The 115343-nt window shown below is 35.9% G+C and carries 104 protein-coding genes, 2 tRNA genes and 1 riboswitch (2 of these 107 running past the window's edge); of the genes, 60 read left to right on the top strand and 46 right to left on the bottom strand.

Annotation, left to right across the window (positions count from 1 at the left end):
• The 10 genes from ATE47_RS10610 to ATE47_RS10565 form a co-directional block, all read left to right on the top strand.
• On the top strand, nt 1–347 hold the 3' portion of the coding sequence (locus ATE47_RS10610) for a hypothetical protein (protein ID WP_062161949.1). 94 nt of this gene lie to the left of the window's left edge; only the last 347 of its 441 coding nucleotides appear in the window; its start codon lies beyond the left edge, outside the window; its stop codon occupies nt 345–347.
• Between the two features lie 116 nt (nt 348–463).
• Nucleotides 464–1258, top strand: a complete 795-nt coding sequence (locus tag ATE47_RS10605; protein ID WP_062161948.1) for a thymidylate synthase — start codon at nt 464–466, stop codon at nt 1256–1258.
• A gap of 43 nt (nt 1259–1301) precedes the next feature.
• A complete protein-coding gene (locus ATE47_RS10600; RefSeq protein ID WP_062161947.1) occupies nt 1302–1544 on the top strand; it encodes a hypothetical protein in 243 nt (80 codons plus the stop codon).
• Nucleotides 1541–1864 (top strand): type II toxin-antitoxin system RelE/ParE family toxin, encoded by a 324-nt coding sequence (locus tag ATE47_RS10595; RefSeq protein WP_062161946.1) that lies wholly within the window; start codon nt 1541–1543, stop codon nt 1862–1864. The genes ATE47_RS10600 and ATE47_RS10595 overlap by 4 nt, the downstream gene beginning before the upstream one ends.
• A 69-nt stretch (nt 1865–1933) precedes the next feature.
• Nucleotides 1934–3253 carry a serine hydrolase domain-containing protein gene (locus ATE47_RS10590; RefSeq protein WP_062161945.1) on the top strand — a complete coding sequence of 440 codons (1320 nt, stop codon included), beginning with the start codon at nt 1934–1936 and terminating at the stop codon, nt 3251–3253.
• Nucleotides 3254–3255: 2 nt separating this feature from the next.
• Nucleotides 3256–3486, top strand: a complete 231-nt coding sequence (locus ATE47_RS10585) for a hypothetical protein (protein ID WP_062161944.1) — start codon at nt 3256–3258, stop codon at nt 3484–3486.
• 11 nt (nt 3487–3497) lie between these two features.
• Nucleotides 3498–6011: a M1 family metallopeptidase gene (locus tag ATE47_RS10580; protein ID WP_062161943.1), complete on the top strand. Its 2514-nt coding sequence runs from the start codon at nt 3498–3500 to the stop codon at nt 6009–6011.
• A gap of 263 nt (nt 6012–6274) precedes the next feature.
• Complete coding sequence (locus tag ATE47_RS10575; RefSeq protein ID WP_062161942.1) at nt 6275–7603, top strand: hydroxymethylglutaryl-CoA synthase family protein; 1329 nt, start codon at nt 6275–6277, stop codon at nt 7601–7603.
• A 410-nt stretch (nt 7604–8013) separates the two neighbouring features.
• Complete coding sequence (locus tag ATE47_RS10570) at nt 8014–10827, top strand: SusC/RagA family TonB-linked outer membrane protein (protein WP_185097084.1); 2814 nt, start codon at nt 8014–8016, stop codon at nt 10825–10827.
• Between the two features lie 13 nt (nt 10828–10840).
• Nucleotides 10841–12307, top strand: coding sequence for a RagB/SusD family nutrient uptake outer membrane protein (locus ATE47_RS10565; protein WP_062161940.1), 1467 nt, complete (start codon nt 10841–10843; stop codon nt 12305–12307).
• A gap of 181 nt (nt 12308–12488) precedes the next feature.
• Here ATE47_RS10565 and ATE47_RS10560 read toward each other — a convergent pair whose 3' ends face one another.
• Nucleotides 12489–13688 (bottom strand): dicarboxylate/amino acid:cation symporter, encoded by a 1200-nt coding sequence (locus ATE47_RS10560; RefSeq protein ID WP_062161939.1) that lies wholly within the window; start codon nt 13686–13688, stop codon nt 12489–12491.
• Between the two features lie 94 nt (nt 13689–13782).
• Here ATE47_RS10560 and ATE47_RS10555 point away from each other — a divergent pair, with 94 nt between their 5' ends.
• The 3 genes from ATE47_RS10555 to ATE47_RS10545 all read left to right on the top strand — a co-directional run bounded on the left by ATE47_RS10555 (nt 13783) and on the right by ATE47_RS10545 (nt 15663).
• Entirely contained in the window at nt 13783–14694 is a 912-nt protein-coding gene (locus tag ATE47_RS10555; RefSeq protein ID WP_062161938.1) for a DnaJ C-terminal domain-containing protein, read from the top strand.
• A 3-nt stretch (nt 14695–14697) separates the two neighbouring features.
• Nucleotides 14698–15000, top strand: coding sequence for a chaperone modulator CbpM (locus ATE47_RS10550; protein ID WP_062161937.1), 303 nt, complete (start codon nt 14698–14700; stop codon nt 14998–15000).
• A 135-nt stretch (nt 15001–15135) separates the two neighbouring features.
• Nucleotides 15136–15663 (top strand): YcxB family protein, encoded by a 528-nt coding sequence (locus ATE47_RS10545; RefSeq protein WP_062161936.1) that lies wholly within the window; start codon nt 15136–15138, stop codon nt 15661–15663.
• 49 nt (nt 15664–15712) lie between these two features.
• Here ATE47_RS10545 and ATE47_RS10540 read toward each other — a convergent pair whose 3' ends face one another.
• From ATE47_RS10540 to ATE47_RS10530, 3 genes are all read right to left on the bottom strand, one after another.
• Nucleotides 15713–16696, bottom strand: coding sequence for a PLP-dependent cysteine synthase family protein (locus ATE47_RS10540; protein ID WP_062161935.1), 984 nt, complete (start codon nt 16694–16696; stop codon nt 15713–15715).
• A gap of 250 nt (nt 16697–16946) precedes the next feature.
• Nucleotides 16947–17126 (bottom strand): hypothetical protein, encoded by a 180-nt coding sequence (locus ATE47_RS10535; protein ID WP_150114817.1) that lies wholly within the window; start codon nt 17124–17126, stop codon nt 16947–16949.
• Between the two features lie 153 nt (nt 17127–17279).
• Nucleotides 17280–18509, bottom strand: a complete 1230-nt coding sequence (locus ATE47_RS10530; protein WP_062163514.1) for an ABC transporter permease — start codon at nt 18507–18509, stop codon at nt 17280–17282.
• A gap of 4 nt (nt 18510–18513) precedes the next feature.
• Between ATE47_RS10530 and ATE47_RS10525 the strand changes: the two genes are divergently transcribed.
• Nucleotides 18514–19710, top strand: coding sequence for an exo-beta-N-acetylmuramidase NamZ family protein (locus tag ATE47_RS10525; RefSeq protein WP_062161933.1), 1197 nt, complete (start codon nt 18514–18516; stop codon nt 19708–19710).
• Nucleotides 19711–19817: 107 nt separating this feature from the next.
• Here the strand turns inward: ATE47_RS10525 and ATE47_RS10520 are convergent, their stop codons facing one another.
• The 5 genes from ATE47_RS10520 to ATE47_RS10500 all read right to left on the bottom strand — a co-directional run bounded on the left by ATE47_RS10520 (nt 19818) and on the right by ATE47_RS10500 (nt 24422).
• Complete coding sequence (locus ATE47_RS10520; RefSeq protein WP_062161932.1) at nt 19818–20024, bottom strand: hypothetical protein; 207 nt, start codon at nt 20022–20024, stop codon at nt 19818–19820.
• Between the two features lie 4 nt (nt 20025–20028).
• On the bottom strand, nt 20029–20655 hold the full coding sequence (locus ATE47_RS10515; RefSeq protein WP_062161931.1) for a DUF3575 domain-containing protein: 627 nt from the start codon (nt 20653–20655) through the stop codon (nt 20029–20031).
• Nucleotides 20656–20658: 3 nt separating this feature from the next.
• Nucleotides 20659–21834: a thioredoxin family protein gene (locus tag ATE47_RS10510; protein ID WP_062161930.1), complete on the bottom strand. Its 1176-nt coding sequence runs from the start codon at nt 21832–21834 to the stop codon at nt 20659–20661.
• 210 nt (nt 21835–22044) lie between these two features.
• Entirely contained in the window at nt 22045–23487 is a 1443-nt protein-coding gene (locus ATE47_RS10505; RefSeq protein ID WP_062161929.1) for a hypothetical protein, read from the bottom strand.
• Between the two features lie 23 nt (nt 23488–23510).
• Entirely contained in the window at nt 23511–24422 is a 912-nt protein-coding gene (locus ATE47_RS10500) for a hypothetical protein (protein ID WP_150114816.1), read from the bottom strand.
• Between the two features lie 433 nt (nt 24423–24855).
• Here ATE47_RS10500 and fucP point away from each other — a divergent pair, with 433 nt between their 5' ends.
• The 7 genes from fucP to ATE47_RS10465 all read left to right on the top strand — a co-directional run bounded on the left by fucP (nt 24856) and on the right by ATE47_RS10465 (nt 32079).
• Entirely contained in the window at nt 24856–26133 is a 1278-nt protein-coding gene (gene fucP, locus ATE47_RS10495; protein ID WP_062161927.1) for an L-fucose:H+ symporter permease, read from the top strand.
• An 88-nt stretch (nt 26134–26221) separates the two neighbouring features.
• Nucleotides 26222–27862: a UxaA family hydrolase gene (locus ATE47_RS10490; RefSeq protein ID WP_062161926.1), complete on the top strand. Its 1641-nt coding sequence runs from the start codon at nt 26222–26224 to the stop codon at nt 27860–27862.
• Between the two features lie 196 nt (nt 27863–28058).
• Nucleotides 28059–28823, top strand: a complete 765-nt coding sequence (locus tag ATE47_RS10485) for an SDR family NAD(P)-dependent oxidoreductase (protein ID WP_062161925.1) — start codon at nt 28059–28061, stop codon at nt 28821–28823.
• 205 nt (nt 28824–29028) lie between these two features.
• Complete coding sequence (locus ATE47_RS10480; RefSeq protein WP_062161924.1) at nt 29029–29880, top strand: fumarylacetoacetate hydrolase family protein; 852 nt, start codon at nt 29029–29031, stop codon at nt 29878–29880.
• Complete coding sequence (locus ATE47_RS10475) at nt 29877–30206, top strand: L-rhamnose mutarotase (protein ID WP_062161923.1); 330 nt, start codon at nt 29877–29879, stop codon at nt 30204–30206. The genes ATE47_RS10480 and ATE47_RS10475 overlap by 4 nt, the downstream gene beginning before the upstream one ends.
• Before the next feature lie 28 nt (nt 30207–30234).
• Entirely contained in the window at nt 30235–31059 is an 825-nt protein-coding gene (locus ATE47_RS10470) for an amidohydrolase family protein (protein WP_228376266.1), read from the top strand.
• A 237-nt stretch (nt 31060–31296) separates the two neighbouring features.
• A complete protein-coding gene (locus tag ATE47_RS10465; RefSeq protein ID WP_062161922.1) occupies nt 31297–32079 on the top strand; it encodes an SDR family oxidoreductase in 783 nt (260 codons plus the stop codon).
• Between the two features lie 97 nt (nt 32080–32176).
• Here the strand turns inward: ATE47_RS10465 and ATE47_RS10460 are convergent, their stop codons facing one another.
• The 5 genes from ATE47_RS10460 to ATE47_RS10440 all read right to left on the bottom strand — a co-directional run bounded on the left by ATE47_RS10460 (nt 32177) and on the right by ATE47_RS10440 (nt 36929).
• Complete coding sequence (locus ATE47_RS10460) at nt 32177–33136, bottom strand: terpene synthase family protein (RefSeq protein ID WP_062161921.1); 960 nt, start codon at nt 33134–33136, stop codon at nt 32177–32179.
• Between the two features lie 338 nt (nt 33137–33474).
• Nucleotides 33475–33547, bottom strand: a tRNA-Phe gene (locus tag ATE47_RS10455).
• 107 nt (nt 33548–33654) lie between these two features.
• A tRNA-Phe gene (locus tag ATE47_RS10450) sits at nt 33655–33727 on the bottom strand.
• A 97-nt stretch (nt 33728–33824) separates the two neighbouring features.
• Nucleotides 33825–35666, bottom strand: a complete 1842-nt coding sequence (locus ATE47_RS10445) for a lysophospholipid acyltransferase family protein (RefSeq protein ID WP_062161920.1) — start codon at nt 35664–35666, stop codon at nt 33825–33827.
• Nucleotides 35667–35690: 24 nt separating this feature from the next.
• A complete protein-coding gene (locus tag ATE47_RS10440; RefSeq protein WP_062161919.1) occupies nt 35691–36929 on the bottom strand; it encodes an aspartate kinase in 1239 nt (412 codons plus the stop codon).
• A 315-nt stretch (nt 36930–37244) separates the two neighbouring features.
• Between ATE47_RS10440 and fbp the strand changes: the two genes are divergently transcribed.
• Both fbp and ATE47_RS10430 read left to right on the top strand, forming a co-directional pair.
• Nucleotides 37245–38261, top strand: coding sequence for a class 1 fructose-bisphosphatase (fbp, locus tag ATE47_RS10435; RefSeq protein ID WP_062163512.1), 1017 nt, complete (start codon nt 37245–37247; stop codon nt 38259–38261).
• Nucleotides 38262–39266: an o-succinylbenzoate synthase gene (locus ATE47_RS10430; protein ID WP_062161918.1), complete on the top strand. Its 1005-nt coding sequence runs from the start codon at nt 38262–38264 to the stop codon at nt 39264–39266. It abuts the gene before it with no gap.
• A gap of 245 nt (nt 39267–39511) precedes the next feature.
• On the opposite strand, the gene ATE47_RS10425 is transcribed toward ATE47_RS10430, so the two are convergent.
• On the bottom strand, nt 39512–40642 hold the full coding sequence (locus tag ATE47_RS10425) for an alpha/beta hydrolase (RefSeq protein ID WP_062161917.1): 1131 nt from the start codon (nt 40640–40642) through the stop codon (nt 39512–39514).
• A 158-nt stretch (nt 40643–40800) separates the two neighbouring features.
• On the opposite strand from ATE47_RS10425, the gene ATE47_RS10420 reads away from it, so the two are divergent.
• From ATE47_RS10420 to ATE47_RS10410, 3 genes are all read left to right on the top strand, one after another.
• A complete protein-coding gene (locus ATE47_RS10420) occupies nt 40801–42474 on the top strand; it encodes a glutamine--tRNA ligase/YqeY domain fusion protein (RefSeq protein ID WP_062161916.1) in 1674 nt (557 codons plus the stop codon).
• Between the two features lie 244 nt (nt 42475–42718).
• Complete coding sequence (locus tag ATE47_RS10415; RefSeq protein WP_082632567.1) at nt 42719–43888, top strand: MFS transporter; 1170 nt, start codon at nt 42719–42721, stop codon at nt 43886–43888.
• Nucleotides 43889–43993: 105 nt separating this feature from the next.
• Nucleotides 43994–46024: a TonB-dependent receptor gene (locus tag ATE47_RS10410; protein ID WP_062161914.1), complete on the top strand. Its 2031-nt coding sequence runs from the start codon at nt 43994–43996 to the stop codon at nt 46022–46024.
• A 4-nt stretch (nt 46025–46028) separates the two neighbouring features.
• Here the strand turns inward: ATE47_RS10410 and ATE47_RS10405 are convergent, their stop codons facing one another.
• Nucleotides 46029–46997 carry a YpdA family putative bacillithiol disulfide reductase gene (locus ATE47_RS10405; protein ID WP_062161913.1) on the bottom strand — a complete coding sequence of 323 codons (969 nt, stop codon included), beginning with the start codon at nt 46995–46997 and terminating at the stop codon, nt 46029–46031.
• Nucleotides 46998–47112: 115 nt separating this feature from the next.
• Between ATE47_RS10405 and ATE47_RS10400 the strand changes: the two genes are divergently transcribed.
• Nucleotides 47113–47751: a hypothetical protein gene (locus ATE47_RS10400; protein WP_062161912.1), complete on the top strand. Its 639-nt coding sequence runs from the start codon at nt 47113–47115 to the stop codon at nt 47749–47751.
• On the opposite strand, the gene ATE47_RS10395 is transcribed toward ATE47_RS10400, so the two are convergent.
• The 7 genes from ATE47_RS10395 to ATE47_RS10365 form a co-directional block, all read right to left on the bottom strand.
• On the bottom strand, nt 47748–49046 hold the full coding sequence (locus ATE47_RS10395) for a glycosyltransferase family 4 protein (RefSeq protein WP_062161911.1): 1299 nt from the start codon (nt 49044–49046) through the stop codon (nt 47748–47750). The two genes, ATE47_RS10400 and ATE47_RS10395, sit on opposite strands and share 4 nt — an antisense overlap.
• Nucleotides 49047–49197: 151 nt before the next feature.
• Nucleotides 49198–49548 (bottom strand): GxxExxY protein, encoded by a 351-nt coding sequence (locus tag ATE47_RS10390; protein WP_228376264.1) that lies wholly within the window; start codon nt 49546–49548, stop codon nt 49198–49200.
• A gap of 25 nt (nt 49549–49573) precedes the next feature.
• Nucleotides 49574–52108: a hypothetical protein gene (locus tag ATE47_RS10385; protein ID WP_185097083.1), complete on the bottom strand. Its 2535-nt coding sequence runs from the start codon at nt 52106–52108 to the stop codon at nt 49574–49576.
• A gap of 21 nt (nt 52109–52129) precedes the next feature.
• A complete protein-coding gene (locus tag ATE47_RS10380; protein ID WP_062161909.1) occupies nt 52130–52360 on the bottom strand; it encodes a hypothetical protein in 231 nt (76 codons plus the stop codon).
• Between the two features lie 89 nt (nt 52361–52449).
• The gene (locus tag ATE47_RS10375; RefSeq protein ID WP_062161908.1) at nt 52450–53499 is read right to left on the bottom strand and encodes a DUF6263 family protein; all 1050 of its coding nucleotides are present in this window, start codon (nt 53497–53499) and stop codon (nt 52450–52452) included.
• Nucleotides 53500–53523: 24 nt separating this feature from the next.
• A complete protein-coding gene (gene rlmB / locus ATE47_RS10370) occupies nt 53524–54276 on the bottom strand; it encodes a 23S rRNA (guanosine(2251)-2'-O)-methyltransferase RlmB (protein WP_062161907.1) in 753 nt (250 codons plus the stop codon).
• Nucleotides 54277–54386: 110 nt separating this feature from the next.
• Nucleotides 54387–54860 carry a DinB family protein gene (locus ATE47_RS10365; RefSeq protein WP_062161906.1) on the bottom strand — a complete coding sequence of 158 codons (474 nt, stop codon included), beginning with the start codon at nt 54858–54860 and terminating at the stop codon, nt 54387–54389.
• 251 nt (nt 54861–55111) lie between these two features.
• On the opposite strand from ATE47_RS10365, the gene ATE47_RS10360 reads away from it, so the two are divergent.
• The 10 genes from ATE47_RS10360 (at nt 55112) to ATE47_RS10315 (ending at nt 63885) form a co-directional block, all read left to right on the top strand.
• On the top strand, nt 55112–56116 hold the full coding sequence (locus ATE47_RS10360; RefSeq protein WP_062161905.1) for an AAA family ATPase: 1005 nt from the start codon (nt 55112–55114) through the stop codon (nt 56114–56116).
• Entirely contained in the window at nt 56116–56568 is a 453-nt protein-coding gene (locus tag ATE47_RS10355; RefSeq protein ID WP_062161904.1) for a GNAT family N-acetyltransferase, read from the top strand. Before ATE47_RS10360 ends, ATE47_RS10355 begins: the two co-directional genes overlap by 1 nt.
• A gap of 58 nt (nt 56569–56626) precedes the next feature.
• Complete coding sequence (locus tag ATE47_RS10350; RefSeq protein ID WP_062161903.1) at nt 56627–57490, top strand: DUF58 domain-containing protein; 864 nt, start codon at nt 56627–56629, stop codon at nt 57488–57490.
• 82 nt (nt 57491–57572) lie between these two features.
• Nucleotides 57573–58469, top strand: coding sequence for a BatD family protein (locus ATE47_RS10345; RefSeq protein ID WP_062161902.1), 897 nt, complete (start codon nt 57573–57575; stop codon nt 58467–58469).
• On the top strand, nt 58462–59454 hold the full coding sequence (locus tag ATE47_RS10340; protein WP_062161901.1) for a VWA domain-containing protein: 993 nt from the start codon (nt 58462–58464) through the stop codon (nt 59452–59454). Before ATE47_RS10345 ends, ATE47_RS10340 begins: the two co-directional genes overlap by 8 nt.
• Nucleotides 59454–60461 carry a vWA domain-containing protein gene (locus tag ATE47_RS10335; RefSeq protein ID WP_062161900.1) on the top strand — a complete coding sequence of 336 codons (1008 nt, stop codon included), beginning with the start codon at nt 59454–59456 and terminating at the stop codon, nt 60459–60461. The genes ATE47_RS10340 and ATE47_RS10335 overlap by 1 nt, the downstream gene beginning before the upstream one ends.
• 100 nt (nt 60462–60561) lie before the next feature.
• The gene (locus tag ATE47_RS10330) at nt 60562–61305 is read left to right on the top strand and encodes a tetratricopeptide repeat protein (RefSeq protein ID WP_062161899.1); all 744 of its coding nucleotides are present in this window, start codon (nt 60562–60564) and stop codon (nt 61303–61305) included.
• Nucleotides 61305–63038: a BatD family protein gene (locus tag ATE47_RS10325; RefSeq protein ID WP_062161898.1), complete on the top strand. Its 1734-nt coding sequence runs from the start codon at nt 61305–61307 to the stop codon at nt 63036–63038. Before ATE47_RS10330 ends, ATE47_RS10325 begins: the two co-directional genes overlap by 1 nt.
• A 44-nt stretch (nt 63039–63082) precedes the next feature.
• The gene (locus ATE47_RS10320) at nt 63083–63685 is read left to right on the top strand and encodes a MarC family protein (protein WP_062161897.1); all 603 of its coding nucleotides are present in this window, start codon (nt 63083–63085) and stop codon (nt 63683–63685) included.
• Between the two features lie 5 nt (nt 63686–63690).
• Nucleotides 63691–63885 (top strand): hypothetical protein, encoded by a 195-nt coding sequence (locus tag ATE47_RS10315; protein WP_062161896.1) that lies wholly within the window; start codon nt 63691–63693, stop codon nt 63883–63885.
• A gap of 144 nt (nt 63886–64029) precedes the next feature.
• Here ATE47_RS10315 and ATE47_RS10310 read toward each other — a convergent pair whose 3' ends face one another.
• The 5 genes from ATE47_RS10310 to ATE47_RS10290 form a co-directional block, all read right to left on the bottom strand.
• The gene (locus ATE47_RS10310; protein ID WP_062161895.1) at nt 64030–64998 is read right to left on the bottom strand and encodes a chorismate-binding protein; all 969 of its coding nucleotides are present in this window, start codon (nt 64996–64998) and stop codon (nt 64030–64032) included.
• Between the two features lie 28 nt (nt 64999–65026).
• Entirely contained in the window at nt 65027–65458 is a 432-nt protein-coding gene (locus ATE47_RS10305; protein ID WP_062161894.1) for a PaaI family thioesterase, read from the bottom strand.
• A gap of 46 nt (nt 65459–65504) precedes the next feature.
• Entirely contained in the window at nt 65505–66083 is a 579-nt protein-coding gene (locus ATE47_RS10300) for a 1-acyl-sn-glycerol-3-phosphate acyltransferase (protein WP_062161893.1), read from the bottom strand.
• A 315-nt stretch (nt 66084–66398) separates the two neighbouring features.
• Nucleotides 66399–68123, bottom strand: a complete 1725-nt coding sequence (locus ATE47_RS10295; RefSeq protein ID WP_062161892.1) for a PspC domain-containing protein — start codon at nt 68121–68123, stop codon at nt 66399–66401.
• An 11-nt stretch (nt 68124–68134) separates the two neighbouring features.
• Entirely contained in the window at nt 68135–68464 is a 330-nt protein-coding gene (locus ATE47_RS10290; protein ID WP_062161891.1) for a PadR family transcriptional regulator, read from the bottom strand.
• A gap of 299 nt (nt 68465–68763) precedes the next feature.
• On the opposite strand from ATE47_RS10290, the gene ATE47_RS10285 reads away from it, so the two are divergent.
• The 3 genes from ATE47_RS10285 to ATE47_RS10275 are packed head-to-tail and all read left to right on the top strand — an operon-like array spanning nt 68764 to nt 70763.
• Complete coding sequence (locus ATE47_RS10285) at nt 68764–69447, top strand: XAC2610-related protein (RefSeq protein ID WP_062161890.1); 684 nt, start codon at nt 68764–68766, stop codon at nt 69445–69447.
• A 57-nt stretch (nt 69448–69504) separates the two neighbouring features.
• On the top strand, nt 69505–70173 hold the full coding sequence (locus ATE47_RS10280; RefSeq protein WP_062161889.1) for an XAC2610-related protein: 669 nt from the start codon (nt 69505–69507) through the stop codon (nt 70171–70173).
• The gene (locus ATE47_RS10275) at nt 70173–70763 is read left to right on the top strand and encodes an HD domain-containing protein (RefSeq protein WP_062161888.1); all 591 of its coding nucleotides are present in this window, start codon (nt 70173–70175) and stop codon (nt 70761–70763) included. The genes ATE47_RS10280 and ATE47_RS10275 overlap by 1 nt, the downstream gene beginning before the upstream one ends.
• 31 nt (nt 70764–70794) lie before the next feature.
• On the opposite strand, the gene ATE47_RS10270 is transcribed toward ATE47_RS10275, so the two are convergent.
• The 4 genes from ATE47_RS10270 to ATE47_RS10250 form a co-directional block, all read right to left on the bottom strand.
• The gene (locus tag ATE47_RS10270) at nt 70795–71178 is read right to left on the bottom strand and encodes an acyl-CoA thioesterase (RefSeq protein ID WP_062161887.1); all 384 of its coding nucleotides are present in this window, start codon (nt 71176–71178) and stop codon (nt 70795–70797) included.
• Between the two features lie 107 nt (nt 71179–71285).
• A riboswitch (cobalamin riboswitch) is annotated at nt 71286–71463 on the bottom strand.
• A gap of 63 nt (nt 71464–71526) precedes the next feature.
• Nucleotides 71527–72327, bottom strand: a complete 801-nt coding sequence (locus tag ATE47_RS10265; protein ID WP_062161886.1) for a hypothetical protein — start codon at nt 72325–72327, stop codon at nt 71527–71529.
• Between the two features lie 30 nt (nt 72328–72357).
• Nucleotides 72358–73020 (bottom strand): ATP-binding cassette domain-containing protein, encoded by a 663-nt coding sequence (locus tag ATE47_RS10260; protein WP_062161885.1) that lies wholly within the window; start codon nt 73018–73020, stop codon nt 72358–72360.
• Between the two features lie 374 nt (nt 73021–73394).
• Nucleotides 73395–75542, bottom strand: a complete 2148-nt coding sequence (locus ATE47_RS10250) for an endonuclease MutS2 (RefSeq protein WP_062161883.1) — start codon at nt 75540–75542, stop codon at nt 73395–73397.
• Between the two features lie 362 nt (nt 75543–75904).
• Here ATE47_RS10250 and ATE47_RS10245 point away from each other — a divergent pair, with 362 nt between their 5' ends.
• The gene (locus ATE47_RS10245) at nt 75905–76408 is read left to right on the top strand and encodes a GNAT family N-acetyltransferase (protein WP_062161882.1); all 504 of its coding nucleotides are present in this window, start codon (nt 75905–75907) and stop codon (nt 76406–76408) included.
• Nucleotides 76409–76482: 74 nt separating this feature from the next.
• Nucleotides 76483–77124: a uracil-DNA glycosylase gene (locus ATE47_RS10240; RefSeq protein WP_062161881.1), complete on the top strand. Its 642-nt coding sequence runs from the start codon at nt 76483–76485 to the stop codon at nt 77122–77124.
• Here the strand turns inward: ATE47_RS10240 and ATE47_RS10235 are convergent.
• From ATE47_RS10235 to ATE47_RS10225, 3 genes are all read right to left on the bottom strand, one after another.
• A complete protein-coding gene (locus ATE47_RS10235) occupies nt 77111–77608 on the bottom strand; it encodes a hypothetical protein (protein WP_062161880.1) in 498 nt (165 codons plus the stop codon). The two genes, ATE47_RS10240 and ATE47_RS10235, sit on opposite strands and share 14 nt — an antisense overlap.
• 10 nt (nt 77609–77618) lie before the next feature.
• Nucleotides 77619–78116, bottom strand: a complete 498-nt coding sequence (locus ATE47_RS10230; RefSeq protein ID WP_062161879.1) for a DUF456 domain-containing protein — start codon at nt 78114–78116, stop codon at nt 77619–77621.
• Between the two features lie 75 nt (nt 78117–78191).
• Nucleotides 78192–79382, bottom strand: coding sequence for a carboxypeptidase-like regulatory domain-containing protein (locus ATE47_RS10225; protein ID WP_062161878.1), 1191 nt, complete (start codon nt 79380–79382; stop codon nt 78192–78194).
• Between the two features lie 268 nt (nt 79383–79650).
• Between ATE47_RS10225 and ATE47_RS10220 the strand changes: the two genes are divergently transcribed.
• On the top strand, nt 79651–80910 hold the full coding sequence (locus ATE47_RS10220; RefSeq protein WP_062161877.1) for a mechanosensitive ion channel family protein: 1260 nt from the start codon (nt 79651–79653) through the stop codon (nt 80908–80910).
• 80 nt (nt 80911–80990) lie between these two features.
• Here the strand turns inward: ATE47_RS10220 and ATE47_RS10215 are convergent, their stop codons facing one another.
• Both ATE47_RS10215 and ATE47_RS10210 read right to left on the bottom strand, forming a co-directional pair.
• The gene (locus tag ATE47_RS10215) at nt 80991–82640 is read right to left on the bottom strand and encodes a SusD/RagB family nutrient-binding outer membrane lipoprotein (protein WP_062161876.1); all 1650 of its coding nucleotides are present in this window, start codon (nt 82638–82640) and stop codon (nt 80991–80993) included.
• Nucleotides 82641–82665: 25 nt separating this feature from the next.
• A complete protein-coding gene (locus ATE47_RS10210) occupies nt 82666–85806 on the bottom strand; it encodes a SusC/RagA family TonB-linked outer membrane protein (RefSeq protein WP_062161875.1) in 3141 nt (1046 codons plus the stop codon).
• 511 nt (nt 85807–86317) lie between these two features.
• On the opposite strand from ATE47_RS10210, the gene ATE47_RS10205 reads away from it, so the two are divergent.
• The 10 genes from ATE47_RS10205 (at nt 86318) to ATE47_RS10160 (ending at nt 94973) form a co-directional block, all read left to right on the top strand.
• A complete protein-coding gene (locus ATE47_RS10205; protein ID WP_062161874.1) occupies nt 86318–87037 on the top strand; it encodes a pyridoxine 5'-phosphate synthase in 720 nt (239 codons plus the stop codon).
• Between the two features lie 101 nt (nt 87038–87138).
• Nucleotides 87139–87918 carry an alpha/beta fold hydrolase gene (locus ATE47_RS10200; RefSeq protein WP_062161873.1) on the top strand — a complete coding sequence of 260 codons (780 nt, stop codon included), beginning with the start codon at nt 87139–87141 and terminating at the stop codon, nt 87916–87918.
• Nucleotides 87919–88033: 115 nt separating this feature from the next.
• Nucleotides 88034–88273, top strand: a complete 240-nt coding sequence (locus tag ATE47_RS10195) for a microviridin/marinostatin family tricyclic proteinase inhibitor (protein WP_062161872.1) — start codon at nt 88034–88036, stop codon at nt 88271–88273.
• A gap of 34 nt (nt 88274–88307) precedes the next feature.
• On the top strand, nt 88308–88571 hold the full coding sequence (locus ATE47_RS10190; RefSeq protein ID WP_062161871.1) for a microviridin/marinostatin family tricyclic proteinase inhibitor: 264 nt from the start codon (nt 88308–88310) through the stop codon (nt 88569–88571).
• A gap of 39 nt (nt 88572–88610) precedes the next feature.
• Nucleotides 88611–88808 (top strand): microviridin/marinostatin family tricyclic proteinase inhibitor, encoded by a 198-nt coding sequence (locus ATE47_RS10185; protein ID WP_062161870.1) that lies wholly within the window; start codon nt 88611–88613, stop codon nt 88806–88808.
• A gap of 88 nt (nt 88809–88896) precedes the next feature.
• Nucleotides 88897–89853, top strand: a complete 957-nt coding sequence (locus ATE47_RS10180; protein WP_062161869.1) for an MvdC/MvdD family ATP grasp protein — start codon at nt 88897–88899, stop codon at nt 89851–89853.
• Nucleotides 89846–90850 carry an MvdD family ATP-grasp ribosomal peptide maturase gene (locus ATE47_RS10175; protein ID WP_062161868.1) on the top strand — a complete coding sequence of 335 codons (1005 nt, stop codon included), beginning with the start codon at nt 89846–89848 and terminating at the stop codon, nt 90848–90850. The genes ATE47_RS10180 and ATE47_RS10175 overlap by 8 nt, the downstream gene beginning before the upstream one ends.
• A 233-nt stretch (nt 90851–91083) precedes the next feature.
• Nucleotides 91084–92097 (top strand): NAD-dependent epimerase/dehydratase family protein, encoded by a 1014-nt coding sequence (locus ATE47_RS10170; protein WP_062161867.1) that lies wholly within the window; start codon nt 91084–91086, stop codon nt 92095–92097.
• Entirely contained in the window at nt 92094–93863 is a 1770-nt protein-coding gene (locus ATE47_RS10165; RefSeq protein WP_062161866.1) for an AMP-dependent synthetase/ligase, read from the top strand. Before ATE47_RS10170 ends, ATE47_RS10165 begins: the two co-directional genes overlap by 4 nt.
• 54 nt (nt 93864–93917) lie before the next feature.
• Nucleotides 93918–94973 carry a diphosphomevalonate/mevalonate 3,5-bisphosphate decarboxylase family protein gene (locus ATE47_RS10160; RefSeq protein ID WP_062161865.1) on the top strand — a complete coding sequence of 352 codons (1056 nt, stop codon included), beginning with the start codon at nt 93918–93920 and terminating at the stop codon, nt 94971–94973.
• Nucleotides 94974–94980: 7 nt separating this feature from the next.
• Here ATE47_RS10160 and ATE47_RS10155 read toward each other — a convergent pair whose 3' ends face one another.
• On the bottom strand, nt 94981–95913 hold the full coding sequence (locus tag ATE47_RS10155) for an endonuclease/exonuclease/phosphatase family protein (protein ID WP_228376263.1): 933 nt from the start codon (nt 95911–95913) through the stop codon (nt 94981–94983).
• Between the two features lie 255 nt (nt 95914–96168).
• On the opposite strand from ATE47_RS10155, the gene ATE47_RS10150 reads away from it, so the two are divergent.
• Together ATE47_RS10150 and gloA2 are read left to right on the top strand one after the other, a co-directional pair.
• Nucleotides 96169–96612: a nuclear transport factor 2 family protein gene (locus ATE47_RS10150; RefSeq protein ID WP_062161863.1), complete on the top strand. Its 444-nt coding sequence runs from the start codon at nt 96169–96171 to the stop codon at nt 96610–96612.
• A gap of 5 nt (nt 96613–96617) precedes the next feature.
• The gene (gene gloA2, locus ATE47_RS10145; protein ID WP_062161862.1) at nt 96618–96995 is read left to right on the top strand and encodes an SMU1112c/YaeR family gloxylase I-like metalloprotein; all 378 of its coding nucleotides are present in this window, start codon (nt 96618–96620) and stop codon (nt 96993–96995) included.
• On the opposite strand, the gene ATE47_RS10140 is transcribed toward gloA2, so the two are convergent.
• Complete coding sequence (locus ATE47_RS10140) at nt 96996–97379, bottom strand: DUF1634 domain-containing protein (RefSeq protein ID WP_062161861.1); 384 nt, start codon at nt 97377–97379, stop codon at nt 96996–96998.
• Complete coding sequence (locus ATE47_RS10135; RefSeq protein WP_062161860.1) at nt 97379–98209, bottom strand: sulfite exporter TauE/SafE family protein; 831 nt, start codon at nt 98207–98209, stop codon at nt 97379–97381. Before ATE47_RS10135 ends, ATE47_RS10140 begins: the two co-directional genes overlap by 1 nt.
• Before the next feature lie 84 nt (nt 98210–98293).
• Here ATE47_RS10135 and ATE47_RS10130 point away from each other — a divergent pair, with 84 nt between their 5' ends.
• Both ATE47_RS10130 and ATE47_RS10125 read left to right on the top strand, forming a co-directional pair.
• Nucleotides 98294–98842, top strand: coding sequence for a DUF1543 domain-containing protein (locus tag ATE47_RS10130; protein ID WP_062163511.1), 549 nt, complete (start codon nt 98294–98296; stop codon nt 98840–98842).
• Between the two features lie 206 nt (nt 98843–99048).
• Nucleotides 99049–100161 carry a 5-(carboxyamino)imidazole ribonucleotide synthase gene (locus tag ATE47_RS10125; protein WP_062161859.1) on the top strand — a complete coding sequence of 371 codons (1113 nt, stop codon included), beginning with the start codon at nt 99049–99051 and terminating at the stop codon, nt 100159–100161.
• 54 nt (nt 100162–100215) lie between these two features.
• On the opposite strand, the gene ATE47_RS10120 is transcribed toward ATE47_RS10125, so the two are convergent.
• Nucleotides 100216–101127, bottom strand: coding sequence for a DMT family transporter (locus tag ATE47_RS10120; protein WP_062161858.1), 912 nt, complete (start codon nt 101125–101127; stop codon nt 100216–100218).
• A gap of 147 nt (nt 101128–101274) precedes the next feature.
• On the opposite strand from ATE47_RS10120, the gene purE reads away from it, so the two are divergent.
• Nucleotides 101275–101778, top strand: coding sequence for a 5-(carboxyamino)imidazole ribonucleotide mutase (gene purE, locus ATE47_RS10115; protein ID WP_062161857.1), 504 nt, complete (start codon nt 101275–101277; stop codon nt 101776–101778).
• 124 nt (nt 101779–101902) lie between these two features.
• On the opposite strand, the gene ATE47_RS10110 is transcribed toward purE, so the two are convergent.
• Nucleotides 101903–103486: a BspA family leucine-rich repeat surface protein gene (locus ATE47_RS10110; protein ID WP_228376262.1), complete on the bottom strand. Its 1584-nt coding sequence runs from the start codon at nt 103484–103486 to the stop codon at nt 101903–101905.
• Between the two features lie 400 nt (nt 103487–103886).
• Nucleotides 103887–105200, bottom strand: coding sequence for an adenosylhomocysteinase (ahcY, locus tag ATE47_RS10105; protein WP_062161855.1), 1314 nt, complete (start codon nt 105198–105200; stop codon nt 103887–103889).
• A gap of 54 nt (nt 105201–105254) precedes the next feature.
• On the opposite strand from ahcY, the gene ATE47_RS10100 reads away from it, so the two are divergent.
• On the top strand, nt 105255–105869 hold the full coding sequence (locus tag ATE47_RS10100; protein WP_062161854.1) for a 4'-phosphopantetheinyl transferase family protein: 615 nt from the start codon (nt 105255–105257) through the stop codon (nt 105867–105869).
• Nucleotides 105870–105892: 23 nt separating this feature from the next.
• Here the strand turns inward: ATE47_RS10100 and ATE47_RS10095 are convergent, their stop codons facing one another.
• The 3 genes from ATE47_RS10095 to porU form a co-directional block, all read right to left on the bottom strand.
• A complete protein-coding gene (locus tag ATE47_RS10095) occupies nt 105893–108157 on the bottom strand; it encodes an FUSC family protein (RefSeq protein ID WP_062161853.1) in 2265 nt (754 codons plus the stop codon).
• A gap of 471 nt (nt 108158–108628) precedes the next feature.
• Nucleotides 108629–109792, bottom strand: a complete 1164-nt coding sequence (gene porV / locus ATE47_RS10090; protein ID WP_027380612.1) for a type IX secretion system outer membrane channel protein PorV — start codon at nt 109790–109792, stop codon at nt 108629–108631.
• A gap of 60 nt (nt 109793–109852) precedes the next feature.
• Nucleotides 109853–113752, bottom strand: a complete 3900-nt coding sequence (gene porU, locus ATE47_RS10085) for a type IX secretion system sortase PorU (RefSeq protein WP_062161852.1) — start codon at nt 113750–113752, stop codon at nt 109853–109855.
• Nucleotides 113753–113916: 164 nt separating this feature from the next.
• On the opposite strand from porU, the gene gldJ reads away from it, so the two are divergent.
• Nucleotides 113917–115343, top strand: the 5' portion of a protein-coding gene (gene gldJ / locus ATE47_RS10080; protein WP_062161851.1) for a gliding motility lipoprotein GldJ. 175 nt of this gene lie beyond the right edge of the window; 1427 of the gene's 1602 nt are visible here — the first part of the coding sequence; the start codon lies at nt 113917–113919; its stop codon lies beyond the right edge, outside the window.

Here is a 115343-nt window from a genome sequence, read left to right as displayed (position 1 = left end):
ATAACGATACGAAAAGTTCTATGGGAGACAAATATGAAACCGGACGTGAAATGCTCCAGCAGGAAATCAACAACCTCCAAAGGCAATTGAATGAAACTCTAAACCAACAGGCATTAATTCAAAAAATAACTCCGGAACCCTCATCAAAAGCTCAAAACGGAGCATTGGTAAAAACGGATAAAGGGCTATTTTATATTTCGGCTTCTGTGGGAGAAATTACTTATGATAATCAGAAAATCATGACAGTTTCCGATGAATCTCCTTTAGTAATAGCAATGTCAGGATTGAGTTCCGGGCACACGTTTTCCATTAACAATATCAATCAGACCATTGAAGAAATCTGGTAATTTTTTGCTCAAGGCAGTCATAGATAATATTTCATAAATGATTTCTTTTTTATGACTTATGATAACAAAAAATCGGTTGGTTTTTTCTAAATTTGAACCATCAATTTATTTTCAAAATGCAAAATTACTTAGACCTTCTACAACATATTTTAGACAACGGAACGGATAAAACCGACAGAACCGGAACCGGAACAAGGAGTGTTTTCGGGTATCAGCTGAGATATGACCTGTCGAAAGGTTTTCCTTTGGTGACAACTAAAAAAGTGCATTTGAAATCCATTATTTATGAACTGCTTTGGTTCCTGAAAGGAGATACAAACGTTAAATATTTAAACGACAACGGAGTTTCAATCTGGGACGAATGGGCGGATGAAAACGGAGATCTCGGCCCTGTTTACGGGGCGCAGTGGAGAAGTTGGAACGGAGCCGACGGAAAAGTTGTAGACCAGATTACAGAAGTGATCGACCAGATAAAGAAAAATCCTGATTCCAGAAGGTTGATCGTTTCTGCATGGAACGTATCAGAAATCCCGAACATGGCTTTGGCACCTTGTCACGCGCTATTTCAGTTTTATGTGGCGGACGGGAAGCTGTCGTTGCAATTGTATCAGAGAAGTGCGGACGTTTTTCTTGGTGTTCCGTTTAATATCGCGAGTTATGCACTGTTATTGATGATGGTAGCACAGGTTTGTGACCTTGAAGTGGGAGATTATGTTCACAGCTTCGGTGATGTTCATATTTACAATAATCATTTTGAACAGGTAAATAAACAATTGTCAAGAGATCCGAGACCGCTTCCAACGATGAAATTAAATCCGGAAATCAAAGATATCTTTGGTTTTGATTTTGAAGATTTTACATTGGAAAATTACGATCCACATCCGGGAATTAAAGCACCGGTTGCGATTTAATTTTTAACAATAATTCATTAACTTTGTTTGAATTCAAGGAATTATGGAAATTAAAATCAACTTAGACGAATATGCAGATGTTCCTTTCATCAAAAAACTTTTATCCCAGATAAAAGGTATTAAGAGTATTGAGGTTTCCGATAATGATAAAACTTACTCTTGGGATGAGATTGAAAGCTCAGAATATTTTGGGAAAGTAATGGAACAAAGTGAAAATGAATATAAAAATGGCAAATCTCAAGAGCTGACTGATGATTTTTTAGATGAAATATTTAATAAAAAATGAAAATCTTAATTTCAGAAACTGCCAAAAACTCTTTAAAAGAAATTGTTGATTTTCTAAAAGCCAATTGGACTATAAAGGAAATTGCCATTTTAAAAAATGATATTAAGAATTTCAGACAGACGATAATTGATGACATTGTAAAACATCCGTCTTTAGAAAGATTTCCTAATATAAAATATACCTTTATTGGAAAGAAGCAAGTTAAGCTGATTTATGAAATTAAAACAGACGAAATAATTATCAAATTGTTTTGGCATTGCAAACAGAATCCGATAAAATTAAAATATCTTCTTAACAAGGAAGAAAGCATTAAAAAGTGAAGTGTAAAACTTCACTTTTTTTGTAACATTCAGCGAATTTTTTCAACCTATTGACTAAATCTCAAAAGTATGTTTAAAAAGTTACTTTTACTTTCAGCAATCAGCCTTTCAACTACTGCTTTCTCTCAAAATAATGTAAAGGAAAAACTAGGAAATTACTTAGATTCTCTCTTTGTACACCATAAAGTAATGGGAAGCTTTGCTTTTGCAGAGAATAATCAGCCTACTTTCATTAAGGTAGTTGGATTTTCTGACATAGAGACAAAACAGAAAGCCAATATGAATACACAATATCGCATTGGTTCTATTAGCAAGACTTTCACTGCGGTTTTGATAATGAAGGCCGTTGAGGATAAAAAACTTTCACTCGACAAAAAGCTTTCTGATTTCTATCCCGACATTCCAAATGCAGATAAAATTACCATCGAAAACTTACTGCAGCACAGAACCGGAATCCACAATCTCACCAACGAAGCAGAATATTGGCAATACAATAAACAACCTCAAACGGAAAGCAATTTAGTCAATATCATTAAAAAATATAAAAGCGACTTTGAACCCGGTTTAAAGCATGAATACAGCAATTCAAACTATATTTTGCTAGGTTTTATTCTTGAAAAAGCTTATAAAAAATCATATGCAGATTTAATTAAAGATAAAATTGTAAGACCATTAAAATTAACGTTAACGGAAGTTGGCGGCAAAATCGACACCTCAAAAAACCAGGCAAAATCTTATCAGTTTACCAACGGAAATTATCAGATTTCATCGGAAACTGACATGAGCATTCCAATCGGTGCAGGAAATATTATTTCTACACCGACAGAACTTTTGAAGTTTATTCTAGGTCTGGAACAGGGAAAATTAATTAAACCGGAAAGCCTGAACAAGATGAAAAATTTCATGGATGGTTACGGGTATGGTTTGGTGAAAGTTCCTTTCGAGGAATATTCAGGATTCGGGCATACAGGCGGGATTGACAATTTCAGATCAGCCTTATTTTATTTTCCCGACTTGAAAACGGCAATGAGCTTTACTACGAATCAGGCGGATATGGATACGAACGAAATTTCTATTAAAATGCTGGAAACAGCGATGGGTAAAGACTTCGAAATGCCAAGTTTCAAGACACTTGTAATTCCGGAAGCTGAACTGCAAAAATTTGTCGGGAATTATTCAAGCCCTGATATTCCTTTAAAAATTAATGTATTTATTAAAGATAAAACATTGATGGCTCAGGCAACCGGACAAGGCGCATTTCCTTTAGAAGCAACTTCTAAAACAAGCTTTAAATTTGACATGGCAGGAATTGTGATCGACTTTTACCCTGCAAAAAAACAATTCGTCATCATTCAGGGCGGAACAAAAAATACCTTTACAAAAGAATAAAAATGAAATATTTAAAAATAAATACCGAAAAAACAGCCGATCTTGAGGCTTTACAAATCGCTATTCTTCAAATGAAAGGAGTCGATTCCGTAGAAATCATCGATGAAGAAAATCCTGAAAGTGAGCTGAAAAAGGCATTTAACAAAACCAAAGAACAGTTTAAAAAAGGTGATTACGAAACTGTTGTCAATGATATTTTTGACATTTTAACAAAAAATAATTCTAAAAAATAATCTATTTAAAGATGAAAAAGGCCATTTTATCGATTGCTATTCTGGGCGGGATTTTCTTTTCCGCAAATGTAGCAGCACAAACCGAAACTTCGGGTAGAGAAAAGGTGTACAGAGCCACTCACACGAAGGTAACGGAACTTAAACATACCAAGCTTAAAGTTAATTTTGATTATCAGAAAGAGCAGATGAACGGGGAAGAATGGCTGACTGCCGCTCCTTTTTTCTATCCTTCCAACGAGCTGACTCTTGATGCCAAAAGTATGCTGATCCATGAAGTAGCGTTGGATATGAATGGTAAAAAAACGCCTTTAAAATATGATTATAAAGACGATATTTTAAAAATTATTTTAGACAAAACGTATCAGAAAAACCAGGATTATACGGTTTACATCAAATATACATCCCGTCCAAACGAAGTAAAACAGCAGGGAAGTGCAGCAATTAATGACGCAAAAGGTTTGTATTTCATTAATGCTCAGGGAAAAGATCCTGACAAACCAACCCAGATCTGGACTCAGGGAGAAACGGAATCTTCCTCTGCATGGTTCCCGACTATTGATAAACCGAATCAAAAAACAACTCAGGAAATCTACATGACGGTTCCTGATAAATATGTAACGCTTTCCAACGGGATTTTAAAAGATTCTCAAAAAGAAGCAAATGGCTTAAGAACAGATCATTGGGTAATGGATAAAAGGCATGCCACCTATCTTTTCTTCATGGGAGTCGGTGAATATGCGATTGTAAAAGACAAATGGAAAAATATTCCTGTAGATTATTATATCGAAAAAGAATACGAACCTTACGCTAAACAGATCTACGGAAATACCCCTGAAATGATGGAGTTTTTCTCTAAAAAAATGGGCTACGATTATCCATGGGCAAAATATGCGCAGATTTCCGGAAGAGATTACGTAAGTGGTGCGATGGAAAACACGACAGCAACGCTTCACGGAAGTGATATTCTTCAAAAGCCGGGACAGTTGATTGATGAAAATACCTGGGAGGACACGATCGCACACGAATTATTCCACCATTGGTTTGGAGATTTGGTGACGGCAGAAAGCTGGAGTAATCTTACGGTAAACGAATCTTTCGCAAACTATTCGGAATACCTTTGGAACGAGTATAAATACGGAAAAGATCAGGCAGATTATCATCAGATGCAGGACGTAAATATGTACATTCACAATCCTTCTGATTTCAAGAAAAATTTGGTGAGATTCAATTATGATTCCCGCGAAGATGTTTTCGATTTGGTGACTTATCAGAAAGGAGGAGGAATTCTTCATATGCTGAGAAATTATCTTGGTGACGACGCTTTCTTTGCCGGAATGAATGATTATCTAAAAACAAATGAATATCAGAGTGGAGAAGCGCATCAGGTAAGATTATCATTTGAAAAAGTTTCAGGAAAGGATCTGAATTGGTTCTTCAATCAGTGGTATTTCGGAAGCGGAAACCCGAAAATCAATTATTCGTATACTTTTGAGCCCGTTAAAAAACAGGTAGTTGTTACCATCAATCAGACTCAGGATCAACCGTTTGAGTTTCCTTTAGCAATTGATGTTTATGACAACGGAAAACCGAAAAGATATAATGTTTGGGTAAACGCGGAAGCAAAAAATACCTTTAATTTCGATGTTTCTAAAAATGCAGATTTGGTAAACATCAATGCAGACGGTGTTTTACTGGCGGATATTACAGATACAAAAACTCCTGAGCAATATTTAATGCAGTTCATGGGTTCCAAGGAATTCAAGAGCAAATATAACGCTTTGAACGGAATTAAAGACCAGGTTGGAAAAAATCCGGCGGCCACAAAATTATTGGCTGCTGCCATTAAAGATCCTTTCTTCAGAACAAGAATTAAGGCTTTACAATTAGTGGATTTATCAAATGCAGAACAATTGAAAGCAATGGGTTCTGAGGTTGAAAGATTAGCTGTAAATGATCCGAAAACTTTGGTTCAGGCAGCGGCAATTTCGGCGTTGGCAAAAACAAAAGACAAAAAATACTTACCAATTTTTGAAAAAGGATTGAATGCCGTTTCAAATTCGGTAAAAGGAAATTCTGTAGGTGCAATTATTGAAATTGATCCTTCAAGAGCTAATGCTTTGGCTGATAAAATTGATTTGGAAGGTGCTCCGGACAATTTAATGGATAAATTAGTACCGATTATCGTTAAAAATAAAGTCACTTCCCAGATGTCGAATATCGCTCAGGTAGCTGCGTTTTATCCTTTCATTAAATTCCAGAATCCGGAACTTGGAAAATCTGCGGAAGAAGGATACAATTGGATTATGAGTTCGGATAATCTGAAAGCAACGGAAAGCATCACGAAAATGTTGGGCCAGGCAAAAGGACAGATCGGTGAGAATCCACAGGCAAAAATGATGATTTCACAAATGTTGAAAGATGGTTTAAACAAAAAAATGGAACTCTTAAAACAGAATCCACAAAATGCGGCAAGCATTAATAAACAGATCGATGCACTGAATAAAGCGATCGAGGATTTTAAATAATCAAATTAAAATATGTATTGAAAAGCACTTCTGAAAAGAGGTGCTTTTTGTTTAAATCTAAGCAATACTTAAACAATCATTTTGTCATTTTGTAAGAATCAAGGCCGTTTATATTCTTTTATTAAAATAGCTTAAATGCCTACGGAATGACAAACTTAATGGATTAAGAATATTAAATTTATCATTAATAATCCAAAATTTATCGATCATTATATATGATTAAACGTTTACATTTTTTAAATTCGTATTAAAAATTGTATACTATGACTTTTGGAATTGAGGCAGCAAGCTATTATGTACCTTCCTTATATTTAGAAATTAAGGATTTAGCAGAAAAAAGAGGAATTGAACCCGCAAAACTCGAAAAGGGGCTGGGATTACATAAAATGGGATTTCCTGATGTGCATGAAGATGCAGCCACTTTTGCAGCGGAAGCCCTGTTGAAACTGATTAAAGACTATCAAATCAATCCAAAAGAAATATCAAGAATCTATCTGGGAACAGAAAGTGCTTTGGATGCAGCGAAACCCACAGCTTCTTATGCAATGCAAATGGTTGAGAAAGTTTTGGAAGCAGAATTTGGAGAAAGATGTTTCAAAAACTGTGATGTTGTGGATATGACTTTTGCCTGTGTCGGAGCAGTGGATGCACTTCACAATTCTTTGGATTTTGTAAGAGCAAATCCGGATAAAAAAGCGGTTGTGATTGCCAGCGATTATGCAAAATACGAACTGGCTTCCTCGGGCGAATATACACAGGGTGGGGGCGCGGTTGCCGTTCTGGTTTCCTCAAAACCGGATCTTTTGGAGATTGAAAATAACTGGGGTGTCGCAACAGAAAGTGTTTTCGATTTTTTCAAACCAAGACGCCATTATAATAAAGAAAATCTAACAAATGCTCCGGAAAATTTCCCTGATAAAATTGAAATTTTTACGGATGAGCCGGTTTTTGACGGACAATATTCCAATCAATGTTATCAGGACAGAATTCGGGAAGCTTATCAGCATTATAAAGAAATTACAGGAAAAAATAAACCTTATGAAGCTTGGAAGTATCTTATTTTCCATCTTCCTTATGCATTTCATGGAAAAAGGGTTTTTACGGAGATTTACAGCCTGGAAAACGACCTTTCTTACGAAACTCCTGAAGAACAAAAAGTTGTTGCAAAATCTGAAAACTATATTCAATTTATTAATAATAAAATTGAAAAATCGCAGCGAGCATCTTCCGAAATCGGGAATATGTACACAGCTTCAATTTTTATGGCTTTACTTTCGGCATTGCAGACTTCTTTTAATGAGAATGAAGAATTAGCCGGTGAAGAAATTGGATTTTTGGCTTATGGTAGCGGTTCCAAATCAAAAGTATTTGCGGGGAAAGTTTCAGAAAACTGGAAAAATGTTGTTTCAAAATGGAACTTATTTGAGGAATTAAAAAACAGAACTGCCATTGACTTTGAAACTTACGAAAAACTTCACCGGAAACAGCTGGAAATTTCTGTAAATGAGAACTATAAAGGTTTCGGTTTAAAATCTGTTGAGTTGGAAAACCCGGTTTTGAACGGCGCGAGGTATTACAGCTTTCAGAAATAAAATCGATTTATTGAGTAATAAGGAGCATCTTAAGTTTAGGATGCTCTTTTTTTGTAAATGGTGAATTTTTATCAAAACAATATTTCATTAACTGAGGAATTGTTTTATTGTTTATTTTTTACTCAGATATTTGAATTGTAGTTTATTTTTTCAATGGTTAAAAGAAATTGTAATGATAATGCGCCTTTTTTTACTATTAAAAAAATAAGTTAAATTTTGAATAGAAAAATATTTTTTTAACTGAATTAATTGAAATTGTGCTTAAATGTTTAATCTGTTTCATTTTTAGTGAATATTCATAATGGTAATGTTCTGTTTTACAATGAATTAGTTTTTGTAATGTTAATTATTTATTAACAAATTTGCTTTAAATACAAAAATTTAAAAACATGAATGTGAAATTATGCTTTATGACAACTGGTGTTTTGTTTTTCACTGGTCAGTTTATAATGGCGCAAAAAAAAGCAAGTGATTCCATTAAGGAAAAAACAATTGATGAGGTTGTAGTCACGGGTTATCAGAAAAAATCTAAGGATGAGGTAACTTCAGCAATCACAGTGGTTTCAGCAAAAAGTTTATCGAATTTCTCATCTTCTACAATGGGAACCAATGCTTTACAGGGAAAAGCAGCAGGGGTAAATATTTCTGCATTAAATGGAAAGCCGGGTAGTGGATCTATGATTAATATTCGTGGTCTGGGAAATATTACAACTTCAGTGGGAGCTTCAAACCCTTTATTTGTAATTGATGGATTTATTGTAGGAAATGACCAGAGAGCTCAGGATGTTTTCAACTCTATTAATCCTAATGATTATGAAAACATTTCTATTCTTAAAGACGCAGCTGCAGCGGCTATTTACGGATCTCAGGGAGCAAATGGGGTTATTGTATTAACAACAAAGAGTGGTAAATCCGGTAAACCGGTCATTACTTTAAGCACGAGAATCGGGTTTTCTGAAAAGATTAAAGATATCAATTTCAGAATGATGAATTCTGCAGAGAAGATTGATTATGAGAAAAAGATGTTAGGATTGGGTATAGCAGGTTATCAACCTTGGACTGATACTGATATGAATGCAGCTTTGGCCCAGGATCATAATTGGCAAAAGGATATTTTGAGAGCTTCTGCTATTGAATCTTACCAAGTTGGGGTTAGAGGAGGCAATGAAAAGTCTAAATATACTTTTTCATTAGGTTATGACTCTGATAATGGAATTGTCAGAAATATCCATGCCTACAAACGTTATACAGGAAGAATGAAATATGAAGCCAATCCAAGTGACAGACTTAGTTTTGGAGCGGCGGTGGGTGTAAATTACAGTATGTCTCAGGAGATACGAGACAGAAATAATTCTCAAAACCCATTCAGGGCAATGTACGCATATAATCCTTATGAATCCGTATATAACCCAGATGGCAGTTATAATCCAACCAAACAAGGGTTCCCGGTTTTGGAAGCTCTTAAAAATAATCCGGAAAACATTAACAGCTTAATTTTCGACGGAAATATTTTTGCTCAATATAAAATTTTAGAAGGTTTGACTTTCAAATCGCAGTTGGGCGGGTATTTTAATAATATCAGGAGGACAAATAAAATTTTAAGAGGTTCATTCCTGGATAATGTTTTGGGAATTGGTGGAGAAGTAAGAGAGCAGAATCAAAACCGTTTCAGATATACCAACTCAAATACGCTTAATTATGTGAAGTCATTTGGTGATCATAGTTTTGACTTATTGGGATTAGTAGAATATACGGAATTCAAAAATGATTTCATCAGTGGCACAGGGCGGAATTTTGCATTACCTACAATCAGTGAGGGAAGTAATACTGCAACACCTTTTGCAATTGCAGGATATAATGAACTTTACAGAACTTTTTCTTATGGAGCGTTTTTAACCTATGATTTTGCTAAAAAATATGTTGTAACAGCTTCGGTAAGACAGGATAAAGATTCACGATTTGGAAAAAACAATGTGCTTTCTGAGCCTTTCTGGTCTCTAAGTGCAGCCTGGAACCTTACAAACGAAGATTTCTTAAAAGGAAATGATATTTTGTCTTTGTTTAAATTAAGAGCTTCTATCGGCACCCGAGGATATAATAATATTGATTTGAACCTTAATAATATTTTAATGTCTGGCGGAGGATATGGAAGTTTTCCTTCAGGTGTTCCAAATGCGAATTATGGAAACCCGGATTTGAAATGGGAGATTACAAAATCTCAAAATTACGGGGCAGAATTTGGTTTTTTAAAGAACAGAATCAGAGGTACTGTTGATTATTTTATTGACCAGAAAAAAGATTTTATCTTATCTATTCCCAATCTTAGTTCAGAAGGAGGCGCATACTCCAAAAGCATAAATGCAGGAGATTTAAAGAACAAAGGGCTTGAATTGAGCCTAACGGCCGATATTATAAAGTCTAAGGATTTTGTTTGGAGTGTAAGAGCCAATACTAGTTTAATGAGTTACAAGCTTAATAAATTAAGAGCTGGGGAAACGGAAAGGATTATAGGCTCAATCAATATGCTGAGAGAAGGGCAGGAGCCGTTTTCATTCTATCTGGTAAGAAGTGCGGGAATTAATCCGGCTAATGGAAACGAAGTTTATTACACAAAAGATGGTGGTACTACTGAAATATACAATTCCAATGATGCTGTTTTATTAGAAGGTAAATCTCCACTTCCAAAGTTATTTGGAGGTTTTGGAACTAGTTTATCCTATAAAGGATTAGACTTACAGGCAGATTTTACCTATAAATCAGGAAACTATACTTATAATTATATGACACGTAATATGTTGAATTATGCTGATGGTACTACCAGCAACATGAGAGCAGATGCTGCTAATTACTGGACGACACCAGGGCAAACAGATGTATTACCAAGGCCTAATAATACAACAAACGCACCGGGAGGAATTACCGGACTTCAAACTACAGACAGATTTTTACAGGATGCATCTTATATAAGATTAAGAAATATAAGTGTAGGATATACTTTTGATAAAAAGTTTTTTGGTGAATCATTCCCGGTAAATAAGATCAGAGTATCATTAACAGGGCAGAATCTGGCAACCTGGACAAAATTCCAGGGTGATCCTGAAGTATCGGTTGGTTCGGGTGAAAATCAGACAGGTGCAGGGCAAACATTTATTAATGGAGCATTTGCACAATATAGCTATCCTGCTGTTAAAACGTATTTATTCGGTATAGAAGTAGAATTTTAAACACATTTCAATTATGAAAAAAATAGTTAACATATCTTTATTATCATTAATATCACTATTTTCATTACAATGTAATGATGAAAGATTTGATGTTCTTCCCAACGATCAGGATACTCCTGAAAATCTATTTACTTCTGAAACTAATTTTAGAGTTGCGGTAGATGGAGCTTATGATGCCTTTAAAAGCCCAACATATTATAATGGCGATACCGGAAGCTCAATTATTCTGGGAGATGTTTTAGCAGATAATCTTATCCTGAATACCCAGGGCAGACAAACGAATAAAGCAGCTTATGAATGGTCATATACGCCACAATCTAGTGCTGTTACGTCATTATATGCTTCGGCATACAGAGTGATTTCGAGAGCGAATAATGTTTTGGATAACATTAACAAGGTTCCTTACACTACTTACATGAAAAATATTGAAGCCGAGGCAAAAGCGATAAGAGCTATTGCTCACTTTGATCTAGTAAGAGCTTATGCAAAAATTCCTACCCAAAGTGCTGATGCTGCAGCATCATTAGGAATTGCTTATGTTACAACTTTTAACCCGGAACAAAAACCTTCAAGAGATGCAACTGTAACAATTACTTATGATAAAATTATTGCAGATCTGCAGGATGCTTTAACTAAAATTAATTCTGCAAATGGTACAATAGGCAGATTGAATAAAACTTCTGTCTTAGGATTTTTATCGAGAGTTTATTTGTATAAAGGAGACTATGATAAAGCAATTGAATATGGAGAGCAGTGTATACAACTTAATTCATCCATAGGAAATAGAAGTAATTTTGTTAGTATTTGGAGAGATGGGACAGATGACGGAGAATTATTCACGGTTCTTAATGCGAACTTAGATTCTGATAATGTTACTGTTGGAGTAGCTTACAACCAAAACTCATCGGGAATTCGTTCTGAATATAATGTAAACTATGATTTATGGACAAAATACACGACATCAGACATTAGAAAAGAAGCTTATGTGCTGACTGCTAATTTTGGTTCAACACCATATAATCATGTGATAAAACACAGATCTCGACAACAACAATCTGCGGCTCAGGTTGTAGATGTAAAATTCCTGAGATCTGCAGAAGTCTATCTTAATGTGGCAGAAGCTTACATGAAATCATCTGTTCAGAACCCTGTACGTGCATTGCAGCTATTGAATGCTTTAAGAAATCAGAGATATGCAAATTACACTCCGGGAACAGAAACAGGAGCAGCATTATTAAATGCAATTTATAACGAAAGAAGATTAGAATTAGCTTTTGAAAATGACAGATTCTGGACAATCAAAAGATTAGGACAATCTGTTGTAAGATCAGACTATGGATCTGCCGCAAACGGTGGAGGTACCGACGCACCAACGGGAGCTTTAAAAACACTTCCGGCGGGTAACTTCAGATTTGTTTTACCAATTCCACAAGATGCAATTAATTTAAATCCAAACCTAGTTCAAAACCCTGGTTATTAATTACACAACATTTTTAATATTATTTAAGAGCTCTGCTATATGCAGGGCTTTTTTTAATTTAAAGTAAATCTGTCAGTGAAAATCTGCGAAATCTGTGACTAAAAATATGAGAACAAATATCTATGTTAAATTATTAGTGAAAACTTGTGAAAAATATTCGCGCAATTCATGTTAAAAAAAATCAGACCTTCACAAACCGATTCACAAACATCGAAGCAACCAATTGCCCTACTGCATTCAAAACTGTAGCCAACGGATCAACTAAAGTCCCGATAATCATCACCGCCGGAATCGCTTCCTGAGGTAGCTTATAAACAGAAATCATCAGCATTTCACCAATGTATCCGCCGTTTGGAATTCCACCGGCAACGATACTCACAAAAACAGTGATTCCTAAGGCCAGCAAAAGATTAGTCGGTTCAAAAAAGTCCCTACCAATAATTAAAAAAGCTACATAAATTTTAATAATCGAAGACATTGAAGACCCATTTTTATGTAAAGTTGTCCCGATAGGAATCACAATATTAGCAATCTGGCTCGGAACCCCGATTTTTGTAGCAGCCAATAAATTGGCAGGCATTGTTGCAAAACTGCTGCAGGTACTTAAAGCTGTTAATGTGGGATAGATCGCATTCGTCCAAAAACTTTTAACACCATTCTGACCTTTTGCCATAAAAGCATACAAAGAGAAAAATACTATGAAATAAATGATTCCTGCAATATAATATAAACCTAAAGGCTTAGCATAAAACCCGAAAAGCTGAGGTCCCAAAGTTGCAACCTGATACGCAAAATAAGCTCCCAAACCAATTGGCGCAATTTTCATGATTAACAAAAGCAATTCTTTCATCACCTCATAACCGGAAGCAATAAAAGCACGAAAAGTCTTTCCGTTTTCACCTGCTTTCCTGGCGGAAAATCCAGTCATAAAAGCAAAAATCAAAAGAGCCAGCATATTTTGTCTTGAAAAAAGCTGCGTAAACTCTCCAACCGTGAAAAAGCTCACAATTCTGTTGCCCCAGCTGTCAGTATTCGCTGTTTCTTCAACGATTTCCGAGCTTCCGGAAACCCCCGAAACAGGAAATAAATAAACCGCAAAAATGGTAAAAATAGCTGCTGTCAGAATAAAAAATAAAAATGTGGAAGCCATGACGAGCATTATTTTTCCAAATTTCGACTGCTGTTCCAATGAAGCAATAGAATTTGACACCGCAAAAAATACCAGCGGAACCACGCTCACAAACAGTAAATTAAGGAAAATATCTCCTAAAGGCTTTATATATTCAACGATTTGGGGAGCAACAATTCCAATGAAGCTTCCAACTGTGATTCCCAACAGTAAAAGTAAAATTCCGGAGTAGTTTTTCAACACTTCTTTCATGTGGTGCTTTTTAATCAAAGATAGGTTTATTTTTAACATTCCATTATATTAATCTCAACTCTAAAATCCTTAAATTTGAGTAAACATCGTTTCTATGGCTTATATAGATTACTATAAAATTTTAGGCGTAGATAAAAACGCAACGCAGGACGATATCAAAAAGGCATATCGGAAGTTAGCACGAAAATTGCATCCCGACCTTAATCCCGATGATAAGGAAGCGGAAAGACAATTCAAGGAGCTTAATGAAGCTAATGAAGTTCTCAGCAATCCAGAAAATCGTGCCAAGTATGATAAATACGGCGAAAACTGGAAACATGGCGAAGAATATGAAAAGGCCCGACAGCAACAGCAAAAACAATATCAGGGTGAAAATTTCGGAGGTGGATTTTCCGGTGCTGATTTTGACAACGGCGAAGATTTTTCAGATTTTTTCCAAAGTATGTTTGGCGGAGGTGGCGGTTTCGGAAGGAGCTCGCGAGGGAGTGCTTCGGGGAAATTTAAAGGGCAGGACGTTTATGCCGAATTAAATTTAAGCTTAAAAGATGCTGCAACTACTCATCCTCAAACTTTTGAAATCAATGGTAAAAAAGTACGGATTACTATTCCGGCGGGAGTATATGACGGCCAGCAGATTAAATTGAAAGGCCATGGAAGTCCGGGCTTCAACGGCGGTCCGAATGGTGATTTGTATATTACTTTCAATATTCCTGTGGATCCGGATTTTGAAAGAATTGGTGATGATTTGAAAACAAAAGTGGTGATTGATCTGTACACTGCCGTTTTAGGTGGCGGTTTGAAAGTCAATACGTTAGACGGAAGCGTTAATCTGAAAGTAAAACCCGAAACCCAAAACGGGGTGACGGTAAGGCTTAAAGGAAAAGGCTTTCCAGTATACAAAAAAGAAGGGCAGTTCGGGGATTTGTTTGTGACTTACGAAGTAAAATTACCAACGAATCTGACTCAAAAACAGAAAGAACTTTTCGAACAACTTAAAAATTCCTAAGCCATGAGCGAAAAAATATCACGGGAAGAACTCGTAAAAATATACAATATTGAAATCACTTTTTTCGATGAACTGGTGGATTCCGGATTGCTGAACATTCAGACGGAAAATGAAATTCGTTACTTGATGTATGAAGATCTGCCTTCTTTTGAAAGGTTTACCAATTGGCATTACGACTTGGAAATCAACCTTCCGGGTCTTGAAGTTATCCATGAAATGTTGAAAAAAATGGAAGATTTAAAGCAAAAAAACCGCGAACTGATGAAGAAGCTTTCGGCGATCAGTGATAAATATGAGGAAGGATAATTGAGAAGTTAGAGCTTAGAAATTAGAAGTTAGTTTGATTAGAATGTTTAAATTATCCTTTTTGAATAGAACTTTTATTCCAAATTAAAACTATTTCGTTTAGCTTTGTAAATATTTATGTTAAATTAAATATTTATGGCTGAAGAAACGGTTATTATTTTAAAACCTAAAAGACAGGATTTCGAGGAAATATATTTGAGTGGAAATCAGGGAAGTCTGTTTTTTTCACCATCAACAAGAGGAAAAACGATCACTACCATTGTTGTGGGGCTGATTTTACTGATGTTATTTTTCTTTAAAGATGATTTTACTAAAGAAAAATTCGGGATTTTGTATTTTGTAAGCTTTCTGTTTCTTCTTTGCGCGGTTTTTCTGTCAGTGAGTATTAACAAAGTTTCAAGATGGAAAAAACAGGTTAACAGTTATTTAGCCAAACTGGAAAACTGTAAAATCTATGAAATCACATTCGATAATAATTTTTTTACGGTAAATATTGACGGTGAAAAAGAAACCAGCGAATGGAAAGACTTCCAATATTTTGACAGCAACCAAGAATATATTGCCCTCGAAGGAAAATACAGCTATATGTTCCCGAAAAAATCAATGATCGAGAAAGATTATAATCTATTAAAGCACACTTTAAAGAAAAATATCAAAGAATAAAAAAATCAGAGTAAATTTTACTCTGATTTTGTTTTATAATGAAAGCTGATTAATCCAGCCAACCCATTTCTTTCATCCACTCATCATTGTAGATCTTCCCTACATATCTTGAACCGTGATCGTGAAGAAGCACCACAATTACATCATCTTTTGTAAACTGATCTTTCATCTGAACTAAAGATGCGATCGCACTTCCCGCAGAATATCCACAGAAAATACCTTCCTCCTTTGCCAGCTTTCTTGCGTAAATTGCACCGTCCTTATCCGTTACCTTTTCAAAATGATCAATAATGGACATGTCATAGTTTTCAGGGATGATATCTTCACCAATTCCTTCTGTGATATAAGTATAAGCGTGATCGTAATGAAGCTCACCCGTTTCATGGAATTCCTTTAAAATAGAACCATACGTGTCAACTCCAATTACTTTGATATTAGGATTTTTTTCTTTGAAAAACTTTCCACAACCCGTAATTGTACCTCCTGTTCCGGCTCCTACTACAAAATGTGTTAGATTTCCATCAGTTTGTTCCCAGATTTCAGGAGCGGTAGACTCGTAATGAGCAGCTCTGTTTGACAAGTTATCATATTGATTTACATACCATCCGTTTTCCGTTTCAGTTGCCAGTCTTTTGGAAACCGAGTAATAAGAACGCGGATCTGTAGGCTTTACATCTGTAGGACAGACGATTACCTCGGCACCCACTGCACGGAGAATATCACATTTTTCTTTTGACTGTTTAGAGTTGGTCACGAAAATACATTTGTAACCTTTAATGATGGCCGCAAGAGCCAATCCCATTCCCGTATTTCCGGAAGTACCCTCGATGATCGTTCCTCCGGGTTTTAATCTTCCATCTTTTTCTGCGTCTTCAATCATTTTCAGGGCCATTCTGTCTTTCACAGAGTTCCCCGGATTGAAGGTTTCAACCTTTGCCAGAACCAATGCAGGAAAATCTTCACCTAAAACCTTATTCAGCTTTACCAATGGTGTATTCCCGATGGTCTCAAGGATGTTTTGTGCGTATTTCATAAATGTTTTTTAAAGCAGTGCAAAGATACAGCTTTCAAATAATTAACAATTAAGATTTGGAAATTATATGCAGTGAATGGTCAATAGTGAATTGTAAATTTAAAATCAAACCGGAAAAGTTGACAATGAAATGATTGCCTTTTCACCATCGACTATTTTAGGAGCTATTTCCCGCTTTCCGCACTCGCTATTTTGTGGGTTTCTGGCTGCGGCGGCAAAGCCGCCGCAGCCAGAAACCCACAAAATGAGCTCAAACAAATGCTGCAATCGGGGCTATGATAGTAGGAATGGTGGCTTCGGGAGCCTCAGTCACCACAGAAGTTTCTGTCGTTTTCATGGAATGTTTAATACAAGAAATCAATTTCTGTTTGTCATTGCGAGGAGCGAAGCGACGAAGCAATCTCAATCTCATCTCAATAATTAATCTCATCACTCTGTTTGTCATCCTGAAAGGATCTCAACAGCTAAAATTAAAATCTCTAATATTTTTGTTGGGACCCTTTAAGGATGAGAACTTTACGTTAAATCAAATATTGTAAGAAAAATTCACAAGCGAAGCGAATTGACCATTCACCATTCACAATTAATTATACTTAATCGCCTTCACCGGAGAAATCTTACTGATCAGATAGCTCGGAATAATCAAAGCCAATCCGGAAATGATCAAGATTCCGACAGAAATAGAGACAATTGCAATTGGGTTCAGGTCTACCGGAACTGTGCTTACGTAATAATTTTCAGGATTTAATTTAATAACTCCAAAAAACTTCTGGATAAGAACCAGCCCCAGTCCGATCGCATTACCATACAAAAGTCCCGGAATCATAATAATCAACGTATAATTGATGAATGTTGCCCTGATTTGGGAGTTGCTGGCTCCCAGTGTTTTCAGTAAACCGATGGAATTTGTCCTTTCAATAATTAAGATCAGAAGAACCATGATGATATTGATGACAACAACGATCAGCATAATAACGATAATCAGCGCAATGTTGGTATCAAAAATACTTATCCAGTCGGTGATTTGGGGAAACTTTTCAGTCGCTTTTTCGGCATAGTTTTTATATCCGATCAGCTTTTCGATTTCCGGAAAATCACTGTCAATATCATTAATATTTTTCAGGAAAATATCAATTCCGCCTATTTCATCAGGCTTCATATCCTGAATTTTTCTTACATGATTGATTCCTCCGATTACGAACTGCTCATCAATCATTTTGATATCGGTTTTGTAAATTCCTACGACCTCAAATTTTCTGTAAATCGGCTGCTGATCAGTTTTTGAAAAAACTGTAACAATACTGTCTTTTAATTTTAAATGAAGATCACCGGCAATTTTTTGGGAGATCATGACCCCGTTGTTGTAGCCAACTTCCGTTACTTTTGGAGTTGTACCGGCAACCAGGAATTTTTTAAACCTTAAGCTGTCAAAATCCTTTCCGACCCCTTTAAAGATAATTCCTGCAAAATTATGCTCATTACGCATAATTCCTGTAACCATCGCATATTTTTGAACCGTCTCCACATCGGGAAGCTCCTGAATCTTTTTAATATTTAAGCCCTGATTATCAAGAACTGAAGTATTATAAGATGAATTAGACCGCGTAGATTTTACGGTAATATGCCCGCTGAAATCTGCCAATCTCTCTTTGATAGCCTTCTTGGAGCCAAATCCGGTAGAAACAGTGATTAAAGAAACAATAAGCCCCAACGCCACAGAAAGTCTGCCGATGAAGATGATAACCCGCGAAAGGTTATTTTTGTTATCTTTGGAAAACGCTATTTTTCTAGAGAAATATAAAGGAAATTTCAAACCTATGAATTTAGATTCCAAAATTAAAAATTTACTTCTTATTTGCCTAATTTTTTTAGGAGTATTCAACCAATATTATTCTCAAACTCAGACGAAGACCGATTTTAGAACCGGAGCAGATCAACCTGAGCTGTATTTACCTTTGTTAAAGGGAAAAACAATAGGTGTTGTAACCAATCAGACGGGCCTGATGAACGACAGAACGCATGTTGTAGATTTTTTGGTGAAAAACGGAATTAAAATTAAATCAATTTTTGCTCCGGAACACGGCTTCCGTGGCGATGCAGATGCCGGTGAAAAGGTGAAAAACGGAGTAGATGTGAAAACCGGAATTCCCATCGTTTCTTTATACGGAAACAATAAAAAGCCAAAGCCCGAACAATTAAAAGGGATTGATATTGTTGTATTTGATATTCAGGATGTTGGAGTGAGATTTTATACTTATATTTCTACTTTAAGCTATTTAATGGAAGCCGGCGCGGAAAACAACGTGGAAATAATGGTTTTAGACAGGCCTAATCCGCACGATGGATATACAGATGGCCCGGTTTTAAAGAAAAAATGGACAAGCTTTGTCGGAATGCACGAAGTTCCTGTTGTTTATGGACTTACAATCGGGGAATACGGAAAAATGGTCAACGGAGAGAAGTGGCTTAAAAATGGAGTTCAGGTAAAATATACCTTGATTCCGATGAAAAATTATCATAAAAAACAGCGTTATTCAATTTTAGATAAACCTTCCCCGAATCTTCCGAACGATAAATCAATTAATTTATATCCTAGCTTATGTTTCTTTGAAGGTACGCAGGTTTCTGTGGGTAGGGGAACGGATTTACCCTTCCAGATTTACGGTTCACCATGGACAAAAGGTTTGCCATATCAGTTTACTCCAAAACCTAACTTTGGGGCAAAAGATCCTTTTCTAAACGGAAAACTATGTTATGGTGAAAACCTTTCTGATTATCCGAATGATTTAAGGGAATTAAACTTAGAATGGGTAATTAAAGCTTATAAAAATTATAAAAACCCGGAATTAGGCTTCTTCCTAAAAAATTTATGGTTCGACACATTAGCGGGAACCGATGAATTGAGAAAACAGATCATCGCCGGAAAATCAATTCCGGAAATCAAAGCTTCATGGAAATCAGAGCTTGAAAAATTCGAAAAAATCAGAACGAAATATGTTGTTTACGAAGATTGATAATGTGAATGATGGATTGTCAATTGTGACTCACTTAGTCTTGTGAATTAAGAAATATTCGGATTCACAATTCACAGGCAAAGCCAAATTAACAATTTACTTAAATATCAGTCAAAATTCTGAGGCGGAGTTTTATCATTTTTCCCTTTATTCAAGATAAATAACCCGATAGATAATCCGATAACTCCTGCCACGGCAGTCATTAAAGCTCTTTCTAGTTTATCTTGTTCATGGCTTCCGATGTAATTCATTAAAAAAAGAATGACAAAAGTAATCACCGAGATAATAATATGGTTTCTTCCGAATATTTTCATTGAACTATTTTAATTTATAAGAAATCATTACACCCGCTCTGTAGGGAAGAATTTCACCGCTTCTGTTGAATCCTTTTGTATCATCATAACGTCTGCCTGTGCCTCTTTCATATCCTTTGTAAAAGTCCTGGGAAGTCCCTACTGTTGCATACACATCAATATTCCATCTGTCTGAAACCTTGAACTGGTATCCACCTGTGACACCCAATAAGATAGAAAATCCTTTTTGGTAAACGTTCGGATAATCGAAGCTTTCCCCTTTTTCGTTGGTGAAAGTACCGCCGTTCCAATAATTCCATTTTTGTAAAATAAAGGCAGAGGTGGCAAGGTTTGCGCCAAGGTACCAATGTTTAAAAGCTTCATCAAAATAATACCTTCCTTCCAAAGACACGGAATAATATTGAAATTCATGGCCTGCAAAAGATTTCCAGGGAGAAATAAAAATGTCACCCTGCAGCGTATATTTTTGGCTCAACTGATGCTCTACACCTAAATTGACAATACCTATCGGGATAAGTAGTGCATTTCCTTTTACATAAACACTTTTTTCGCTGTTTTGCTGTTCCTGGGCGTGTAAATTTCCAAGAAACAATAAGGTGAGAAAGGTTGTAATAAATTTAATTTTCGACATTTGTTATTTGATTTGCTTTAATAACTCATCAGCTAAAGTGGAATCTTTTTGTGCCTGAGTTGCTATATTTTTAGACATTTCAGCGTAGGTTTTTGCCATTTCTTTGTTTCCTGTTAAGAAATAAAGCTTTGCCAATATATAGGTATTTTCAGATGTTTCGCCTCTCATTACAGACTTTTCTGCCCATTCTGCGGCTTTTTTCAGTGATGCCGGAGTTTTTACATGCTCAGAAAATACCCATGCTGCTTTTAATAATTCGTTGGGTTCAAAAGCTTCTGAGTTTTTATAATAGGCAAGGGCTGCTTTTTCGTATTCCGGAAAGTTTGCGTTCTGCTCGTAATAGCTTAGTTTTGTTTGATTTAGCTTTACTTCTGCATCGTGTTTTCCTACCAAGGGCTCGGCGATTTTCATGAAATACTCGTCGTTGATTTTTTTATTTTGCTGATCAATGGACTGTTCAACAACTTTTGCCAGTTTCAGTTGATTATCAAATTCTTTATAGGTTTGCTCCGGTAAAAACTTGATAATTTCCGTTTTTCTTTCAGCAAAGGTTTTATAATTTTTATCTTCGGTTGATTTTAAAAAATATAATAACAACCCAACATCATCTTTGGAAAATTCTTCTGTTTTTTTCTTATTTTCAAAATACCTTTCTGAAGCATTTTTAGCAAAATTAAAATCTGAAGAAGAATTCAGCTTCATAATATTGATCAGGAATTCCGGGTCTTTTTCACCATTTGCGAAACGTTCTTTCAAAGAGCCTTTTTTATTGTTCGGAGAATTAATATCCTGAGCCATTGAGATAAAAAGGCTTTCTTCCATATATCCGAAATTCTGGGAAACAAGCTCTCCATCACCATTTAAGAATAGATAAGTGGGATAGGAGCGAACTCCGTATTTTGCAGCAATTTCTCTTCCTTCACCTTTCTCCATGTCGAATCTTGCATTCACAAAATTAGAATTGTAATAATCTCCAACGGATTTTTTCGTAAAAATGTTTTTTTCCATCATTTTGCAAGGCCCGCACCAGGAAGTATAAGCATCGATAAAAACAATCTTGTTTTCTTTTTTAGCTTTTGCAATAAGATCCTTGAATGGCAGATCCTGAAAATGTATTGCTTCCTGAGCAAATGTAATAATCGCAGAAAATATAAATAATCCAGAGATAATCTTCTTCATTTTTCAAAAAAAATTTAAAAAGCGAATATACTTATTTTCAACGTAAATGCCGGATGATTAGTATTGAATTAAGACGAGTTTAAATAGCTTTAACTAAGATTTAACATATTATAGATTCGTAATAATTATTATATAGAAAAAGCCGCTCGAAAGGAACGGCTTTAAAATTAAGTGTTTTAAAAAAGCTTTGCAGCTCTATTTTTTAATTGATTATCGTTGTCCGATGTCGGGAACCCAGAGTATGTCTCCGGATGACAATACCTTTAAAAGCCAGTAGTCAGCTGATCCCGCGGTGTGGTTCAGGTCGGTTACATCACCATTATTAGATGATCCTGAATCACTTAATAAAAGATAGGCACCTTCATTGCTTAATGGTAAAAGATAAGCACTCGTACTACCTTCATTACCAGTGCCTCCATACAATTTTTGCTGAACTAAATTTAACGAAGCATCCAGTTTGAAAACCCAACTGTCATTACCGCCATGAGTAACAACGCCGGTTAATGTTCCTGTATTGGATGATCCGGTGCCTCCGGAAACAATGTAACCTCCGTCAGAAGTCTGGTATATGGAAGAAGGTATATCAGAACCCGTTCCCCCAAACACATTTTGAGTTACTAGGTTTCCGGTAGTATCGAGCTTCATGATCCAGAAATCATTGCCCCCAAAACCCGCTATTCCCGTCAAAGAGCCTGTATTTGCACCGGCAGTTCTGATGGCAAAAATATATCCGTCATCTGAAGTTTGACGAGTGTCCAAAATATATGGATTGGCAGCTGCAGAAACTCCAAAACGTTTTACCCAAATCCTGTTTCCCAAAGCATCTATTTTCATGGCAAAAGGATTAGGTCCTGCAATCACCGGCAGTCCTGTAAAATCGCCAACAGCACCTGAACTTGTATTACCTGTTACTAAATATCCTCCGTCATTTGTATTAATAAGGCCTCCAAAAGAATCTTCGTCTGTACCACCATATCTTTTTTGCCAATTAATTGTCCCATCGGTATTAAGCTTTACTAGCCATGCATCAGTTCCGAATGCTCCACCAGTATATTTTGGAACTCCGGTCAGGTCACCATCTACTGAATAAGAAACTCCAGCAATGAGATATCCTCCATCCGAAGCTACAACAACCTTGGTGGGTTCATCGTTACCGGATCCTCCAACCAGTCTTTGCCACTGGATATTTCCTGAAGCATCTAATTTAGCCGCTAACAAATCAGTTTGCCCTCCATGGAAAGTAGTTCCCGGAATATTGGTAGATCCGGATCTGCTTACAACAATGCATCCTCCGTCCGGAGTTGCTGTGATCGAAGTTCCTAATTCAATTCCGTTTCCACCGACAAGCCTTTGCCAAGCTATTTTTCCGGTGGTGTCCCATTTTACAATCCAGTTATCCCTGTTACCGCCATTAACACCTGTTACGTCTCCGGAAGCAGATGATTGAGAATCCCCAACTCCAAAATATCCTCCATCAGCGGCTAGAGATAGAGCATGACTTCTCGGGCCGTCTATCCCGGTTCCCCCGTACAAAAAGCTAAAGGGAATATCAATCATAGGAATATAGGGTGTACCTACAGCCTGGCCATTGCCTTGTGCTGCCATTCCTCCCAGTAAAAATACATAGAGGGCTTTTTTTATATAAGCATTCATTTTTTTAACTATTTAAATTAAAATTAAACAGCTGTTGCTATATAAACATAGATAACGGTGCCTATTACTACAAGAGTATAGAGTGTATGGGTATTGGCTACTGTTGCGCGGTTGTTTATATATCTTACTGTGAATCCGGCTGCTGTAAAGGTGGAAGTCCCTGCTGTCGTACCACGTACTGATAATGTATATGTACCGCCATCTTTTATATTTTGAAGGGTAAAAGCTCCGGCATTAGCAGTAGTATAGGCTAAATTACTTCTTGAAAAATCAATTGTTGTTGATGCAACGGCATTGTAAGAAGTGGCATTGGTAGAGCTTCCGTTGACTTCGAGCTTTGAAACGGGAGCTGTCGCAGATCCTATTCCTACATTACCGGTTCCACTTACGATAAGATTATTACCCGCAGTTGCAATATCTGTAGCCTGAGAAAGTGTTCCTCCTAACCGAACATCGGTACCCACGGCAGTAAGACCGTTGCTGGCCGTTGTTAAAGGAAGAGTGGCAGATCTGAAACCTGAAAGTTCCCATGTGGAAACTGCTCCTGTCTGACCTGTGCTGATCAATTCCACGCTTTGGCCTGCCGGTACCGTTATACCGGTGCTTCCATTAATGGTTTCCGGAGTCGTTGGGTTTACCGTAACTGTAAAGGCAGTGTTGTTTTTAATGGTATACATTCGGCCTTTGAAATTTTCGAGCCCGGTAATGGCGGCGGGTAAAGTAAAAATAGAATTCGCTGTTCCGGTGTATGAAACATAAAAGTCAGAACTTGTCATTGCGTAGGTGGCAGCTGAAACAGTTTTGTACTGTGCCGCAAAAGAGCCGCTAATGTCTAAAGTTGAGGCTGGGTTGGGTTTGTTTACACCGATGTTGCCAGATTGGGCAGTAATGATTCCGAAGATCGGCAAAGTAATTGCCATCCAAATTTTTTTCATAGTTAATAATAATTTAATGTTCATAAAATTAACATTATTATATGGATTGAATTTATAAATTAACATAATTTATTGTAAAATATTAATTTTTTTTATTAAATCGTGGTTTTACGTTAATCTGGAGGGGTTGGTGAAGTGTTATAAAACATGAAAGAAAAAATTTCGCTTTTTATCTTTGTTTAAAATTACATTTTCTTCATTTTGAAACATTACAATAATAAATCATTAATAAATCCCGAAAATAATTAAACTATCTTGTACTATCCTGTACTGTGAATTGTTTATTCGGAAAAATATTATACTTTTAAAAAATCAGAAAACGTTTAAGGCTTGAGGAAAAATCAATAAAATATTGAGCTCAAAAGAAATCATTATACAATCGATTATTTTCCTACAACTAAACTATGACAAGTAACAATAAACAACCAGATCAATGAATAATACCCAACAAGGAAACTCGTTTTCTTCTTCAAAAAAGAAAAATTACTATTTTCCACTGATCCTTATTACGAGTTTATTTTTCTTTTGGGGATTTATCCATAATCTCGATCCAATCTTGATTAAACATCTGCGAAGTGCTTTTCACCTGAACCATTTTCAAGCTTCATTGGTTGATTCATCGGTTTTTGCAGCTTATTTTTTACTGGCCATCCCTGCCGGAATGATTATTCAGAAATATGGCTACAAAACCGGGATTCTGGTAGGTTTATTCTTTTTCGCGGCCGGTTGTTTTTTATTTGTTCCGGCAGCTAATACCATTAGTTATCCGTTTTTTCTCGGGGCTCTTTTTGTCTTGTCCTGCGGTCTTGCGATTCTGGAAACAGCGGCAAATCCTTACATTACCGTTTTGGGCGAGCCTGAAAAAGCAACACAAAGATTAAATTTTGCCCAGTCTTTTAATGGTTTGGCCGCTTCAATCGCTCCCATTATTGGCGGAATTTTTATTCTGAGTGAAGAACCAAAATCACAGGAAGAGCTTGCCGGACTCGATCAGGCAGCAAAACTCGCCTACATTCATGCCGAAACTTCACTCGTAAAAGGACCTTATATAATCTTAGGGGCGATTATTCTGTTGGTAATGCTTTTATTTTTATTCGTAAAACTGCCGGAAGTAACGGAAAGCAAAGAAAAATCAACAAAGAATTTTCTACAGGTTTTAGGGGTTAAAAATGTCGGATGGGGTGTTCTTGCCCAGTTTTTCTATATCGGTGCACAAATTTACATCTTCAGTTTTCTTCTCGTTTTTGCGGAAGACGCTATTGATATGAAAGGTCAGGAAGCTAAATATTATGCAGGAGTAGCAGGATTATTATTTATGATTGGGCGTTTTGCAGGCACTTTTTTCATGAGATACATTTCACCACAAAAATTATTGAGGATCTACAGTGTAATCAGCATTATTCTCAGCATCTGGGTTATCGCAGGGTCAGGAATTTCAACGTTGTATGCACTTGTTGCCATTACATTTTTTATGTCCATCATGTTTCCAACGATTTTCGCTTTGGGAATTGAAGGAGCGGGTGCAGAAACAAAACCTGCCTCAAGTTTATTAATAATGTCAATTGTCGGGGGAGCAGTTATACCACCAATTGCAAGCAAAATCACAGATATTTCAGGGAACATCCATTTTTCTTATGTTGTTCCGTTAGTCTGTTTTATCATCGTATTTCTGTTTTCATTAAGATTCAGAAATAAAAAATCTTCATTGTAATTATGATTAACGTAAATAAAAAATCTTTGCGGACTTTGCGTTAAAAATAAACAATAAGCACAAAAAATATTCAATTTTAAAGCTAAAAATGAGCAATTTAATTTTAAAAATAAATCAAAAAGACAATGTTTTGGTCGCTTTGCAGGATATTCCGGCAGAAACCGAAATCATTTTCGAAGGAGCTACCTATACAACTTTAGAAGCAATCCCTGCCAAACATAAATTCTTTATAAATGACATGAAACAGGGCGATGAAATCTTTATGTATGGAGTTTTGGTCGGTAAAGTACAGTATGATCTCGCAGCGGGAACCCGAATGACGACCGACAATACAAAACACGCTGCCGAACCTTACTACTACCGCGATGTTGATTATCATTGGACAAAACCGGATGTGTCAAGATTTTTGCATAAAACGTTTAAAGGATATCACCGCTCAAATGGCGATGTAGGAACTGCTAATTATTGGCTTTTTATTCCTACCGTTTTTTGTGAAAACCGTAATCTTGATATCATTAAAGAATCATTGTATAATGAATTGGGATATGCCGTTGATGCAAAATACAAAAGCTACACCCATCAATTGGTAGAAGCGATTTCAAAAGGAGAAAATTTGGATGATATTGATTTTTCACCCTCAAATATCCCAGCAAAAGATCGTGTATTTAAAAATGTGGATGGCATTAAGTTTCTCAATCACACAGGTGGTTGCGGAGGAACAAGGCAGGATGCGGATACACTCAGCAAACTTTTGGCCTCTTATGCAGACCATCCCAATGTTGCAGGAGTCACTTTGTTAAGTTTGGGATGCCAACATCTTCAGATCGATAATTTCAAAAAAGATCTGTACAATCGAAATCCGGATTTTGATAAACCGTTACTTGTTTTTGAACAGCAAAAAGCAGTAAGTGAAGAAACAATGATCAAAAACGCCATTTTTGAAACGCTGAAAGGACTTTTAGAAATTAATAAAATTGAACGTGAAGATGCACCAATAAGCAAACTTTGTGTAGGCGTAAAATGTGGCGGAAGCGATGGTTTCAGTGGTATTTCAGCCAATCCGGCTGTAGGACATCTTGCGGATATCCTTTCTGTTTTGGGAGCTAAAGTTTTACTTGCCGAGTTCCCGGAATTGTGTGGCGTCGAGCAGGAATTAATAGACAGGGCTGTAGATAAACCAACCGCCGAAAAATTCATCAAATTGATGACAGAATATGATGAACTTGCTCATGCTGTGGGTTCAGGATTTTACATGAATCCCTCACCAGGAAATATTAAAGACGGATTAATCACCGATGCCATAAAATCTGCAGGTGCAGCAAAAAAAGGAGGTTCAGCCCCAGTTGTAGATGTTTTGGATTATACGGAACGCGCAACCAAGCCGGGATTGAGCCTTGTCTGTACACCGGGAAATGATGTAGAAGCTACCACAGGAAAAGCCGCTTCAGGAGCAACTTTAATTCTGTTTACGACAGGTTTGGGTACGCCTACGGGAAATCCGGTTTGCCCGGTCATCAAAGTGGCTACTAATACTGTACTGGCAACAAAAATGTCGGATATTATCGATATTGATACAGGTGCGGTTGTGCGCGGTGAAAAAACAATTCAGGAAATGGGCGAAGATATTTTAGATTTCTGCATCGATGTTGCCAGTGGAAATATCATTCCTAAGGCGGTGGCATTGAATCAGGATGATTTTATCCCTTGGAAAAGAGGGGTGAGTCTTTAAAGATAAAAAAGATTTTAATCTTTAAAATAATTTTAAAGCAAAGATTGACAAGTCGCATTAAGTGTGAAAACAATAAAACTTGAGATTTTAGCTGAGTGAAACGCCTTTGCGAACGAAAATATACAAACAATATTAAAAACCTAGCGTACTTTGCGTTAAAGAATAGATACCAAAATTTTAATAATAATATAAAAAAATGTTTTCTTTAAAAAATAAAAAGGCCGTCGTAACAGGCGGTGGAAGCGGAATTGGACAAGCAATCGCAGTTCAGCTTGCGGCCAATGGTGCAGAAGTTCATATTCTCGAAATTACAGAACAAAACGGACAGGAAACGCTGGAAGAAATAAAATCTTCCGGAGGAAATGCTACGGTTTATGCTTGTGATGTATCCAAACAGAAAGATGTTTTAGCAGTTTTCGATCAAATTGGCGCGATCAATATTCTTGTAAATAATGCCGGAATTGCGCACATCGGAAAAGCGGATACAACCTCAGAAGAAGATTTCGACAAAATTTATAATGTCAATATTAAAGGTGTTTACAATTGTCTGTTTGCAGCTATTCCACAGATTAGAAAGTCAGGAGGCGGTGTGATCATTAATATGGCTTCCATTGCGGCTTTGGTAGGAATTCCCGATCGTTTTGCGTACAGTACGGCGAAAGGTGCCGTAAAAGCAATGACCATGAGTGTTGCCAAAGATTATATCTCTGAAAATATTCGTTGTAACTCTATTTCTCCGGCGCGTGTACATACGCCTTTCGTTGACGGATTTTTAAAGAATAATTATCCTGACAACATCGATGAAATGTTTGAAAAACTGTCGAAAACCCAACCGATCGGAAGAATGGCCCAGCCTGAGGAAGTTGCTTCTTTAGCACTTTATCTTTGCAGTGACGAAGCTTCATTTATCACTGGTGTAGACTACCCTATTGATGGAGGTTTTACCACTTTGAATAATTAAAAATATTAAATATACTTTAATCTTTGAGTATAAGCTACTTGTTAGTTATTTTCTTTAACGCAAAGCGCGCAAAGATTATAAATTAAACTTAAAAAAATCGATCGCAAGGGCACTTCGTTCAGCAAATGATAGCAAATATCCTTGTGTTAAAATTTTAATAGTGTAATTAAAACAAATATAAAAATCAAAGACAATAAAATTAAAAATGAAATTAATAAAATTCGGAAAACCGGGACAAGAAAAGACAGGCGTAATTATTGACGATAAAAGATATGATATTTCCCATTTGGTAAAAGATTACGATGAAAACTTCTTCTCGGGCGATGCCATAGAAAATTTAAAAGCAGAAATAAACACGCAGAATTTACCCGAAATTTCACCTAATGAAAGACTAGGTGCACCTTTGGCAAGACCATCAAAAATCATTTGCGTGGGATTGAATTATAAAGATCACGCCGCTGAAACCAACGCTCCGATTCCGCAGGAACCTATTTTGTTTTTTAAGGCTACCACAGCAATCGTAGGTCCTAATGATGATTTGGTTATTCCTAAAAACAGCACAAAAACCGACTGGGAAGTTGAGTTGGGAATTGTCATCGGAAAGAAAGCAAGTTATGTTTCTGAGGAAAATGCCCTTGAACATATTGCAGGCTACGTTTTGCACAACGATTACAGTGAAAGAGCCTTTCAGCTGGAGAGAAACGGACAGTGGGTAAAGGGAAAAAGCTGCGACACTTTTGCACCAATCGGGCCTTTTATTGCGACGCCAGACGAAATTGAAGATGTTCACAACCTTCGTTTGTGGTTGAAAGTGAATGGACAAATTTTGCAGGACGGAAATACCTCTAATTTGATTTTTAACGTGCCTTTTATGGTAAGTTATATCAGTCAGTTTATGACGTTGCTTCCGGGAGATATTATCAGTACAGGAACGCCTGCCGGTGTCGGTTTGGGGCAAAAACCAGAGCCTTGGTATCTGAAACCAGGTGATGTGGTAGAATTGGGAATTGACGGCTTAGGAAGCAGTACACAAAAAGTAAAAGCGTACGGAGAATGAAAAAATTCTGTCTAGCCCTCGATTTGATTGATGATCCTGAATTGATTGCAGAATACGAAAAGTATCACCAAAACGTCTGGCCCGAAGTGAAACAAAGTATTTTGGATTCCGGAATTATAAATATGGAGGTTTATCGTATTCAAAACCGATTGTTGATGATTGTGGAAGCCGATGAAAACTTTTCTTTCGAAGCCAAAAATGAAGCCGATAAAAACAACTTAAAAGTTCAGGAATGGGAAGAATTGATGTGGAAATTTCAACAACAGTTGCCCAATTCTAAACCGGGAGAAAAGTGGCAGTTGATGGATAAAATATTTTCATTATAAATTTCATTTCAAAGAAAATTGTTAAAAAATGATTATTGATTCTCACGTACATTTTTGGAATTTTGATCTGGTTCGGGATGCCTGGATTACTGAAAATATGGCTGTGATTCGGAAAGACTTTCTGCCGGAAGATTTTTCTTTATATTTAAATGAAAATAATGTTGAAGGTTGTATTGCAGTTCAGGCTGATCAGAGTAAGGAAGAAACTTCTTTTCTGGTAAATTTAGCAAAAGAAAATCCGTTTATTAAAGGTGTTGTCGGCTGGATTGATTTGACTTCTGAAAACTTAGAAGCATTACTTCAAAATTATCAGTCTGAAAAGCTGATCAAAGGTTTCAGACATATCGCGGAAGGAGAAGAAATCGGCTTTTTACTGCAAAAAAATATACTCAACGGAATTGCTGCGCTTCATCAATATGGCTATACTTTCGATATTTTATTGAAACAAAGTCAGCTTTCTGACGCAGTCAAACTTTCGGAGAAATTACCAGATCAGCCCTTTATTTTAGATCATTGCGGAAAACCTGACCTTAAAACAAATGATTTAAAAGACTGGAAACTTAACATTGCAGAACTTGCCCAAAATCCTAATGTTTATTGCAAAATTTCAGGACTTTTGACACAAGGAAACTGGAATAATATTGATGAAAAAGTAATTTTTGAAACTTTAGATTTCATTTTTTCGCAATTTGGAATTAAACGGGCAGTTTTCGGAAGCGATTGGCCTGTGATGTTATTAGGTGGAAATTATGCTTTGTGGCTGGAATTAATTTCAAAGTATGTAGGTCGGTTTTCAAAAGAAGAGCAACAACTTTTTTTCTCCAAAAATGCAGTGAGATTTTACAAATTATAATTTTTTACCGCAAAAGTGACAAAAGATTAACACATTAGTTATTTTAAGTTTAACAGTAGAATACAAATAAGAACACATAAGTTTTAAAAATCTCCGATTTTGTTTTGAAAATTTATACATAAAAAAACGCTGTAGTCTTTGCTGGTGAAACGCCTTTTGCGAACGAAAAAATATACATAACAATATTAAAAAAAATCTTACCGCTCTTTGCGTTAAAAAAATAGAAAGAAAAAAATTATGAACCTAAATCTTGACCATAAAATAATCATCGTAAGCGGCGGTGCAAAAGGCATCGGAAATGCTATTGCGAAAATCTTAGCTGAAGAAAAAGCATTCCCGATAATCATCGGCAGAAACGAAGACGACAACAAAAAAGCCATTCAGGAAATCCAGGATCTTGGAGGAAAAGCGGATTTTGTTACCGCCGAACTTTCCCAACCTGATGAATGTAAAAAAGCCATCGATGAAGTCGTTAGAAAGTACGGAAAAATTGATGGTATTGTCAATAATGCCGGTGTAAATGATGGAGTAGGTCTGGAAAATGGTTCATATGAAGGATTCATGGCATCCTATCATAAAAATGTTGTACATTATTATCTTTTGGCGCATCACGCACTTCCTTATCTTAAAGAAAGTAAAGGTTCAATCGTGAATATTGGAAGTAAAACGGCAGAAACCGGGCAAGGCGGTACGTCAGGTTATGCCGCCGCAAATGGTGCCAGAAATGCTCTGACAAGAGAATGGGCGGTCGAACTTTTACCTTACAGTATCCGTGTCAATGCCATTATTGTCGCTGAAGCGTGGACACCTCTTTACCAATCGTGGATTTCGACTTTTGAAAATCCGGATGAAAAACTAAAAAGCATTACATCAAAAATACCATTCGAAAAGCGCATGACAACCTCCGAGGAAATTGCTAATATGGCAGCATTTCTGCTATCGGAAAGATCTTCACATACAACAGGACAATTGATTCATGTAGATGGCGGATATGTGCATCTGGACAGGAGTTTGGAGTAGTTTATCAAATTATACACATACTGCCCCAAAACGAACCTATCCTGGAAATTTTGTTCATATAATTCAACGGGTTTCAATAACAAATTTGATAATTAGTTTAATATTCCGGAATAGGAAACTTCGTATAACGCTCTGTCACATCTTGGTACCATTTTCCTATGCCGGTGAGCATTAATTTCATATGAAAAATATAATTATCAACATTTTTATGATAAGGGCCAAAATCAGGAAGGGCGGCATGCAGGGCATCCATTTCCCTTACATATTCATCATGGATATGAAGAGATTTGTTAATGGCTTCTTCCAATGAAATTTTATATTCATGCTGTATGACAAGTACAATATTAAAAACTTCGGCTCCCAACGCCTTTTCTTTTTCTAAAGAAGCAAAGTCATTTTGAATAACAGCAAGCCGTGCTGTAATAGCTCTAAACCGCTGAATGATAGGATGATTATATAAATTCGCTGATAATATAAAGCCTAATGACACATCCAGCATGTCCAGATAAGGATGCATCGCGACCGAATATTCCCGAATAGGGAGCAGGACCGCCAAAGGTGGATAATGTTTTATTTTAGCTAATTTATAAGGTATTTCCTCCATTAAGCCATAGGTTACATAACGATAGAATGAATTTGCAAATCGCTCCATCCAAAAATCCGGCATAAAAGTTCGTAATTCTTTTACCATTTGGGCAGCTTGGCGAACCAGTCCAATATCATCAGAATCAGGCTGTTTACCTAAAATTATATTAATGATATGGTCTCGGATTGGTTCAAGTTTATCTTTAGGACAAAATTCATAATAATCATCAAAGAGAGTCATCCAAATCATAAGTAGGGTAATAGGTCTTAAGCGTGACAAATCCGTGGTGGTTGGTGACATATATGCTGCTGCTGATGCCAAGCCGTGCCGCTTGTATTTTTCACGGGTTGCCTTAGACATAAAAGTAAAATCAGTATCATACCAGAAAATTTCTTCATCCTGTAATGAATCCCTGTGCGGACTGGCGATATAAGGCCAGGGATAAGTAGGCATAATTTGAGTGTTTTTCATAGTTAAGTTTTGTAAAATTGTATAAATCAATTATTTCAAAATAAAGATAATAAAAATGTTATATTGATTACTTACAAGTATTTATTGTCAATTTTTTGATACTGCAAAGTATTTTTTTATTGAAATTTAGTTTCAAATTATGGCTTAAACGTTGAAATTTAATTTGAACAGGCTTAATGATGAGACTTTTGAAAGTTGTTATTTGAAAAATTTGGACTAAGTCAACGAAAAGGTCACGTTCAATTTGAGAAAATGGTTTATTTTGATATGCATTTAAAAAAGAAACCCCTCAAATCATGCAATTTGAGGGGTTTTGTTAGAAATTGTCTTATTTCTTGTGGTTTCTCCAGGAATCGAACCAGGGACACATGGATTTTCAATCCATTGCTCTACCAACTGAGCTAAGAAACCGCTGTACTTCTTTTTTGAAGTGGTGCAAAACTAATAATAATTATTAAATCTGGCAAATCTTATAAAAACATTTTGAAAAGAAAACCACCTTTTTACAGGTGGTTTTGTGGTTTCTCCAGGAATCGAACCAGGGACACATGGATTTTCAATCCATTGCTCTACCAACTGAGCTAAGAAACCGTTCTTTTACTTCGTTGTTTTAAAGTGATGCAAAAGTAGTAAGTTTTGGTATATGAAGCAAGTATTAATAATACTTTTTTTAACAAAAATTAAAAAGCTACTGATTTTCAGCCGAATTATTTTCCTGTTCATTTCTTATCCTGTCACTCATTTCCTCTAATACAGGCTTTATCGTGCTTTCAGGAAGGTCGCTGATTCTGATATACATGAGCCCGTCGATCGCATCATTGAAGTTGGGATCTACATTGAAGGCAATTACTTTTGCGTTTTGCTTGATATATTTTTTGATTAAAACAGGTAATCTAAGTTCAGGCTCAAGGTCGTCGATTATTTTATCCAGTTTGTTCAGATCGGATTCCATTTCGTCAAAGAAAAGGTTTTTATCCCTGTCGCGAAGCTTTACCTTATATTCATTTCTTGGTGTAATGTATTGAGCTACAGCAGAATCATAGTAATTTGAACGCATGAACTCAATCATTAAAGATTTCGAAAACTCAGAAAATTTATTGGAAATACTCACGCCTCCCATCAAAAACTTATGATCAGGATTTCTTAAACAAACATGTACAATTCCTCTCCACAAAAGGAAAAGCGGAAGCGGTTTCTGCTGATATTCCTGACAAATATAAGCCCTCCCCATTTCAATTACCTTCTTAAAGAATGGATGGATATCCTGTTCAAACTCAAACAAAGAGCTTGTGTAAAAGCCTTTAATTCCGGATTTTTTCATCACTTCTCTACCCAGGGCCATTCTGTAAGCCCCAACCAGCTTTTCTTCAGCATTGTCCCAAAGGAAAAGATGGTGATAATGTTTATCATATTCATCAAGGTCAAAAGGAAGGTTGCTGCCCTCACCCACCGCACGGAAAGTAAGTTCTCTCTGTCTCCCGATTTCCCTCATGATAGAAGGGATTTCTTCGTAGTTTGTAAAATAAACCTCGTAATTTCCGTTACTGAAAAACATTTTGTCGGTGCCTTTCAGCTTTCTGATATCTTTTAAAATATCTTCTTTTGGGGTTTCATCAATAATATTCTGGACGATATTTTCTTCTTTAAGCAAAGGAAATTTTACCGATAAATTCTGAAGATTGATACTTTGAGCAAGTGATTTTCTTTTTTCATAGTAAGATTTCATCATATACACCTTACGCTTCAGGAATTCACCCAGCTCTTCAATCGTTTCCATATCATCCATTGCTTTTACGGCAATGGGTCTCCCGATCCGTATTCTGATGGGCTTCTCCCTGTCATTCATCATTTCTGCAGGAAGCATCAGTGTTTGCAAATTAGGATGGATTTTTGAAACCTGATAAAATAATCTACTGTTCTTAGCATGGAAATACATAGGAACAACCGGCACTTTTGCCATTTTTATGAGCTTCAATGCCGGTTTTTCCCAGTCTTTATCTAATATTTCCCCGTAAGGATTGTTTTTGTTGGAAACTTCTCCGGCCGGGAAAATTCCTACACAGCCTCCGTTCTGCAAATGCTTCAATGTTTCGCGCATTCCGGATGAGCTGCTGTAAGCTTCTTTCTTGTTTTCAAATGGGTTTACGGATATCACGTACGGTTCCATCGGCTTGATTTTTTCCAAAAGGAAATTTCCCATTACCTTGAAATCCGGGCGGACTTCCGATAAGATTTTACACATCAGAATCCCGTCAATTGCACCCAGCGGATGGTTCGAAACCAGAATAAAAGGACCCGTTTTCGGGATTTTAGCCAAATCTTCTTCAAAAGCTACATAGCTTAAGTTCCTCTCTCTCACAAATGAGTCGAAAAAGTCTTTACCTTCCTTATTTTTTAGTTTGTCGTATAATCTATTTACTTGGTTTATTTTAGCAATGCTCATTACAGCAGACGCCACAGGATTCTTTAGAAACCCTATTTTACTTAAGCCGGAAGCTTTGATTAAATCATTTTTCGAAATTAAACTCATATTGTGTTTAGTCGCAATTAGTTTTTATTGTGTTACCATTTGAAGTGTATTCTTCGAAATTTGCTCCAATAATACACTTTTTTCCTGGTAAAATTTATCAATGTTATCCATTTTAGCATTTCTTACTGTAAATAAAGATACATTTTTTACTACTTCTGTTTTGAATACTTTCTGCAGTTCCTCATTTAGCTCGTCTATCGTATGGAATTTGTCTTCCAAACATAAAGCTAGTGAAATTGCAGAATTCTGCATCAAAGAAACTTTGATTTTATATTTGGATAAATACCCGAAAATTAAACTCATATGGTCTTCAGCGATGAAAGAAAAGTCTCTGGTTGAGATTTTCAGCAGCGTCTGATTTTCTTTTAAAATATAAGATTCTTCACTTAGGTTTTTGTCTGAAGCACCCACTTTTGTTCCTTCTTTTGTAGGATCAATGAAAGATTTTACGTAAAAAGGAATGTTTTTTTGCTGAAGTGGCTGCAAAGTTTTCGGGTGAATAACACTGGCTCCGTAATACGCCATTTCAATCGCTTCTTCATAAGAAATATGCGAAAGAAGGCTCACATCTTGGAATTTTCGGGGATCCCCCGTCATTACTCCCGGAACGTCCTTCCAGATTGTCATCGCATCTGCATTCAGACAATAAGCGAAAATCGCAGCAGAGTAGTCGGAACCTTCTCTTCCTAAAGTCACCGTGAAATTATTATTATCAGAACCTATGAATCCTTGGGTAACGTAGCAGATTTCCTTATTTAAATTAGAAATAAATTCTTCAGTTTTTGCCCAGTCTACAACTCCTTCTCTGTAAGAATTGTCTGTTTTTATATAATCTCTGGCATCTAACCATTGATTGGTAAACTGGATTTCATTCAAATATTCACTCACAATTTTAGTGGAAATCATTTCGCCGCTGCTCACCACCTGGTCGTATACAAAGTCGTAATTCGGAGATTTGTTTCTTCTTAAAAAAGAGTCTATATCATCGAAAAATAAATTAATTTCCGCAAAAACTGCATGATTTTCAGGGAATAAACCTTCCGCGATTTCGATGTGTTTTCGTTTTATCTTTTCAATTTCAGTTTGATAATTATCCTTCTTGAAATAAAGTTCTACCACTTTTTCCAACTCATTAGTCGTTTTGCCCATTGCTGAAATTACTAGCAAACACTTGGCAAATCCCTGGCTTTTTATAACCAAAGACACATTTTTTACGCTTTCAGCATCCTTTACCGATGCTCCACCAAACTTGAAAATTTTCATTAAATTGTTAATAATAAAATTGTTAGATAAAAATTTGTGGGAATATTTTACGGGTGTCAAAATTATAAATTTACAACGAGATATGAAATAGGCTCGTGAAGGGATAGGCTTAAGATTTTATTAAAATTAAAAATTAAGTGAAATTATTCTGATTGCTTCAACAGAATGGGGATTGATTTATAGATGAAAAATCATGTTTCCATCGTAGCGATCATTGTATTCGGTTGAAAGCCAGTAGATAAGGTCTTTTATTAATAATTCTTTCTAAATGTGATAAATTTTACGAAATTTGGGGAAAACGTAAAAAGAAAAAATATGTCAGATCAGCCATTACAGACTTTGGGAGAATTTCTTATTGACAAGCAGGACGATTTTCAATATTCCACGGGTGAATTTTCTCGTCTTTTAAGCGCAATAAGATTAGCTTCGAAGGTCGTAAACAGGGAAGTGAATAAAGCCGGAATTGCAGATATTATAGGAAAAGCGGGCAATGAAAATATACAGGGAGAGGAACAGCAAAAGCTTGACGTAATCGCCAACGATATCTTTATTACAGCCTTGTCTCAACGAGAGGTGGTTTGCGGGATTGCTTCTGAGGAAAATGATGATTTTATTGACATTAAATGCGGTGAAAACGGACATTTAAGTAAATATGTTGTATTAATTGACCCTTTGGACGGTTCTTCCAATATTGACGTAAATGTTTCTGTGGGCACAATTTTCTCTATTTACAGAAGGGTTACCGAGCCAGGAACTCCGGTTCAACTGGAAGATTTCCTGCAAAAAGGAGTGAATCAGATTGCGGCAGGCTATGTAATTTACGGTTCTTCTACGATGATCGTCTACACGACAGGAAATGGTGTGAACGGATTCACATTAGACCCATCTTTAGGAACATATTATCTTTCTCATCCTAACATGAAATTTCCGAAAACAGGTAAAATTTATTCTATCAATGAAGGAAATTATATAAAATTCCCTCAGGGAGTAAAAAACTATCTTAAATATTGCCAGATGGAAGAAGGTGACAGACCATATACTTCAAGATATATTGGTTCGTTAGTCGCTGATTTTCATAGAAATATGTTGAAAGGAGGGATTTATATTTATCCATCTTATTCACAGGCTCCAAACGGGAAATTAAGATTATTATACGAATGTAACCCAATGGCTTTCTTGGCTGAACAAGCGGGAGGAAAGGCTACAGACGGGTTCAGAAGGATTCTGGAAGTGGAACCGACAGAACTTCATCAAAGAATTCCGTTTTTTTGTGGAAGCGTCGATATGGTGGAAAAAGCAGAAGAATTTATGCGAATCGATAGTGTAAAATAAATGAAAGCAGAATATTTCAAATATTTATTACAATTCAAACGCCCGAGTGGAACATCTCGCGGCGTTTTGCATGAAAAAGAAACTTTTATTCTGGAAATTTCAGAAAATGGTAAAAAAGGAATAGGGGAATGTGCGGTTTTCAGAGGATTAAGTTTTGACGACCGACCAGATTATGAAGAAAAATTGCAATGGCTTTGTGAAAATATTCAAGAGGATTCTGAATTTTTAAAGGAAAATTTAAAGGAATTTCCATCAATTTGGCTAGGCTATGAGCAGGCTGTTTTAAATTTAAAACATGGTAAAAATCTTTATTTTCCAAGTGACTTTACCAATGGGAAAATTCCAATTATCATCAATGGACTGATCTGGATGGGTGACATCAATTATATGGAAGAACAGATTCATGAGAAATTGAAAAATGGCTTTCACTGTATTAAATTAAAAATCGGTGTCGACTGGAAATCCGAGCACGAAATCCTTCAAAAATTAAGACAAAAATTTTCAAAAGACAAGCTTGAATTGCGTGTTGATGCCAACGGAGGTTTCAATAAGGAAGAAGCGAAAATTGTTTTACAACAATTGGCAGATCTGGATATTCATTCCATTGAACAGCCCATAAAAGCAGGAAATTGGCAAGATATGGCAGAATTGTGCGCCGAAACTCCAACTGCAATTGCCTTGGATGAAGAATTAATAGGAATTATTGATTTTAATGAAAAGAAAAAGCTTTTAGAAGTCATAAATCCACAATATATTATTTTAAAACCGTCTTTAATAGGAGGTTTTTCCGGCTCAGATGAATGGATTTCCCTGGCAGAAGAACAAAATATCGGATGGTGGATAACTTCAGCCTTGGAAAGCAATATCGGACTGAATGCGATTGCTCAATATACATTTACGAAAAACAGCAAAATGCCACAAGGTTTAGGCACAGGCGGTTTGTTTACCAATAACTTTGACAGTCAATTGGCTCTACAGGGTGAACGGTTATTTTTTAATGAATAATGTAGTTTTAGGCTCGAATATTTTTATATTTTAAGCGTTTTAATTCAGTTATTTTAAATCACATCTTTTACGAAAATTGCTTTCTTAATGCAGTCCAGCCAATAAGAAAACTTCTTTTTTACTTTGTTCATAAGAAATAAATTTTAGTGTTTAGTACATAAAAATTTACAATCTTTATGCCAACGTGTGCGGCTGTTTTTAATCTTAGGGTAAAGGTTTATCATATATTTAAAATTTGATTATTATTAAGAGATAATTGTGAAAAAATTTTCGCTATTCTTTAATCTGTTGTTAATAAGATTCCTATCCACGCCATACAAATTTTGGAAAATATCACTCTGAACCAGTGAGCTGGAAAGATAGCCCCAGTGATTTCCAACTTCAAATTTCAATGTGTCCAGCAGGTTATCTTCCACAAAAGTACAGTCGATAACGGAGACAATATCTTTAAAAGGTTCAATATTACTCGGACCGTTTTTCCCCAACCTCGGCGTTAAAATATTTTTTGTAAACTGTGATATTCCAAGAATCAGATCTTTTCTGTTTAAATAGATTGAAATCCTGTTCGCCAGTAAAGGAAGTTTATTGAATGAGTCTTCATTATCTTCAAAAACTTTGTAAGAAACATCAGAATTCAGCAGTAAAACCTGGTCAATTACTCTCAGAATATTTTCCCTTTTCAGGCTGTACAGCATACTTTGAAGCACACGGTTTCCCATCGAATGTGCCATAATATGAATTCTCTGACTGCAGGGAACAAGGTCACGGTTCGAAAAAATATCCTTTAAAAATTGAGTATAGAAGTAAAATAATCTCATTAATGAGCTTCCGGAATTAATACTTGATGCCTTATCATCAAAATAGGTCAGCGGAATGATACTGCTGGAAGCCGGCCAGCTTACAAACAGAATATGCTCTACAGGCGATACCGGATTATCAATAAATAATTTTTTAAGGTCAAGAATTGCTTTTAATTCATCATCAAAATCATAAGCATATCCATGAATAAATATCAAAACATCACTTCTGTCCTTTGTAGATGACATGTTTTTATACAATTCATAAAACATTTTCTGGGTTCCTCCCAAATTATTTGCCGTTAAAGTGGATTCTTTAATTCCTTTTTCGGTTAATAAAACATCCAAAACGTCCTGATATCCTTGTTTTTCGGGTTCGGAAAAAAGCTTGTAATCAAGAATATTCCGGTTGGTATAATCCTTTTTCTTTTTGGCTGGGGCAGTCGGTTCTTTATAGGAATCAAAATTACATTTCGCAATTCTGAAATTAGGAATGGAGTATTCGTCTTTGGAAAAAGAATCTACTCTTTCACCTTTATGACGAACAATTTTCCGATTGCTTAGAATATAGACAGCCATCTTTAATTATTATTTGAGAAACGGTTTAGTTTTATCCTAAGTTAAAGAAAAATATTGAATTATTAATAATTATAGTTTTAAATTATAATTTCCGTAAACCCCCAAAATTTCCTAAATTTGCAAATTGTCGTATAAAGCGATATATAAAGCGAATTTTAATGGAAGAAGAAAAAAAATCACTCAATTTTATTGAGCAAATTATCGAAGATGATTTGGCAAACGGTCTGAAAAGAGATCAGATCCGTTTCCGTTTTCCGCCTGAACCAAACGGTTATCTGCATGTAGGTCACACCAAAGCGATCTGCATCAACTTCGGTTTGGGTGAAAAATACAATGCTCCCGTAAACCTTCGTTTCGACGATACGAACCCTGAAAAAGAAGAGCAGGAATTCGTAGATTCTATCATGAAAGACGTTGAATGGTTAGGTTTCAAATGGGATAAAGTGTTGTATGCCTCCGATTACTTCCAGCAGCTTTATGATTGGGCAGTTCAGTTGATCAAAGAAGGAAAAGCTTACGTTGATGAGCAACCGTCTGAAGTGATTACTGAGCAAAGAAAAAATCCTACAGAACCGGGTGTGGAATCTCCATACAGAAACCGTCCTGTTGAAGAGTCTTTAGATTTATTTGAAAGGATGAAAAACGGCGAATTTGAGGAAGGTTCAATGTCTCTTCGCGCAAAAATCGACATGACATCCCCAAATATGAATATGCGTGACCCTGTGATGTACAGAATTCTGAAAAGACCTCACCACAGAACGGGTACAACATGGAAAATTTATCCGATGTACGATTGGGCACATGGTGAATCTGATTATTTGGAGCAAGTTTCACATTCATTGTGTTCTTTGGAGTTTGAAAATCACAGACCGCTGTACAACTGGTACCTGGAGCAGGTTTATGACGAATCCAAAGTTGCACCGAAGCAAAGAGAATTTGCAAGGATGAACGTTTCTTATATGATCACTTCCAAAAGAAAACTACAAAGGTTAATCGCCGAAAATGTAGTAAACGGTTGGGATGACCCAAGGATGCCTACAATTTCCGGAATGAGAAGGAAAGGGTATACAGCTGCCGCTATCAGAAACTTTATTGAAAGAGTTGGGGTTGCAAAAAGGGAGAACCTTATTGAACTTCAGCTGTTGGAATTCTGCGTCCGTGAAGACTTAAATAAAGTCGCAAAACGTGTGATGACGGTTGTTGATCCAATTAAATTAGTCATTGAAAATTATCCTGAAGGACAAGAAGAATGGCTGGAAACGGAAAATAATCCTGAACAGGAAAATGCAGGAACAAGAGAAATTCCGTTCTCAAGGGAATTATATATTGAGCGTGAAGATTTTAAAGAAGAAGCTAATAATAAGTTTTTCAGATTAAAATTAGGTGGCGAAGTCCGTTTAAAATCTGCTTATATCATCAAAGGTGAAAGGGTAGAAAAAGATGAAAACGGTGAAATTACCACGATTTATGCTACTTACGATGAAAAATCCAAGTCGGGAAGTGGAACTGAGGAAAGTTTAAGAAAAGTAAAAGGTACGATTCATTGGGTGTCTGCAAAACATGCGATTCCTGTCGAAATCAGAAATTATGATAAACTTTTCACTGTGGAACAGCCTGATGCTGAGAAAGATGTAGATTTCTTAAACTTCATCAACCCGGAATCTGTGTCAACAGTTCAAGGTTTCGCTGAACCTAGCTTAAAAGATGTGGCAGTTGGAGAACCTCTTCAATTCCAGAGAATTGGCTATTTCACGAAGGATCAGGATTCTACGGATACCAATTTGGTGTTCAATCGTACTGTGACGTTAAAAGACTCTTATAAGCCGGAGTAGAAATTATTTATATCAATATAAATGAAACAGGGCTTAATTTTTAAGTCCTGTTTTTTTATTTTTTTAAAACACGGATACCACAAATATTTTCACAGGTCTACACAAATTAGTGTTATTCGTGGAAAATTAGTGCCATTAGTGTTAAAATTAAATCAAATACAAATTATTAATTAAAACTTAAGAAATTGTGAAACTATTAAAACTATATACAAGCTCATTCAAAGGACTTTCGCAGGAAAGCTGGATGCTCGCGTTGGTAATGCTCATCAACCGTTCGGGGTCGATGGTACTGCCGTTTTTGGGTGTTTATATGACCAATCATCTACATTTCAGCATTGAAAATACCGGAATTGTACTGAGCTTTTTCGGGATAGGATCTGTATTGGGATCTTGGCTGGGAGGTTTTATTACCGATAAAATTGGCGAGTATAAAGTGCAGTCACTGAGCCTGTTATTGAGCGTTCCCTTGTTTTGTTTAATTCCGATTTTTAAAACTGAGGTTGGAGTAGCATGCATTATTTTATTGCAGAGTATTGTTACGGATTCATTCCGTCCTGCAAACTCTGTAGCCATTACAAAATATGCAAAACCGGAAAATATCACAAGAGCATTTTCCTTAAACCGGATGGCTGTGAACTTAGGTTTCTCAATTGGTCCTGCCTTAGGAGGTATTCTATCCGCAATCTCCTATGAATTCTTGTTTTTCAGTAATGCTTTAACGGCATTGTCGGCAGGAATTATCTATATATTCTTTTTCAGAAAACGGAATAAACTTGCCAAATTGAAAGCTAAAAAAATAAAGGAAGTTATTGAAATTAAGAAAGGAAATTCGCCGTACCGCGATGGCAAATTCCTGATATACTGTTTTTTCTGTATGCTGTTTTCAATATGCTTTTTCCAGATATTCAGTACGTTAACAATATTTTACAAGGATACGGCAAAATTAAGTCAGGAGAATATCGGTTATATTTTGGGATATAGCGGTTTCTTAATCGTATTGCTTGAAATGGGTTTTGTACAAATCGCGGAAAAATATTTCAATCTCGCTGTCACAATGCTTTTGGGGACTTTTATTTGTGGGTTTTCATACGCCATGCTGGCTTTTGACTACAGCCTCATTGCCCTTATTGTTTCCATGACATTGCTTTGTATCGGGGAGATCTGGACGTTGCCGTTCATGTCAACAATTACGGCCCTACGTTCCGGAGAAAACAACAAAGGAGCGTATATGGGTTTGAACGGAATCTCATTTTCCATTGCATTTATTGTAACTCCATATTTAGGAACTTTAATTGCTGAAAAGCTCGGATTCAATACTTTATGGATTGGAACCGGGGTTTTAGCAACAATTATTGCTGTTGCCTTTTATTTTATTGTTCCATGGATGATTAAAGATAAGAAAGCTGGAGAATAGTTATTATCTGGTATACATTTATTTTTTTGTCTTAATTGAAAAAGTTGCTACAAAATTTAATCCGATTAAATAGAGAAAAGAATAATTTTTGCTTCCAATTATTTAATGACAAAATTATATTTTTTACTTTCCTTATTTTCTGTTTTGTTTTTCTTTTCGCAAAAAAAAGATTCTGCGACGTTGATTTCTGAAGTCAGGATTGATGCTTACAAAAAATCAACGCCATTTATTGTTTCTACAAAATCAGTTTCCGTTGTTTCTGAAAACTTATTAGATCAGAATATTCCGGAAAGAATGCTCGAATCAGTGAATCAAATTCCAGGTGCCAGAATGGAAGAACGTTCGCCTGCAAGCTATAGGATTTCCGTTCGGGGCAGTACGTTGAGATCACCTTTCGGAGTTAGAAATATTAAGGTTTATCTGGATGATTTTATCTTGTCGGATGCCTCCGGAAATACATATTTTAATCTAATTTCTCCGCAATTGATTGATAGAATGGAAGTATATAAAGGCCCTGAAAGTGGTGATTACGGAGCAGTTACGGGTGGAACTGTACTTTTACAAACCAGAAGTTCAGATAACTTATCAGCTGATTTAGCGATCGGAAGTTATGGCGCTTTTAGCCAAAGTTTTGATTTTTCGAAGCAATTCGGAAAACACTTTTTACAGGTTTTTCAGAATTATTATCAGACGGATTCTTATCGGGAACAATCGCAGGTTCAAAGAAAGCAATTATTCATTAAAGATAATTTTCAATATTCAGAAAAAGCTTTGTTAAAGGTTATGTTGATCTATTCTGATCTGGATTATGAAACTCCGGGAGGGCTAACTTTAGAACAAATGCAAGCCAACAGAAAGCAGGCGAGACCTGCTACATCAACCCTTCCAGGAGCCAAAGAACAGGAAGCCGGGATACGGAATAAAATGCTATTAACCGGGCTTTCTCACGAATTTAATTTTAATTCAAATTTTTCACATTTTATTTTGGTTCAAGGCTCGTATGTAGATTTTGAAAATCCATTTATTACCAATTTTGAAAATCGTTTTGAAAAGAATTTTGCACTGAGAACTCATTTCAATTATGAAAAAAACTGGAATAAAGTTAGCCTGGCTTATAGATTTGGTTTTGAAGGTGGAATTAATGATGTTTTGATTAAAAACTATGATAATAACAAAGGAATTGAAGGAAAACTACAGAATTTTGACCAAATTAAATATACTTCCGGATTTTATTTTCTTTCACAAAAATTAAATTTCAATGAAAAATTTTTCACAGATATTTCGATTAGCTTAAATTCGAATTCTTACGATTGGCAACGACTTTACCCGGATTCTAAAAATGGAAATATTAAATTTAAAAATCAATGGCTTCCCAATTTTGGAATCACCTATCTTGTAGGTAAAGGTTTTTCGGTACGTGGAAAAATAGGGAAGGGGAACTCTGCTCCTACCAATGAGGAAATCCGTTCTTCCAATCAGGAATTTAGTTTAAATCTCGTTCCGGAGTATGGCTGGAATAAAGAAATCGGAATAAGAAAGCAGTTTGGAAATTTTGTTTTTATTGAAGGGAATTATTTTGATTTTAGAATGAATGATGCGATTGTCAGAAGACAGAATGAAGCGGGTCAGGAATATTTTATTAATCAGGGAAAAACGGTTCAAAAAGGCATTGAAGTTCTTTTAGAATCAAAGAATTTTAGTTTAAAAAATGACTTTTTCAATAACTTTAAGTTTAGGTTTTCGGGAAGCTTTTACAATTTTAAATTTGAGAATTATAAACAGCTCAACACTGACTTTTCAGGAAATGCTATAACAGGTGTTCCGAAAACAACAATCAACAGTTTGCTGAATTTTACTTTTTTCAAAAAGCTTTCCGTAGATTACTCCCATTTTTATACTTCAAAAATTCCTTTAAATGATGCGAATTCCGTTTGGTCGGAGCCGAGTTTGGTTGGAAATATCCAGTTCAGATTTCCTTTAGATCTTGACAAACTAAGATTGAATTTATATTTACAGATCCAAAATCTTTACAATACGGATTATGTTTTGGGTTTTGATGTTAATGCTTTTGGAAACCGTTTTTACAATCCTGCCCCAAGACGGAATTTTATTTTTGGAGTGAATGTTTTGTTTTAATTTATTATTTCTGCTTTAAAAGAATATTTTTCACAATCATCTCTGCATGAATTCTTGAGTTTTCAATAAACCAGAGATGGGTGTCTTTCCCTCCACAGACAACTCCTGCGAGATAAAGATTTTCAACATTAGTTTCCATTGTTCGAGCATTATAAAGAGGGTTTAAACATTCTCCCTGCAGTTCAATTCCGGAATTTTTAAGAAAATCAAAATCGGGGAGATAGCCAGTCATGGCCAGAACAAAATCGTTTTCAATTTCAATGGTTTTCCCGTTTTCATCTTTAAAAATTACAGAATGTTCCCTGATTTCAAGAAGAGTAGAATTAAAATAAGCTTTAATATTTCCTTCTGCAATTCTGTTTTCAATATCCGGTTTTACCCAATATTTTACACTTTCTGAAATTTCGGAGTGACGAATAATCATTGTCACTTCCGCTCCTTTTCGGTAAGTTTCCAATGCCGCATCAACCGCTGAATTGCTTGAGCCAACGACCACAATTTTTTGTTTGGCATAAGGATAAGGTTCAGTATAATAATGTTTTACTTTTGGTAAATTTTCTCCAGGAATATTCATGAGATTTGGAATATCGTAGAATCCTGTTGAGATGACAACATTTTTAGCAAAATATTTTCCTTTTGAAGTTTCAATCTCAAAAATGTCATTTTCTTTAGAAACTTTTTCAACCTTTTCATACAAGTGAATGTTGATATTTCTTTGGCGCGCAATTCCCTGATAATATTCCAATGCTTCCTGTCTTCCCGGTTTTGGAGCTGTTGAGATGAAAGGAATTCCATCAATTTCCAGCTTCTCAGCAGTGGAGAAAAACCTCATGTATAAAGGATAATTATAAAGTGAATTGACTATGGTTCCTTTTTCAATAATTAAATAAGTAAGATTATTTTTCTGAGCTTCCAAGGCACAATTCAAACCAATTGGTCCGCCTCCGATGATGAGAATATCCAAAATTTCCATAAAACAAATTTAACTAAAACCTTTAGATTAGGTTAAAAACTTACAGAAGAACTTATCTATCGAAACTATTTTACGGCATTAAATTTGGTGATTTTATAGCCACAAGATTAAAAATATGAAAAAATTATTCATTTCATTGCTCATCGTAAGTATCGTTGCCTGTAACAAAACCCCTGATAAAGTTGTTGAAAATAAAAGTGACTCGACACAACAAGTACAAGTGGATAGTACGCATGCAGAGCAGTCTATAGCTGATAAAGACGCTGCTCTACAGCAAATTAATAAACAGGTAGTACAAACTTTAAAAGATAAGGATTATAAAAAATTCGCGGAATTCATTCATCCTGAAAAGGGAGTGAGATTTTCTATGTATGCTTTTGTAAATCCAAAAGAAGATAAGCAGTTTTCAAAAGCAGATTTTGCAAAATATCAGCCGACAAAAACCTTGTTTACCTGGGGGACAATGGATGGTTCCGGAGATCTTTATAAGGCAACAATTGATGATTATCTTACAAAATGGGTGTATTCAAAAGATTTTGTAACAGGACAGGTTGCATTAAATGAATTTCTTGGAAAAGGAAATTCACTGAATAATTTAAAGGAAATCTATCCAAAAGTAGATTTTACAGAAAACTTTATCAAAGGTTCGGAAGCTACAGCCGGAATGGATTGGAAATGTCTTCGTCTTGTTTTTGAGGAATTTCAGGGGAAATATTATCTTGTGGCTGTCGTTAATGATCAGTGGACAATTTAATTTAAAATTTCAGCCAGCTTTTTCGTTAGATTTTTTCTTGAGAACTGCTCGATATTTTGAGTGTTTTCAAGAAGAGTTCCGTTTTTCCAGAGCTCAAATTTTTCGAGAATAAAGCTCTTAACTGACTCGAAATCACTGTAGCTGAAATGTTTTCCGGCTTTTGTTTCATTTAAAATTTTAGCAACATCCGCATTATCCGGTCCGAAAGAAATAATCTGTTTTCCTGTGGCCAGATATTCGAATATTTTTCCGGGAATAATTCCTTTTGAAGATTCATTCGGGAAATTTGTAATTAAAAGCATGTCAGAACTTTGCATTTCACCGATTGCCTTGTCATGAGAAACATAACCTAGATTTAAAATATTATTTTTTAAACCTGAATTTTCAATTGAGTTTAAAATCTTCTCATCAATTCTTCCTGCAAACTTTAAGGTAAAATTTTCAGCGAAATCAGAATTTGTTTTAATTAAATTATCCAGAGCTCTCCAAAGAGTTTCAGGATTTCTCAATTGTTCTAAAACACCGATATAGCTCAATGTGAATTGAGATTGAGAGTTTGAGGGTTTGAGGGTTTGAGGGTTTGAATCTGTTTCATCAAAACCATTTGTAATACAAACGGCATTTGCTCCATTTTTGCGGAAATTTTCTGCATCGGTATAGCTTGTCGCCAGCGTAATATCAGCATTTCTGAATACATCGCTTTCTAGTTGACGGTGTTTTTTATCTGAACTTTTAGTTAATTTTAAGTGCTTGTAATAGGAAATTTCCGTCCACGGATCACGAAAATCGGCAATCCATTTTAGAGAGGGAAGTTTGTTTTTTAAATGTAAACCAATTAAATGCAAAGAATGGGGTGGCCCGGAAGTCACCACAACATCAATTTTGTTTTCTTTTAAATATTGCTCTAAAAACTTTACGGAAGGTTTTACCCAGAAAACTCTGGCATCAGGAATGAAAAAATTTCCCCTTACCCAAATTGAAAGCTTAGATTTCCAACTTTGATTTTTCCCAACATCAAACTGTCCGGCCTTGAATTTTTTGTTACTTTTATTCAGCTTTTCGGCTAGTTGATAAGGTTCCCAAATCTTTGTTTTTATGATTTCAATATTTTCAGGAACATCTTTCATTAAGCTTTCATCCAGCAATGGATAACTCGGATTTTCGGGAGTATAGATCACGGGCTCCCATCCGAATTCGGGTAAATATTTTGCAAATTTCAACCATCTTTGAACACCGGGACCTCCTGCAGGTGGCCAGTAATAGGTGATGATTAATATTTTTTTTTGAGAATTCATTTATATTTTATTTTAACCGCAAAAGAGACAAAAGATTTATTATTGTTTTTAGTTATTCAAAAGTTGACAAAATATGAGTTAATACTAGTCAAATTGCTCAAAATATTTATTGATAAAGGTTTCTTGTCCAAAATGATAAAGGTTTTTTACATTAAAATTTACAAGAATTCCCTTCGGAACCTTTAGTAGATTGTAGATTCATATAGTTGAGAATTTGATATTTATGAATGTCTAAAACGGATGTAATGGATTTAATTTCTAAAACGATTAAATTTTCAACCAAAAAGTCACATTTAAAATCACAATTTAAATATTCATCCTTATAAATAACGGGAATCTGAAACTCAGATTTATATTCAATATTTCTTAATTTGAATTCTTTTTCTAACGCTTTATGATAAACAATTTCTGCCAAACCAGATCCCAAAATTTTATGAACTTCAATACAAGCTCCGTTAATTCGATAGGTAAGGTCTGTAATATATTTTTGAGTAATAATCATAAATCTTTTTCAAACTTTTGAATCACTAAATATTTTCAGTTTTTCTTTTGTCTCTTTTGCGGTAAACAAAATACATCCCGAAACCACTCAGCAAAATAAACAACCCGAAGCAAATAAGTGAAATCCATTTTCCTTTTTCAATCACTTCCGGTTCAAACACCATTCTTACACGATGGCTTCCTGCAGGAACATGTACTGCACGCAGCAAGTAATCTGCTTTGATGTAAGGTACTTCTTTTTCATCAATGAACATTTTCCATCCGTGAGGATAATAAATCTCTGAGAATACAGCCAATTGCGGAGTTTTGGATTGGGATCTGAATTCTATTTCGTTAGGTTGATATTTAGTCAAATTAATGAATGCTGTAGAATCTGCCTGAACAGGTTTTCCGTCAAAATATTTTTTATCAGAAGAAGCAATTACGGCTGTTTTTTTACTGTCAATTTCTCCGATTGCTTTAATTTCTTGATTCGGAGAGTCTACAAACTGCAAATCACTTACAAACCATGCATTTCCGTTTGCTTTAGGATTCGGGATCGCCTGAGGCTGCTCCGGTCCGCCAACAACCCAATATTTTGCATTCAAAAGATTAAGGATTTTTGGAACTTTTACAGAATCCATAGTCTGGAAATACTCGTTGATGACGTCGTCATATCTTCTCAATTTTACGGCGTGATAACCTCCGATTGAAGATTTAAAATAAGAAGTATTCGTTTCGCTGAATGTACCTAAAATATTGTTGAAAATTCTATAGTGTGTCTTATCTCTTTCTGCGATTGTTTCAAGGGTTTTGTTAACATTTACATTTGCTAAAATGGATTCCAGATTTGGATTTCCCTGAACTTTTTCAGCCATAAGATCTGAACTTTCAGTTTGGAAAGGGTTTTCAGCAAAGATTTTGTCAACATAATTTTCATCGTTTAAATAACGCTTGTTTACTGTCCAAAGATCAAATAAGCTTACAGCTCCGATGATGATTAAAGCAATATTCTGATTTAATTTTTGCTTTAAACTTAAAAATAAAACTCCGGCAGCAATGGCAACGTAGATGAATGCTTTGATGGCATCAATTTTAAATAATTTAAATCTTTCATCCACCAGAAAATCCAACAGGAAAGGAGGAAGGTAAGTTTTTTCATTATCCGTATGGAATCCTAATAATGATTTTCCGAAAAGAAGAAGAATTAATACCAAACCTAACGTTCCACCACTTACATAAAGAAGAATTTTCTTTTTGTATTCTTCCGTTAATGTAGAATCTGTGAAGAACCTGTATAATCCTATAATAGCGATTAATGGAAATAACAATTCAACTACGACCAAAATAGAAGAGGGTGCCCTGAATTTGTTATAAAACGGAACAAAATCAATGAAAAAGTCTGAAAGTGCCATGAAATTACTTCCCCAAGCCAGAAAAACAGTCAGAATTGACGCTCCTAAGATCCAATAACGGTATTTTTTCCAGGCAAAAAAGAAACCTAAAACTGCTAAAAAACAAACAATTGCTCCCTGATAAGCAGGGCCTGAGGTTCCCGGTTGGTCTCCCCAATAGGTCAGGTTTCCGAATCCTTTAGAAATTCTGTCATACTCGGCCTGTGAGCTTACATTTTCCTGCACCATTTCCTGGATTTTACCCATCATTTCCTTTCCTTCCGGTTCCTGGCTTCCGCCGCCCATCAATCTTGGAATGAAAAGGTTTAATGTTTCCAGTTTTCCGTAGCTCCAAAGAAGCATGCTTTCTTTATCCATTCCGGATTTTCCCCCGGTATGGCTGTCGTTCGTTAAGATTTGTTTTCCACGAACGGTTTCTTTAATATATTCGGAATTCGCCATGATTCTCTGGGAATTCATTCCAACTCCGATGAAACAAGAAGCTGCAATAATTCCCGAAGAAATTAAAAAATGCTTCATTGGTGTTTTCTTTTGAATCGCCCGGATTAATTCAGACAAGAATAAAAATCCTAATGCAAGGAAAAGGTAATACGTCATCTGTGGGTGATTCGCCGCGATCTGAAGCCCCATAAACAGGGTTGTGACAATGAACCCCCAAATGTATTGCTTCCTGATATAGACCAGTAAAATCCCGGCTAAAAGTGGCGCGAAATATTCAATGGTATTAATTTTACCATTATGTCCGGCCGCAATGGCGATATAAAAATAGGTGGAAAGACCAAAGAAAGTGGCTCCCAATAAGGCATATTTCCAGTTTCTGACCGTAACCATTCCTAAAAGGAAAAATCCGCCAAAAAGCAGGAAAAAATAGTTGACCGGTCTTGGAAGGAAGTTCAGGTTACTGTCAATTTTTTTAATGATATCGCCCTTAAACTGGCTTCCCATCTGGTAAGTAGGCATTCCTCCAAACATGGAATCACTCCAATATGTTTCTTTTCCGGTGTCGGCTCTGTAGTCGAGAAGTTCTTTTGCACCACCTCGATACTGCACGATATCATGCTGGAAAAGCTGTTTTCCCGTAAAAACAGGAGTAGAGTATAAAAATGCTAAAACTATAAATACAACTAATGAAATTGCAATATATATTAAGTTTTTATTTTTCGCCATGTTGATGGTTATTGTCTTTATTTACCTTTTATCGTTAGTCTCTTTTATTTCTTCGTAGTCCACGGTTTCTGCGTCCCACTTGATTTTTTTATCGTTCTTATTTGAGTTTTGTATGTCCTGCGGCTGTCTATTGTTGTTTCTCTTGTTGTCAAACAAATAACTATGGAATTTTTTAAAGAAAATTCTTTTCAAAATATTCCACACAAAATAGATGATAATCGTTGCGAGTACGAACTCAAAAATGTATTTCATAAATTAAATTGTTTAAAATTTAGGATTTAAAGTTGCCTGTCCTTTAACTCATAAACTCTCTGACACTCCAACTCTAAAACCTTTTCTCCTTACTTTGCCGATGGATTCACCATTACAGAAGAATTGGAAACACTTTTCATAGACTGGGATTGCTTTCCGTCTGAAATTGTTTCAATCTGTGTTGTGACAACCTTAATATTCTGGTTGGTAATCCATCCTGTATTTTGGTCGAATTTAATGGTTCCGTTTTGTGCCAGTTCACTGCTCATGCTATGAGTAATTGGCCCTTGAGCCTGTTTCTCTGTTTTCTTAGGAATTCCTCCTGTTACAGAAATTTCAGCAATACCATTTCCTACACTTTTTAAAGTATAATTTGAGGTAACTTTAATTTTTCCATTAGGATCGGCATTTTCACTGCTTGACCATTTTTCTCCGATTTTTACCCCTTTTTTAGGAATAATCGTTAGATTTTTATTGAATTGATCTTTCAAAACTTTTTCATTAAAAGATTCTTTAAGGCTCGCTACAACACTTGCTTTTTGGTTGGCATCTTTCACAATTGTACCAACAGCGTTGGAAACTTTAGTATAAACGGCATCAAATCCTGTAATCGAAATTACATTTCCTTTGGTGTCCATTTTCATATTTAACTTATTTCCTGTCAATGCTTTGTTGATGTTCCAGATCATTTTCAGGTCGTCTTCTTTAGGAATCGGCAGTTTGGTATCTACAACGATTGTTTTTCCGTCCGCAGACTGAGAATTTCTTTTAGCAATTAAATTTAAAGTAATATCATAAACATTTCCTTTAACATCATTCACTGTGAAAGACATTTCGTCTGTAGATTCACTCGTTCCGTTCAGTGTTTTACCTTTCGGGTCGGTCATTGTTTTTGTATCTCTCTGATACGTTGTCAAAGGATATGTTTTTCCTTTTTCCAATTTAAAAGTTTGAGTATAAATCCCCGCCGAATCTTTAATCGCAGGGTTTGCTTCTACTTTCGCTACAGAATCAGCCGGAACTTCTACCGTGATCGTTTTTCCCGTTTTCGGGTCTATTTTTGTGATTTTTGTAGTTTCTTTTTTACAAGATACAAGAGCTATAGATGTTAATAGCGCTAATGCTGCTATATTTTTCATTGTTTAAATTTTAATGTTATCGAATTAATTAATTTTCATAATCTTCTGTCTTACAGCTTCATATAGAATTGCGCCGCAAGCAACAGAAACATTTAATGATTGTGTTTTTCCTTCAATAGGAAGCTTTATTTTTTCGTCTGCATGATGCATGACTTCTTTTGAAATACCCGTTTCCTCATTTCCCATTACAACAGCGCAAGGTTCTGTAAAATTGACGTCATAAATCATTTTCTGAGCCTTTTCAGTCGCTGCAAACACTGATATTCCGCTTTGTTGAAGATAATCTACAACGTGAGCCAGATTCGGTTCCTTACAGATTTTAATATTGTAAAGTGCTCCTGCTGAAGTTTTTATAGCATCAGAATTTATAGGTGCACCGCCTTTTTCTGGAATAATAACAGCGTCAATTCCAACACATTCTGCGGTTCTGCAGATTGCTCCGAAATTTCTTACATCTGTCAGTCTGTCCAAAATCAACAAAAAAGGAGTTTTTCCTTCTTCAAATAACTGAGGAACAATATCTTCCACTCTATGAAACGGAACATCCGAAATGAATGCCACAACACCCTGATGGTTTTTCCTTGTAAAACGGTTCAGCTTTTCAATAGGAACGTAATTGGGACGGATTTTATTTTTAGCTAAAATTGTTTTCAGTTCAGCATAAATTGGGCCTTGCAATGCATTTTGCACAAAGACCTTGTCAATCGTTTTTCCCGCTTCAATTGCTTCAATCACGGGACGCAGCCCGAAAATAAAATCGTCTTTTTTATCTGTCATTTTATTATTTTAAATAGTAATTGTTAAATGTCAATTTACTTTAGAAGTCAATTTATATGGTAAAAAATTCATAATTACCTTTTGACTTGCGCAGCAAAATTCACTTTCAACTATCTTCCTTTTTCTCCTAAAATTGCTCTTTTCTGAGACATTGCATAGCCGTAATGCAGACTTTCATGCATATTATTGAAAATTATTGCATCCTGAATGCTTTTCAGATCCATTCCAAAGCTTGTAGTATAAGGCGTATAATCCGAAAAAAAATCGCTGTCATAGTCTTTCATTAAAATCTTCGAAGTTTCCGTTAATAAAAACTCAAGATCTTCCACTTCAGATTTCTGAACATTTAAGTTCGGTAAAGTTCCTTTTTTATAAGTTTCAATCCAGTATTTATCAATTCTGAAAGGATTTCCGCTTAGGTAATAATGCAAAAGCTGCTGAGTGGCAACGGTATGCGCGATATTCCAGTAAATATTATTGTTAAAACCGTCCGGAATCAACAAAAGGTCTTCGTGGGAAGTATTCTGTAAAATATCTAAAAGGTTCTTTCTTACCTGTCTGTGAGCTTGAAAATGATAATTCATTTTGCAAAATTTTTAATCACCAAAAATAGGGTAATAAACTGTAAATGACAATTTTTAAATGCCGGATTAAAGTAAATTTTATATATTTTTATGAAAAATATACATAATCATATTATGTTTTAAGGTTTCAAGTATTCTGAATCCTGCATTAATGCGGGAATATTTAACAAACTTTAACTCAAATATGGCATTAATTGTGTTGATTAATGCAAGTATTTATTAGAAATTTACCAATTATTTTAAATTAGACTATGTCAGATACATATCAAGCCGAAGATATTCGTCAGTTGACGGAAAAAGTAAAGGAAAAAAACTACTTATTTTCTCTTCTGAGACAGGAAATCAACAAAGTTATTATTGGTCAGGAGTATATGATAGATCGCCTTTTGGTGGGGCTTTTGGGAAATGGACATGTTCTTTTGGAAGGTGTTCCCGGATTAGCAAAAACGTTGGCGATTAAAACATTGGCAGAAGCTGTTCACGGTGATTTTTCGAGAATTCAGTTTACCCCGGATTTGCTTCCTGCAGATGTGGTTGGAACGATGATTTTCAATATTAAAGACAATGATTTTTCAATAAAAAAAGGTCCTGTTTTCGCAAACTTTGTATTGGCGGATGAGATCAACCGTGCACCGGCAAAAGTGCAGTCGGCTCTGTTGGAGGTTATGCAGGAAAAGCAAGTGACAATTGGTGATGAAACCATGAAGCTTCCAAAACCGTTTTTGGTATTGGCAACACAAAACCCTATTGATCAGGAGGGAACCTATCTTTTACCAGAAGCCCAGAGTGACCGTTTTATGTTGAAATGTACGATCGATTATCCTAATTTTGAGGATGAAAGAACGGTAATGAGAATGGTTTCCACTTCGCACCAACCTGACATTAAACCTGTGATTTCTTTGCAGGATATTGTTGATGCCAAAGAATTAATCAATCAGATTTACCTTGACGAAAAGATTGAAAAATATATTCTGGATATGGTTTTTGCGACTCGTTATCCTGAAAATTATGGTCTTTCGGAACTTAAAAATTATATCAGTTTCGGAGCTTCTCCTAGAGCTTCGATCAACCTTGCTATTGCTTCCAGAGCATACGCATTCCTGAAGGGAAGAGCTTTTGTAATTCCTGAAGATGTAAAATCTTTAGCGAAAGATGTATTAAGACACAGAATTGGGTTAACTTTCGAAGCAGAAGCGGAAGAAATTTCATCAGAAGAAATCATCAATAGAATTTTAGCCAAAATTCAGGCTCCATAATGAGTGAGGTGTTAATCAGAAGGGCAGTTCAGGAAGATTGCGCTCCAATGCTGGAATTGATCAAAGAACTGGCAGATTATGAAAAGGCTTTGCATGAAGTTACCTTAACCTTAGAACAATTTATCGAAGACGGCTTCGGAAAATCTCCGGTTTGGGGAGCTTTTGTAGCTGAATTTAATGGAGAAATTGTAGGAATTTCGTTGTATTACGACAGATATTCAACCTGGAAAGGCAGGAGATTATACCTGGAAGATTTGGTGGTGACGGAAAATTTAAGAGGAAAACAAATCGGAAAAAAACTGTTTGAAGCAACGCTGGAACATGGAAAATCAAACCATTACAGCGGAATGGTTCTTCAGGTTTTGAATTGGAATGAGCCAGCCATTAATTTCTACAAAAAATACAACCTGAAATTCGATGATGAATGGTTTAATGTGTCTATAGAGTTTTAAATTATAAATTATAAGTTATGAGTTTCCTGCTAACTATAATCTAAAACCTGTTACCTAAATGAAAATAAAAGATATTGTAAAAAAAGTCAAGCAAATAGAAATCCGTACCCGTAAGAAGTCGGAAGCTACTTTGATGGGGCAATATCACAGTGCTTTTAAAGGTCAGGGAATGACTTTTTCGGAGGTTCGGCCATATCAGTTTGGGGATGAAATCCGAAGGATCGACTGGAATAAAACCGCCCGTTTCCGTGAGCCATTCGTGAAAGTAATGGAGGAGGAAAGGGAGCTGATAATGATGTTACTGGTGGATATTTCAGCATCTATGGATTACGGAACAAAAAATCAGCTGAAAAGAGAATATGTTGCAGAAATTGCCGCAAGTTTGGGCTTTTCAGCAGCGGGAAATAATGATAAAGTAGGACTGATTTTGTTTGCTGATAAAGTGTATAAAGTAATTCCGCCACAAAAAGGAAGAAAACATATTCTTTCGATTATCAGTAATATTTTGACGGCAGATTACGTCCCCGCAGAATCGAAAATCGACAAAGCGATGGAATATATGATGGGGATTTTTAAAAGAAAATCGTTGGTTTTTCTATTCTCGGATTTTGAGGACGAATATGATTCTAAAATGTTGAGGGTAGCGTCCAAAAAACATCAGTTATTGGGAATGAGGATTTTCGATGAAAAAGATAATGAAATTCCGGACGTAGGCTACACCTTATTATATGATGCGGAGACCGGGAAACAAGTGTGGGCTAACACCTCCAGCGCAAGATGGAGATATACTTTTGCAGAGGCTCAGAAGAAGAAACTAAGGGCTTTGGAAGAGGATTTTGCCAACAGTTCGGCGAGCTTTATGAATATTAATACAGGTTCGGATTATTCGAGATTGTTGTATAATTATTTTCAGAAGAAATAAATTAAGAAGTTAGATATTAGAGGTTAGAAATTAGTGACAACTTTAAATTTTGAACTTTAAACCTTTGAATGATTAATTAAAATTGAAAAAACTACTATTTATATTTTGTTTTTTACTCTGTGCAAATGCTTTTTCACAGATCCTTTCTTCCAGTGTTGAGAAGAAAACCATTGCTTTGGGAGAAGTGAATCATATTGTTGTGACGATTAATAATCTTCGTAACGAGAAAGTTTCCGCGGCTCCCGAAAACGAACTGCTGCCTTTTCATTTTGAGGAAGTAAAAGACAGTATCGCGCAAACTCAGGATGTCTATTATCGAAGAATTGAATTTGCAGTTTTTGAGGAGGGAAAATTCACTATTCCTGAACTTGAATTCAAGGTAGGACAAAGGGTTTTAAAAACAATTCCTTACGAAATCGACGTCATTAATACGGCCCAGAAAACTGATCAGATCAATGACATTATGAACAATAAAGATGTCAAGCTTGATGTGAAGGATTACTGGGAACTTTATAAATGGTATGTTCTGGCTGCGATTGCTTTGATTGCTTTAATTATTGCGATTATAATATTTATAAAATGGGGCAGGAAACCGAAAGATTCACCTGTCGTCGCAACGAATCATACATTGAAAGAGCTCGATTCTCTTAAAAAGAAAAAATATGTGGAAAGTGGGAATTATCGTTCATTTTATGTTGAATTAATAGATATTTCACGAAAATTTATCACAAAACAATACCGTTTGCCGGCAGATGTACTGTTGACGGATGATTTGATTGATTTAATAAAGAAAAATAATACCATTTCCCAAGAAAATGAAAGAGTAGTGGAAGATGTATTTTTGAGAGGTGATTTGGTGAAATTCGCGAAAACTTTTCCGGATCAGCAGACTATGGAAAAAGATTTTGCTGATATCAGGGAATTTGTGAAAAGATCATCAAAAGATTTGGAATTTGAAAACTTGAGAAAGGATGTTTAATTTTGAATTTTATAGTCCGTGGTTTTTAGCACTTTTTCTGCTGTTCATCCCACTTTTATTCAGGGATGCAAGCAGGCAGAAAAGGAAAGGAATCAAAGTCCCGACCGTTAAAAATATGGGTGACAGCGGTGGAATTCAGGCCGTGATGTTTTTCCTGAAAATTTCAAAATATATCATCCTCTCAGCGTTGATTATTGCAATGGCAAGACCAAGAACTTTTACCGTTTCTCAAGACAGAGACGATACAAAGGGGATTGATATCATGCTTTCTGTGGATGTTTCTTTGAGTATGTTGGCAAAAGATTTAACACCGGATCGTTTAACGGCCTTAAAAGATATTGCCATAAAATTTGTCGAAAAAAGACCGAATGACCGGATAGGTTTGGTGACCTATTCCGGGGAAGCTTTTACGAAAGTTCCTGTGACATCTGATCATCAGGTTGTTATCGATGAATTGCAAAATTTAAATCCTTTAGAGTTACAACCGGGAACGGCTATTGGAGAAGGGCTTTCCGTTGCGGTGAATCACCTGAAAAATAGTAAGGCAAAGAGCAAAATCATCATCTTAATGACGGATGGTGTCAACACGATTGAAAACGCGATGCCTCCTGCGATTGCTGCAGAATTGGCAAAAAATAATAATATTAAAGTTTATTCCATTGGCATTGGAACCAATGGATATGCTCTGATGCCTACTCAAACGGATATTTTCGGAGATTTGGTTTTCACGGAAGCGGAAGTGAAAATTGATGAGCCCGTATTGAAGGAAGTGGCCCAAATGACGGGTGGAACCTATTTCAGGGCGACATCAAACAGCAGCCTGGAAGAAGTATATGATGAAATTAACCAATTAGAGAAAACTGATGTAAAAGTTTCCAAATTATATAATTATCAGGAGTATTTTAAAATTTTCCTTTGGATTGCGTTGGGAATGCTCTTTTTGGATGCATCATTGAGATGGGTATTGTATAAAATTTTAAGTTAATGGATTGGTATTTAGGAAATTATTGGTATTTGTTGTTACTGTTGCTTTTGCCGCTGTTAGCTTTCTTTTTGATCCGATATTTAAAATGGAAAAAACAGAAAAGAGAAATTTTTGCAGATAGCCAGTTTCACGAAAATTTATTTGAAAAAAGATCTGGTTTTACGAAATTTTTCCCGGCATTATATTTAATAGCTACATTATTTTTAATTTTTTCAATTATTGATTTGTTGAGCGGTTCCGAGGAAATTAAATCAAACCAAAGGTTGAATAATGTTATTTTTATGCTGGATGTTTCCAATTCCATGAATGCGGAAGACATTAATCCGAGCCGTCTTACAGAAGCGAAAAATCTAATGATCCAAACAATGCAGAAAATGAAAAGTGATAAGGTGGGGATCGTAATTTTTGCGGGACAGGCAACATCTATTATGCCTTTGACGACAGATTATAATTCTGCGGAAACATATATCAGTGGTATCGAAACCAATACCATGCAAATCCAGGGGACCGATTTTTTAAATGGAATGAAGAGTGCTGCTGATAAGTTTAAAAATATAAGCAAAGATGCCCGAAAAGTTGTACTGCTGAGTGATGGTGAAGACAACGAAGGAAATGATGATGCAGCTATAAAATTGGCCAACCGCGAAGGGATCATGGTGACTTCCGTAGGAATCGGGACTGAAGAAGGAGCACCTGTTCCGGAGTATGTTTTTGGACAATTAATGGGCTATAAAACTGATATTAACGGGCAAACAGTAATTTCCAAACGGCAAACAGAAGCTTTGAAAAAAATTGCGCAATCTACAGGCGGATCCTATATAGACGGGAATAATATCAATGAAGCACCCGACAGAATTATGGATGCATTAAGCAAAAAAATGGGATCATCCGAAACATTGGTAAAATCTCAAAATGCTAATCATTATTATCAATATTTTTTAGCAGTGTCTATATTTTTCTTTTTTCTAATTTATATTTTTAATCCTAAAAGAGATTTTAACGTTTAATATTCAAATTTTTGCCTTCAACTTTCTGATCAATACTTTAACCCAACTTTAACAAATAAGGACCTGTTTATTAACATATAAAGGAATAATTTTGCACATAATGAATACTAAAATCTTTTTTTTATCGTTTATAACTGCTTTTACGTTTTCGGGATTTCTGTTTGGCCAAAAAAGCTACAGGACTCTTGTCTATGAAGGCAATGAAAAATTCAACGGTAAAAACTATGATGGGGCGTCTTCTAAATACATGGAAGCGATAAAAGCAAACGGAAAAGATTTTGCGGCGCACTATAATTTAGGAAATGCTTTGTATAAAAGCAAAAAATATGAAGAGGCAAAAGCTGAGTTTGAAAAAGCGCAGAAACTTTCTCAGACACTACCGGATAAGGCAGCGGCTCTTCATAACCTTGGGAACGCTTATATGCAGATGAACCAGCCCGAAAAGGCCGCGGATTTTTATAAGCAATCCCTTAAACAAAACCCTTACAGTGAGGCAACAAGAAAAAACTATGAAATTGCCAAGCTGAAAGAAAAAGAAAAACAACAAAAGAAAAACCAGCAGAATAACTCAGGTAAAGGAGGCGGTGGTAAAGACCAGCAACAAAATGATGATCAAAAAGGAAACCCTAAAGATCAAAAGCAAGATCAGGGACAAGGCCAGCAAAATCAAGGAAAAGGCCAGGGAAATGATCCCGGCAAAAACCAAAATGATGAAGGTAAAATGCCTAAAGATCTGGAAAATCAGATACTCGATAAAGTAAACGATAAAGAAAAAGAAACCGCCAGAAGAATCTTAAACAAGAATTCTTATTCGATGCCCGAAAGCAACGAGAAAGATTGGTGATGCAGAGCAGAATTATTTACATATTATTCCTTTTTACTTCCGTAATTTCTTACGGACAGGTAAATATTTCTGTAACTCCTGATAAAACAAGCTACAATGGAAAAGACATTATCAACCTTACCATTGTTCTTGAAATGGATGGCGATTATAATCAGCAAACTCCATTACGATTACCTGATTTTTCCAAATTTAACATAATCGGAACGGGTTCCGTGAGCAACGGATATGTAGATCCCGCCACCAATACCGTAATTTCTCAGTCCATAACAAGGCTTGCTCTTGAACCTAAACAAAAGGGTAAAGTAAAAGTTGGGTCATTCCTTGTAACGATCAATAATAAAATTTACAAGACGGAACCGTTCGACATCTTTATAAAGGATATAGAAAAAAAGCCTGTTGCCAATAATGCCTCAAAGGATGTTTACCTGAATATGGAGATTGAAGATCGTGATGTATACCAGGATCAGCCCACAATCGCTGTTCTGAAAGTATATTCTAAAAATATGGATAACTTCAGAAAGGTGAAAAATATACATCTGCCTGAGCAGGACAACCTGAATGTTTACCCTGTAAGTTTTGCGAAATCTGAGATCGATCCTTCCGATTATGGAAGTATGGCTTCACAAATTTTAGCAGTATTCATGGTGTTTCCGAATGAAGCCGGATTTATTGAAGTTCCGGGCGTTTCGGCATCCGTGCATTCCTATTCTAATAAAAATAAGATTGTTTCCAATAAAGTAAAAATCAACGTTAAAAAACTTCCGGAAGGTTCTCCGGAATATTTTAAAAATGCTGTCGGGAATTTTAATGTAAGTGTTTACAACGCTTCAAAAGAAAAAGCTGAGGTTACAAAGCCGATGAATGTTGTTGTAAAAGTAAGCGGCGAAGGAAATCTTAAGGACATGGAGCTGCCTAAAATTGCTGCGTCTCCTGATTATGAGGTTTTTGCTCCAAAAATTACTCCCAAAGTTAGTATTGGACTTACAGGAATGAAAGGTGAGATTTTAGCCAATTACATCATAATTCCGAAAAAAGCGGGTGAAATAGTAATAAAAACGGAAGAGTTTGCCTTTTTTGATCCTTCAAGTAAAGAATATGTAGATCTTGGACAGCAGAGTCTGTCTGTAAATGCCTTTTCTCATGAGCAAATTCTTGAATCCCGTACAACAGTAGAAAAAGTAAACGAATACACCAATAATTTTCTAGAAACGGTAAATACACCAGTTTTAAAAACTACCTCATTTAAAGTAAAAGAAAAGAATAAATTCCATTGGAATATACTTTTAACCAATATCGGTATTTTAATAGGATTATTTATAGCTTATCTTTTATTTAAGACTTGGCAAAAAAAGCGTAAATTAATTAAAGAAACCGTACCTGCAAAACCCTTAGGTTCCATCGCTGAAACGGAAGAAGAAATCCGCGAAAAATTAAAAACTGATATCAATGATTATTTCAGCTATTTAGAAAATCTTAAAGACAATGAGGATTATCAGAAGTTCTTCGAAGTTGTTGATGAGTTGGATTCTGAAGTTAGAAATCAGTATTTCCAAAGCTCTGTAGAAGACTTTAGAAAATTTCTGGAAAACTATAAAGGCTCTGCAACGGCTGAAGAGTATAGAAATCTTTCCCAAAGAATTCAGATTGAGAAGTATGCACCCGTAAAATCTAAGGAAGGAATTGAGGCGCTTCTTAAAGAGATTGTTAATTTATATTCCCAAATTAGCAAATAACCAATTTATTTTCATATTTTTGCGAAATTTTTAATTACAAAGAGATGGAAATTTTTAATGATTTTTCTATAAAAGAGATTATTACCTGTTTTATGGTTCTTTTCGCAGTGATCGACATCATTGGTTCTATTCCTATTGTTGTGAGGCTTCAACAGAAATTTGGGCAGATCGAGGCAGGAAGAGCATCCATTACAGCGTGTTTAATAATGCTTGTTTTTCTTTTTGTGGGAGATAAGATGCTAAAGTTCATAGGGGTTGATGTGAATTCTTTCGCAATTGCCGGGGCATTTGTAATTTTCATTATTGCCTTGGAAATGATTTTAGGAATTGAGATTAATAAAACCTCAGAAGCAAGATCTGCATCTATCGTTCCTATTGCTTTTCCATTGGTTGCGGGAGCGGGAACTTTAACGACAACCTTATCCCTTAAAGCTGAATTTCATGATATTAATATCATTTTCGGAATCATTCTCAATACAATTTTCGTATATTTGGTGTTGAAATCTGCTACCTGGCTGGAGAAGAAAATGGGTGATGCCACATTGGCTATTTTACAGAAAGTTTTCGGAATTATCCTGTTGGCAATTTCAATTAAATTATTCACCGCAAATTTTGCACAATTGGTGCAGACTTATATTAATTTTTAAGAATTATGCAGAAGTTTTATAAAGTATTTTTAATACTGTTTATCGTTTTTATTGCGATCAATCTTTACGCTATCGACTGGCAATCAGATATATTATCTGAAGATAATCTGAAGTTTGTATTTTCAATTGCTTCGGCTGTAATCGGCTTGATTATTGTGTTTGTAATGAATACCTGGAGTAAAATCGGAGTGAAGAAATAATTGTAATCTTACATTATTATATAAATCTCTTTCAGTTTTGAAAGGGATTTTTTGTTTTAAAAGTGGCTAGGTTCTCGAAGCCATAGTTATAGTAATGGTGATTTCGAGAGCTTTAGTCACCACAGAAATTTCAGTCTTATTTTTTTATAAAATCACTAGGTTTTTCAAAACAGCCTCAGACTTCAATTCTGTTTCTCTCCATTCTTTTTCGGGATTGCTTTGAGCGGTAATTCCACCACCTACAAAGGCATGTACGGAATTTCGATACAGTTTTGAACATCGAAGATTCACAAAAAACTGAACCGTTTCTTCGGTTTTAATTTTAATATAACCGGCGTAGAGTTCACGAGGAAATTTTTCTATATTTTTAATCTTTTCCTTACAAAAATCCTTTGGAATACCACAAACGGCAGGAGTAGGGTGTAATTCCTGAATAATATTGTCTAGATCCTCGTGTTTTATTTTTGCTTTAAAATCAGTTCTTAAATGTTTTATATTCCCTGAAATATGATCGTAAGTCTCAGATTCATCAATGTTTTCAGAGTATTTTTTTAGAATATTTCTGATATAAGCTGAAACGGGTTTTTGTTCTTCAATTTCTTTTTCGGACCAATTCTCTGAGATCGGAAGTGTTCCGGCCAGGCTCATGGTTTCAAATTCGTGAGTGGTTGTATTAAATTTCCCTAATACTTCTGAAAAAGCGCCCATCCAGGCATTTTCGCCGTTTATGAAGATATACCGGAAGGCATTTGGATAAGAATTACAAAGATTTTTAAAACTTTCTTTTAAATCAATTATATTAAAATCAGTGAAAATTTTTCTTCTTGAATATACCAGTTTTGGAAGTTGGTTTTCTTTAATAACCTCGATAACTTTTTCAAGATTCTTTAAATATTCTTCTTTAGTTTCAGGAACGGATTGGTTGTTGTCAGGTGGTAAAGATTCGCATGAAATTATTGTCTTGTCAAAGTTTTCAGGATGTATTTCTACAATTTTTCCATTAAAATTAATACTGCTTAAGCCATCAAACGAATGAAAATTTACAGAATTCTCATTGAAATTTTCGTCTGTTGAATATAGTTTTTCGTTGAATGGAAATTTGAAATAAATCATTATAAATCAGCTAAGTAGACTTTTAAACTTATTTATTAATAATATTATTTGTCATTGTCGTATGATTAATAAGCTGATCTTTTTCATCACGGATCTCAATTTCAGAAACGTGCATTGATTTTCCTTTTCTTATAAATCTTGCAACAGCAGTTACGATTCCGTCTTTTTTGCTTCTCAAATGATTGGAATTAATATTGGTCCCGACTCCGTAATACTTTTCGCCGTCAATAAATAAATTAGACAGGCTTGAACCCATTGTTTCTGCTAAAACACAGCTTGCACCGCCATGTAAAATCCCAAAAGGCTGATGAACCTTAGGACCAACAGGCATTGTTGCCGTTAAAGTTTCGTTTTCCAAATCGATATCAATAAATTTTATTTCCAACGTTTTGGCTAAAGTAACTTCTCCGCCCCAATTGTTCAAAAATGCTAATATTTCTTCTTTCGTCTGACCTATCATAAATACTAAATAATTTTGCTAAACTTCTAACTTCTAACTTTAAAAATCATTCCCCCATAATATTCGGGTTCCAGTTTTCCGGAACTTTCGGGACAATATCATTTTTAATATAATAATCCTGAATTTCCTGCATAATTTCTGCAAACGGAACCGAAGCAATTCTTTCGTAAGGAATGGTGTAGCCTAAGTAGATGATATTTCTTTTGAAATCACCGGCGGCCAAAACGATCGGCACTTTTGCGGCTAATGCCATATGATAAAAGCCTTTTCTCCATTTCGGAACCCAGCTTCTTGTGCCTTCCGGAGTGATAACCAGGCTAAAATTGTCTTTTTCAAATTGTTTTGCTACAAAATTTACAAGATCATTCTTTTGAGTTCTGTCGATCCCAATTCCGCCCAGCCCTTTTACAATACCGCCGTACCAGGCTTTTGTATGAGCGTCTTTAATGATAATTTTCAATGGCTTTTTCAAAGACCAATAGGCAAGGTTCCCCAACAGATATTCCATGTTGTGCGTGTGTGGTGCAACAACGAGAATACATCTGTCCAGGCTGTTTACATCGCCTTGTAACACGACTTTCCAGCCTAATAATTTTAACAACAGTTTGCCAATCAGCTTTCTCATATAAATTTGAATTAAAAACAAAAAAGTATAACCAAAGTGGTTATACTTTACAAATATATTGAAATATTATCGCTCTTAAAACAAACCGCTGATTAAATCCACGATTTTCATTGCAATTTCTAATGCTAGTTGTACCATGATATTAAATATTTTTTGAGTGTTGGTTATTAATTTTTTATCTATACAAATGTAAACTTTTTTATTAACATAATAAACAAATATTTATTCTTTTTTTGTTCATTCTGAGAGAAGAAGAGTGTGAATTTCAAACGGTTGAGTTCTACATTCACACCTTCTGCCACTCTCTGAAGTTAATTATTTAGTTTGTATGGAAATTTCGTTTTTATCCTCGTTTACTTTGATATCTACTTTGCCGCCTTTCATTTTTTTGATGCTGTTTTTCATAGAGTCAATTACCTGATCTGCCTGATTGCTAGGAACTTTTTTACCGTTGATGATAATACTGTCACTGTCTTTATTATCTGAGCTGTACTCAATGGTAGAGCCGTTTACCGTGATCTTATTTTTTTCGATCTTAATATTTCCGTGCTCGTCTCTTTCCTGATCGTCGTCATTGATTCCGTCTCCGTTCAAATCTCCGTTGAAATCAATTCCGTCTTTTTTTACCGGAATTACTACAGATTTTGAAGGAATTACCAATTCATAATCGATACTGTAATCTCTGAATCTGTGCTCGTAAGGATATTTAATATAATTAGGAAGGATAATTTTGTTGCCTACAACCTCTACCGGAACATTTACATTCAATGGAAGGTTGTATCCTTTAGCCTCTTTTTTAATAATTAAATAAGGAGTTTTAACGTCAGCCTTTCTTGTAACTTCTATATGTACCCAATCTTTTTCGTACACTGAAGATTTGTCAGAATAAAGATCATCTTCGTACCCGATAAAGTTCTGTGGAACAGCTACCTGCTTAATATCTACATATAAGCTGTCTGAAGTGGTGTTGATAGAAATCTCTTCCGTATCTTCTTTGTGACCTTTCAGGAACATCTCTTTTTTCGCCATGCTTACCCCGAAATATGTTGAGATTACGATTAATGCAAGGATTAAAGCTCCGATTACCCAGCCTGTATTTCTCAGTTTTGTTTTTGGAGAAATTAATTTAATACTTAACAACCCGAATAACATGGCAGGAATTAAACTTCCTAAAATAATCATCGCCATGATAACATATTTCATTCCGTCATTGTCAAAATAAAAGTCCATCTGGCTGATTGGCGGAAAGTCGTTATTTCCCATGAATCCGAAGATTACAAATACACCGATCAAACAAGAGAAAGACATGATGGCAAAAATACCGCCCAAAATATACCTCACTACATTCCAGATTCCGCTCCCGGCGTTGTTGATGTATGGCTTGCTTTCGATATACATTTCTCCGACCCTCTGAGTAGATTCATTGGCAAATTGCACCAATTTATTAGACTCATTCTTAAGATTGTCGAAGTTCATAGGCTTTCCCTTCATTTTCAGGAAATCTGCTGCAGTTTCTGCTTTTGGTAATACGATCCAAAGGATGATATAAAGCAATACTATTAATGAAGAAGAAATGGCTGCTGTAAAGATTCCTAATACGAAAACTCCTAACCAGATTGCTCTCATCGCCGTAATATCCATTCCTACATAGTGAGCCAAACCAGCACAAACACCTGCGATCTTTTGTCTTTCAGGATCACGGAACAACTGTTTTTTGTCTGTATATTCAGTTCCTGAAGTATATGTTTTCTTGGTATTTTTTTCAGAATAATAAGCTTCTTCCTGTTCTTCGATTTTTTCAGGAGAACCGATCTGTGCGATTACTTTTTCTACATCCGTATCGTTGATCACTTCACGTTTTCCTAAAGAATCTCTGAAGATTTCTACCATTCTGATTTCTATGTCATGCATTACCTCATCAGCTTCTGAAGCATCCAGAGAGCTTCTCAGAGCATTCAGGTAATCGCTGAGCTTTATATATGCGTGTTCCTCTATCGTAAAAGAAAAACCTGCGAGTCCTATTGAGAGTGTCTTGTTCATAGCTTTGTTTTTTATTGTTTTTGAGTAATTTGGTTGACTGAATCTGTTAATTCGTTCCAGGTATTTTGAAGTTCATCTAAGAATAATTTACCTTTTTCTGTGATCTGATAATATTTTCTTGGTGGTCCTCCAGTAGATTCTTCCCATCTGTAAGAAAGGAACTCGCCGTTTTTTAATCTTGTTAAAAGAGGGTAGAGTGTTCCTTCTACTACATCCAGTTTTCCTTTTTTCAGTTCATCTATTAAGTCGGAAACATACATTTCACGATGATTGATGAGACTTAAAATACAGAATTCCAGAATTCCTTTTCGCATTTGCGCTTTGGTATTTTCAGTATTCATCTTTAATAAGTTTTGTTAATTAGTTATATAATTTTCGGTGTCTGGTTCCTAGCTAGTTGAACCTATTCCGATTTTACATTACAAAGATATGTAATTAAAATGGTAATATGCAATACAAAGTAGTGGAATTTTTTAAATAAATTGTTTAATTAATTGAAAATCAATATAATAAATTTTAAATGAATTTTATTTTGAATTTAGTTTAGGTTAAAATCAGGTCAAAAATTTTAAATTTTCGTACTTTTGAATCTAATTTTATTGGAAAATCAATTGAAATTTCCAAGTAAAACACTTTAAAGATGAATTATAAATTATTATTGTCCATCATTTTGGTTGGAAGCCTTTATTCAGCGCAAAATCAATTTGAATTAAAAGATGCCTCACAGCATTATGATGTCAAAATCAATGTTGAAACCTGTGAAAACAATGAATGCAGCGGAAAAGCGAACGTAGAATTATTTGATAAGAAAAGTTCTAAAAAATTACAAACCTTAACTTCAGATAATTTAAACTTCTATTTAAATGAAGACCAGAAGCCAACCGCAAACATTATTCAATTGTATAATGAGCAAAGTCCGGTGATTTTTGATGATTTTAATTTTGACGGAACCGAAGATATCGCCATCAGAAACGGCAATGAAAGTGGTTACGGAGGCCCTTCTTACGATGTTTATGTATTTAATATAACTAAAAAACAATTTGTTCCAAGTGAAGAGCTGACACAATTGGCTCATGAAAATTTAGGAATGTTCAACACGGATTCAGCACGTAAAAGATTAATTACCTATTCAAAATCAGGATGTTGCTGGCATTTAACAACAGAATATACAGTGCTTCCGCAAAGAGGATTGTTTAAAGTCTATGAACTGGAAGAAGATGCCACCGGTGGCGAAACAGTGAAGGTGACTAAAAAAGAGTTTATTGATGATAAATGGACTACAAATATTAAAGAATACCCAATAGACGTATATTATAAGGAATAATCTTTCATCCCGGCATAATAATTGTAAATCCAGTTGCTATATAATATTTAAAAACAAATGATGAAAAACTTTAAAATCCTTGCGGCTTTTTTACTTGCCACACCTTTGTATTATGCACAAAAACAATTTGATATTACAACTGCTTCTAAAAAGTATAACATAAGTATTACTTCTCAAAACTGTAACAAAGAAAGCTGCGATGGTCCCGGAACTATTAAACTAATAGATAAAAAAACAAAGAAAACAATCCAGTCATTTAAATCTGAAGAACTTAGCTTAAGTTTTGATTCTAACGGAAAGATTATTTATGATATTGCTGTTTTAGTAAATGATTTTAATTTTGATGGGCAAGAAGATGTTGCGGTACAAAATGGTCTTAATGGTGCTTATGGAGCTGCTTCATATGATATCTACCTTTATCAGCCGTCAAATAAAATGTTCAAGAAAGATCAGAATTTTTCACAGATTCTTTCGCAGGCTGTAGATTTTAAGGTAAACAGCAAGAAAAAAAATATAACAACATTTTCAAAATCAGGTTGCTGCGTTCACCAAACGACAACATATGTAATCAATTCTAAAAAACAGCTTGAAAAGTCTGTGGAAGTAATAGAAAACTCAGAAGATAAAAAATATGTAAAAGTAACAACTGGTCGGAAAGTTAATAACAAGTGGGCAGAAACTTCAAAAAAATATCCCGCTGAAACCTATAAATATTTGGAAAATTAATGAAAATACAAAAAGAGATTGATTTTATCCTTGCAGTAGATGCGCTGAAAAACGTACAGAGAAGGAACTACAATGCAGATGATTCCAGGAGGGAAAACACGGCCGAACACTCATGGCAGATTATTATTTTAGCTCAAATTCTTTTTCCTTATGCGAAAAATAGGGCAGATATTGATTTATTAAGAGTTATCAGGATGCTTTCCATTCACGATCTTGTTGAGATTGAAGCGGGCGATACGTTTTTGTTTGATGAAGCTGCAATGGTTGGAAAGTTTGAAAGAGAAAAACAATCTGCTCAAAATATCTTTGGAATTTTGGACGAACCTTTACGTTCAGAATTCTTCAATCTCTGGCTGGAATTTGAAGAAGAGCAAACTCCCGATGCCATTTTTGCCTGCGCCATCGACAGGATTATGCCTTTCATTCTAAACTCCCACACCTCAGGAAAAAGCTGGACGGAAGCCGGCGTTACGGAAAAGCAGGTAAGAGGAATGCTTGAAAATGCGATCACCAGAGCGTCAGATGAAATGGGAGAGGCTTTTCATTTTTTAATGCTTAAAAATTTGGAAACTGAAAAAGTTTTGAAATAAGGTTTCGGCGGCCGAAGGCCGCCGAAACCTTTTATAATATCGAAATCGGCTTCTTAAACTCATCGATCGCCACAAAAGTAAAATCCCCGACAATAGCTCTTTCCCTTTCATAGGAATACATCTGTTCGGTGTAGATTTCCACATTCACTTTCATACTCGTGGTTCCCACATGAACAACCCTTCCGATTAATTCAACAATCGTTCCGGCAGGAATAGGCTTTTTAAAATCAATCTTATCGCTGTTTACGGTTACCACGCGTTTTCTTGCAAATCTTGTGGCTGCAATAAAGGCCACTTCATCCATCAGCTGCATGGCTGTACCTCCAAAAAGGGTGTCGTAATGATTGGTTGTGTTGGGGAAAACGGCTTTAAAAATTCTGGTTTCCGATGCTTCAATTCTTTCTTCTGTAGTCATATTTCATTATTAATTAAAACGAAATGAAACCTATTAAAACAACAGAAGATAACAGAGACAGAATCTCTGAGCATCCATTAGATCAATAAACTTCAAATCGCGAAAGTTTTTGTATAAAGAAAAAGGCAGGTCTCCTGACTTGTAACATCTTATTTCCTTCCCATGCCTTGCACAGTGGATTTTTAATAAAGACTTCGGTTACTTACAGTTGCGCGACAGTTCGTGATTTTCACACGATTCCCTTTTAATTTGCGGCTAAGCAAAACCAGTTTCCAAAAGCTATAGGCAAGAGGCTATAAGCCAAAAGAAATAACTTTTCGGGTGTAAAAATAGTGATTATTTGGTGAATTATTCCGGATTTTTAAAAATGATTTGGCTTTCCACTTTCCCCTGTTTGATAGTCCAAATGGTGGTATATCGGTTTTCTCCGTATCCGTTGATCATGTATAGAAAAATATGATCATTATCGATGGCTGTAACCCCAACATTATCGAAATTCATCGTTGGCTGGAACATATTTTTAATCGCATCTCTTACAAAAACAGAACCTCTTCCCGGTTGCTGCACTCTTACGGATTTAATTTCGGTTAAGTCTTCAGGAAGCTCTTTACCGATTCCCCAAGGTTTTATTTTATCCAGTTTAGTGATGTTTCCATCGGCATCTTTTTCCTGTTTTTTAATTTTTGCATAAGAAGGATAAACATCGATGATCACTTTGGTCCTCTGGTTTCCTGGGATTTTCGGATTGGTATCATCCGTGAAAATTAATGACTTTCCGTTCTTGGATTTTGAAGGCGTAAAATGGGGAAGCTGATCCACAAAAACCACACGGTTTTTATTCACCATTCCTTCTTTTGTAATGCTGTCGTATCTCACGAAAGGTTTTTCCGTATCGTCTTTTTCAGGATATTTGATCCATATCCATTCCGTTTCTCCCGGAGCAGGTTTTACATAAACAAAAACATCCCCCGTTTTCATACGGATTTTATCAATGATTTTTCGGTAATCTTCTTTGTGTACACGAACCATTGCATAGCCTTCTTCTGCCTTTACAACACCGAAAGGAACTTTATTCTGCCCCTTCGCAAAAGCCATAGAAAAAAGAATGAAAACTGATAAATAAAATGCTTTGTTTACGGAAATCATCATGAAATTTTTTTGACAGTTCAAATATATAAATTAAATGCTTTTCGGCAGATAATTATACTGTTGCAATTCTTTAAAATCTTTGATTTGTTTTAAATAAGTATCGGAAAGCAAATAAATTTCGTCTGAAATATCCATAACTTCCTGGTAACGATGGTCGGAAATCATAATTCCTTTATATTTTGATTGTTGCTTAATTATTTTCTGTACTTCGGTTGTCATTTTAGGAGAAAGACTGTTAAACGGTTCATCCAGTAAAATAAATTTAGCATCTGAATAAATGATCAATAAAATTTCAACGATTTTCTTTTCACCACCGGAAAGATTTCTTGAACTTTTATGAAGGAATGGTTTAATTAAATCTAATTCAAAAACTCGATCAGCATTTTCCTTATCACAAAAAAGCGGAATTAAATTTTTAATCTTAATGCCTTTTGGAAGAAAAAAATTCTGAGACAAATAGGAAATTTTCCCTTTTCTGTCCATCTGGTTTTGAAAAATTGTATCATCAACTTTAATGAATTGTGTATCGCCTTTTTCTGTTCCGAAAATAATTTTTAAAAGAGTCGATTTTCCTGTTCCATTCCTCCCCAGTAATCCAACAACTTTTCCTGTTTCACAGCTTAAATAAATATCCTGCAAAATTTTCTTTGAACCATAAGATTTCGTAACACTGTCAATATGTAATTTACTCATAAAAACTTGGTCATGATATTTATAATCAAACTTAAAGATAACGTCAAAATCCAAAGAAAGAGCCTGGAAAACCCAAAATTCGCATAAAAATAATATTCGTTTTTTAATCTCAATTCGTAAATAAAATAATGGAAAAGAGGAAATAGTAATAAAAAACCTAATCCAAAATTATCGACGTTAAAACCCGTCTGAAAAGCAATTAACAAAGAAAATAAAACAGCAGGAATTAGTATTTTAAAATAAAAAATCCACAATATTTTGAAACTTTTGATCATAATTCAAATTTAAATAAAATAAAAGAGTGCCTCAACGACACTCTTTTATTTTAATAACTAATTTGCTATTTCCAAACCTAATAGGTTCAAGCTTTTAAATCAAATCCTCTCCAATTCATCTGCATCAATCGTCGTCTTGAAAGTCCCATAATTCACAATTACCTTGTTCCTCGAAATCTTCTCAATCGTCCCAACACTCGTACTTCCCGTTATACGAACCCGTTGTCCCACTTTCATCCAGACTGCGCGGTCGGTTTTGCGTTTTTCTTCCAGTTTTTCGTTGGTTTCGGCAATTTTTTCGATGACGTCTTCCTTCTTCAACTGTTGCGTGATTTTTCTTTTCACAACCTGAAGTCGCTTACTTTCATCTTTATCAGCTCCAATTTTCCTGAACTTTTCCTGCTCCAAAAGCTTCACAAAATCCTTCACCACATCCTTCCTGGATTTCCCTTTCGTATAACTTTCGATAAAAGCTTCAATCTTATTCCCGAACTGTAGTCTACGGTGTTCTTCCTCATATAGCTTCTGGAAATTGAATAATTTCTGTTGAAGCTGATCGTTCAGCTTTTGAAGGTTATCGCGCTTGTCTTCGACGGATTCTTTTCTTTCCGCAAGATCGGATTTCAGTTTTTCAACCTCAAATTTCTCCTGCTGAAGCTTTACAATTGTTTTATCAAGATTCACAATATCATGTTCCACTTTTTTCTTCGCGGAATGAATGATAAATCTTGGAATTTTATTCTTCTCAGCAACCTCAAAAGTAAATGAGCTTCCCGCTTGTCCCACTTCCAGTTTGTACATCGGTTCCAGCGTTTCTTCATTAAACAACATTGCTGCATTTTCAGCATTTGGAAGCTGTTCTACAACCAATTTAATGTTGGTGTAATGGGTTGTAATAATCGCAAAACTCTTTTTATCATAGAAAAACTCAAGGAAACTTTCTGCCAGAGCGCCGCCCAATTCAGGATCGGAACCTGTTCCAAATTCATCGATCAGCAAAAGTGTATTCGCATCTGCTTCACGGATAATTCCGGACATTTTTTTCAACCTCGATGAATATGTTGAAAGATGGTTTTCAATAGATTGATTATCACCAATATCGGTCATTATTTTATCAAAGAAAAACATTTCGGATTTTGGATGAGTCGGAACCAGAATTCCGCTCTGAATCATCAGTTGAAGCAATCCAACGGTTTTCAATGTGATGGATTTTCCTCCTGCATTTGGCCCGGAAATACAGATAATCCTGTTGTGCTCCGTTAAAGCCAGTGTCTGTGGGAAAATCGTCTTATTTTCCGCTTTATTTCTTAAAAATAATAAAGGGTGGAATGCATCTTTTAATCTTAGGGTTTTATGACGGTTGATTTTCGGTAAAACTCCGTTGATTGATTCTGAAAATTTGGCTTTCGCTCTCGTTAAATCAAGGTCAAAAATATACGCCTGGTATCTCCAAAGCTGAGGTTGGAATTCTGCTAATTCTGCTGTCAGTTTTCTCAGGATTTTGTCAATTTCCTTTTTCTCTTCCTCTTGATTTTCACGAAGCTTAAAATAATGCTTTACCACAGAATCCGGCTGGATGTAAGTAATAGAACCTGTTTTTGAAAGTCCTAAGACCCTTCCCGGAACTCTTTTTTTATACGCAGATTTTACCGCTAAAACTCTCTGATCTTCAATAATACTTTCGCGAATGTCATCCAAAAAGTCGCTTTGCCCGTAATTGAATAATACGCGGTTGAAGTTTTCCTGAATTGCTTTTTTAGCAACCTGAATTTCCGCTCTCAATGTTTTTAAAATCGGGGAAGCCTCACTTTTTACTTCACCAAAACGGTTGAAAACTTTATCTACCTTATCGATAATCTCTTTTTTAAACTCCAAAACTGACGCATCTGCCATTAAGTTCGGGAAAGTTTCAGGCATGGTCGGGAAAAATTTCTGAAGTTTTCCTATCTGTTCCGTGATGGTTTTTATTCTGATGAAAGCATTGTTTTCAAGACGGTAATTTTCAATCAGCATTAATTTTAATTCACTTTCAATATCCTCATATTCATCAAACGGAATCGCATTTGAACTTTCAAAACTCGACAAATATTCGGAAGTTTTTTTCAAAGAAAGCTCGGCCTCGTCAATTTCCATCGGACGAAGTTGAAGAATTTTATCTCTCGTTTTCGGAGAATACGCAAAAGGAGCAATTTCCGCGAGCAATTGCGGAAACTCTAATTCGTTTAAATCTTCTTTATTTATATACACACTGCAAATTTAGTGAAAAATGTGCATTTTAATTTTGGAAATGACTTGCTTAAATTATTTAACCGCAAAAGACATAAAAATTTTTTAACACATTAGTTATTTGAAGCTAAACTTTTACTACAAAGAAGAACACATTAGTTTTACTACACAGTTTGTCATCCCGTAGGGATCTAAGCATAGTATTAGAAATAGCATGAAAAGATTCGAGCCCAGATCCCTACGGGATGACAAACTGTGTGGTAAAATTTAAATCAGAATAATAAAGTTTAAAAAGTTTTATTTTGTTTAGTTTCTAATGTATTAAAGAAAATCTTTGTGTCTTTTGTGGTTGAAATTTATTAGTTTAATTACTAAATTTGAATATGAAACTAGAAACTGAAAGACTACAATTAAAAGAAATCGGCGAAAGCAATGTTGAAGATATTCTGAAAATTCGAAGTAACGAAATAATCAATCAATTCGTTCAGAGAAATTCTCCGAAAAATAATTATGATGCACTTCAATTTATTTTAACCATTAAAGAGAACACTCGAAATAATCAAACATTTTATTGGGGAATTTCTTTAAAAGATCAACCGAATCTTATCGGAACCATTTGTCTTTGGAATTTTTCCGAAGATCGAAAAGTTGCGGAAGTCGGCTATGAATTATTGCCCGACTACCACAGAAAAGGAATGATGTCAGAAGCATTATCTGCGGTTTTAAATTTTGGTTTTAATGATTTACATTTGCAGGAAATTGTCGCAATGACCAATAAGTTCAATGAAAACTCAAAAAATCTTCTTTTGAAGCATGAATTTGTTTTGGAAGATGGGAGAGAGGATGAGGGTTTTCCGGAGAATTTGGTTTTTAGCTTGAAGAAATAAAAAATTAAATAAGAATGGTATTTGAATTGCAATTTTCAAATTATCACATTCTCAAATTTTTAAATTGAAATTTTATGACCTGGACAGAAATTTTAGCCCCCATTAAAAAAACAGAATACTTTAAAAACCTTTGGGAAAAAGTAAAGCAGGAATATGCCACGACAAAAGTTTTTCCACCCAAAAACCAGATTTTCAGGGCATTGGAAATTACGCCCTTTGAAGATGTGGAGGTGGTGATTATCGGACAGGATCCTTATCATAATGATTTTCAGGCAAATGGATTGTGTTTCTCAGTTTCCGAACAGGTTACTGCACCACCGTCGCTTAAAAATATTTTTATTGAGCTTAAAAATGATATCGGAGTAGAACGAACTTCAAAAGAACTGGATGATTGGGGAAAACAAGGCGTTCTGTTGTTGAATGCAACTTTAACCGTTCGTGCCCATTCTCCCAATTCCCACAAAGATTTAGGTTGGGAAAAGTTTACGGATTTTATTATTAAAGAAATTTCAGATAAAAAAGAAAATGTAGTTTTCGTATTGTGGGGAGCTTTTGCACAAAAAAAAGCTGAACTCATTGATCCGACTAAACATTTTATTTTAAAGTCTGCCCACCCGTCTCCGTTTTCTGTTCACAGAGGTTTTTTCGGGAGCAAACCTTTTTCAAAAATTAATGAATACTTGGTTTCAAAAGGGAAAAAGCCTATTTCGTGGTAGAATTTTCTCCCGCTTTTTTGATGACAATACCAATTTTATATTTCCCGTTCAAACCTTTTGCACTTTCTCCATCTCCAGGATAAGGATTGACTTCAGCCAGGGAAATTGTAAAACCGTTGAAATCCGCAGATTTGTTGTAGTTTCTGCCTTTATTATCAAGGCTTGCGAGAGTTAAGGTCATTGGTCGGGTTGCAACACCCATTACTTCTACTTGTGCAACGGCAACTCCTGCCCAAATGCAGTTAACGCCTTTTGGACAACGGCTGTCTTCAGAAATTCCTTTGAAAGTCACATTCATTTGGTATTCTTTCAGGAATTTATTTTCGCCTTCATTGAGGTAGATGACATTTTCACCTTTCATGGGTGGTGTTTGTTTAATTTCAGTTGCAGTCCAGGCTTTTTCGGAAGTTTTTGGTTCTTTTTGCGCATTGCAATTTATTAAGGATAAAAAGCCCAAACTCAATATGGTGGTTTTATAAAACATAATTTTCTTTTTAAATAATACTAAGCATATCAAGAACTACTACCAAAAACATTGCCACACCTACCACAAAACTGAAGCCTGTCCCGTAAATGAACCCAACGAAAGCTCCTTTGGTTGATTTTAAGGCCTTGTTCATGTCTTTGCTGTCGTGAAGAAGTTCGCCCACGAAAACGCCGGCAAACATTCCGATTAAAAAACCTAAAGGAATTGGTAAAAACATTCCAATAATCATCCCGATTACCGAACCGATGCTTCCCCAGCGTGTTCCACCGTATTTCTGATTGGTCTTTGCCGGAATGACATAACTTAAAACTACAGAAGCCAATGTCAGAATGCCGAAAGCCCAGATATAAATCATCGGCAAATCCGCACCTGTCCCGAATTTGTAGATTAATAATCCGCAGATACTTAGTAATAATCCCGGTAAAATAGGTAAGAATGTACCCAAAATTCCCAGAAATAACAAAACAAGACAAAGAATGTTAATTAATGCTGTATCGATATTCATGCTAAAAAATATGTATGCAAGATATAAAAAAAGTGGCTTTATAAAAAAGCCACTCCCATGTTTAAGATAAAGTTATTATAGGTTTAAAATTACATATTCCAAGATCGGTTCTGTTTTCCCGATATTTCCTGTTGCGTGGTTGTGGAAAGTCGTGTAGTAAATTTTACCACTGCTGGAATTTCCTCCCGAACAAGGGCCTTGCGTGTCACCGTGAGCCTGATGACTCGGCCATGTACTTGCATCAATGGTAATGGTGATATTATTTCCATTTCCGGTGTGATGGCAAATCGTCATCTGATTGTTGTTGGCAGCTGTTCCTACCGCAACTGATTGTGCATTGGGATCGTTATAATTTCCTGTTCTGATCATTAAAGGTTCATTGTTTTTTTCAACCAAAACTTCCCAGAAGCTGGAATCATAAGTCTGGATTTTTTCCCATTGCCCAATATCATAAGTAATATCCAACGTATTAAATCCTACAGCCGTAGCTAAAGCAGCATTAGAAACTGAACAGTTTGCATAAGTAGTTGCAGTTCCGATATTTTTTAGACAAAGTAAATTGTCATTGATAAAACCTCCCGCAGCATTACACATGTTGGTGTTGGTATCACCTCCCACAAGATATGCAGAAGCCCAGTCTGAGCTGTATAAGCTCCCTCCATTGGTAACGAATGTTGAAAGATTAGTATAAACCAACACGTCATTGCTAGGAGTGGAAGTTCCTGTCTCTGTAATTCCTCTGGATCCGCAATTCAGGAAGATAATATCGTATTGAGAAATTTTGTTGAGGTTTTTAAGATCCTGATACGTAATTTCTGTCGCAGTATAGCCCAGAGCGGTAACGATATCTTCAATTTCATCATAATTTCCTTTTACGTAAGCCATTTTTGCAACCTGTGTAAGTTTTGATTCTGTAACAGGAACTGTAATGGTTTCATTCTTTTTAACAGTAACCGGAATTTCAGTTCTGAAATTTCGGCCGTCACCCGTCTGAATATGAAGGGTTGTGCTGCCTTCAGGAGCTGTAAGGCTAAAGTTTCCATTGGCGTCAGAATAGGTGTGATACACTTTATGATTGCTGTCAATGGTAAAAACAATGGCGCCACCGATTGGTTTTGTACCGTTATTGGCAGTAACTTTCCCCTCAACCTTCCCGGTTTGAATAACCGTAGGTGCGGGGTCTTCAGAAAATGTGGATTCGTCTCCTTTACAATTGATCAAAAGTGCGAAAGCACACAATAGAATAAAAAAGTAGTTTTGTTTCATATTTAACTGATTTTGATTTGTTTAGTTTTTATCAAATTTAAAAAATAAATAAATATAAGATCATAAAATAGTGAATTTTTTTAATATAATTTATTGATTTAAATTATTTTTAGTGAATAATTTATTTGCTAGTGCGGGTTTCAAAGGATTCAATATTTTAAAAATTATTAAAAGAATGTATGAATCTTAAAAAATGAAGAATTTGGGATGAAAATTGCAGAAGAAGTTTTTAATAAAAATCATCCTTAAATTTTATAAATTTGCTGTAATGAATGATCAGTTAGAAGACACAAGAGACCTTATCACGCAACTTACGGATCCTCTTTATATTTATATAAGTGAGATTTCTCCGTCTGGCCTGGATTGGGTATTTCACATGATAGTAAAAATGTTTTTGCTGTGTACAGTATTTCTGGTTATTGATTTTGTCCTTAAAATTATAATTAATACTGTTTTCCGGATTTTTCATAATCAGGAAAAATATCCTGTTATAAGATCTATTTATCAATCTAAAGTTACCAATTCACTAGCTCATCTTTTTGCACTTTTAATTATAGCAGGGATTCATGAGTCTATATTTCATGGAGCTCTTCGAAATACAACAAAATTTATCGTTAGAGTTGTAAATTTAGGAATGGTTTTAACCTTCGCCGGAATGCTTTACAGAGGACTGACGGCCTTCAGGAATTATTTCATCATAAAACAGGATTTCTATAAAATCATGGCTCTGAACGCGATTTCGGAAACTGTAAGAATTTTAGGAATTTTCATATTTACCGTTGTTGGGATTTGCGTGATTTTTGGAATTAAAGGGACAACAATTGTCGGAAGTTTGGGGGCGATAACGGCTGTTTTAGTTTTGGTTTTCAGGGATACAATTCTGGGTTTTGTGACAGGACTTCATGTGGCAACTTCTAAAAACTTAAAAGTCGGCGACTGGGTAAGCATTCCCAAATATAATGTAGAAGGAAACATCGCTGAAATCAACCTTTTGACAACAAGAATTAATAATTTTGATAAAACTTTTTCCACCATTCCTACCTATGATTTGCTGACAACAGAAATCAAAAACCTGCAGGTAATCTCCGAAACCAATGCAAGAAGGATAAAAAAATCAATATATTTTAATATTAATTCTTTTAAATTCCTTGAAGAAGAAGATATTGAGCGACTGAAAAATATTAACCTGATTTCAGATTATTTGAAACAAAGTTCAATCGAGCTTAGGAAAGAAAAGGAAAATATGGCGCATAAAGAAGAAATCATCAACGGCAGACAGCTTACCAATATTGGTGTTTTCAGGTATTATGCCCAAAAATATATTGAAAGAATACCGGAACTTGATAAAGAAGGCCCTGTAATCGTTCGTCAATTGAATATTACGCCGCAAGGCTTGCCTTTGGAGATTTATTCGTTCACCAATGATACGGAATGGGTACGATTTGAAGAGATTCAAGCTGATATTTTTGACCATTTGCTTGTAGCTTCCAAAGAATTTGATCTTGAAGTAATGCAGGTAAAAGTCTAGCTTCCAAATAAACAATTGGTTTAAAATAAAAGATCCCGGTGAAAAGCTCACCGGGATCTTGTTTTAGGAATATTATGGACTTATTTTTTATCCCACCAGATACGGCCTTGGATATCACTTTCGCTTGTGCCGAAATCGGGGTCTTGCTTCATCTGGTTGAGAGCAGCCTGCTGATTGCTATAGTTTAAATTGTTCGCCGACGGAGTCTGCAAAACAACTCTTCTAGGCATTGTCAAAGGGATTCCCCCGGTTCTTGCAAGTGCTTCTAATTTCAATGCGGTAGAAGTATTCGGCATATCGGTTCTTTTGATAAGAGCCCATACTTCATTAGGCTGTTTAAAATAATTCAGATATTCCTGAATGATGATCTGCTCCAGAGCTTTTGATGGATTAAATTGTACATCCGGCCCATTAAGATAGGTTGCTATCTCATTGTCTGCTGTTGGCTCATATTGTTCTACAACGGCTTCTTTTGCAATAAAATTATATGTTTTTACAGATGCTTTGATACCTTCCTCATAAAGCGACTGAACAGAATTTCCTGTTGAGATGATTCCTCTTGCCTGTAACTCAGCTTTTAATAGAGAATAATCTGCATACGTTAAAATAGGGAATACGGCATTTCCTGTACCGGATAAATATTCCGGCTGCCAAATACGGTACTGAAGACGTGAGATCGTATCATAGGTTGTTCCGTTCAATGATCTTCTGGCGTTGGTGTAATATCGGGTGGTACTTTTATCGGGGCTGGTAGGTCCTCCAACATATCTTTGCAGGGAGTCGGTAAGAGCTACAGAGGTCATTAAACCTGCTGTTGATAATCTTTTAATGGCAGTTTTAGAATATGAGTTTTTTTGAAAGAAAATAGGCAGCCTCGGGTCTTTATTTTTTGTCATGTGATCTACCATAGGTTTTGAAGCAAAGAAAGTGGTAGGATTAAAGTTGCCATGCTCTGTAAATCTTCTTGAGCGCAGGGAAAAATCTTCAGCCGTGCTGCTGATCTGGTCTCTGGATAATACCTGAGCTGCGATCGTTGCAAGCTTGGCAGGGTTTCTTTTCATTAATCTTGATGCAATTTTCAACCTTAATGAATTAGAAACTTTTTTCCATTTTAAGATATCTCCATTAAAGAAAAGATCTCCGCTTCCGGGGCTTACCTGTATAGACTGGTTTGCTCCTTCCAGAGCACTGTAAACATTATTCAGCTGGCTGTCAAAAATATCATACAGCTGTTCCTGAGTTTCGAATTTTGGAGTTGCGGTACCGCCATACCTCGCCTGAAAGGCTTCTGCATAGGCCATGCTTCCGTTAACATCAGTAACATACCATGCGTAATAAACCTTTAGAATAGTAGCGATACTTTTGATATTTACATATCTTGCCTGCTGATCTGCCGGCATCTGGTCAATTTTATGAATAATGTCCGTAAGAAGAGAGCCGTGATCACCATAGAAAACATCTTTTCTTGTGTTCATATTAGTTCCGTCATCCATAAATTCAGAAATATTAGCTGTACCGGGCACTAAAGTCTGAGTCCATGGCATGATCCTGCGGTAATAATCATAATAATATTCAAAGCTGGCATCATATCCTTTTTTGATGGCCATTGGGAGCAATGATTCCGGAGTTGTGTTTACGATATCCAGAGGGTTTGTATTGGTTTCAGCAAAATCACGCGTGCAGGAATTTAGTAAGTATAATGAAGCTGCTATTAAAAATATTTTTTTCATTTTTTCATTTTTTTTTAGTAATTGATTAGAAAGAAAAATCCAGATTAAAACCTATGTATCTTGACATTGGCGAACCTCCATATTCAGCGAAGCTTCCTGAATTGTTGTTGTACATTCCTTCAGGATTGATGCCGTCCGGAAGTTTATTATAGATATAGCAAAGATTTCTTCCTATAAGAGAAGCGTTTAATGTATTGATGCCCAAAGGCTTTATTAATTCCGGTTTGAATGAATAGGTTAATCTTAATTCACGTAAAGCAACCCAGGTATTCTCGAAAATAGCATTTTCACGAATGCCATTTCCCCATGAACCTAAATTTCTGTAATACAAGTCAGTACGTACAGGATCCATCCATCCTCTCTGAAAAACTTCCTGATAAGTCATGCCGCTTACATCCCGGGTTACCCCTTGCTTATCTTTGATCTGTGTATTCTGGGCAAATACACCCTCAGGAATTACCCCAAACTGAGTTACTCCACTTGGATCTGTATATTCGATACCTCCTCTTTCCTTATCTCTGTACTGTAAGGTTGAAGGCAGGTTTCCGAATTGTACCCCGTAATTGTAAGTGGCAGATAAAATGTCACCACCCACCCTGGCATCAATTAAAACACTTAATGCCAGATTTTTATATTTAAAAGTATTTCTAAAGCTGGTCAGGAAATCAGGAGTTAGTTTCCCTACAGTTACATAGCCCTGGTTTTGATAGGCATTGGAACGCATATAGTACCCGTTCGGCTTAAGGACTTTCATGCCGTTTCGTGGATCATCAATTTTATTTCCGTTAGCATCAAGGGCCTGATAAGTTGCGAAGGCATAGTTGGTTTGTATAAGTCCGTATTCCTGGCCGGGGATTGCGATACTTTTTACATCTCTACCCATTGCCCACTGTAGTACGTATTCTTCAACTCCGGGAGCAAGCTCAATAATTTTATCCTGGTTTTTAGCGAATGTAAGGGTAGTGTCCCATTTAAAATTATTTGATTTTACAGGAACCGCATTTACAATGACTTCGATACCTTTGTTTTGTAGATTTCCGGCATTGATTTGCATTGATTCCACACCTGATTCCTGAGGCATAGGAAGTGTAAGTAACTGATTGATTGTATTTGTTTTGTAAACGGAAACATCGAAATCCAGCCTGTTATTAAAAAATGCCATATTCAGCCCTAATTCAATGGATCTGCTTAATTCGTTTCTTAAATTAGGATTGGCCAGGGCTTTGCTATTAAAGCCAATTAAAGGAATACGCGTGCCATCCGGAGAGTTGTATGCTGTGGGATCTCCTGCATAATAAAAACCGGCACTTGTATTAAACGGGAATGTATCCCGGCCTACCCAGGCCAAACTTCCTCTTAAACTACCAAAGTTTACCCATTGTGGAAGCTTGAAAGAGTTGGAGAAGGTCCAGTTGGCTACAAAAGACGGATAAAAATAACTTATATCACCATGTCCGTCAGGATAAGCCAATGTTGAAGACCAGTCGTTACGCCCGGTAATATCCACAAATAGCTGATCCTTCCATGCAAAATTAGCAAAGGCATATAAAGATTGGATCTTTTTAGGTGAGATATTTTGATCTGTATAAATTGACTCATAGCCAGGATTGTCTACAGAATTTTGAATGGTAAAAACTCCCGGGATTCTAAGGCCGCTGTTTGTAAATGATCTTGTAGATTTAAATTTTGAAGTAAAGCTCTCTCCTCCAAGGGAAGCATTCATGGTTAAATTATCGGTTAATTTAAAAATAGCATTGGCTAAAAACTTGAGTGTATTTTGCTCCTTTCTGCCTTCCAGAATGCTGTATCCACCTCCTTTAAAGCCGGGATCAGAGCCTAAAATTTTAGATTCATTGATGAAATTATAGTTGTTGAAATTACCACCAACGGTAAGGCTCAGCCAGTCTGTAATCTGTGACTTTGCTTCTAAACGGCCGATATTATTATTTTCTTTTTGGGTTCTGGTATTTTGGAACAGGTCAAAATATTGTCCTGCCATTCCGTAGGGGTCATCATTATCCTGCTTTATCCCGCCATTTACAGGATCTAAATAATTTTGGCTCCAATAAACGGCATCAAAACTTCTTGGAGTTCCATATACAAAGCTGAATAAAGGACTGCTGTTTCCTCCTTGCGGAACAGGGTTTGCGCCATAGGATCTGGTGTAATTGAAACTAGCGTCTAATTGCAGGTATTTACTAAACTCATGAGTGGCGCGTAAGAAATAAGTATTTTTAGTGAATTTGTTACGTGGCAATATACCTTCTGCTTCCTGATTTGTATAGTTAAATAAAAATGTTGATTTATCGGTACCTCCGGAAAGTTCAATTGAATTTTTCCGGTCTATTCCCACCTGATACAGCTCCAGATAATTTTTTGGCTGTGGATTGTATAAAACGGTTCTCCCATCGACATCTCTTACGGGAAGGCCATCAAACTTGGGGCCGTAGCTGTAGAAGAAAGTGTTTGGATCTATAAACCGCTCTCCATTACTGTCTGTCGGGAATTTCGGGCCTACGCCGGCGCCAAATTCATTTTGCAGTTTAGGGCCTGCGTATACACTCTGAGTTGTAAGTGAAGAGTTTACTTTAATCCCAATTCCATTTCTGCTGCGTCCTTTTTTTGTTGTAATTACAATTACCCCATTGGAAGCGCGGGAGCCGTAAAGGGCAGAAGCGGCGGCACCCCGAAGTACAGATACGGATTCAAAAGCGTCAGAGTTAAGATTTTTCATTTCGTTTCCAAAATCATATCCTGATCCCCATTCATCAGCACCCGTAACGGAATTGTCAATAACCACCCCGTCCACTACTACCAGCGGCTGATTATTCTTTCCTAATGAGGTATTCCCACGAATTTGAATTTTTGCACTGGACTGAGGTCCTCCTGATCCGGCTATGACCTGAACTCCCGGTAATTTGCCCTGAAGGGCTTCCATGGGATTTACTACGCCGGCCTGGGTAATGTCTTTGCTGTCAACTTTAGAAATAGCGTAGCCAAGCTTTCTTTGGTCTCTTTTAATCCCAAGAGCTGTTACTACAACTTCTTTGATTTCCGTAGTTTTAGTGGAATCACTTTTTGTTTTTTGTGCATTTATCTGGCCGGTAGTTCCCAGCAAGAAACAGAAAGCACCTACACTAAGAGAGGTTTTAGCATTTAATTTCATCCTGTGTTAAATTTAGATACTGTAATATTAATAAAAAAAAGCATACTTTTTATGGTTTTATTAACATATTATCATTAAAAGTCAAATTATTTTACATTTAATTAAATTTATTGAGTATATTTTTGAATTAATAGTATTTTATTAATATAATTTAATTCATTATGTTATAAATGTTAACTTTTTTCTAAAGATTCATTTTTTATAAAAGTGTTTTTAAGGTAAAAGTGACTTGTAGTAACCGTCCGATTTGTTAAAACTTATTAGGATTTATATTGTTTAAAATATAATGATGATAGTGATTGGAATACATCATTCAACTTAATTTGTAAAAGCAGACATGTTAAACTGATGGCTTCATATTTTCCGCTCTTTTATACATCGGAGAGTGATTTTTAATCACTAAATTTGTGAAGTTTTAGAACATTGTTAAAGTTTGAATTTGATATAACCATGATACGGGTCAAACAAACATAAATAATGTGAAATTAACTTCTACTTATACAGGAAAAAAATGACAAAACTAAGTGTAAACATTAATAAAATTGCAACATTAAGAAATGCAAGAGGAGGCGAAACGCCAAGTGTAACGGAAGCTGCAATTAAAATTCAGGAGTTTGGTGGTCAAGGAATTACGATCCATCCAAGGCCTGATGAAAGACATATTACAAGAAAAGATGTTTATGATCTCAAACCGTTGGTAACTACGGAATTTAATATTGAAGGAAACCCCCACCGTCCGTTTATCGACATGGTTTTGGAGGTGAAGCCGGAGCAGGTGACGTTGGTTCCTGATGCAGATAATGCAATCACTTCCAATGCAGGATGGGACACAAAAAAACACCTGGATTTTCTTACAGAAATCATTGCCGAGTTTAAAAATGCAGGAATCCGTACTTCAATTTTTCTTGATCCTACACCGGAATTGGTTGAATACGCGGCAAAAACAGGAGCCGACAGAATTGAGCTGTACACTGAAGCTTACGCAAAAAATTATTCATTAAATAAAGAACAGGCATTAAAACCTTACTATGAAACAGCTGTTGTAGCTGCTGATTTTGGATTAGGACTTAATGCCGGTCATGATTTAAGCTTAGACAATTTAAAATATTTTGCAGACAATATCCCGAATTTATTGGAAGTTTCCATCGGTCATGCTTTGGTCTCCGAAGCGTTGTACATGGGGCTGGAAAATACGGTTCAGGCTTATTTGAAAAGATTGGGAAAATGGTAAACTGAAGGCTGGAAGCCGGAAGTAAGAATCGGGAAGTTTAATACAGCATTCATTAACTTCCTACTTCTATCATCCAGCATCCATCTTATAAAACAAAACTTATGAAAATTCTACATTCAAAAATATTTGGCGAAAATCTTTCGTCTACACCGCTCTTAGTATTTCATGGTCTTTTTGGAATGCTTGATAACTGGGGAAGTTTTGGAAAAGATCTTGGAGATCTTCTTCCAGTTCATTTGATTGACCTGAGGAATCATGGCAGAAGCTTTCATTCTGAAGGTATGTCACACGATGATCTGGCGAATGATATTATGAATTACATGAATCATTACGGAATTAAAAAAGCGTATGTTTTAGGACATTCTTTGGGAGGGAAAGCGGTAATGCAATTTGCAATAAGCTTCCCCGAAAAAGTAGAAAAACTTATCGTTGTTGACATTTCTCCTAAAGCGTATCCTCCACATCATCAGGGAATTATCAAGGCTTTGGAAACGGTTGATTTCAATACAGTAAGTTCAAGAAATGAGGTGGAAGCGGTTCTTAGCCAGTATATTCCTGAAAAATCCACAATCCAGTTTTTAACCAAAAACCTGTATTGGGATGAAAATAAGAAGCTGAACTGGAGATTTAATCTTAAAACTTTATCTGAAAAATATAACGAATTTGTTTCTAACGCCATAAAATTCGGTGTTTTTGAAGGGGAGACTTTATTTATAGCAGGAGAAAAGTCGAATTATATTCTTCCTCAGGATGAATTTGCAATTAAACAGCAGTTCCCGAAAGCTAAAATTGTTACGGTGAAAAATGCGGGCCATTGGGTTCAGGCAGAAAATCCTGTTGATTTTGCTGAAGTTGTAAAGCAATTTTTGAATCTGGATTAAAATAATTCTATTATTCTTTGTTGTTTGTTAAAATTTTCATAAATAAAAAATTATTCTTCTTGGAGTGATTTTTTTTTAATACTTTAGATTTTCTAAATCATTAAAAATTAGTGCTATGGAAGAAAAAAAATCAAAAAAGCCTTTCTTCGCTTCATTCCTTGAAAAACAAGTTGAAGATCCGGAGAAAATCAAAGGAGGTTCAGGAAGTATTACTTCTGCCTTGGAAGATAATATAACAGGAGCATTGAAGGATAGTATAACTTCTGCGCTTTTGGATAATATCACAAAGCCGGGAAGTGATAACGTTACGATGAAATATCCATCAGACGGCGACGAAGGCGGAGACGCTGTATAATAAAAACTAACAACCAACTCAAATTACAACCAACATGAAAAAAGATTCAAAAAAGAAGCCTTTCTTTGCTTCATTCTTAGAAAAGCAAATTAAGAACCCTGAAGAAATTCAAGGAGGAGGAATAATATCAAGCCCAACGGGTGATGTTACCACACTGCCTACCAATGATACGGTGGTTACCTCACGTACGTTAGACAATGTGACGTTGCCTGCATACGATACTCCGGTGACCTTGAAATATCCGTCTGACAATGACGAGATAGGCTTTGAACCTGGAATAGATCCGGTGAAGGACTAAACAATAAAATTAAGATTACTTAATCAAATTCAAATAATTATGAAAAACAAAAATTCAAAAAAGAAGCCGTTTTTTGCAGCATTTTTAGAAAAGCAAGTTAACGAACCTCAAAAAGTAAAAGGAGGTGCAGGAATTATCACAAAACCAGAAGTGGATACTGTAACTAAGCCAACTTTCGATATGGCTCAGACTCAAAAATATCCTTCTGACGGTGATGATGATGTTCAATCCGTTTAATTTGTAGTATTATTTAGTTACAATACTAATAAACTATACTAAAGGAAACTTACACTCTAAGTTTCCTTTTTTAATAAAAAACCGGCAAATGATTCTTTGTATTACGCATTCTCAAGACTTTTACAATATTGATATCTTTTTTGAATATCTAAAAACGAAAAATATTCCGTATTTCAGGCTGAATTCTGATCGTTTAAATCATCTCCAAAAAATCAGTATTAACGAAAATTTTTTTGAATTAACAGATGAATTTGGAAATTCAATTAATTCTGACGAAATCAAAGGCGTCTGGCATAGAAAAGCCTGGGGAATAAGCGTTCCAGAAGAGCTGGATGAAGATTATGAAAGGATATTTCTAAATGAATATACCAGTCTCAGATATAATCTTTTTACCCTTTTAGAAGGTGTTCCATGGATCAACCCCCTGGAAAATGAAAAGAAAATTGACGGAAATAAAATGCTTCAACTGAAAATTGCAAAAAAGAATAATTTAATTGTTCCAAATACAATTTTTTCAAATGATGCAGATAAAATTACCGCATTTTTTCATGAGTGCTGCAATGGCAAAATGATTGCAAAACTTCATGGGGTGATCTCAAAGTCAATGGGAGGGGAAAATTTTCTTTCAACAAATAGTATTGATGAAAATTCTTTGGAAGGTATTTCGGATATAGAATATTGCCCGATGATTTTCCAGCCTTATATTGAGAAAGAATATGAGCTAAGGATTGTCTATGTAGACGGTGAATTTTTTACAGGAAAAATTAATAATAGCGAAAATACAGACTGGCGAATTGCTCAGGGAAATTACTTTTGGTCAGCCTACGATTTACCTGAAAATATTAAAGAAAACCTACATTCCATGATGAAAGAAATGGGACTTTACATTGGAGCTATTGATATAATCAAAGGAAGAGATGGAAACTATTATTTTCTTGAAGTAAATCCACAAGGTGAATGGGGAATGCTGCAGAAAGAATTAAATTTCCCAATTGCAGAAAGAATTGCCGATAATCTTATAAAAAGAATGAAAACCAATGAATAAAATTTTAATAATTACACATACCGGAGATAATTTTTCAATTGAAAAAGTAACCGAATATATTGATAAAAACGGTTGCGAAGTTATTCGTTTTGATGTTGATTTGTATCCTCTGAAAAACAAACTGTCAACCTCTTTTCAAGACGGAAAATGGGTCACAATTCTTGAAACTCCTGAGAAAAAACATCGTTTAGATGATATCGCAGCAGTTTGGTACAGAAGAGCTTACAATATTGGACAGGGTTTAAAAAGCGAAATAGATGAGAAATTTTACGGAGCAGCAATGGGCGAAATCCGTAATACGCTTTTTGGTTTTTTAGAGTCTGTTGATGTGTATTCATTAGGAAAACCGAGTGTTTACAGGAGGTTAGACAGCAAGGAAGAACAATTGAAAATTGCGGATAAAATCGGGCTTAAGATTCCGGAAACCTGCATCACCAATAATCCTGAGGAAGCAAGACAATTCATCTTAAAGCATCAGAATGTAGTCGCTAAAATGCAGACCGGTTTTGCAATTTATGAAGATGGCGTTGAAAGTGTGGTTTTCACAAATGTTATCAATGAAGACAAACTGGAAGAATTAGATACTCTTTTGTATTGCCCAATGCAGTTTCAAAAGAAAATTGAAAAGAAAAAAGAACTTCGTGTAACAGTGGTTGGCCGTGATGTGTACGCCTTCGAGATTGATTCTCAACAATCCGAAGCTGCAAAAGTTGATTGGAGAAAAGACGGCGTAAACCTTATCGATAAATGGATTCCGACTGAACTTCCGGCAGAAATTGAAACAAAGATTTTAGAGCTTTTGGATGTTTATCACGTTGATTATGGGGCGATTGATATTATAGTTTCTCCAGAAGACGAATATTATTTCATCGAAATCAATGCGGCGGGAGAATTTTTCTGGCTGGATAATCTTACGGAAGGGAACCTTATTTCAAAGAGTATTGCCGATGTTTTGTGCGACAAAGCTCCGAGAAGAAATAATATGGTGTTAGCTTAAAAAGAATAATTTATTCTCAATAATTGATTTTAACGAAAATATTATAATAATTGAAACGGGCTTTAGCCCGTTTTCTTTTTGACAGCAATTTTAGGGCTTTAGCTGAAACTTGAATTTTAGCTTAAAATAAAGTATTTCTGATCAATAAAAATGGAATTCTCCTTTAAAAATCGCAAATTTGCATAACGGATAATATTATCATAATTTAGTCAGCAATCAAGTAAAAATAACTGATGGTTTTTGTAACAGGTGCTACCGGAATTTTAGGCAGGGTAATCGTTTTGGAGCTTCTTAAAAGAGGCAAAAACGTTCGTGCTGCAAAGAGACCGTCAAGCAATTTAGATGAGGTAAGGCATTCATATACATTTTATACGGAAAATCCGGACGATTTTTTCAATAAAATTGAATGGATTGATATGGATTTTGATGATATCAACTCGCTTCAAGATGCTTTGAAAGGTGTAGAAGAAGTCTATCACACGGCTGCAAAAGTAGGTTTTAATCCGAAAGATAATAAGGAAATGTATCACACCAATGTAAAAGGGACAGAAAATCTTCTGTTTGCTTGTGATGGTTCTGATGTGAAAAAATTTCTTTTCGTAAGTTCAATTGCGGTTCTTGATCTTTTTAATGAAAATGGAGAATTAGATGAAACTTCGGATTTTAATCCCAAAGAAGAACATTCTGCTTATGCAATTTCCAAGCATCTTGCCGAAATGGAAGTTTGGAGAGCTTCAGCAGAAGGGTTGAACACAGTCATTGTAAATCCGGGAATGATCATCGGAAGTGGAAGCTGGGGAAACAGCAGCGGAGATATTTTCCCTACTTTAGAAAAGCACAGTTTTACCTTTTCCGGTGGAACGAGCTATGCCGACGTAAGAGATGTTGCTAAAATTTCTGTGGAACTCATGGAAAAAAATATCTTCGGGGGAAGATTTATCATTATTTCTGAAAATAAAAGATACGCTGATCTGGCAAAAAAAGTGAGAAAAGAATTAGGTTTGAAGGAAGCCAAAGTTCTCTCGTACTTTCAGTTGAAATTAGGAGTTGTTGCCAATATGCTTTTCGGGTGGCTGATTCCGGGATTGAGGATGGTCACAAGATCAAATGTTGAAGCGATCTCAAGAATGAAAGTTGTTTCCAATAAAAAAATTAAAGAAAGATTAGAATATGAGTTTATTCCTTTGGAAGAGACTATTGATTTCCATCTTAAAAATTATATTAACGATAAAAAGTTGAAGAAATGAATCTTGCAGAGGCAATTATTCAAAAGAATACAGAAAAACATCCTATAAAATCTGCGATCGGCTTTAAAAAGAAAGAAGCCGGTTGGAAAGAGCTGAGCTGGAAAAAATTCAGTGAAATTGTTTTTAGAACGGCTAATTCACTTAAAAATGCAGGAATTCAGGAAAATGATAAAGTTGCCATTTACTCGGAAAATTCTTCCGAATGGGTGATCTTTGACCTTGCTGCAATATCTATCGGGGCGATAAGTGTTCCCATTTATTCGACCAACAATGCTGAACAGGCAGAATACATCATTCAGGATTCCGGCGCAAAAATTATTTTGGTTGGAGAACAGGCGCAGTATGATATCTGTTTAGAGCTTTTACAAAAAGAAGATAATCATCTTGATACCATTATTGTTTCTAAGAAAGCGGTTTGGATCAAGAAAGAATTCAATAGTTTTTATCTTGAAGATTTTATCGCAAAATCGTCTCCGAAATTGGAGTTTTGTCCAAAAGAAAACAATGATATTGCTACTTTAATTTACACTTCCGGAACTACGGGAACTCCGAAAGGGGTAATGCTGACCCACGGAAATTTTGTCAAGGCATTTGATGCTCATTTTGAATTTTTTAAGTTTAAAAATTTTGAAGAAGAGCTTTCATTAGCTTTTTTACCATTGAGCCACGTTTTTGAAAGAAGCTGGAGTTTGCTTTGTTTATATGGTGGGGCAAGGGTTTATTTCCTGGAAGATCCCAAGAATATCGCCAAAGCGTTGGAAGAAGTAAAGCCGACAATGATGTGTGCAGTCCCGAGATTTTTCCAGAAAGTATATGCAGGAGTGTTGGAAAAAGCGGAAGAAGGTTCATCATTAAAGAAAAAAATCTTCGATTGGGCATTAAAAACAGGGTGGCAAACTGCAGAATTGAAAAGAAATGAAAAACCGATTCCTTTTGGTTTAAAAATAAAAGAGTCAATTGCTGAATCATTGGTTTTCAGCAAGATAAAAGATAGAATGGGCGGAAGATTGTGGTTTTTGCCATGTGGCGGAGCATCATTATCTCCCGAAGTGACAAAATTTTTTGAATCGGTGGGAATTCATATTACCGTTGGCTATGGACTGACCGAAACTACTGCGACTTTGACACTTTTTCCTTTAACACATTTTGAGCATGGAACAAGCGGCAAGCCTTTACCGGGCGTAGAAATCCGTATCGGTGAAAATGATGAAATCCAGGCCAAAGGAAACGGAATCATGAGTGGTTATTACAACAAACCTGAAGAAACACAAAAAGTTTTTACGGAAGATGGCTGGTTCAAAACCGGTGATGCAGGAAAAATTGATGATAAGGGAAATCTTATCATCACAGACCGACTGAAGGATCTGATGAAAACTTCCAATGGGAAATATATTGCACCACAGCAGATTGAGAACCTTTTGACGAATAATAATTTTATTCAGCAAATTGTTTTAATTGCAGAAGGAAGACAGTTTGTTTCAGCTCTAATTGTTCCGAATTTTGAATTTTTACATGATTTTGTCAAAAAGAATAACATCCAGTTGACAACTTGGGAAGAAACCTTGAAAAATGACAAAATAATGGACTTTTACAAAGAAAAAATTAAAGAATTGCAAAGTCAGTTATCAGATTATGAAAAGGTGAAAAAGTTTACTTTGATGCCTGCGGAATTTGAGATCAGCACCGGAGAAATCACACCGACTTTGAAAGTAAAAAGGAACGTGGTTCTTAAAAAATATGCTGATCTTATTGAGAAAATGTATTAAATTTTTAAACCACAAAAAGCGTCTATTATTTGTGGTTAGAAACTAAATTAAATTATGACAACACAGGAATTTCTAGGAAAAAAAGAATTTACGATCAATAATCAGATGGTTTCCGAAAGTTGCCCATCGAATATTGCTTTAATAAAATATTGGGGGAAATATGACAATCAGATTCCTGCAAATCCAAGTATTAGTTATACTTTAAATCATTGTAAAACCAATACTGTAATGGAATTTCTGGCTGATGAAAATTTTTCGGTACAGACATTTTTAGCAGGAAATGAAGAAGTAAAATTTGCTGAAAAAATTGAGAAATACTTCAAAAATATCGAACAATATCTTCCATGGATTTTAAAAGGCAGATATATTATCAAAACAGAAAATACGTTTCCGCACAGCTCAGGAATTGCAAGTTCTGCATCAGGTTTTGGAGCCATTGCGAAATGTCTGATAAAATTAGATGAAGTTTTTTCGGGAGAACTTTCAGAAGAAGAATCATTACGAAAAGCTTCTTTTTTAGCAAGATTGGGAAGTGGAAGCGCATGCAGAAGCTTGTACAATGGACTGGTTGTCTGGGGCGAATCTCAGATAAAAGGAAGTTCAGACCTATTTGCTGTAAAATATCCGGATGATGAGATTCATGAGATTTTCAAAAATTTTAATGATTGGGTTTTATTAATTCATGAAGGTCAAAAAAGTGTTTCTTCCACTGTTGGACATGGTTTGATGAACACAAATCCGTATGCAGAGAGGAGATTCCAGGAAGCAAGAGAAAATTTTGAACCAATGAAGAAGATTCTTAAAAGCGGTGATATACAAGGTTTTATCAAATTAGTTGAGCACGAAGCCCTTACGCTTCATGCTATGATGATGATGAGTGATCCTGCATTTATCCTGATGAAAACCGGAACGTTGGAAGTGATCAATAAAATATGGGATTTTAGAAACGAAACAGCATTACCTTTATTTTTTACATTGGATGCAGGTGCGAATGTTCATCTTTTATTCCCAAATGATGGTAATGAAGAAAAAATTAAATCTTTTATTGAGACAAACTTATTGCAGCATACCCAGAAAAATGGAGTGGTGAAGGATGTAATGAAGTTTTAATTTCACATCAGCTTTCAGTCGCTACCGTTTCCCGGCTGCTGTCCTCTTGTTGACCCTCCTGAATCATCTCTTCGGCTTCAGCTTTTTCATTTTCTGTGGCGTGATCTATTCGGTTTTCCTGATTTTCATTTTGATGATCAATAAAAAAGGAACAATACACGGGAAGGTGATCGGAACCAAAATTTTCAAGTGTTTTCAGCTCTTTAATGAAAATATTTTCGCTGTGAAACATCAGATCAATAGGAAATCTTAATAAACGGTATTTGGCATGAAAAGTAGGAACGAAAGAGCGCCCGATTCTGGGATCAATAAGATGACTGGTTTTTCTAAATAAAATAGAAGATTTTGACCAAGCAACATTGTTAAAATCTCCCACTACAATCACTGGCTCATGAAGTTTTTTTACGCATTTTGCCGTACTCAGCAAATCGCCGTCTCTTTCTTTTGAAGTTTCCTCTTCAGTAGGACTCGGCGGTGGCGGATGAACTCCGAAAAATACAAATTTAAAGCCGTCTTCAGTCTCCAGATGCGCTTCAATAGTAGGAATATCATCGGCAACGAAATAATGGGTTTTGGAATTTTTTATCTCAATTTTTGAATACAAATGCATTCCGTATGTATTTTCCAGCGTTACTTTATGCTGATAAATATATTCTTTTTCTAAGTGTTGCAGGGCTTTTTCCCAATCAGCATTACTTTCCATGGTCAGAAAAATGCTGGGTTGATGTTTTTCTATTAATTTAATAAAACGATTGTATTCTTTATTAAACTGATACACATTGGCTGAAATAAAATCTATCTTTTCAGAAGATTGCTGTTGCTGAGTATATTTTTTTACCGGATAAAGCGGCGTATATTTTATAAGCGTGAAACCATGATGAACCAAGATAAGGAATAAAAGGCTTTGACAGATCCAAAGGCTGTCAGAAAACGGTAACAAAAAACCAAAAATAAAAGTGAAAAATATAAAGAAAGTTATCTGAATTTTTCCAAATTCGGGGACACGAAATATCCAGTGGGAATTTTGAATTTTAGGAAGTATGGTTAAAACCAGTAACAATATTGTCAGAATTAAATAGGTTGTCCACATATTTATAAATATGTTGATAAATTTAATTTATTTTTATAATTTTTCAAATGGTTATTGTGTAAACTTTTTTCCTATTTTTAATGGTAAGAATCAATTATAATTAAAATGAATAAAATATTTACTGTTGCTCTGTTGTTCGGAAGCTTTTTTTGTTTCGGGCAACAACAAAATCAGGAAATTGAAAAGCCGATCCGGAATTTATTTATCGCCATGAAAAATGCCGATCCGGAATTATTGAAAACTACTTTTTCTGATACGGCAATTCTGCAGACCATTACAAAAGATGGGGTGAAAAACGAAGAAATAAAGGATTTTATAGCTTCCATTTCCAAATATTCAAAAGGTGATCTGGATGAGAGAATTGTCATTGAAGCCATTCATACGGATGGAAATCTGGCCAGTGTTTTTACACCTTATTCATTTTACTTTAAAGGAAAATTTTCACATTGTGGAGCCAATAGTTTTCAATTGGTAAAACAAAATGGAGAATGGAAAATTCAGTATTTAATTGATACAAGGAGAAAAGAAAACTGTAAAGAAATCAAATAATTAAAATGAAAATTCATCATATAGCCATAATTTGCTCAGATTACAAAGTTTCCAAACAATTCTATACGGAGATTTTAGGATTAAATATTATCAAGGAAGTGTATCGTGAAGAGAGACAGTCATTTAAACTTGATTTGGCGATTGACGATCATTATGTTATCGAGCTGTTCTCATTTCCAGACCCTCCCAAAAGACCTTCCCGTCCAGAGGCTTGCGGATTAAGGCATTTGGCTTTTTCGGTTGAAAATATTAATGAAAAACGTCAGGAATTAATTGAAAAAGGATTAAATTGTGAAGAAATCAGAATAGATGAATTCACAGGAAAAGAATTTTTCTTTACCCAGGATCCGGATCAGCTGCCGTTGGAGTTTTATGAAATATAATTAGTGCGCGTAACCAGTAAAAAAACTTACCGCCATGATGGCCAGAACAATGGAAGAGATGATGACATAGATATAATCTTTTTCCTTTAAATAACCAATTAAAGCGAAAACAATTCTCATTAAAGGTGTAAATACCAAAAGAAGTATTCCCAATTGAATAATTGCCATTCCTTCACCTTTACATAAGGAATTCCAGAAATCTCCCCAAACTTTTTCGGAAGATGACCCCATATCCAGTGAAGTATATTTTTTAGGCATTTTAAAACCTTCGCTGAACAGCTTTACAAAACCGACTAACGAAGTAATAACGGATAAAATAACACCCAGCCTCAAAAGATTCCCTACGGAACGGTTTAGATCAATATCTGTGAAGTTCTTTCTCATTATCTGAAGCTTTTATTAATCCCGTTATACATCATATAGATTGACAAAATAGTAATCACTATCGCAAAGAAAGTTTTCAGTTTTTTTGTCTTTGAAACCATCAAAGTTTTTGATCCTATGAAACTTCCAACTACAACCCCGATCAAAACCGGCGCCGCAATTACGGGGATAATTTCTCCCCTCTGGAAATAAATCAGCGCACTGGCAACTGCCGTTACCCCGATCATAAAGTTACTTGTAGTGGTAGAAACTTTGAAAGGCAGCTTCATCATATTATCCATAGCCAGCACTTTCAATGCGCCGGAACCGATGCCCAAAAGCCCGGACATTGCCCCAGCAAACATCATCATTAAAAAACCAGGTATTGTATTTCTTGCAGAATAACTTTTTAGAACACCTTTGTCTGGAAAAGTTCCGTATAGCTTTAGTTTTTCCTCTAAGCTTCCTTTAATGATAGGTTGTTGATGATCTGGCTTTCCTTTTAAATTTAAAATTACAGTCAGAAGAAGAATACTGGCGAAAATAATTCCGATAGTATTTGGATTAAGCATTCCCGAAACCAAAGCTCCGATAATTGCTCCTGAGGTGGTGGCGATTTCCAAAAACATACCGACCCTCATATTGGTAAAGCCTTCTTTAACGAAAGCTACAGCCGCACCGGAAGAAGTCCCGATCACGGAAATAAGTGAAGCGCCAATGGCATAGTGCATAGGAACGCCGAAACCCAGCGTTAATAAAGGGATAATGATAACTCCTCCTCCTAAACCGGTCAACGAACCCAGAAGTCCTGCCGAAATTGCTCCAAGGAAGAGAATAATGATTTCTGACATGCTACAAATATAAAACTATTGTGGTAGTCTGCCAAACGTTTAAAAAAGATAAATTTGATGTATTTTTGCATTATGGAAAATCAGTTGAAATTATTCTATATAATACTCGGAGCAACACCAAAAGGACGGAATATAGAGCAACATGACGTATTTTTTGGAATTGCGGAAAGCTTGAAAGACCTTGTTCCTGACATGAAAGAATTCTGGAAAGAAGCAGACGGGAAAATCCACGTCGACTGTTACCAGGAAGTAAGATTTGCTGATGGATATGAAGTGAAAATTGTTGAAAAAGGAGAGAAAACTTCTGATGAGCAGTTGTATTTTATTAATCTCGGAGGGTATAAAAAAGGATTTTTTGAAGAATTTCATGAGCAGCACCTTATGGTGGGAACTTCCATGGGAGATATTGTAAAAAAAGCAAAGGCTACTGAATTTTATAAAGTGATGGGTTTTGAAGGAGCGGTAAGCCATATTGATGATAAACATGGAGTTGATATTGATGATATTTTTAATGTAAATGATATTCTTCCGGAAAAAATGAAAGAAAAATACTCAATTGTTTTAAAGAAATCCGATGCTCAGAACCAGGAAAATCCGATGGGATTGGGTTATTTAAAAATTGATAAAATATAAAGGTGTTCTGTCATTCTGAATGTAACGAAGTGAAATGAAGAATCTCAATAATGTGTTTTAGAGATTCCTCCTTCGGCGGAATGACATTCGGGAGATAATAAATAAAAACTTTTGTGATCTTTGCTGAGTATAAACCGAAAGTTTAAAAAAGAATTAAATCAATTCAAACAAAATTTAAATCTAATAGAAAAAATAAAAGTAAAAAAATGAAAATAGGAATTTTAGGAGGAGGACAGCTCGGGAGAATGTTCATTCAGAATGCGTTGAAATATGATGATGAATTTTATACGTTGGATCCCGCTTCTGATGCACCTTGTCATAATATTTCATACTTTACACAAGGAAATTTTAATGATTATGAAACGGTTTTGAACTTCGGTAAAGATAAAGATGTAGTGACCATTGAGATCGAACATGTAAATGCAGATGCTCTTGCCGAATTGGAAAATCAAGGAATAAAAGTCGTTCCGAATTCTAAAATCATTAAAACTATTCAACAAAAAATCCTTCAAAAAGAATTTTATAAAGCTCATAATATTCCAAGCCCTGAATTTGAGGTGATGGATGGAAGTTCCGATGAAATTAAAATGCCGTTACCTTTTGTACAGAAAATGAATACAGGTGGATACGACGGAAAAGGAGTACAGGTAATCCGTACCGCTGCAGACATGAGAAATCTTTGGATAGAGGATTCAGTCATTGAAAAATTGGTAGACATCGACAAAGAGCTTTCCGTGATCGTAGCAAGAAATGAAAACGGAGAAACCAAAACTTTCCCCGTGACAGAAATGGTTGCGGATCCGAAACTGAACCTGTTGGATTTTAATATTTGTCCGGTTTCTTTGGATGAAGATATTGAAAGACAAATCAATTTAATTACAGAAAAATTTTTAAATGCCATTAATTCTCCGGGACTTTTCGCCATTGAATTATTTTTAGATAAAGAAGGAAAAGTATGGGTCAATGAAACGGCTCCGAGACTGCATAATTCCGGGCATCAGAGCCAGGAAGGAAACGCCAATTCTCAATTTGAGCAGATGTATCGTGTGGTGAAAAATTTACCATTGGCAGACACCGATGCAATTGTTTATAGCGGAATGCTGAACCTTGTAGGAGCAGAAGGCTTCGCTGGAAAAGTGATATATGAAGGGATGGAGGATGTTTTGAGGTTACCGGAAACTTACGTTCACCTGTACGGAAAAACGGAAACAAAACCGGGAAGAAAAATGGGTCATATCAATGTACTGGCGGATTCCAGAGAGGAATTGATGGAAAAGCTTGTGAAAGTGAAAGAAATGGTGAGGGTAATTGCTGAATAAATTACTTAGATATATAAAAAAGACTGCTGAATGGCAGTCTTTTTAGTTTTTAAATTAAATTTTTTCAATTCTCTGTTTTTTAAACATTTCCCTGTTGTAATTAATTACAAATACCCCAAAGATAATCAAAGCTGCAGCAATAATGAATTTGGTTGAAATTTCTTCATTCAAGATCAGCCAGCTTAGAAATATAGAAATAATTGTATTGACATAAGCTAGAATGGAAACCTGTACCGGAGAAACCTTGGTTAAAGCATAATGATACGCAAAAAAAGCCGCCACAGAACCGAAAACCGCAAGATAAAGCATGGCTGAAACACTCTTTAACGTCCAATTTCCAAAGTTGTAGTTTTCTGAAAACGCAAAAGCAAAGATGATCTGCAATATTCCTGCAAAAATAAACTGATAGAAAAGGTTGAGTGTGATATTATAACTTTGAACACTTAATTTTTTAGTGAAAATGGTTCCCGATGCCCAGCCTGCAATCGCGATGAATAAAAATATAATTCCCATCGCATATTCAGGGTTTTTAAGATCGTGGATACCGTCCCAAAAAATAAAAAGAATCCCGCTGAAACACATTGAAACTCCTATCAATGCCCTTATACTGAACTTTTGCAAACCCATTGCAACGCTTCCCAAAAAGATGAGTATCGGCGAGCAGGCACTTATTAAGGACGTTAAACTACTGGTAACGGTTTCTTCTGCAACGGTGGTCATTCCGTTGGCCACGACAAGCATTAACAATGATGTGATCAGCTGATAAGATAAATTTTTCCATCCGATCCATTTGAATTGTTTCCTGTAAAGAAGAACCAAAAGCATAATAATTCCCGCCAGAAACTGCCGGATTCCCGCCACAAACCAGGCCGGAATAGATTCTACCGCAATACGGATTGATAGAAATGTTGTTCCCCAAACGATAGCAACTGTGAGGATCGCCAGAGTAAGCTTATAATCTTTCAAAATATAAAATGTATGAACAAAAGTATTTACTTTAAAACAAACTCAATGGATACAGTTTTCAGAGTTCTTAAGGTAACAGAACAACTTTTGCGCCTTTTTGCATTTCACTCTATTAATTTTTATCTTTGAGCATCTAATAATAGAAGAATGGTAGGAATTATTATGGGAAGTCAGAGTGACTTACCGATCATGGAACAGGCTGCGAATTTTTTAAAATCTTTAGACATCCCGTATGAACTGACGGTTGTTTCAGCGCACAGGACACCGGAGAGAATGTTTGATTATGCCAAAACAGCAAAGGAGAGAGGTCTGAAAGTAATCGTTGCCGGAGCAGGAGGAGCGGCTCATCTTCCGGGAATGGTGGCAAGCTGTACGACTCTGCCCGTGATTGGGGTTCCGATTTTGTCCAGTAATTCTATCGATGGTTGGGATTCCGTTTTGTCAATTCTTCAGATGCCGGGTGGAATTCCGGTAGCTACAGTTGCTCTAAACGGAGCTTTGAATGCAGGAATTTTAGCAGCAAAAATCTTAGGAAGTGCAGACGAAAAAGTTGCCGAAAATCTTCAAAAATATCAGGATTCCCTGAAAGATAAGGTATTGGGAACGGTGGATGATATTAAAGCGAATCATCCGAACGGATATGATAAATAATATAATGGTCAATGGCGAAAAGTCAATTGTCAATTTTTTAATTTAAGAATTGGAGTGAAACATATTGACAATTCCACAATTCACAAAAAAGCCCCACAAAACGTGAGGCTTTTTTTAATTATTTTCATTTCTTAATAAACTTAAAATTCTCTACATTCCCTTTAGAAACAATCTGCAAAATATAATTTCCTTTAGGCAGTGCGCTTACATTAATCATTTCAGAGTCTGTTTTCCCACTATCGACAATTCTTCCGCTTGCATCAAGGATTTTAAAGCTTTGTGCATCATGCATGTCTTCAATATGAATGTTATCCTGTGCAGGATTTGGATAAATTGATCTTTTTTTTCTTAAACCAACTTCAGAAGCAGCGAGGATACAGCTTCCGGGAACATCCCCGTTGAAGCTCCAGCCTTTACTTATTAAAATATTCCTTTTGTTGACTGCATTTGTGGCATACTGTAAAGGAATAACAAAACCCATATCTACATTATTAGCAGTATTGGGATTGTCTGCCCATCCTACTAAAGTTTTGCTGTAATTTTCACAGCTAAGGCCGGAATTACTTAAAAAACCCGAAGCTTCGTTCAAGACGGCCAGGTTCCAGCTTGCAAGAGATTGGTTGAAACTGCTTGCTCCTGTAAACATCATGTCTGTACGTGTAGTTTTGGTAAGGTCCCAGGTATCTAAATTCTGATTAAAGGATGTACACCCATGAAATATGTGCCCAAAATTGACAACATTAGAAGTATTCCAGATTTTCAAAGACTGATTGAAAACCGGAATGAAATGAAACATAAAGGACATATCTGTTACTTTAGAAGTATCCCAGCTGTCGAGTCTCTGGTTGAATTTTAAACAATTGGCAAACATCCAGGCCATATCCGTTGCATTGGAGGTATTCCAGGTGTTCAGAGGCTGATTGAAGTTTTTTCTTTTAAGAAACATACTGTTGAAGTTGATTGCCGCCGAAGTATTCCAGTTAGTGATATAAGGTGTGTCAAAATTGTCGATCCCGGCCGGATAATCACCCTCATGGGCAAACATAAATTTGAAGTCCTGGATATGAGAGGTATCCCAATTCTGCATTGAAGGTGCCCCCAAAAAATTATGAGCATTGAAAAACATAAAGGCAGCATCGGTAACATTACTCAGATCGGGAGAATCTATTGCTGTAAGCTGCATAAGCCGGCAGTTGCTAAAGGCGCTGTTCATCGATTCCCAGCTGATATTTCCCCATTGTTCTATTTCAAGAATTTTATCTGCACTTCCATAGATGGTCCACATCGGATAAAGGTTATCGGGAAGTGTAATAATGGTTGGCACTCCGAATCTTATCTGTCTGAAAACTCCGTTTCCGTTGCTCACTTTTACTCTGTAAGTTGCCGAGGAAGCGTCATTTAAGGGGTTTCCGAAATCGATAAGAACCTGTGACGTTGAGGTGACATCTGTCATTGTTCCGTTATGCGATGGATAACCAACTTCTTCCCAGGTTATGGTATAATTTTCCCCGATTCCCGGAAACCAAATCTGATTGGAGGTTGCCTGAGACGGGGCATCAATATTTATCAGAGGCATCGTATGGGGAAGCCCTGGTTGCCATATTGTAATAAATTCGTTTTGCGCTTTCGTGATTTGGAATAGCAGAGAGCACAAGGCTAAGATTAAAAACTTTTTAAACATATTTGCTGAGGGTAATTTTTTATGCATATCAATATTTTGTGAAATAAGTATCACAAAAATAAGAAAATGAATAAAATTTTGAATAGTTTATTGAAATAAAAGAAAAATTTTAACAGAAATAAATTCGTAGAAGCTATAAATAATCTAAGCTTGGGTAGGGAATAAAGATTATATCGGCTGGAAGATGGAGGCAGGGGGGCTAGAGGTTACTGTTAGTCCGGTAATTTTTGAGTTTGTTATAAAAATTAATGAAATATCCTTTTAAATTAAGATGAAAAGGTAAGGATGTTGTTCTTTACGATCTTCATAACTTGCCTCTTCCAGCCTCAGCTTAATCTAATCAAACAAGAAATTCATCCTGAACTCAGGTTAAATAAAAAAACTCCCCAAAAAATGGAGAGTTTTATTTTTAGTAATACTAATTTATTTAGTATCTGTAATATTCCGGTTTGAAAGGACCTTTCACATCAACACCGATATATTTAGCTTGCTCGTCAGTAAGAGTTTCTAACTCTACCCCTAATTTTTTAAGGTGAAGAGCAGCCACTTTTTCATCCAAATGTTTAGGAAGCGTATAAACTTCGTTTCCGTATTTGTCTGAATGATTCCAAAGCTCGATTTGCGCTAAAGTCTGGTTTGAGAAAGAGTTTGACATTACGAAACTTGGGTGTCCTGTTGCACATCCTAAGTTTACCAGTCTTCCTTCTGCTAAGATAATGATCTCGTTTCCGTCTACGTTGTAAACATCTACCTGAGGTTTTACTTCATATTTTGTAGAACCGTAGTTGTCGTTCAACCAAGCCATATCGATTTCGTTGTCGAAGTGCCCGATGTTACAAACAATAGTCTTGTCCTTCATTTTTTTGAAGTGAGAACCTTGTACAATGTTGAAGTTTCCGGTTGTAGTGATGATGATATCTGCATTTTCGATTACAGTATCTAATTTCTTCACTTCGTAGCCTTCCATTGCAGCCTGTAAAGCACAGATCGGGTCAATTTCCGTAACGGTAACGATAGATCCGGCTCCTCTGAATGAAGCAGCAGTACCTTTACCTACGTCTCCGAATCCGCAAACGATTACTCTTTTACCTGCCAACATTATGTCGGTTGCTCTTCTTACAGCATCTACTGCAGATTCTCTACATCCGTATTTGTTGTCGAATTTAGATTTTGTTACAGAGTCATTTACGTTGATTGCAGGCATTACCAAAGTACCGTTCTGCATTCTTTCGTATAATCTGTGAACACCTGTTGTAGTTTCTTCAGAAAGACCTTTGATTTCTTTTGTTAATTCAGGGTATTTATCGAAAACCATGTTCGTTAAATCACCACCGTCATCAAGGATCATGTTCAGAGGTTTTTTATCTTCACCGAAGAATAAAGTCTGCTCAATACACCAGTCGAATTCTTCAGCATTCATACCTTTCCAGGCATAAACAGGGATTCCTGCAGCAGCAATAGCAGCAGCAGCGTGATCTTGTGTAGAGAAAATATTACAAGAAGACCAGGTAACTTCAGCTCCTAAAGCTACCAATGTCTCGATAAGCACAGCCGTTTGGATTGTCATGTGAAGACATCCCGCGATTCTTGCACCTTTAAGGGGTTGAGACGGTCCGTATTCTTCACGGATAGCCATCAAGCCTGGCATTTCAGCCTCTGCAAGATTGATTTCCTTTCTTCCCCATTCTGCAAGGGTAATGTCCTTTACTTTATAAGGAACGTATTGGGTTGTTGTTTCCATCTATCTGAAAAATTTTTCGCAAATTTACAAACTAATATTCTGACGACCAAAAATATGCCCCTTTATCGCGATTTTTCAGATGACAATGCCACGATTCTCGTATGGAAGTACGATGAAACCGAAGATTTGGATATCCACAAGCTTCTTGAGCCCGAAAATGCCGAGAAAGTAAAAGATTATCATCCCAAAAAACTATTGGAGGTTTTGATGGTGCGTAAGCTTTTAAAAGGCTTAAAACCACATTCAAAAATACTTTATAAAGATAGGGAGCCTTTTTTGTCGCCAAAAGATGCGGAAATATCCATTACGCATTCTTTTCCTTTTGCGGCAATCGCCATTTCTAAAAATAAAATAGGAATTGATATTGAAAAATTTACGCCTAAAATTTTAAGGGTTATTGATAAGTTTACGTACGAAAATGAAAGAGGCTTTATCCCTGAAAATAAAGCTGATACTTTCTATACAATCATCTGGAGTGTAAAAGAAAGCATGTACAAAATTCATCATTCCAAATATTGGTCTCTAAAGAAGAATTATGAAGTAAAACCTTTTGAATTAAAGCATCTTCACCACATCAGCTGCCGGGTTTATGACGATCAGTTTTCGGATGAATTCAGGGCGAGGGTGGAGTTTTTTGATGATTATTGCTTTACGATTGTTGAGGTTTAAAATTAAGACTAAGACTAAGCATCTTAATTATTTTTTTCTAATTTCTTAGATTCGTTTTTATAATTCTCAATTACCTTTCTCTGTTCTTTGGCAACATCGTAGATCAGCTCCAAAACATCATGAATATTTTTAAGCTCCGTTAAACGTGATATTTTATCCGGATCTCTCACATCGAGAGCTTCATTTTCCGTAAGCTCTAGTTTTCTTTTCATAATTAAATCTTCCAGTGAAGAGTCTTCCGGCTCGATACGGCTTTCCATATTTAATGTTTCATCAATCTTTTCACCATTCAGCAAATTGGAAACTTTCTGCATCTCGGCTTCAATTTTCCGGCTCCAGCTTTCAGCATCTATTTCGGGATATTTCTCATCGTCTTTTACGTATTGCGAAAGCGACGCAGTGTAAGCTGTAATAAGGTGTGAAGTGGCCACAAACTGATGAACCACCTCCAATTTTTTTCGCTGGTTTTTGGGTTCAGAGATCATCCTTTGAAAGTTGTCCGAAAGGTTGGCTAATGAAATAATAGCGTTTTTACGCTTAACTTTATATTCTTCAATGTCATATTCTTCATCCAGAAACTTGGAAATAACGCTTTGAAAATAAAGTAAATTAGATTCTGCAGATTTTTTCATTAAATCTAAATTCTGCGTGTGTTCCCAAACCGGAAGCACAATGTAGGCAACCAGTGAAGTGATGATTCCGGCAACGATGGTGTCGACAATACGGTCTTTAAAGATCACATTTATATTTCCAGGACTTAAAAAATTAAAACTCAGGAAAACATAAATCGTCATAAATAAAACCGCCCAGAAATAGCGTCCTTTCAAAAAGCTGAAACACATGACCATACTCAAAAGAAGAATGGCAAACAAAGCCTGGTTGACATGGATATAATGCAGGATTCCGTAAGCGATCACAGCTCCGGCAATAGTTCCGTACAATCGGAGAAGGTTTCGTTGCTTGGTAATAGAGTAGGCGGGCTTCAGAATCGCAACAATAGTAATCAAAATCCAGTAGGTATGACCAATTCCCAAAAATTGAAATAATGAAAAAGAATATCCTATTAACAAAGCTATGGTAATTCTCAGTGCGTGGCGGAATTGTGAAGATGAAAGAGAAATATTGTTTCTCAGAACCTGAAAGTTAAGTTTTTCTTCACTGGGCATGAACTTTTTTAAATCCAATCCTGTGGAAAGACTTTTTGCCAGCTTTACGTTTTGTGAAAAAACTTTATAGATCTCGATAATTTCTTTGGTAATTTCATTGATACGCATTAGGATTTGACGTAAAATCATGAAATTCTCAAAATTATCAGGTGAGATTTTCTTATTTCTAAGGTCGAAATAATAATGGTTTAAGCTTTTTAATTCTGCATCAAGATTAAACATAGGTTTAGCTCTTGTCCCTATCTGAAGGGAAATCCCGATATTGGTAATCTCCTCGGCAAGCAGGTTCAGATAATCATGGATGTGCACCAAAATCGTACTGTCTTCAAAACTTTGCTGAAGTTTTTGATAATCACTTTCGGAGGTCATGAGTTTTTCGTGAAGATCCATGGAGTTTAAGAACATCAGCATTAATAAACGACTCGTAGTTGTTGATTCGTTCACAATAGTCCTTGTTTTGAAAACAGTTTCGCGGGTTTCTTCCTGTAAATTTTTTATTTCAATCTGTTTTGCGATAACCTGTGTGGTCAGCTTGTCAAAGTCAGGGTTTTTCTGGTAATAATTGGCTTTAATTTTTAAAAATTCGGCTAATTGCAGGTAATTTTCCCCGATCATTTGGCTTGCAAGCTTATACGGCTGAATGGTGGTTACAATTAAGAATATTAGGAGAAACCAAATACATCCTCCTGCAAAAATCAACAGGCTTTTGAGGATATTGGCTCCGGTCAGATGTCCGTCAATAAAGATCGCGAGAACAACCAATGAGAGCGACCCGACTGCCGCTAATCTTTGTCCGTACACCCCGATTATAGAGAAAAATAGTCCGAAAACAATGATTTCCGCGAACACTAGGACTTTAATATTCATAACCAGACTGGCAATGAGCGCCACTAAAACGAAACAGAAAATAGCGAATATCAAAGCATTTCTTCTGCGGATGAAGGGTCCGGGCTGATCTGTGAGTGCTACGAAACTTGTTCCTAAGGGAAAGAGAAAGAATTCTTTTAAAATCCCGAAGTGGGCGAGAACCAAACATGGTAAAACAGTGGCTAGTGTAATCCTGATCGCAGAATATACATATTGACTGGTTACGAATTTTTTAAGCTCCGCCGAATAGTTCATACTGCAAAATTAGGTATTGAGAATAAAAAAAGCCTTATAAAAATAAGACTTTTGTGAACATATTTTTTATTATTAAAGTTTATTTAATGTGAATGGTGAATAGTTGGGGTGAATTGTCATTTTGCTTCGTAAGTGAATGGTGAATTTTAGCATTATTAAAATTGATAATGAAATTTATTGACAATTCACTCTTCAACCACCCCGTCAAAAATTCTTTTGAATTTTTGCCACCCCTCCAGAGGAGGGGAATTTGTTGTGTAAATTAATATTGACCATTCACTTGCGAAGCAAAATTCACCATTCATTTTTTAGCCCCGATAGTAACGGCATCCTTTTGGGTTGCGGGCGGAGCGAAGCGGAGCCCGTAACCCAAAAGATATAGTGGATAGCGGGAAAAAGCTCCTTAAAAAAGAATTGAAAACAAAAAAGCCCCATAAAATGGAGCTTTTTATTTATAAAGTATGTTGTTTCTTAATAATCTACATTAGACGTTTCATCACCAATGTTCCAGGTAAGACCGAAACGAAGGGTGTTATCCAAAGCTGTATTAATTTTAGACATATTGATCAGGTAAGAAATGTCAAGCCCGAAAGAACGGTATTTTAATCCGATACCTGCAGTGGCAAACTGTCTTGCTCCCTGCTCTTCACTTTCGTGGAAATAACCTCCTCTTACAGCGAATGCATTGTCATAAGAATATTCCAACGCTCCACTATACATGATAGAGTTTTTGTTTTTGAAAGATTTTCCAATACCTGCCATTACACCAACGTTTGGTACTTCGTAGATCGGCTGTCTTGTATTTGGGTCTGTTCCTACAAATTCTGATCCCGGAACCAAAATTTTGGATCCCTCAACACTTAACCCGATTCTGTTGACATCATCAAGATACATGTCGTAACCAACCCCTAATCTAGCCATGGTAGGAAGATAAGATCTTGATTCTTCGTTTCCTGTATAGTCTAGTTTCGGACCAAGGTTTTGTACTGCGAAACCTGCGTTCAGCTTACCGTCATATCCACCGAAGCTTGAGAACCTTGGAGATGTATAGTATCCTGAAACGTCTACTGCAAAAGAGTTTGCAGGCTTCAACGTAGTATCCGTGTTGAATCCTCCGGCTAAGTCTGAACGGATAAATCTACCCGTAACAGCCATTGAGTAAGAGTCTGAAAGTTTAAGACCGTATGCAACGTCAATAGAGAATTCGTTTGGTTTTGATGTACCCATTGAAGTTACTTCATTTCCTACTAATTGAGTCAAATCTACCTCACCCATATTGAAGTAATAGATACTCGCAGAGATGGTAGATCTTTCTTCCTGCCCTAAGAATTTATGGAACGCTCCATATAATAAAAACACATCATTGGTAAGTTTCCCCATGTAAGGTGTATAGTTTACCCCAACAGAAGAACTTGTTCTGCTAAAAGGATATTTCGCAGCATTCCAGAATTGTGAAAAAGCATCCGGAGAGGTTACTACACCTTGATCTCCCATACCTCCAGCTCTTGCATCTGGTGCGATTCTTAAAAAAGGAGCTCCGGTCAATACAGGTCTTACTAGGCTTAAGTCTTGAGAATAGCCTAAAAAGCCAGCACCTAATCCAATTCCTAAAAGCAGTTTAGTAGTTAAATTCATATGTTGTCTTTTATATATTATCAGTTTTTTATAATTATTATTACTATTATCGTTTTAAAATTATTTCAAAAGTACCATTTTTTCTACAGCTGTAGCACTTCCTTTGCATTTTTCTTGATTTTGACTTTTTGCAAATATCTTAAAAATATACGTACCTTTTGCAACTGTTGCCCCAAAATCATCTTTTCCATCCCATTCAATTGCCTGGCGTGGCGTTCTAAAGCCCTGTAGGAACGGTTCTGCAATCACAGGCTGAGATAAAGTTCTTACCAATTTTCCTGTAATCGTATAAATCTGAACATTTACATCTAAAATATCATCACAATTATGCTCAAAGTGGATGTATGTTTTATTTGTAAACGGATTCGGCCAGTTCAGCGGTCTGTTGATTACCAGGTGCTGATCTGCTTCATCCTTAACTTCAAAGTTTAACGTAGCAGTTGTCGAATTATTGTTTATATCCCAAACTTTAAATGTTAATTGATGTTGTCCTATTGCCAGATTTCTAAAAGGATACGTCACATTTCCTTTCTGATAATCTGCCAAACCAGGGTTTAAACATCCGTTTCCTTCTCCTGAAGCATAAAAATCATTCAATACGATGGTATTAATAATTTGACCGTCCAAATATACTGTAATATCGTGACCAATACCAGATCCTGTTGAATTAATTCCTGTATCATCTGTAACACAAGCCAATAGCATCGGATTTTGGTCTGTAATACCACCATCTGCAAAGTTGGTGTTATTCATGTATAATTTTACTTTTGGCGGCTCACTGTCGTTGATTCCGTTAGGGTTAATATCTCCTACCTGAACTGCCTGATTGTTGAATACATCAGAAGCTTTATTGTCTGCATATCCTAAAATCCTACCTTGCCCTACAGCATAATTAATATCTTTCGGAACATAGAATTCTACGGTAAAGACACCATTTACTGCCATTCCTGAAGCTTTTACAATCGCACTTCCTTCCTCGGTATATTGAAGAACAGGAGTAAGGCCGCCGTCGTTATTTAAAGTTTGTTTATTTAATCTTTTATCAAAAATATTAATAACAACTCTTCCGTTGAATGAGGTGTTAAGCGTTCCATCCGCTTTGTTGATATGTCCTTTTACTTTCACAAAATCCAATCCTCTGATCAATCCCGGAACCGGACTTTCTATGGCATCAATCGTTAATAATCTTTGTGGTCTGCTCAATTTCATGGCAGGATCTCCTAAGAAATTTACTTTTAAATGGTCTGTTGCTGCCCCTTTTTGTTTTTTAGCATTTAGGTGAGCATATCCTAACGTGTCGAAATCATCACTTGTCAGCTTGAAAATGCTCTGAGTATAAAGATTTGTAAAATCAATACCGTAGCCTACGTCAATTGCTCTACTTGAGGTAATCATCGTAGCAGGACCTCCTTGTTTTAGCTTAAGAAACTGTTCCCCAGCAGAAGCGGTGTCCGGCTCATCCCAAAGCGTAAATTCGCAGGTAATTGTTGATACAAACGGGAATCTGCTGTATACATTAGAGAAATTGTTGGAATTCTGCACTTCATCTAACGTAAGAACCCTTTCCTGAGCCCATCCGTTGATCCCTCCATGCCCGAAATAGAAAAGATACAAGCTGTTTCCGATGTCATTGGAAATGGCCTGGTTTACCTGTGGATATCTTTGTCCGCCCGCTGTACTTTGTCCCTGGAACGCATCCAGATATAGCTTTCTTACGTTGTATTCTCTTAAGTTTGTAGAAGAAGACTGTTCAAAAACTGTTGCCAACGTATTATTCATGACCGTATGGAAAGGTGTTCCTCCGTCATTATCATCATCCACCACGAAATCCAGCTTCATTCTCCACTCACCGAAAGGTGTAGACTGCCCGGACAAACTGTTGTAATAAGCCAGTGTTTTATCAATCATATTGCCCGCTTCTGTCGCATTGGCTGCGGGAAGTCTGCCCACCGGAAGATCCGGAATATTATTGGTGATGAATTCATTGGTCTGCGGTTTTGTCATTACAATATAATCATCCGTCACGAAAGATCTGATGAAATCCATTGATTCTTCACTCTGATAACTTGATACAACATTTGAGTTATTAGGAACCCTGTTTTTATAATCATAAGAAGTATCACCTAAAATAAATACATACTTTAAGGCTCCAAGCGGTGTATTCAGCTTAGTCACAAAGTCTCTGATCGCGGTAAGATCCCTGCTTCCGCTGCCAAATTCATTATAAATTTTATCAGTGTCTATAATCTGTACATTAAAGCTGTTTTTTGTTTGATGGTAATTGGCAATTCTCTGAGCCTGTCCCATCATCTCGGGAGTTGTAATAATCAGATAATCTACATTTTGCAGTGCAGAAAGGTTCTGATTGTTAATTCTCCCTACAAACTGAGGGCTGTAAGCTGCATCTGCTTTAAAGGCCACAAATTCATTATTAAAGCTTGGATCTGAAGCGGTATAAGCAAAATTGAAAGTTGTATTTCCTGCCGCTTTATTCACCCTTCTGTTGGCGTTTGTAATATCTGTAACGTCCCAGATTTGCTCTGCTGTTGAAGCATTAGACAAGCTGAAGCCGTATGTTGTATTGCTTCCGCTTACCAAAGAAAAGTCCCTGAAATTCATCTGGGTTCCATTGAAATTCAAATTGTCTTTATACTGAACTTCAAGATAATCTACGTAAAAATTCCCGTTGGGATTTACCGTGATACTTGGTTTAAGATTAAAAGTAATCTGGCTTCCGCTCAATCCTGTAAGCGTTCCTGAATATCTTACCGGATAAAAATCATTAGAACCACTTGCACCGGCAGGAGGAATAACTACCGTAAGAGGGTTTTGATTGTTAATATCAAAAGTAATACTGTTTTGCTGGGATTTATACGCAACCACCTGAGTCCTGTACCTGATCACGTCTCCACCCTGAATGGCAGAGGCTGTCGTGAAACTTACCGCTTTATCCGTAGTGAAAGGAGTATCTTCCACCCATATTCTCCCGACTTTCATCAGGTTTTTTTGGTCGTTGTTAATGACCTGATAGTTGTCATATCTCGTAATTAAAGGCGTTGTCGGCAGGTTTATATCAACCGGCTGAACCCTTTTTCCCGGACCTTTATCGAAATTAATATAATAATATGAAAAATCTTCATAAATATTTTTTAAGTTTTCACTTCTGTCATTTCTGGTATCAATTCTTTTGTAACCATTTCCATTGGATGTATTGTAAAGATTGTACCCGTTCGGACCCTGGGCGTAAAATAATGCATAATCATTATCATTCCAGACCCCATCATCTTCACCCACCACCTGAATGGCATTTTCCTGAAGGGCGCTATATTTTATATCCTGATTGTATTCCGGAAGCATAACTCCTCCGTTACCATAAATCCTGAAGTTTTTAGGGTTTACGGAAGAAGGATTAATGCCGTTATCCTGCAAAAACTGTCTTGTGATTTTAAAGATACCGGATTTGTCAACCTTTATTTTATAAAAATTTCCTGCAGATAGAGGATTGGTCGTAGTTCCTACTTTTAAAGGACTTCCGATAATGTTGGAGGCATTGGTCTCGGAAATCTCAAATGAAGATAACCTCTGGACTTTTCCCTTAATATTTTTAAATAAGGCCACATTAATACTTGCATATTTTTCACCATCCAAGTAATAATAAGCAACATCTTTAATCTCATAATCAGGAAGAAGGTCCTTGCTCATTTCAAATAGATCCCTGCTGGACACGGTTTCCCATACAGGATTAGAAACTTTTAATTGCTTTTCCCCAATTTTTTGTTTAGTAGTTATAAAAATGTTATTTTGGCTGAATGAAAATCCCTGATTTTTAAAATGCGGGAGAGTCAGTTTTGTATCACCAAAGTCTTGAATTTTAGAACCATCCCATTCGATGTTTATTCTTTGAGCCCAAATTGTTGATACAAAACAAATTAGAAATAAAAGCGCGATTTTTTGTTTCATGTTTATTTTTGAAATTTCTGAATTACAAAATAAATGAAAATTTTATAATTAAATTGTGATACAATAAAATTAATTTGTTAACGTTTTTCAAAAAAATCAACTCTTTACTTGATTTATTGAATAATTTATTTTTTCTTTGTACTTTGAAAATATTTATATCGACTATGAAAAAACTAAAGTTGTTTTCATTAATAGCATTAAGTTCTACACTTGCATTAACCAGTTGTGGTGGAGGTACTAGCAAAGGAGGCGGTACTAAAAAATTTGTCAGCAAAACGGGTTGGAAACCAAACGAAAAACAAGGTTGGTTTTTTGCAGGAAAGCAACAAAAGCAGAAAGGTTGGCCGGGAATGGTATATGTAGAAGGTGGAACTTTTACAATGGGATTAGTGAAAGATGATGTTATGCACGATTGGAATAACTCGCCGCGCAGAATGCAGGTAAGTTCGTTCTTCATCGGAGAAACAGAAATTACTAACTACGAATACCGCGAATACCTTACATGGTTGAAGTATGTATTCCCTCCAAGTGATCCTAGTTTTAAGGAAATCTACAACGGTGCGTTGCCAGATACCTTACTATGGGACAACAAACTATCCAGAAATGATTACAACGAGACGTACTTCCGTTCTCCTGAATTCGATTACTATCCGGTAGTAGGTGTTTCTTGGACTCAGGCAAACAGATACTGCGAGTGGTTGACAGACAGAGCAAACGAAAAAGCTTTAATGCAAGCTGGTATTATTGCTAAAGATTTGTACATCAACGAATCGAACAATCAGGGTGGAACCGCATTCAACATGGATAAATTCAAATCGAATGATCCAGAAATGCAAGGGTACATCAATGAAAAAAGAATGCAGCAAAAAAATGGTATCAAAACTACCAACCAAAGATTGCTAGCTGCTAACAGAGCCCCAAGTGCTGCTATGGTTCAGAAATTCAGACTTCCTACCGAAGTTGAATGGGAATATGCTGCGCTAGGTATGGCTAAAAATAGGGAATACAACCAATATATGGGGAAAGAGCCTCAAATCGAAAGATTGAGAGGTACTAAAGGTAGAGATAAAGGGATGTTCCTTGAAAACTTCAAAATGGGAACTGGTGACTACTCCGGTATCGCAGGTTGGAAAAATGACGGTTCTGCAAGAACTTCTGACGTAAGACAGTATCCATCAAATGACCTAGGTATCTACGGTATGTATGGAAACGTTTCAGAATGGACTGCCGATGTTTACAGACCAATTATTGACGAAGATTTCAGTGACTTCAACTACTATAGAGGTAATGCTCCTCAAGCTATCGTAAAGAATGCGGACGGAACTTACAAACTGATAGATGAAAGTAACATTAAGTATGATACTTTAGCTGATGGTAGACTGGTTTATAAAAACTTACCGGGTCAGTACGAAAGACAAACAATCGCTGATTACGGAAACTACAGAGATGGTGACAGAATGTCGTCTCTTGATTACAGAAGCAGTTCAGACTCTGTATCTGCTGCCGAAAACATGTACAATGCTCCTCAAAAAAGATTTATTGTAGATGCTAGCGGAAAAGTAGTTCTTCAGAAAGATAGAAAAGAGAGAAC

It is taken from the genome of Chryseobacterium sp. IHB B 17019, assembly GCF_001456155.1.
In the GTDB taxonomy this organism is placed as follows: domain Bacteria; phylum Bacteroidota; class Bacteroidia; order Flavobacteriales; family Weeksellaceae; genus Chryseobacterium.
The sequence above is the reverse complement of the archived record's forward strand: the minus strand, read 5'-3'. Positions and strand labels throughout refer to the sequence as shown.

Excerpts from the sequence above, each read along its gene's own strand:
- ATE47_RS10335 (WP_062161900.1), top strand. The coding sequence starts at position 59,454 with ATGGATTGGTATTTAGGAAATTATTGGTATTTGTTGTTACTGTTGCTT.
- ATE47_RS10275 (WP_062161888.1), top strand. The coding sequence starts at position 70,173 with ATGAAAATACAAAAAGAGATTGATTTTATCCTTGCAGTAGATGCGCTG.
- ATE47_RS10170 (WP_062161867.1), top strand. The coding sequence starts at position 91,084 with ATGGTTTTTGTAACAGGTGCTACCGGAATTTTAGGCAGGGTAATCGTT.
- ATE47_RS10230 (WP_062161879.1), bottom strand. The coding sequence starts at position 78,116 with ATGAATATCGATACAGCATTAATTAACATTCTTTGTCTTGTTTTGTTA.
- ATE47_RS10445 (WP_062161920.1), bottom strand. The coding sequence starts at position 35,666 with ATGAGTTTAATTTCGAAAAATGATTTAATCAAAGCTTCCGGCTTAAGT.
- ATE47_RS10200 (WP_062161873.1), top strand. The coding sequence starts at position 87,139 with ATGAAAATTCTACATTCAAAAATATTTGGCGAAAATCTTTCGTCTACA.
- gloA2 (WP_062161862.1), top strand. The coding sequence starts at position 96,618 with ATGAAAATTCATCATATAGCCATAATTTGCTCAGATTACAAAGTTTCC.
- ATE47_RS10140 (WP_062161861.1), bottom strand. The coding sequence starts at position 97,379 with ATGAGAAAGAACTTCACAGATATTGATCTAAACCGTTCCGTAGGGAAT.
- ATE47_RS10520 (WP_062161932.1), bottom strand. The coding sequence starts at position 20,024 with ATGAAAATATTCGGAAGAAACCATATTATTATCTCGGTGATTACTTTT.
- ATE47_RS10590 (WP_062161945.1), top strand. The coding sequence starts at position 1,934 with ATGTTTAAAAAGTTACTTTTACTTTCAGCAATCAGCCTTTCAACTACT.
- ATE47_RS10605 (WP_062161948.1), top strand. The coding sequence starts at position 464 with ATGCAAAATTACTTAGACCTTCTACAACATATTTTAGACAACGGAACG.
- ATE47_RS10440 (WP_062161919.1), bottom strand. The coding sequence starts at position 36,929 with ATGAAAATTTTCAAGTTTGGTGGAGCATCGGTAAAGGATGCTGAAAGC.
- ATE47_RS10480 (WP_062161924.1), top strand. The coding sequence starts at position 29,029 with ATGAAATTAATAAAATTCGGAAAACCGGGACAAGAAAAGACAGGCGTA.
- ATE47_RS10485 (WP_062161925.1), top strand. The coding sequence starts at position 28,059 with ATGTTTTCTTTAAAAAATAAAAAGGCCGTCGTAACAGGCGGTGGAAGC.
- ATE47_RS10540 (WP_062161935.1), bottom strand. The coding sequence starts at position 16,696 with ATGAAATACGCACAAAACATCCTTGAGACCATCGGGAATACACCATTG.
- ATE47_RS10500 (WP_150114816.1), bottom strand. The coding sequence starts at position 24,422 with ATGAAAAAAATTTGGATGGCAATTACTTTGCCGATCTTCGGAATCATT.
- ATE47_RS10470 (WP_228376266.1), top strand. The coding sequence starts at position 30,235 with ATGATTATTGATTCTCACGTACATTTTTGGAATTTTGATCTGGTTCGG.
- ATE47_RS10135 (WP_062161860.1), bottom strand. The coding sequence starts at position 98,209 with ATGTCAGAAATCATTATTCTCTTCCTTGGAGCAATTTCGGCAGGACTT.
- ATE47_RS10330 (WP_062161899.1), top strand. The coding sequence starts at position 60,562 with ATGAATACTAAAATCTTTTTTTTATCGTTTATAACTGCTTTTACGTTT.
- ATE47_RS10125 (WP_062161859.1), top strand. The coding sequence starts at position 99,049 with ATGAAAATAGGAATTTTAGGAGGAGGACAGCTCGGGAGAATGTTCATT.
- ATE47_RS10460 (WP_062161921.1), bottom strand. The coding sequence starts at position 33,136 with ATGAAAAACACTCAAATTATGCCTACTTATCCCTGGCCTTATATCGCC.
- ATE47_RS10465 (WP_062161922.1), top strand. The coding sequence starts at position 31,297 with ATGAACCTAAATCTTGACCATAAAATAATCATCGTAAGCGGCGGTGCA.
- ATE47_RS10570 (WP_185097084.1), top strand. The coding sequence starts at position 8,014 with ATGACAACTGGTGTTTTGTTTTTCACTGGTCAGTTTATAATGGCGCAA.
- ATE47_RS10525 (WP_062161933.1), top strand. The coding sequence starts at position 18,514 with ATGAATTTAGATTCCAAAATTAAAAATTTACTTCTTATTTGCCTAATT.
- ATE47_RS10365 (WP_062161906.1), bottom strand. The coding sequence starts at position 54,860 with ATGAATTATCATTTTCAAGCTCACAGACAGGTAAGAAAGAACCTTTTA.
- ATE47_RS10505 (WP_062161929.1), bottom strand. The coding sequence starts at position 23,487 with ATGAATGCTTATATAAAAAAAGCCCTCTATGTATTTTTACTGGGAGGA.
- ATE47_RS10290 (WP_062161891.1), bottom strand. The coding sequence starts at position 68,464 with ATGAATACTGAAAATACCAAAGCGCAAATGCGAAAAGGAATTCTGGAA.
- ATE47_RS10400 (WP_062161912.1), top strand. The coding sequence starts at position 47,113 with ATGAAAAAATTATTCATTTCATTGCTCATCGTAAGTATCGTTGCCTGT.
- ATE47_RS10205 (WP_062161874.1), top strand. The coding sequence starts at position 86,318 with ATGACAAAACTAAGTGTAAACATTAATAAAATTGCAACATTAAGAAAT.
- ATE47_RS10215 (WP_062161876.1), bottom strand. The coding sequence starts at position 82,640 with ATGAAAAAAATATTTTTAATAGCAGCTTCATTATACTTACTAAATTCC.
- ATE47_RS10405 (WP_062161913.1), bottom strand. The coding sequence starts at position 46,997 with ATGGAAATTTTGGATATTCTCATCATCGGAGGCGGACCAATTGGTTTG.
- ATE47_RS10175 (WP_062161868.1), top strand. The coding sequence starts at position 89,846 with ATGAATAAAATTTTAATAATTACACATACCGGAGATAATTTTTCAATT.
- porV (WP_027380612.1), bottom strand. The coding sequence starts at position 109,792 with ATGAATTTAACTACTAAACTGCTTTTAGGAATTGGATTAGGTGCTGGC.
- ATE47_RS10110 (WP_228376262.1), bottom strand. The coding sequence starts at position 103,486 with ATGCATAAAAAATTACCCTCAGCAAATATGTTTAAAAAGTTTTTAATC.
- ATE47_RS10515 (WP_062161931.1), bottom strand. The coding sequence starts at position 20,655 with ATGTCGAAAATTAAATTTATTACAACCTTTCTCACCTTATTGTTTCTT.
- ATE47_RS10165 (WP_062161866.1), top strand. The coding sequence starts at position 92,094 with ATGAATCTTGCAGAGGCAATTATTCAAAAGAATACAGAAAAACATCCT.
- ATE47_RS10580 (WP_062161943.1), top strand. The coding sequence starts at position 3,498 with ATGAAAAAGGCCATTTTATCGATTGCTATTCTGGGCGGGATTTTCTTT.
- ATE47_RS10360 (WP_062161905.1), top strand. The coding sequence starts at position 55,112 with ATGTCAGATACATATCAAGCCGAAGATATTCGTCAGTTGACGGAAAAA.
- ATE47_RS10510 (WP_062161930.1), bottom strand. The coding sequence starts at position 21,834 with ATGAAGAAGATTATCTCTGGATTATTTATATTTTCTGCGATTATTACA.
- ATE47_RS10160 (WP_062161865.1), top strand. The coding sequence starts at position 93,918 with ATGACAACACAGGAATTTCTAGGAAAAAAAGAATTTACGATCAATAAT.
- ATE47_RS10305 (WP_062161894.1), bottom strand. The coding sequence starts at position 65,458 with ATGATAGGTCAGACGAAAGAAGAAATATTAGCATTTTTGAACAATTGG.
- ATE47_RS10095 (WP_062161853.1), bottom strand. The coding sequence starts at position 108,157 with ATGAACTATTCGGCGGAGCTTAAAAAATTCGTAACCAGTCAATATGTA.
- ATE47_RS10100 (WP_062161854.1), top strand. The coding sequence starts at position 105,255 with ATGCCCCTTTATCGCGATTTTTCAGATGACAATGCCACGATTCTCGTA.
- ATE47_RS10295 (WP_062161892.1), bottom strand. The coding sequence starts at position 68,123 with ATGAACAAGACACTCTCAATAGGACTCGCAGGTTTTTCTTTTACGATA.
- ATE47_RS10425 (WP_062161917.1), bottom strand. The coding sequence starts at position 40,642 with ATGGCTGTCTATATTCTAAGCAATCGGAAAATTGTTCGTCATAAAGGT.
- fucP (WP_062161927.1), top strand. The coding sequence starts at position 24,856 with ATGAATAATACCCAACAAGGAAACTCGTTTTCTTCTTCAAAAAAGAAA.
- ATE47_RS10300 (WP_062161893.1), bottom strand. The coding sequence starts at position 66,083 with ATGAGAAAGCTGATTGGCAAACTGTTGTTAAAATTATTAGGCTGGAAA.
- ATE47_RS10545 (WP_062161936.1), top strand. The coding sequence starts at position 15,136 with ATGGCTGAAGAAACGGTTATTATTTTAAAACCTAAAAGACAGGATTTC.
- ATE47_RS10390 (WP_228376264.1), bottom strand. The coding sequence starts at position 49,548 with ATGATTATTACTCAAAAATATATTACAGACCTTACCTATCGAATTAAC.
- ATE47_RS10220 (WP_062161877.1), top strand. The coding sequence starts at position 79,651 with ATGAATGATCAGTTAGAAGACACAAGAGACCTTATCACGCAACTTACG.
- ATE47_RS10320 (WP_062161897.1), top strand. The coding sequence starts at position 63,083 with ATGGAAATTTTTAATGATTTTTCTATAAAAGAGATTATTACCTGTTTT.
- ATE47_RS10195 (WP_062161872.1), top strand. The coding sequence starts at position 88,034 with ATGGAAGAAAAAAAATCAAAAAAGCCTTTCTTCGCTTCATTCCTTGAA.
- ahcY (WP_062161855.1), bottom strand. The coding sequence starts at position 105,200 with ATGGAAACAACAACCCAATACGTTCCTTATAAAGTAAAGGACATTACC.
- porU (WP_062161852.1), bottom strand. The coding sequence starts at position 113,752 with ATGAAACAAAAAATCGCGCTTTTATTTCTAATTTGTTTTGTATCAACA.
- ATE47_RS10270 (WP_062161887.1), bottom strand. The coding sequence starts at position 71,178 with ATGACTACAGAAGAAAGAATTGAAGCATCGGAAACCAGAATTTTTAAA.
- ATE47_RS10415 (WP_082632567.1), top strand. The coding sequence starts at position 42,719 with ATGCTCGCGTTGGTAATGCTCATCAACCGTTCGGGGTCGATGGTACTG.
- ATE47_RS10350 (WP_062161903.1), top strand. The coding sequence starts at position 56,627 with ATGAAAATAAAAGATATTGTAAAAAAAGTCAAGCAAATAGAAATCCGT.
- ATE47_RS10475 (WP_062161923.1), top strand. The coding sequence starts at position 29,877 with ATGAAAAAATTCTGTCTAGCCCTCGATTTGATTGATGATCCTGAATTG.
- ATE47_RS10190 (WP_062161871.1), top strand. The coding sequence starts at position 88,308 with ATGAAAAAAGATTCAAAAAAGAAGCCTTTCTTTGCTTCATTCTTAGAA.
- ATE47_RS10595 (WP_062161946.1), top strand. The coding sequence starts at position 1,541 with ATGAAAATCTTAATTTCAGAAACTGCCAAAAACTCTTTAAAAGAAATT.
- ATE47_RS10420 (WP_062161916.1), top strand. The coding sequence starts at position 40,801 with ATGGAAGAAGAAAAAAAATCACTCAATTTTATTGAGCAAATTATCGAA.
- ATE47_RS10575 (WP_062161942.1), top strand. The coding sequence starts at position 6,275 with ATGACTTTTGGAATTGAGGCAGCAAGCTATTATGTACCTTCCTTATAT.
- ATE47_RS10180 (WP_062161869.1), top strand. The coding sequence starts at position 88,897 with ATGATTCTTTGTATTACGCATTCTCAAGACTTTTACAATATTGATATC.
- ATE47_RS10565 (WP_062161940.1), top strand. The coding sequence starts at position 10,841 with ATGAAAAAAATAGTTAACATATCTTTATTATCATTAATATCACTATTT.
- ATE47_RS10555 (WP_062161938.1), top strand. The coding sequence starts at position 13,783 with ATGGCTTATATAGATTACTATAAAATTTTAGGCGTAGATAAAAACGCA.
- ATE47_RS10395 (WP_062161911.1), bottom strand. The coding sequence starts at position 49,046 with ATGAATTCTCAAAAAAAAATATTAATCATCACCTATTACTGGCCACCT.
- ATE47_RS10315 (WP_062161896.1), top strand. The coding sequence starts at position 63,691 with ATGCAGAAGTTTTATAAAGTATTTTTAATACTGTTTATCGTTTTTATT.
- ATE47_RS10245 (WP_062161882.1), top strand. The coding sequence starts at position 75,905 with ATGAAACTAGAAACTGAAAGACTACAATTAAAAGAAATCGGCGAAAGC.
- ATE47_RS10410 (WP_062161914.1), top strand. The coding sequence starts at position 43,994 with ATGACAAAATTATATTTTTTACTTTCCTTATTTTCTGTTTTGTTTTTC.
- ATE47_RS10355 (WP_062161904.1), top strand. The coding sequence starts at position 56,116 with ATGAGTGAGGTGTTAATCAGAAGGGCAGTTCAGGAAGATTGCGCTCCA.
- ATE47_RS10430 (WP_062161918.1), top strand. The coding sequence starts at position 38,262 with ATGAAAGCAGAATATTTCAAATATTTATTACAATTCAAACGCCCGAGT.
- ATE47_RS10280 (WP_062161889.1), top strand. The coding sequence starts at position 69,505 with ATGATGAAAAACTTTAAAATCCTTGCGGCTTTTTTACTTGCCACACCT.
- ATE47_RS10385 (WP_185097083.1), bottom strand. The coding sequence starts at position 52,108 with ATGGCGAAAAATAAAAACTTAATATATATTGCAATTTCATTAGTTGTA.
- ATE47_RS10600 (WP_062161947.1), top strand. The coding sequence starts at position 1,302 with ATGGAAATTAAAATCAACTTAGACGAATATGCAGATGTTCCTTTCATC.
- ATE47_RS10240 (WP_062161881.1), top strand. The coding sequence starts at position 76,483 with ATGACCTGGACAGAAATTTTAGCCCCCATTAAAAAAACAGAATACTTT.
- ATE47_RS10150 (WP_062161863.1), top strand. The coding sequence starts at position 96,169 with ATGAATAAAATATTTACTGTTGCTCTGTTGTTCGGAAGCTTTTTTTGT.
- ATE47_RS10380 (WP_062161909.1), bottom strand. The coding sequence starts at position 52,360 with ATGAAATACATTTTTGAGTTCGTACTCGCAACGATTATCATCTATTTT.
- ATE47_RS10225 (WP_062161878.1), bottom strand. The coding sequence starts at position 79,382 with ATGAAACAAAACTACTTTTTTATTCTATTGTGTGCTTTCGCACTTTTG.
- ATE47_RS10265 (WP_062161886.1), bottom strand. The coding sequence starts at position 72,327 with ATGATGATTTCCGTAAACAAAGCATTTTATTTATCAGTTTTCATTCTT.
- rlmB (WP_062161907.1), bottom strand. The coding sequence starts at position 54,276 with ATGACAGATAAAAAAGACGATTTTATTTTCGGGCTGCGTCCCGTGATT.
- ATE47_RS10210 (WP_062161875.1), bottom strand. The coding sequence starts at position 85,806 with ATGAAATTAAATGCTAAAACCTCTCTTAGTGTAGGTGCTTTCTGTTTC.
- ATE47_RS10185 (WP_062161870.1), top strand. The coding sequence starts at position 88,611 with ATGAAAAACAAAAATTCAAAAAAGAAGCCGTTTTTTGCAGCATTTTTA.
- ATE47_RS10260 (WP_062161885.1), bottom strand. The coding sequence starts at position 73,020 with ATGAGTAAATTACATATTGACAGTGTTACGAAATCTTATGGTTCAAAG.
- ATE47_RS10585 (WP_062161944.1), top strand. The coding sequence starts at position 3,256 with ATGAAATATTTAAAAATAAATACCGAAAAAACAGCCGATCTTGAGGCT.
- fbp (WP_062163512.1), top strand. The coding sequence starts at position 37,245 with ATGTCAGATCAGCCATTACAGACTTTGGGAGAATTTCTTATTGACAAG.
- ATE47_RS10560 (WP_062161939.1), bottom strand. The coding sequence starts at position 13,688 with ATGAAAGAAGTGTTGAAAAACTACTCCGGAATTTTACTTTTACTGTTG.
- ATE47_RS10285 (WP_062161890.1), top strand. The coding sequence starts at position 68,764 with ATGAATTATAAATTATTATTGTCCATCATTTTGGTTGGAAGCCTTTAT.
- ATE47_RS10490 (WP_062161926.1), top strand. The coding sequence starts at position 26,222 with ATGAGCAATTTAATTTTAAAAATAAATCAAAAAGACAATGTTTTGGTC.
- ATE47_RS10310 (WP_062161895.1), bottom strand. The coding sequence starts at position 64,998 with ATGATTTATTTCAAATTTCCATTCAACGAAAAACTATATTCAACAGAC.
- ATE47_RS10550 (WP_062161937.1), top strand. The coding sequence starts at position 14,698 with ATGAGCGAAAAAATATCACGGGAAGAACTCGTAAAAATATACAATATT.
- ATE47_RS10235 (WP_062161880.1), bottom strand. The coding sequence starts at position 77,608 with ATGTTTTATAAAACCACCATATTGAGTTTGGGCTTTTTATCCTTAATA.
- ATE47_RS10535 (WP_150114817.1), bottom strand. The coding sequence starts at position 17,126 with ATGAGATTAATTATTGAGATGAGATTGAGATTGCTTCGTCGCTTCGCT.
- purE (WP_062161857.1), top strand. The coding sequence starts at position 101,275 with ATGGTAGGAATTATTATGGGAAGTCAGAGTGACTTACCGATCATGGAA.
- ATE47_RS10375 (WP_062161908.1), bottom strand. The coding sequence starts at position 53,499 with ATGAAAAATATAGCAGCATTAGCGCTATTAACATCTATAGCTCTTGTA.
- ATE47_RS10340 (WP_062161901.1), top strand. The coding sequence starts at position 58,462 with ATGTTTAATTTTGAATTTTATAGTCCGTGGTTTTTAGCACTTTTTCTG.
- ATE47_RS10325 (WP_062161898.1), top strand. The coding sequence starts at position 61,305 with ATGCAGAGCAGAATTATTTACATATTATTCCTTTTTACTTCCGTAATT.